The sequence below is a fragment of the Burkholderia sp. MSMB1588 genome (genome assembly GCF_001546925.1).
GTDB lineage: Bacteria > Pseudomonadota > Gammaproteobacteria > Burkholderiales > Burkholderiaceae > Burkholderia > Burkholderia humptydooensis.
Map to the genome: position 1 here is coordinate 115,344 of NZ_CM003770.1, position 115,343 is coordinate 230,686.

95 protein-coding genes, 1 tRNA gene and 13 pseudogenes (2 of these 109 cut by a window edge) are annotated in these 115,343 nt (G+C 64.5%); 34 read left to right on the forward strand and 75 right to left on the reverse strand.

Going from position 1 to position 115,343, the window contains the following annotated elements; translation table 11 throughout:
- The 3 genes in view from WS92_RS00340 to WS92_RS30430 are tightly spaced (at most 10 nt apart) and all read left to right on the forward strand, a layout consistent with a single transcriptional unit that may run on beyond the window.
- Positions 1-3,554, forward strand: partial view of a non-ribosomal peptide synthetase gene (locus tag WS92_RS00340; protein ID WP_059931492.1) — the 3' portion only. The gene continues 2,539 nt to the left of window position 1, outside the view; only the last 3,554 of its 6,093 coding nucleotides appear in the window; its start codon lies beyond the left edge, outside the window; the stop codon is at positions 3,552-3,554.
- Position 3,555: 1 nt separating this feature from the next.
- A complete protein-coding gene (locus tag WS92_RS00345) occupies positions 3,556-4,851 on the forward strand; it encodes an NAD(P)/FAD-dependent oxidoreductase (RefSeq protein ID WP_059931490.1) in 1,296 nt (431 codons plus the stop codon).
- 10 nt (positions 4,852-4,861) lie between these two features.
- Positions 4,862-6,535 carry a formyltransferase family protein gene (locus tag WS92_RS30430; RefSeq protein ID WP_082743671.1) on the forward strand — a complete coding sequence of 558 codons (1,674 nt, stop codon included), beginning with the start codon at positions 4,862-4,864 and terminating at the stop codon, positions 6,533-6,535.
- Positions 6,536-6,574: 39 nt separating this feature from the next.
- On the opposite strand, the gene WS92_RS36935 is transcribed toward WS92_RS30430, so the two are convergent.
- Positions 6,575-7,111: a thioesterase II family protein gene (locus WS92_RS36935; protein WP_082743670.1), complete on the reverse strand. Its 537-nt coding sequence runs from the start codon at positions 7,109-7,111 to the stop codon at positions 6,575-6,577.
- A gap of 354 nt (positions 7,112-7,465) precedes the next feature.
- Positions 7,466-8,446, reverse strand: a complete 981-nt coding sequence (locus WS92_RS00355; RefSeq protein ID WP_171845208.1) for a FecCD family ABC transporter permease — start codon at positions 8,444-8,446, stop codon at positions 7,466-7,468.
- Between the two features lie 747 nt (positions 8,447-9,193).
- On the opposite strand from WS92_RS00355, the pseudogene WS92_RS30440 reads away from it, so the two are divergent.
- Positions 9,194-9,974, forward strand: a pseudogene (locus WS92_RS30440) (helix-turn-helix domain-containing protein).
- A 219-nt stretch (positions 9,975-10,193) separates the two neighbouring features.
- Here WS92_RS30440 and WS92_RS00365 read toward each other — a convergent pair.
- The 11 genes and pseudogenes from WS92_RS00365 to WS92_RS36060 form a co-directional block, all read right to left on the reverse strand.
- Positions 10,194-11,177: an ABC transporter substrate-binding protein gene (locus WS92_RS00365; protein ID WP_059931484.1), complete on the reverse strand. Its 984-nt coding sequence runs from the start codon at positions 11,175-11,177 to the stop codon at positions 10,194-10,196.
- Entirely contained in the window at positions 11,170-12,027 is an 858-nt protein-coding gene (locus tag WS92_RS00370; RefSeq protein ID WP_059931482.1) for an ABC transporter ATP-binding protein, read from the reverse strand. Before WS92_RS00370 ends, WS92_RS00365 begins: the two co-directional genes overlap by 8 nt.
- Complete coding sequence (locus WS92_RS00375) at positions 12,024-13,064, reverse strand: FecCD family ABC transporter permease (RefSeq protein WP_059931480.1); 1,041 nt, start codon at positions 13,062-13,064, stop codon at positions 12,024-12,026. Before WS92_RS00375 ends, WS92_RS00370 begins: the two co-directional genes overlap by 4 nt.
- On the reverse strand, positions 13,061-14,068 hold the full coding sequence (locus WS92_RS00380; RefSeq protein WP_059931478.1) for a FecCD family ABC transporter permease: 1,008 nt from the start codon (positions 14,066-14,068) through the stop codon (positions 13,061-13,063). The genes WS92_RS00375 and WS92_RS00380 overlap by 4 nt, the downstream gene beginning before the upstream one ends.
- Before the next feature lie 38 nt (positions 14,069-14,106).
- Complete coding sequence (locus WS92_RS00385; RefSeq protein ID WP_059931476.1) at positions 14,107-15,483, reverse strand: MATE family efflux transporter; 1,377 nt, start codon at positions 15,481-15,483, stop codon at positions 14,107-14,109.
- 77 nt (positions 15,484-15,560) lie between these two features.
- Positions 15,561-18,053, reverse strand: a complete 2,493-nt coding sequence (locus WS92_RS00390) for a TonB-dependent receptor (protein ID WP_242425347.1) — start codon at positions 18,051-18,053, stop codon at positions 15,561-15,563.
- Between the two features lie 354 nt (positions 18,054-18,407).
- Complete coding sequence (locus WS92_RS00395) at positions 18,408-19,421, reverse strand: FecR domain-containing protein (protein WP_009914225.1); 1,014 nt, start codon at positions 19,419-19,421, stop codon at positions 18,408-18,410.
- 3 nt (positions 19,422-19,424) lie between these two features.
- Positions 19,425-19,952: a sigma-70 family RNA polymerase sigma factor gene (locus WS92_RS00400; RefSeq protein WP_059931664.1), complete on the reverse strand. Its 528-nt coding sequence runs from the start codon at positions 19,950-19,952 to the stop codon at positions 19,425-19,427.
- 806 nt (positions 19,953-20,758) lie between these two features.
- Positions 20,759-21,238, reverse strand: a complete 480-nt coding sequence (gene bfr, locus WS92_RS00405) for a bacterioferritin (protein ID WP_059931472.1) — start codon at positions 21,236-21,238, stop codon at positions 20,759-20,761.
- 195 nt (positions 21,239-21,433) lie between these two features.
- Positions 21,434-21,664: pseudogene (locus tag WS92_RS36195) on the reverse strand (hypothetical protein); the annotation flags it as partial.
- Positions 21,665-21,831: 167 nt separating this feature from the next.
- Positions 21,832-22,461, reverse strand: a pseudogene (locus WS92_RS36060) (IucA/IucC family C-terminal-domain containing protein); the annotation flags it as partial.
- A gap of 123 nt (positions 22,462-22,584) precedes the next feature.
- Here WS92_RS36060 and WS92_RS00420 point away from each other — a divergent pair.
- The 4 genes and pseudogenes from WS92_RS00420 to WS92_RS00435 all read left to right on the forward strand — a co-directional run.
- A pseudogene (locus WS92_RS00420) lies at positions 22,585-22,968 on the forward strand (porin); the annotation flags it as partial.
- Between the two features lie 135 nt (positions 22,969-23,103).
- A complete protein-coding gene (gene soxC / locus WS92_RS00425; protein WP_059931662.1) occupies positions 23,104-24,363 on the forward strand; it encodes a sulfite dehydrogenase in 1,260 nt (419 codons plus the stop codon).
- On the forward strand, positions 24,356-24,913 hold the full coding sequence (locus tag WS92_RS00430) for a c-type cytochrome (protein ID WP_015604126.1): 558 nt from the start codon (positions 24,356-24,358) through the stop codon (positions 24,911-24,913). The genes soxC and WS92_RS00430 overlap by 8 nt, the downstream gene beginning before the upstream one ends.
- A gap of 107 nt (positions 24,914-25,020) precedes the next feature.
- A complete protein-coding gene (locus tag WS92_RS00435) occupies positions 25,021-26,220 on the forward strand; it encodes an LLM class flavin-dependent oxidoreductase (protein WP_015604042.1) in 1,200 nt (399 codons plus the stop codon).
- Between the two features lie 2 nt (positions 26,221-26,222).
- On the opposite strand, the gene WS92_RS00440 is transcribed toward WS92_RS00435, so the two are convergent.
- The 23 genes and pseudogenes from WS92_RS00440 to WS92_RS36065 form a co-directional block, all read right to left on the reverse strand.
- Entirely contained in the window at positions 26,223-27,575 is a 1,353-nt protein-coding gene (locus WS92_RS00440; protein WP_059931468.1) for an LLM class flavin-dependent oxidoreductase, read from the reverse strand.
- A 65-nt stretch (positions 27,576-27,640) separates the two neighbouring features.
- Positions 27,641-28,262: pseudogene (locus tag WS92_RS00445) on the reverse strand (hypothetical protein); the annotation flags it as partial.
- Between the two features lie 173 nt (positions 28,263-28,435).
- Positions 28,436-29,323 carry an ABC transporter permease gene (locus tag WS92_RS00450; protein WP_006029557.1) on the reverse strand — a complete coding sequence of 296 codons (888 nt, stop codon included), beginning with the start codon at positions 29,321-29,323 and terminating at the stop codon, positions 28,436-28,438.
- Positions 29,320-30,264, reverse strand: coding sequence for an ABC transporter ATP-binding protein (locus WS92_RS00455; RefSeq protein WP_231755919.1), 945 nt, complete (start codon positions 30,262-30,264; stop codon positions 29,320-29,322). The genes WS92_RS00450 and WS92_RS00455 overlap by 4 nt, the downstream gene beginning before the upstream one ends.
- Positions 30,265-30,391: 127 nt before the next feature.
- Positions 30,392-31,447 carry an ABC transporter substrate-binding protein gene (locus WS92_RS00460; RefSeq protein WP_006029555.1) on the reverse strand — a complete coding sequence of 352 codons (1,056 nt, stop codon included), beginning with the start codon at positions 31,445-31,447 and terminating at the stop codon, positions 30,392-30,394.
- Positions 31,448-31,491: 44 nt separating this feature from the next.
- Entirely contained in the window at positions 31,492-32,421 is a 930-nt protein-coding gene (locus WS92_RS00465) for a TauD/TfdA dioxygenase family protein (protein WP_059931461.1), read from the reverse strand.
- Positions 32,422-32,773: 352 nt separating this feature from the next.
- Positions 32,774-33,844, reverse strand: coding sequence for a substrate-binding domain-containing protein (locus WS92_RS00475; protein ID WP_059931457.1), 1,071 nt, complete (start codon positions 33,842-33,844; stop codon positions 32,774-32,776).
- Between the two features lie 167 nt (positions 33,845-34,011).
- Entirely contained in the window at positions 34,012-35,067 is a 1,056-nt protein-coding gene (locus WS92_RS00480) for an ABC transporter permease (protein ID WP_059931455.1), read from the reverse strand.
- Positions 35,064-36,617: a sugar ABC transporter ATP-binding protein gene (locus WS92_RS00485; RefSeq protein WP_059931453.1), complete on the reverse strand. Its 1,554-nt coding sequence runs from the start codon at positions 36,615-36,617 to the stop codon at positions 35,064-35,066. Before WS92_RS00485 ends, WS92_RS00480 begins: the two co-directional genes overlap by 4 nt.
- Before the next feature lie 105 nt (positions 36,618-36,722).
- Positions 36,723-38,105, reverse strand: coding sequence for an NtaA/DmoA family FMN-dependent monooxygenase (locus WS92_RS00490; protein WP_059931451.1), 1,383 nt, complete (start codon positions 38,103-38,105; stop codon positions 36,723-36,725).
- A 26-nt stretch (positions 38,106-38,131) separates the two neighbouring features.
- Complete coding sequence (locus WS92_RS00495; RefSeq protein WP_006029548.1) at positions 38,132-38,899, reverse strand: ABC transporter permease subunit; 768 nt, start codon at positions 38,897-38,899, stop codon at positions 38,132-38,134.
- The gene (locus tag WS92_RS00500; protein ID WP_059931449.1) at positions 38,896-39,627 is read right to left on the reverse strand and encodes an ABC transporter permease; all 732 of its coding nucleotides are present in this window, start codon (positions 39,625-39,627) and stop codon (positions 38,896-38,898) included. Before WS92_RS00500 ends, WS92_RS00495 begins: the two co-directional genes overlap by 4 nt.
- Before the next feature lie 4 nt (positions 39,628-39,631).
- On the reverse strand, positions 39,632-40,435 hold the full coding sequence (locus WS92_RS00505; RefSeq protein ID WP_015603116.1) for a transporter substrate-binding domain-containing protein: 804 nt from the start codon (positions 40,433-40,435) through the stop codon (positions 39,632-39,634).
- Positions 40,432-40,875, reverse strand: a complete 444-nt coding sequence (locus tag WS92_RS00510) for a hypothetical protein (protein WP_059931447.1) — start codon at positions 40,873-40,875, stop codon at positions 40,432-40,434. Before WS92_RS00510 ends, WS92_RS00505 begins: the two co-directional genes overlap by 4 nt.
- A gap of 339 nt (positions 40,876-41,214) precedes the next feature.
- Positions 41,215-42,363, reverse strand: a complete 1,149-nt coding sequence (locus WS92_RS00515) for a porin (RefSeq protein ID WP_059931445.1) — start codon at positions 42,361-42,363, stop codon at positions 41,215-41,217.
- Positions 42,364-42,518: 155 nt separating this feature from the next.
- Positions 42,519-44,024, reverse strand: coding sequence for an amino acid permease (locus WS92_RS00520; RefSeq protein ID WP_059931443.1), 1,506 nt, complete (start codon positions 44,022-44,024; stop codon positions 42,519-42,521).
- 219 nt (positions 44,025-44,243) lie between these two features.
- Entirely contained in the window at positions 44,244-45,671 is a 1,428-nt protein-coding gene (locus WS92_RS00525; RefSeq protein ID WP_141667939.1) for a gamma-aminobutyraldehyde dehydrogenase, read from the reverse strand.
- A 77-nt stretch (positions 45,672-45,748) separates the two neighbouring features.
- Positions 45,749-46,558 (reverse strand): ABC transporter permease, encoded by an 810-nt coding sequence (locus WS92_RS00530; protein WP_009917542.1) that lies wholly within the window; start codon positions 46,556-46,558, stop codon positions 45,749-45,751.
- The gene (locus WS92_RS00535; protein ID WP_059931438.1) at positions 46,548-47,510 is read right to left on the reverse strand and encodes an ABC transporter permease; all 963 of its coding nucleotides are present in this window, start codon (positions 47,508-47,510) and stop codon (positions 46,548-46,550) included. The genes WS92_RS00530 and WS92_RS00535 overlap by 11 nt, the downstream gene beginning before the upstream one ends.
- Positions 47,511-47,512: 2 nt before the next feature.
- Complete coding sequence (locus tag WS92_RS00540) at positions 47,513-48,538, reverse strand: ABC transporter ATP-binding protein (RefSeq protein ID WP_059931436.1); 1,026 nt, start codon at positions 48,536-48,538, stop codon at positions 47,513-47,515.
- 102 nt (positions 48,539-48,640) lie between these two features.
- Positions 48,641-49,801 (reverse strand): ABC transporter substrate-binding protein, encoded by a 1,161-nt coding sequence (locus WS92_RS00545; protein WP_230479310.1) that lies wholly within the window; start codon positions 49,799-49,801, stop codon positions 48,641-48,643.
- Positions 49,802-50,201: 400 nt separating this feature from the next.
- On the reverse strand, positions 50,202-51,119 hold the full coding sequence (locus WS92_RS00550; protein ID WP_009916926.1) for a LysR family transcriptional regulator: 918 nt from the start codon (positions 51,117-51,119) through the stop codon (positions 50,202-50,204).
- Between the two features lie 201 nt (positions 51,120-51,320).
- Positions 51,321-51,926: a hypothetical protein gene (locus WS92_RS36065; protein ID WP_197420759.1), complete on the reverse strand. Its 606-nt coding sequence runs from the start codon at positions 51,924-51,926 to the stop codon at positions 51,321-51,323.
- A 397-nt stretch (positions 51,927-52,323) separates the two neighbouring features.
- On the opposite strand from WS92_RS36065, the gene WS92_RS35450 reads away from it, so the two are divergent.
- From WS92_RS35450 to WS92_RS00565, 3 genes are all read left to right on the forward strand, one after another.
- Positions 52,324-54,195 (forward strand): esterase/lipase family protein, encoded by a 1,872-nt coding sequence (locus WS92_RS35450; protein WP_231755918.1) that lies wholly within the window; start codon positions 52,324-52,326, stop codon positions 54,193-54,195.
- Positions 54,196-54,269: 74 nt separating this feature from the next.
- Entirely contained in the window at positions 54,270-55,229 is a 960-nt protein-coding gene (locus WS92_RS35455; protein ID WP_082743663.1) for a T6SS immunity protein Tli4 family protein, read from the forward strand.
- Between the two features lie 11 nt (positions 55,230-55,240).
- The gene (locus tag WS92_RS00565; protein ID WP_009916304.1) at positions 55,241-55,528 is read left to right on the forward strand and encodes a PAAR domain-containing protein; all 288 of its coding nucleotides are present in this window, start codon (positions 55,241-55,243) and stop codon (positions 55,526-55,528) included.
- Positions 55,529-55,677: 149 nt separating this feature from the next.
- On the opposite strand, the gene WS92_RS00570 is transcribed toward WS92_RS00565, so the two are convergent.
- Together WS92_RS00570 and WS92_RS35460 are read right to left on the reverse strand one after the other, a co-directional pair.
- The gene (locus WS92_RS00570) at positions 55,678-56,793 is read right to left on the reverse strand and encodes an ISAs1 family transposase (RefSeq protein ID WP_006029871.1); all 1,116 of its coding nucleotides are present in this window, start codon (positions 56,791-56,793) and stop codon (positions 55,678-55,680) included.
- 146 nt (positions 56,794-56,939) lie between these two features.
- Positions 56,940-57,113, reverse strand: coding sequence for a hypothetical protein (locus tag WS92_RS35460; RefSeq protein ID WP_171845174.1), 174 nt, complete (start codon positions 57,111-57,113; stop codon positions 56,940-56,942).
- 361 nt (positions 57,114-57,474) lie between these two features.
- On the opposite strand from WS92_RS35460, the gene WS92_RS00575 reads away from it, so the two are divergent.
- Both WS92_RS00575 and WS92_RS35465 read left to right on the forward strand, forming a co-directional pair.
- Positions 57,475-59,100, forward strand: coding sequence for an AcrVA2 family anti-CRISPR protein (locus tag WS92_RS00575; RefSeq protein WP_061083796.1), 1,626 nt, complete (start codon positions 57,475-57,477; stop codon positions 59,098-59,100).
- Between the two features lie 175 nt (positions 59,101-59,275).
- Positions 59,276-59,371, forward strand: a pseudogene (locus WS92_RS35465) (H-NS histone family protein); the annotation flags it as partial.
- Positions 59,372-59,660: 289 nt separating this feature from the next.
- On the opposite strand, the gene WS92_RS00585 reads toward WS92_RS35465, so the two are convergent.
- The 3 genes and pseudogenes from WS92_RS00585 to WS92_RS34030 form a co-directional block, all read right to left on the reverse strand.
- The gene (locus tag WS92_RS00585; RefSeq protein WP_061083797.1) at positions 59,661-60,140 is read right to left on the reverse strand and encodes an RES family NAD+ phosphorylase; all 480 of its coding nucleotides are present in this window, start codon (positions 60,138-60,140) and stop codon (positions 59,661-59,663) included.
- Entirely contained in the window at positions 60,137-60,640 is a 504-nt protein-coding gene (locus tag WS92_RS00590; RefSeq protein WP_006029252.1) for a type II RES/Xre toxin-antitoxin system antitoxin, read from the reverse strand. Before WS92_RS00590 ends, WS92_RS00585 begins: the two co-directional genes overlap by 4 nt.
- A 114-nt stretch (positions 60,641-60,754) precedes the next feature.
- Positions 60,755-61,033, reverse strand: a pseudogene (locus WS92_RS34030) (tyrosine-type recombinase/integrase); the annotation flags it as partial.
- On the opposite strand from WS92_RS34030, the gene WS92_RS00595 reads away from it, so the two are divergent.
- Positions 60,998-62,734, forward strand: coding sequence for a phage integrase family protein (locus WS92_RS00595; protein ID WP_348983738.1), 1,737 nt, complete (start codon positions 60,998-61,000; stop codon positions 62,732-62,734). The pseudogene WS92_RS34030 and the gene WS92_RS00595 overlap by 36 nt on opposite strands.
- A gap of 220 nt (positions 62,735-62,954) precedes the next feature.
- Positions 62,955-63,482, forward strand: a pseudogene (locus WS92_RS30480) (DUF4158 domain-containing protein); the annotation flags it as partial.
- 337 nt (positions 63,483-63,819) lie between these two features.
- Here the strand turns inward: WS92_RS30480 and WS92_RS34035 are convergent.
- Positions 63,820-63,975, reverse strand: a pseudogene (locus WS92_RS34035) (IS21 family transposase); the annotation flags it as partial.
- Here WS92_RS34035 and WS92_RS00605 point away from each other — a divergent pair.
- Positions 63,976-64,326, forward strand: a pseudogene (locus tag WS92_RS00605) (FAD-binding protein); the annotation flags it as partial. It lies immediately after the preceding pseudogene.
- A gap of 167 nt (positions 64,327-64,493) precedes the next feature.
- On the opposite strand, the gene WS92_RS00610 reads toward WS92_RS00605, so the two are convergent.
- From WS92_RS00610 to WS92_RS00665, 12 genes are all read right to left on the reverse strand, one after another.
- Positions 64,494-65,174 carry an HAD family hydrolase gene (locus WS92_RS00610; RefSeq protein WP_059933232.1) on the reverse strand — a complete coding sequence of 227 codons (681 nt, stop codon included), beginning with the start codon at positions 65,172-65,174 and terminating at the stop codon, positions 64,494-64,496.
- Positions 65,175-65,200: 26 nt separating this feature from the next.
- Positions 65,201-66,343 carry an MFS transporter gene (locus WS92_RS00615; protein ID WP_082743829.1) on the reverse strand — a complete coding sequence of 381 codons (1,143 nt, stop codon included), beginning with the start codon at positions 66,341-66,343 and terminating at the stop codon, positions 65,201-65,203.
- Positions 66,344-66,425: 82 nt separating this feature from the next.
- Positions 66,426-67,343 carry an ABC transporter substrate-binding protein gene (locus WS92_RS00620; RefSeq protein WP_059933260.1) on the reverse strand — a complete coding sequence of 306 codons (918 nt, stop codon included), beginning with the start codon at positions 67,341-67,343 and terminating at the stop codon, positions 66,426-66,428.
- A gap of 7 nt (positions 67,344-67,350) precedes the next feature.
- Positions 67,351-67,947: a GDP-mannose pyrophosphatase NudK gene (gene nudK / locus WS92_RS00625; RefSeq protein WP_059933237.1), complete on the reverse strand. Its 597-nt coding sequence runs from the start codon at positions 67,945-67,947 to the stop codon at positions 67,351-67,353.
- Positions 67,948-67,960: 13 nt separating this feature from the next.
- Positions 67,961-68,866 (reverse strand): S-methyl-5'-thioadenosine phosphorylase, encoded by a 906-nt coding sequence (gene mtnP, locus WS92_RS00630; protein WP_231755968.1) that lies wholly within the window; start codon positions 68,864-68,866, stop codon positions 67,961-67,963.
- On the reverse strand, positions 68,863-69,978 hold the full coding sequence (locus tag WS92_RS00635; RefSeq protein WP_059933241.1) for a fatty acid desaturase family protein: 1,116 nt from the start codon (positions 69,976-69,978) through the stop codon (positions 68,863-68,865). The genes mtnP and WS92_RS00635 overlap by 4 nt, the downstream gene beginning before the upstream one ends.
- Complete coding sequence (locus WS92_RS00640; protein ID WP_059933243.1) at positions 69,971-70,681, reverse strand: HAD family hydrolase; 711 nt, start codon at positions 70,679-70,681, stop codon at positions 69,971-69,973. Before WS92_RS00640 ends, WS92_RS00635 begins: the two co-directional genes overlap by 8 nt.
- Complete coding sequence (locus tag WS92_RS00645) at positions 70,678-72,054, reverse strand: NAD(P)/FAD-dependent oxidoreductase (RefSeq protein ID WP_059933246.1); 1,377 nt, start codon at positions 72,052-72,054, stop codon at positions 70,678-70,680. The genes WS92_RS00640 and WS92_RS00645 overlap by 4 nt, the downstream gene beginning before the upstream one ends.
- Positions 72,035-73,141: a DegT/DnrJ/EryC1/StrS family aminotransferase gene (locus WS92_RS00650; RefSeq protein WP_059933249.1), complete on the reverse strand. Its 1,107-nt coding sequence runs from the start codon at positions 73,139-73,141 to the stop codon at positions 72,035-72,037. Before WS92_RS00650 ends, WS92_RS00645 begins: the two co-directional genes overlap by 20 nt.
- A complete protein-coding gene (locus tag WS92_RS00655) occupies positions 73,138-73,650 on the reverse strand; it encodes an NUDIX hydrolase (protein ID WP_059933251.1) in 513 nt (170 codons plus the stop codon). Before WS92_RS00655 ends, WS92_RS00650 begins: the two co-directional genes overlap by 4 nt.
- A gap of 2 nt (positions 73,651-73,652) precedes the next feature.
- Positions 73,653-74,873 (reverse strand): DegT/DnrJ/EryC1/StrS family aminotransferase, encoded by a 1,221-nt coding sequence (locus tag WS92_RS00660; protein WP_197420772.1) that lies wholly within the window; start codon positions 74,871-74,873, stop codon positions 73,653-73,655.
- On the reverse strand, positions 74,764-75,822 hold the full coding sequence (locus WS92_RS00665) for a Gfo/Idh/MocA family protein (protein WP_197420773.1): 1,059 nt from the start codon (positions 75,820-75,822) through the stop codon (positions 74,764-74,766). The genes WS92_RS00660 and WS92_RS00665 overlap by 110 nt, the downstream gene beginning before the upstream one ends.
- A 344-nt stretch (positions 75,823-76,166) precedes the next feature.
- On the opposite strand from WS92_RS00665, the gene WS92_RS35470 reads away from it, so the two are divergent.
- The 3 genes and pseudogenes from WS92_RS35470 to WS92_RS36200 all read left to right on the forward strand — a co-directional run bounded on the left by WS92_RS35470 (position 76,167) and on the right by WS92_RS36200 (position 77,068).
- A complete protein-coding gene (locus tag WS92_RS35470) occupies positions 76,167-76,346 on the forward strand; it encodes a hypothetical protein (protein WP_082743826.1) in 180 nt (59 codons plus the stop codon).
- A 23-nt stretch (positions 76,347-76,369) separates the two neighbouring features.
- Positions 76,370-76,603, forward strand: a pseudogene (locus tag WS92_RS00670) (transposase); the annotation flags it as partial.
- Between the two features lie 249 nt (positions 76,604-76,852).
- Positions 76,853-77,068: a transposase domain-containing protein gene (locus WS92_RS36200; RefSeq protein WP_242425348.1), complete on the forward strand. Its 216-nt coding sequence runs from the start codon at positions 76,853-76,855 to the stop codon at positions 77,066-77,068.
- A 44-nt stretch (positions 77,069-77,112) separates the two neighbouring features.
- Here the strand turns inward: WS92_RS36200 and WS92_RS00675 are convergent, their stop codons facing one another.
- Positions 77,113-78,744, reverse strand: a complete 1,632-nt coding sequence (locus tag WS92_RS00675; RefSeq protein WP_061083799.1) for a hypothetical protein — start codon at positions 78,742-78,744, stop codon at positions 77,113-77,115.
- A 253-nt stretch (positions 78,745-78,997) separates the two neighbouring features.
- Positions 78,998-79,189 (reverse strand): annotated as a pseudogene (locus WS92_RS30505) (transposase); the annotation flags it as partial.
- Positions 79,190-80,533: 1,344 nt separating this feature from the next.
- On the opposite strand from WS92_RS30505, the gene WS92_RS00680 reads away from it, so the two are divergent.
- The 3 genes from WS92_RS00680 to WS92_RS36205 are packed head-to-tail and all read left to right on the forward strand — an operon-like array spanning position 80,534 to position 82,039.
- The gene (locus tag WS92_RS00680) at positions 80,534-80,827 is read left to right on the forward strand and encodes a hypothetical protein (RefSeq protein WP_059932897.1); all 294 of its coding nucleotides are present in this window, start codon (positions 80,534-80,536) and stop codon (positions 80,825-80,827) included.
- 13 nt (positions 80,828-80,840) lie between these two features.
- A complete protein-coding gene (locus WS92_RS00685) occupies positions 80,841-81,482 on the forward strand; it encodes a hypothetical protein (RefSeq protein WP_059932899.1) in 642 nt (213 codons plus the stop codon).
- A gap of 56 nt (positions 81,483-81,538) precedes the next feature.
- Complete coding sequence (locus WS92_RS36205) at positions 81,539-82,039, forward strand: hypothetical protein (protein WP_231755959.1); 501 nt, start codon at positions 81,539-81,541, stop codon at positions 82,037-82,039.
- Between the two features lie 384 nt (positions 82,040-82,423).
- Here WS92_RS36205 and WS92_RS30520 read toward each other — a convergent pair whose 3' ends face one another.
- On the reverse strand, positions 82,424-83,524 hold the full coding sequence (locus WS92_RS30520) for a multidrug effflux MFS transporter (protein WP_231755957.1): 1,101 nt from the start codon (positions 83,522-83,524) through the stop codon (positions 82,424-82,426).
- A gap of 130 nt (positions 83,525-83,654) precedes the next feature.
- Between WS92_RS30520 and WS92_RS30525 the strand changes: the two are divergent.
- The 3 genes and pseudogenes from WS92_RS30525 to WS92_RS00705 form a co-directional block, all read left to right on the forward strand.
- A pseudogene (locus WS92_RS30525) lies at positions 83,655-83,948 on the forward strand (transposase); the annotation flags it as partial.
- 424 nt (positions 83,949-84,372) lie between these two features.
- On the forward strand, positions 84,373-84,963 hold the full coding sequence (locus tag WS92_RS00700) for an MFS transporter (RefSeq protein ID WP_059932903.1): 591 nt from the start codon (positions 84,373-84,375) through the stop codon (positions 84,961-84,963).
- A gap of 130 nt (positions 84,964-85,093) precedes the next feature.
- On the forward strand, positions 85,094-85,789 hold the full coding sequence (locus WS92_RS00705; RefSeq protein ID WP_015603725.1) for a TetR/AcrR family transcriptional regulator: 696 nt from the start codon (positions 85,094-85,096) through the stop codon (positions 85,787-85,789).
- A 224-nt stretch (positions 85,790-86,013) separates the two neighbouring features.
- Here the strand turns inward: WS92_RS00705 and WS92_RS00710 are convergent, their stop codons facing one another.
- Complete coding sequence (locus WS92_RS00710) at positions 86,014-87,438, reverse strand: MFS transporter (protein ID WP_231755958.1); 1,425 nt, start codon at positions 87,436-87,438, stop codon at positions 86,014-86,016.
- A 140-nt stretch (positions 87,439-87,578) separates the two neighbouring features.
- Between WS92_RS00710 and WS92_RS30530 the strand changes: the two genes are divergently transcribed.
- Positions 87,579-88,396, forward strand: a protein-coding gene (locus tag WS92_RS30530; RefSeq protein WP_085954781.1) for an IS5 family transposase whose coding sequence is annotated in 2 segments (ribosomal slippage) — positions 87,579-87,927 and positions 87,927-88,396 — 819 coding nt in all. Because the reading frame shifts where the segments join, the coding sequence is not laid out codon by codon here.
- Here the strand turns inward: WS92_RS30530 and WS92_RS00715 are convergent.
- From WS92_RS00715 to WS92_RS00725, 4 genes are all read right to left on the reverse strand, one after another.
- On the reverse strand, positions 88,391-88,687 hold the full coding sequence (locus tag WS92_RS00715) for a DEAD/DEAH box helicase family protein (RefSeq protein ID WP_059928833.1): 297 nt from the start codon (positions 88,685-88,687) through the stop codon (positions 88,391-88,393). The two genes, WS92_RS30530 and WS92_RS00715, sit on opposite strands and share 6 nt — an antisense overlap.
- Before the next feature lie 218 nt (positions 88,688-88,905).
- Positions 88,906-89,085: a hypothetical protein gene (locus WS92_RS00720; RefSeq protein WP_004552967.1), complete on the reverse strand. Its 180-nt coding sequence runs from the start codon at positions 89,083-89,085 to the stop codon at positions 88,906-88,908.
- A gap of 20 nt (positions 89,086-89,105) precedes the next feature.
- Positions 89,106-89,384 (reverse strand): hypothetical protein, encoded by a 279-nt coding sequence (locus tag WS92_RS30535; protein WP_171845175.1) that lies wholly within the window; start codon positions 89,382-89,384, stop codon positions 89,106-89,108.
- A 73-nt stretch (positions 89,385-89,457) separates the two neighbouring features.
- Positions 89,458-90,450 carry a helix-turn-helix transcriptional regulator gene (locus WS92_RS00725; protein ID WP_231755869.1) on the reverse strand — a complete coding sequence of 331 codons (993 nt, stop codon included), beginning with the start codon at positions 90,448-90,450 and terminating at the stop codon, positions 89,458-89,460.
- Positions 90,451-90,663: 213 nt separating this feature from the next.
- Between WS92_RS00725 and WS92_RS35475 the strand changes: the two genes are divergently transcribed.
- Both WS92_RS35475 and WS92_RS00730 read left to right on the forward strand, forming a co-directional pair.
- Positions 90,664-90,810 (forward strand): hypothetical protein, encoded by a 147-nt coding sequence (locus WS92_RS35475; RefSeq protein ID WP_156442971.1) that lies wholly within the window; start codon positions 90,664-90,666, stop codon positions 90,808-90,810.
- Positions 90,811-90,947: 137 nt separating this feature from the next.
- Complete coding sequence (locus tag WS92_RS00730; protein WP_059928839.1) at positions 90,948-92,270, forward strand: IS4 family transposase; 1,323 nt, start codon at positions 90,948-90,950, stop codon at positions 92,268-92,270.
- Positions 92,271-92,459: 189 nt separating this feature from the next.
- Here the strand turns inward: WS92_RS00730 and WS92_RS00735 are convergent.
- Together WS92_RS00735 and rpoD are read right to left on the reverse strand one after the other, a co-directional pair.
- Positions 92,460-92,535, reverse strand: a tRNA-Ile gene (locus WS92_RS00735).
- Positions 92,536-92,658: 123 nt separating this feature from the next.
- Positions 92,659-94,701, reverse strand: coding sequence for an RNA polymerase sigma factor RpoD (rpoD, locus tag WS92_RS00740; protein ID WP_006027809.1), 2,043 nt, complete (start codon positions 94,699-94,701; stop codon positions 92,659-92,661).
- Between the two features lie 58 nt (positions 94,702-94,759).
- Here rpoD and WS92_RS00745 point away from each other — a divergent pair, with 58 nt between their 5' ends.
- Positions 94,760-95,110 (forward strand): hypothetical protein, encoded by a 351-nt coding sequence (locus WS92_RS00745; RefSeq protein ID WP_009917297.1) that lies wholly within the window; start codon positions 94,760-94,762, stop codon positions 95,108-95,110.
- Between the two features lie 46 nt (positions 95,111-95,156).
- Here WS92_RS00745 and dnaG read toward each other — a convergent pair whose 3' ends face one another.
- From dnaG to WS92_RS00765, 4 genes are all read right to left on the reverse strand, one after another.
- Complete coding sequence (dnaG, locus tag WS92_RS00750) at positions 95,157-97,034, reverse strand: DNA primase (protein ID WP_006027810.1); 1,878 nt, start codon at positions 97,032-97,034, stop codon at positions 95,157-95,159.
- A 94-nt stretch (positions 97,035-97,128) separates the two neighbouring features.
- The gene (locus WS92_RS00755) at positions 97,129-97,575 is read right to left on the reverse strand and encodes a GatB/YqeY domain-containing protein (RefSeq protein ID WP_009917296.1); all 447 of its coding nucleotides are present in this window, start codon (positions 97,573-97,575) and stop codon (positions 97,129-97,131) included.
- A gap of 166 nt (positions 97,576-97,741) precedes the next feature.
- Entirely contained in the window at positions 97,742-97,954 is a 213-nt protein-coding gene (gene rpsU / locus WS92_RS00760; protein ID WP_004190342.1) for a 30S ribosomal protein S21, read from the reverse strand.
- Between the two features lie 75 nt (positions 97,955-98,029).
- Complete coding sequence (locus tag WS92_RS00765; protein WP_059929010.1) at positions 98,030-99,265, reverse strand: BaiN/RdsA family NAD(P)/FAD-dependent oxidoreductase; 1,236 nt, start codon at positions 99,263-99,265, stop codon at positions 98,030-98,032.
- 136 nt (positions 99,266-99,401) lie between these two features.
- On the opposite strand from WS92_RS00765, the gene tsaD reads away from it, so the two are divergent.
- Positions 99,402-100,442, forward strand: a complete 1,041-nt coding sequence (gene tsaD / locus WS92_RS00770) for a tRNA (adenosine(37)-N6)-threonylcarbamoyltransferase complex transferase subunit TsaD (RefSeq protein ID WP_059928842.1) — start codon at positions 99,402-99,404, stop codon at positions 100,440-100,442.
- 90 nt (positions 100,443-100,532) lie between these two features.
- On the opposite strand, the gene folE2 is transcribed toward tsaD, so the two are convergent.
- From folE2 to WS92_RS00790, 4 genes are all read right to left on the reverse strand, one after another.
- On the reverse strand, positions 100,533-101,342 hold the full coding sequence (folE2, locus tag WS92_RS00775; RefSeq protein WP_006027814.1) for a GTP cyclohydrolase FolE2: 810 nt from the start codon (positions 101,340-101,342) through the stop codon (positions 100,533-100,535).
- Positions 101,343-101,472: 130 nt separating this feature from the next.
- Positions 101,473-103,377 (reverse strand): 1-deoxy-D-xylulose-5-phosphate synthase, encoded by a 1,905-nt coding sequence (dxs, locus tag WS92_RS00780; protein WP_059928845.1) that lies wholly within the window; start codon positions 103,375-103,377, stop codon positions 101,473-101,475.
- A gap of 84 nt (positions 103,378-103,461) precedes the next feature.
- Positions 103,462-104,346 (reverse strand): polyprenyl synthetase family protein, encoded by an 885-nt coding sequence (locus WS92_RS00785; protein WP_009917292.1) that lies wholly within the window; start codon positions 104,344-104,346, stop codon positions 103,462-103,464.
- Positions 104,343-104,636, reverse strand: coding sequence for an exodeoxyribonuclease VII small subunit (locus tag WS92_RS00790; protein ID WP_006027817.1), 294 nt, complete (start codon positions 104,634-104,636; stop codon positions 104,343-104,345). The genes WS92_RS00785 and WS92_RS00790 overlap by 4 nt, the downstream gene beginning before the upstream one ends.
- A gap of 269 nt (positions 104,637-104,905) precedes the next feature.
- On the opposite strand from WS92_RS00790, the gene WS92_RS00795 reads away from it, so the two are divergent.
- Both WS92_RS00795 and WS92_RS00800 read left to right on the forward strand, forming a co-directional pair.
- On the forward strand, positions 104,906-106,012 hold the full coding sequence (locus WS92_RS00795; RefSeq protein WP_059928848.1) for an aromatic ring-hydroxylating oxygenase subunit alpha: 1,107 nt from the start codon (positions 104,906-104,908) through the stop codon (positions 106,010-106,012).
- A gap of 147 nt (positions 106,013-106,159) precedes the next feature.
- On the forward strand, positions 106,160-107,029 hold the full coding sequence (locus tag WS92_RS00800) for a sulfurtransferase (RefSeq protein WP_059928850.1): 870 nt from the start codon (positions 106,160-106,162) through the stop codon (positions 107,027-107,029).
- A gap of 70 nt (positions 107,030-107,099) precedes the next feature.
- On the opposite strand, the gene WS92_RS00805 is transcribed toward WS92_RS00800, so the two are convergent.
- A complete protein-coding gene (locus WS92_RS00805; protein WP_059928854.1) occupies positions 107,100-107,975 on the reverse strand; it encodes a dienelactone hydrolase family protein in 876 nt (291 codons plus the stop codon).
- Between the two features lie 443 nt (positions 107,976-108,418).
- Between WS92_RS00805 and WS92_RS00810 the strand changes: the two genes are divergently transcribed.
- Positions 108,419-110,206: a TadG family pilus assembly protein gene (locus tag WS92_RS00810; protein WP_059928857.1), complete on the forward strand. Its 1,788-nt coding sequence runs from the start codon at positions 108,419-108,421 to the stop codon at positions 110,204-110,206.
- A gap of 146 nt (positions 110,207-110,352) precedes the next feature.
- Here WS92_RS00810 and WS92_RS00815 read toward each other — a convergent pair whose 3' ends face one another.
- Together WS92_RS00815 and polA are read right to left on the reverse strand one after the other, a co-directional pair.
- Positions 110,353-111,753, reverse strand: coding sequence for an NAD(P)/FAD-dependent oxidoreductase (locus tag WS92_RS00815; RefSeq protein WP_015603294.1), 1,401 nt, complete (start codon positions 111,751-111,753; stop codon positions 110,353-110,355).
- A gap of 306 nt (positions 111,754-112,059) precedes the next feature.
- Positions 112,060-114,840: a DNA polymerase I gene (polA, locus tag WS92_RS00820; protein WP_059928860.1), complete on the reverse strand. Its 2,781-nt coding sequence runs from the start codon at positions 114,838-114,840 to the stop codon at positions 112,060-112,062.
- 1 nt (position 114,841) lies between these two features.
- Between polA and WS92_RS00825 the strand changes: the two genes are divergently transcribed.
- A protein-coding gene (locus tag WS92_RS00825; protein ID WP_006027824.1) for an LOG family protein crosses the window boundary here: on the forward strand, positions 114,842-115,343 show its 5' portion. 248 nt of this gene lie beyond the right edge of the window; only the first 502 of its 750 coding nucleotides appear in the window; the start codon lies at positions 114,842-114,844; its stop codon lies off the right edge, out of view.

Below are 115,343 nucleotides of genomic sequence, written 5' to 3' on the forward strand. Positions count from 1 at the left end.
CGTGGCTCGCGTCGCAGTTGCCGGCGCACACGATGCCGAATCGCATCGTGCCGGTCGACACGCTGCCCTGCACGCCGCAAGGCAAGATCGACGAACGGGCGCTCGCCGCCAGCCTGTCCGTCGCGGCCCCCGCCCCGCCTTCGCTCGCCACGCGCGCGGAAACGGTGCTCGGCGCCATCTGGCGCGCCACGCTCGGCGCGACGGAGATCACGCCGTCCAGCCATTTCTTCGTCGAAGGCGGAGATTCGATCCGGGCAATCACTGTCGCCGTCGAAGCGCGCAAGCAAGGCCTCCTGCTGACCGCGGAACACCTTTTTCAGCATCCGGTGCTGCGCGATCTCGCGGCCGCGGCCACGGCCGCCGGCCCCGTTCCGGACGACGCGGCGCCGACGATGCCGGACGCCCGCCCCCCGGATGCCGACGTGGAGGAGACCTGTCCGGCGTCCTACCTGCAACTCGGCATGATTTTCCAGAATCAGGCCCATGGGCACGACGGGCGTTATCACGACATCTTCAGCTACCGGCTCGGCCTGCACGTCGACGAAGCCTGCCTGCGCGAAGCGGCGCGGCGCGCCGTCGCGCGTCATCCCGCGTTGCGCACGACTTTCGATCTGGCCGCCGACGGCCAGGCGGTGCAGCGTATCTGTACGCGCGGACCGGACGTGCTCGACTACGAGGACCTGACCGCGCTGTCGCCCGCCGACCAGCAGCGGACCATCGACCAGTGGATCGCCGGCGAACGGGCGCGCGGCTTCGATGTCCGGGTGTTGCCGCTGCTGCGCTTCAAGGCGCACCGGCTGGGTCCGCGCACGCTCCAGTTCACCACCAGCTTCCATCACGGCATCATGGACGGCTGGAGCGACCAGCAGATTCACACGGAACTGTTCGCCGACTACCAGGCCCTGCTCAGGGGCCGGGAGGCCCGCCTCGCGCCGCCCGTCAGCCGTTATCGCGACTTCGTCGCCGCCGAGCGCGCCGCCGTCGAATCGCCAGTGACGCGCGCGTTTTGGCGGGACTATCTGGAGGACGCGGCGTCGACCCGCCTGTCGCCGGCGAGCGAGGACCCGCCCGCCTGCGCCGAACCCGGCGCGCCGACGCACCACCACCGCACCGGGACCGTATCCGCGCCGGTCTGTCAGCGCCTGCACGATGCCGCGCGGCAATCGCGCGAGCCTCTCGCCGTCCTGCTGCTGAGCGCCCATCTCGTCGCGCTGCGTCTGCTGACCGGGGAGCGCGAGCTCCTGTCATGCAGCGTAACGGATTGCCGTCTCGACGAAGACACGGGCGAGCGGGCGGTCGGCCTGTACATCAACACGCTGCCCGTGCGCGCGCGCGTCGACGACGACACATGGCGAGCGCTCGTGAATCGGGTGGGTCATGACCGGCGCGCGGCGTTCGGCCATCGCCGGCTGCCGTATGCGGAGATCTGTCGCCTCGCCGGCGAGGCCCGCCTGTCGGATTCACTGTTTTACTTCACGAACTTCCACAACGGCATCGCAGCGACCGACGATCTCGTGCAGTATGGCAAGTCCTCGCACGAGGTCACCAGTTTTCCGCTGACGGCCAGCTTCAACGTTGCGCCGTCCACCGGCGAGATGACCTACAGCCTCGCGTTCGACACGCGGCACTTCACGGCCGCCCGCATCGAACAGATCGCACGCTGCTACGACGCGGCGCTCGATGCGCTCGCGCGCGGCATCGACGCGCCGCTGCCGACGATCGACGCGATGCCGGACGTGTCGCGCTCGATCCTGTTGAACGACGACGCCAGCAGCGCCAGCGCACCAAACCTGCCCGCGCTATTCGCCGCGCAAGTTCGGTCGCATGGCGACGCGCCCGCCGTTCGCGACGCGCACGGCGTCCTGACGTATCGCGAACTCGACGCGCGCGCGCGCTCCGTCGCGGCCGCGCTCGCCCGGCGCGGCATGGGCGCCGGCTCCGTGGTCGGGATCCGAATCGCGTATTCGGCGGCATTGCCCGTCGCGCTGCTGGGCGTGCTGATGAGCGGCGCCTGCTTCGTCGCGGTGGACCCGGATGAACCTCACGCCCGCCTCGTGCATGTCCTCGCGAACGTGGCGCTCGTCCTCTGCCCCAACGGCGACGACGCGCCCGCATCCGCCGTTCCCCACCTCGACCTGCACGCGCTCGAAACAGAGGGCGCCGGCGCGCAGACGTTCGAGCCGCCCCCCATCGCGCCTCTCCTGCCCGCGTACCGGATCTATACGTCTGGAACGACCGGCATCCCTAAATGCGTCGATGTCCACCACGCCGCCTACGTCAACGCCATCGCTCACTTTCGCGACATGCTGCGCGTCGGTCCCGGCGATCGCGTGATGCTGACTTCGGCCCTGACGTTCGACATCAGCCTGCTCGAAGTCGCGCTGCCGCTCGCGAGCGGCGCCGTGCTGCACGTCCTGAACCGCGACGAGGCGCTGACGCCCGCCGCCTACGACACGACCGGGCACGCAGCGGGCCACACGATCATCCAGGCCACGCCGTCCGTCTGGTCCGTGCTGCGTCTGCGCGGCTGGTCCTGTCCGCCGCGCGTAACGGCCCTCGTCGGCGGCGAAGCATTGCCGCGCGAACTCGGCGACTGGCTGTCCGACGCGACAGAAGCCGCCTGGCAAGTGTATGGACCATCCGAGACCACGATCTGGTCGACCGCCGCGCGGCTGGGCCACGCGTCGCACACAATCGGCGCGCCGATCGCGCAGACCCGCTGTTACCTGCTCGACGAGCGGCTCGACGCGGTGCCGTCAGGCAGCGTCGGCACGCTCTACATTGGGGGCGCCGGCGTCGCGCTCGGCTACGCGGGCGCGACGGGCGCGACGGCCGCATCGTTCCTGCCCGATCCGCACGCCGCGACGCCAGGCGCCCGCATGTACCGCACGGGCGATCGCGCGCGCGTCGATGAGACGGGCGCGCTGGTGTTTCTCGGTCGCGTCGACCGGCAGGTCAAGCTCGCCGGGCATCGGCTCGAACTCGACGAGGTGGAAGCGCGGCTCGCCGCCCACCCCGACATCGCCCACGCGATCGTGGTGCTGCATCCCGAGTCGCAAGACCGGCTGGCCGCTTACCTCGTGGCGCGCGCGCCTCGCGCGCAGCCGGACGCCGCGCAGTTGCGCGACTGGCTGTCGACGCACGTGCCGCCCTACGCGCTGCCGGCCAGCTATACCTGGATCGACACGCCGCCGCGCACGCGCAACGGCAAACTCGACCGGCGCGCGCTACCCGTCCCGGCCCGTGCGCACGCCGCGTCCGCCGCCCGCCAGGCCGCCCCGTCGCGCCCGCTGGAACGCGTGCTCCAGCACCTATGGATGAAGGTCCTGACGGTGGAGTCGATCGGCGTGCACGACAACTTCATGACGCTCGGCGGCTATTCCCTGTCCGCCATCCGGATCGTCGCGCAACTGCGCGATCTGTTTGGCGTTCCGGTCTCGGCGTCGGCGCTCTTCACCGCGCCCACCATCTGCGAACTGGCCGATCATCTGCTGGACACCTACCCGTCAGCCGATATCGATGCAAAATCCGATCTCCTTCTCTCGTTAATCTAATATGTCCACGCGCCCTTTCGACCGCACCCGCCGCACTTTTCTCGCCGCCCTGTTAAGCGCGACGGCGGCCGATCTCGTCTCGGCCGCCGGCCTGCCGACCGGCGGCGGCGTCCGGATCGGCATCGTCGGCGCGGGCGTCGGCGGCCTGACGGCCACCCGTTATCTGCACATGCTGATGCCGCGCGCGCATCTCGTCGTGTTTGAACCCGATCGGCGCTATCACGCGTGCTTCAAGTCGAATGAAGCGCTCGCGGGCATCCGGCCGGACAGCGACCTCCTGTTTGGCTACGACGCGTGGGAAAAACGGACTGAGTGGATCGCCGAAGCGGTCGCATCCGTCGAAACCGGCGTGATCGTCACTGAGCGCGGCAGCCGTCATGCGTTCGACTGGATCGTCGTGTCGACCGGCGTGCAGTTCCGCTACGACCGCATCGACGGGCTGTCCGCCGCGCGCGCGCTGGACGTTCCGCATGCGTGGGCGGGCAAGGCGCAGTACGACGCGCTGCGCGCGCAGCTCGTCGAGATGCACGACGGCGGCGTGGTGCTCATCGCGCCGCCCAAGGCCCCGTACAAGTGCCCGCCAGGGCCGTTCGAGCGCGCGAGCCTCGTCGCGCACTATCTGCGTCATCACAAGCCGAACGCCAAGATCATCATTGCCGACGGCAACGAGAACTTCTCCAAGCAGCCGCTCTTTCAGCGGGGCTGGGAACGGCTTTACGGCTTCGGCACGCCGCAGAGCCTCATCGAGCGCATCAGCGGCGGCAAGGGGGGACGGGTGGTCAGCGTCGACGTCGCCAGCCGGCGCGTCACGCTCGAAAACGGCGAATCGATCCGCGCCGACGTGTGCAACCTCATTCCGCCGCAATACGCGGGCGCGATGCCCGAGCGCTCGGGCCTGGCCGACGAAAGCGGCTGGTGCCCCGTCGACAAGGCCACGATGGAATCGACGCGCGTAGCCGGCGTCTATGTGGTCGGCGACGCATGCGACGCCGCGAGCATGCCGAAATCGGCGTTTTCCGCGACCTCGCAGGCCAAAGCCTGCGCGTTCGCGATCGCCGCGGCGGCCGCGTCGGCGCCGCCGCCCACCCCGCGCTTCATGAACGCCTGCTTCAGCCTGCTGGAACCAGGCTATGGCATTTCGATCGCCCATCACTACGCGTACGAAAAGGCGGGCAATCGCATTACGCAGTTGTCCGGCGGCACGACATCGCTCGATGCATCGGACGAGGATCTGTCGAGAGAGGCCGCATTTTCCGAGGACTGGTTCAACATCGTCACGCATCAGCTCTTCGCTTGACACGGTCACCATGCCCCTACCTCACCCATCACACGCTGACCCGCTGCGCACCGTCGATCCAGGAAAGCAACAGTGCGTCGTGGTCGGCGGCGGCACGCTGGCCGTGTCCTGCTGCGAACAACTGCTCGCATCGGGCCGCGTCGTCGCCGCGCTGCTGCCGACGGATGCCGCGCTGCATGCATGGGGCGAGCGCGAACACATCGTTCGGCTGGACTCCATCGCGTCACTGTCCGAATGGGTCAGGGACCATCCGGTTCACTGGCTGTTTTCCGTCTCGAATCCGCTCATTCTTCCGTCGACACTCGTCGACGACATCGGCTGCGGCGCATTCAACTACCATGACGGTCCCCTGCCGAAATATGCCGGCAGCCATGCGACGTCGTGGGCGTTGCTGTCTGGCGAAACGGAGCACGCAATCTGCTGGCATTGTCTGTCCTTCCCGGTAGACGCGGGACATATTGCCATTCGCCGCAAAGTGCCGATCGAAGCCCGGGACACCGCGTTGTCGCTGAACCTCAAATGTTACCAGGCGGCCCGCGATGGTTTTGCCGAGTTGCTCTCCCGTCTCGATTCGAACGCGCTCACACTTGAGCCGCAGGATATGGCGCAGCGAAGCTTCTACGCAAAGTGGCGCCGACCAGAATCCGGCGCGCACCTTCGCTGGTCCATGCCAGCCCATGCTCTGTCAGCGTTGGCACGCGCGCTCGATTTCGGCGACCATTACCCCAACCCCCTGACTTCCCCGAAGCTATGGGTCGCCAATACCGCGTTCGCGATTCGTCAGGTTCATCCTTTGAGGCAATGTTCCGGCAAGCCGCCGGGCACACTAATCGGTATCGCCTCTGATGCCTGGCAAGTTACCACTGGCAGCACCGACGTGCTCGTGCGGGGATTCTCCAGTCTCGAAGGCGTTCCGTATGTCGCAAACGAACTCGCTGACGCGTTGGCTTTGGGCCGAGGCTCGTCGCTACCCGTCCTCACGCAAGAGGAGACTGAGTTGGCGAGAAGCACGCTTGAGACCTTGGCTCCGAGCGAGGCATTCTGGCGCGAGCGTCTCGCCTGGTCCGGCGCCGGTCGTCTGATCTTTCCGTCACCGCGCGATCACGGCGGACAACGCGCGCGTGCGACGACCGATTGGTCCTCCCCACGTCCTGTAATGCGCTGTGAAGACCCCGCTGTTGTCACGCTGAGTACATTCCTGGGTTGTATCCAGCTCGAATTCAATCAATCGTGCGTTCAAGTCGGATGGAGAATTGACGAGGCAGCGACTTTGTCCGGGCGCATGGCCGGACTAGCGGAGATCGTCCCGTTGGAATTTCAGGTCGAACGGAGAAGCGATTTTCGTTGCCACCACCAGTCTGTCACGAGGGCATTGGGGCTTATGAAACAACATCGCACGCATCCACGCGATATTGTGTCTCGATACCCGGAATTAAAAACGATGCCCGCTCTGCGGACCCAGCATCCATGGGAAATTGGCATTTCCTTGGTTCGAAGCAACATCGGTTCGACGAATCATACGCTCACTCCGACTTGTGGTGTCGGTAGAGTCGCCACTTTGGAAATCGGGGAAGAGGGGCGTTTCCGTTGGATATATGACGCACAACAAGACAACCGAGACATTATCGAACGGTTGAATGGCAGGATGAAAGACCGTGGTTCATTTCCGGGATCCGACTTCTGAGCGAACAGTGCAATAAACCGCTTCATCTATCTCTGAAGTTCATAACTGCAAACGTCTGCCAAGGTGAGAGACGATATATTCGATGGCCTCGCGAGCGGATTCCCGATGAAAGAAGTGTCCACCGTGAACTGCCTGCGCGTGAAAGCTACCACGGGTATGGAGGCCCCATTGTGCCATGCTCGCGCAATCGTGATGGGCGCCGTGTGTGTCGAACAGGGCTACGACGGGACAATCGAGCCTGTCTTGCGCCGCGTCGCAGGCATACCGATTGAACAACGTGAGGTCGGCTGCCATCACCGGCAGGAAGTACCTCATGAATTCGGGCTCCGCAGCAAAGCTGTCGTCGACGCCGCCAAAGCGACGCACGGTTCGCAGCAAGCTCTGGTCATCTTCAAACTGTGTGTTCGCCTTGCGCTCCGCCGACGGCGCATACGACGCGCCAACGAAGAGCATTCGCGGCCCTGCGACGCCGCGGCGTCGCAGGGCAATCGCCACCTCGTATGCGATTAAGCCGCCGAGGCTGTGTCCATAGAACGCGAACGGTTTGTCATGCCAGCAGTCGAGCGCATCGCAAATTTCCTAACGAGCGGCACCCAATCGATGCGCGGCGGCTCATCCCTGCGCTGCTCGCGTCCTGCGAGTTGAGCGGCATGAACGCCCACGTCAGGAGGCACCAACGGCTCCCACGCGTAGTAGATTGACGCCCCCGCCCCTGCATGCGGAAAGCAGACCAACCGCACGGCGCGGTCAGTGTGTCGCGATACGGTATACATGCAACGCACCTTCGTCATCGGCGCTCGCCTTGCGAGGTTGCAGAGAATCTCCGGCCAGCGTGCTCTGAAGCATTCGCCGCACAACCGGCACCAAGCGGTTCGTACAATTCCTCGTCCAACCAGTGGGCGGCCGCCCGCAATCTCTTGCAGGATTCAATCACATCCCCCATACGGCCTTCTTCTTTAACAATAAGGCGAGAAAGAACGGCGCGCCAAACAGGGCAGTTAGAATGCCGAGAGGAATTTCGGCGGGGGCGTGCAAGGTACGCGCGCCGAGGTCCGCGAGTAGCATCAGGATCGCACCGAACAGCGCGGCTGCCGGCATAACGAAACGTTGGTCGGGCCCGCCAAGCAGCCGCATGCAGTGCGGAGCAACGAGGCCGACGAAGCCGATTACTCCCGTGCACGCGACTAGTGTACCAACGCATAGTGCGACGCCGAAGAGCACGACTCGCTTGACGCGCAACACCGGGACACCGAGATGCTGTGCTTCAGTCTCCCCCAACTGCAGCGCGTTAAGTGCCCGTCGATGACCTAGCAGCAACCCACCACCGAGCGCGATGATCGGAGCGACTGCCGCGATAATTGTCCAATTCGCACCCGCTACGCTACCGAGGTTCCAGAATGTGAGTGTCCGCAACTGCTCGCCGTTGGAGACATAAATGAGCAGACCGATACCGCCGATAGCGAGCGCGTTGACCGCAATACCTGCGAGCAGCAGCAGGGGTATGGCAAGTCGGCCGCTTGATGCCGCGAAACTATACATCAGCAATGAAGCGGCGAATGCACATGCGAATGCAGCCACCGGAAGGTAGCCGAACACTACCGGGTGGGGAAGGAAGAGAGATCCCAGCACGATCATCGCCGCGGCACCGAATGCAGCGCTGCTCGATATGCCAAGCAACCCGGGATCGGCAAGAGGATTTCGAAAGAGAGCCTGCATGGCACTTCCCGACAAGCCCAAACCCCCTCCCACCAGAATCGCCATGATGACCCGTGGAGCACGGATTTCGAGCAGCACGTAGCGCATTTGTCGCAACTCGGGATCATGGAGCAATGACGCGTCGCTTGCGAACATCGCCGCTAGAACCCGCTCAAGCGGGAGCCGATAGGGACCAATGCATAGCGCGGTGACCATGACGGCGATGAGACCAAGAGCCAACGTAGCCAACGCTAGTCGGCCGGTAAATACAGCAGACTGGGACCTTGAAATATTCCTCACAGTGGACGCATAAAGGGAATTTAGCAGCGCGTTGAATTTCATATATACAAGGCGAATTGAATTTCAGTCGGGAAGACTACGTCTACGTTATGAGTCTACCTTCAGAAAACATAATTTCGGCATCACGCTTTTGTCATGGGAATCCTTGGGTTGCGGGGATCTCGTCGTTGTGCTGAGGACCCTCTTTTCTAGAAGAGATCAAGACAAGTCCAAGACTGCGGATAACGGTACGCCAGTTCGTCGAACAGGACACAGGTTGCGAAATTGGTGATTTACATTCGAGACGACTTGCTCGACGCCGCATGCGGTAGGCTAGTGCATCTCGCTCACGCCGAGTCTTGGCATGCTTCGGTTTTGTCGATGAGCAAGACAACGTCAACGCGATGCGCGCTTGCTGAACAGCGAGATAAAAGCGACCACAGCAACGCAGGATGGGTACAAATTCACCGAGAGTCTCCAAGTACGTATCAACTGAAGGCTGGCTGGGCGGACATCTGCACCTGGCTGGAGTACCCATGATATGGGCGTCATCGCGAACCGCGTGATTTTTGATCGACAGTGTAATCGGGGATGTTCATCATTAGCAATGGCGAATCGGACTAGTAAGTCTGCCACGCCCACCGTTTCCGAGACACGGCCTGATGAATTGCGTGATTCACGGACATCACACGTTCTGGTGTCTCCAGGCCGACGCTTCGCAAGTGGTTGCGCTGCTACCAAGAGACGGGAGAGGAAGGCCTTCGCTCTCAAAGCCGTCGCCCTCTGACCAGCCCGAATCGAAAGGTCTCTGACGCTGATCGGGCAACGATTCTTCGACTGCGGGCAGAGCGCAAGGGGGCACGGCGAATCCAAAACGGATTGCGTCTGCATGAGCAAAGAGAACTGTCCCGTGCGACTATTCACAAGGTTCTGCGCGAGGCGTCTATCAGTACACGGCCATCGACGACTGTTCACGCTTTCGTGTGCTGGCCATCTACCTGCGTAGAAATGCCCGAAATACGCTGCTTTTTCTTGATCGTGTCATCGAGGAGATGCCGTTTTCGATTCAACGTATCCAGACCGACCGCGGCAGCGAGTTCTTCGCTGAATCCGTGCAGCGGCGCCTGATGACCGAGTGCATCAAATTCCGGCCAATTCCACCACGTTCGCCGCACCTCAATGGCAAGGTCGAACGCTCGCAGCTCACCAACCTGAACGAGCTTTGGTCTCACCATGGCCCGACGGAGCAGGCAACCCTGTTGACCGCATCGCGGAGCTGAGTGAAATCACGCCTCTCGCCGAGGAGGTGGAAAGTGCATACGACGAGCGGAAAGAGCGAATTTGGCACCGCGAATGGCGGGTCGACAAAATCCTCGGCGAACATCATCGGCGCGCGTCGGAACCCGCGTCTCCTATCGGCGCCACGGGTTCCGACGCGCCAAAGAAACGGTCGTCAACAAAGTGAAACGATGTCTGCGAATCGCACAGATGAATGAGGTCCCAACGTGCAATGGCTAGAACCTTGGCTGCATCCAAGCATTGTGACCAGATCCGCAACTACTTGAGGGGCGCTGCTGTTTCGGATGCGCATTCTGCTCCGGACGGCTAGTCGGCGATGCTGTACGCCTTGCGCCGCATAAATATGTCGACGCAAGAATGCAGCCACTCAAGGTCAGACAACACATCAATCCACGCGCCTGAAATACGACAACGTGATTTCGCGCAAGTCCGGCAACGCGAACACTTCCGGGTGCAGGAACGCGGCCGCTTCGGCCAGCACCGCATGTCGCGCGATCGGCCCGAGCGATTCGATCCAGTGATCACCCACGCTCACGATCCTCACCCGGCGCGTCGACGCCAGGTGCTGCCACACCGGATTGGTCTCGAAGCCGCGCCGGCCGCTGTCGTCGTACACGAAAATAATGTCGGGCTTCGCCAGCAACAGCGTCTCGAGGCTCATCTGGAACGCCGTATTGTCGCGCTGCGACGGCAGCGGATTGCGCCCGGCGATGTTGACGCCGCCCAGCGCATTCAGTAGCGAACAGGTCATGTTCTCGTCGTAGAACGCCCACGGCGCAACGCCCGCTCCCCAGACGAACAGGTACCGCGACGCGCGGCGCGATCCTGCCCGCGTGCGGAATCCCGCGAGCACGTCGGCAAAGCGCCGGTTGAGCGCGGCGGCCGCCTCGGCGTGACCAAGCGCCGCCCCGACGAGCGCGATGCTGCGGTCGCTGTCGTCGCCGGTCTCCAGATCGAGTGCAAGATACGGCGCGATCTGCCGAAGCTGCGCCGCGTTCGCCTCGGTATAGCGACGGATCGCGACGACGAGGTCCACATGCGCGCTCGCCAGCAGTTCCAGGTTCGGGCTCGCACGCTGCCCAAGGTCGATCACGCGATCCATCCTGTCCAGCAGATGGGCGGGCCGCCGATTGCGCACGAGAAACGTCGACGCGATCGGCTGCACGCCGAGCGCCAACGCGGTATCAGCCCCGAAATACGAAATCGCCGCAAGCCGGCTCGGCGCGGTATCGAAGTGCAGCGTCACGCCGCGATCGTCCACGACGCTGTACGGCCGGGCAACCGACTCCGCGCGAACGGGCCGCGCAAGTCCCGTCGCCAGCGAAGCCAGCAACGCGAACGACAGTGCACGACGCTTTCGGTCAATCATCCCCGGCTGTCCCGATCGACGGCACGGCATCGCGAACGGCCTGCCCGGCACCGTTCTCATCGCCGCCGGGCGCCGCATAGCCGAGCGGATGGCAGACCGGCACACCGTCGCTCGCGCCATGCAGCCGCTCGCTGCGCACATGGAATACGTCCGCGACGAACGCCGGCGTCAGCACGTCGACTGGCGCGCCGTCGGCCGCGAGCCGGCCGTCGCGCATCACGATCGCCCGGTCCGCAAAACGCATCGCCTGGTTCAGGTCGTGCAGCGACATCACGAGCGTCAGCCCGAATTCCTCGTTGAGCCGCCGCAGCGTCTGCATCACGTCGAGCTGATGGCCGAGGTCGAGATAGGTCGTCGGCTCGTCGAGCAGCAAGATGTCCGCGCGCTGCGCGAGCGCCATCGCGATCCATACGCGCTGACGTTCGCCGCCCGACAGCGCGACGAGCGAACGATCGCGCATCGTGACGAGCCCGGTCATCTCCAGCGCCCATTCGACCGCTTCGCGATCGTCGTCAGTTTCGCCACGCAGCCAGGTTCGGTACGCAAACCGTCCGTGGCGGACGAGTTCCTGCACCGTCAGGCCGGACGGAATGTCCTGCGCCTGGGCCAGGAACGCGACGCGACGCGCGAGCTTTCGGCGTGGCCATTGCCGCAGCGACACGTCGTCGAGTAGCGCATCGCCGCCGCGCGGCGCGAGCAGGCCGGCCAGCGCGCGCAACAGCGTGCTCTTGCCCGAGCCGTTCGGACCGAGCAGCACGGTGATCCGACCTGATTCGATCGACAGCGACAGGCTGTCGACGATGCGGCGCGGGCCATATCCGAGCGAAAGATTGTGGGCGACGAGTGTCATCGCGACGACCTGGACAGCAGATGGAGAAACAGCGGCGCACCGAACAGCGCGGTGACCGCCCCCACCGGAATCTCGGCCGGTGCGACGACGACGCGCCCGGCCAGATCCGCAAGCGCGGTGATCAATGCACCGCAAAGAAGCGCGAACGGCGCCTGCCGCGCGAGCGGGCCGCCCACGGCAAGCCGCGCGAGATGCGGCGCGATCAGGCCGACGAATGCGACCGGGCCGGCAATCGCTACGGCACCGGCCGCCGCGAAACCTGCATAGACGATCGCTGCGAGACGCCACCGCTCGACGTTCAGCCCGACGCTCGTCGCCGCGTCGTCGCCGAGCGACAACACCTGCACCGCCGGCAGAACGACCGGCAGCAGCACGATCGTTGCCGCGGTCCACGGCGCGAGCAGCAGCACGTGCTGCCAGCCGCGCGCGTACAGGTTGCCCGCGAGCCACGTCAGCAGCACCTCGATGCGGCTCGAACCCCAGCCCGCGAGTATCGTCATCGCGACCGCATACATCGCCGCGCTGACCGCAACGCCCATCAGGATCAGCCGGAACGGCGCCGTGCCGCTGCGCCACGCGAGCGCGTAGACGCCCAGCGCCGCGCCGATGCCGCCTGCCTGCGCGACGAGCGGCATCCACGTGATGTCGTATGCGTCGAGGCGGCTGCCGTCGAGCGCGCCGGCGAAGTTCGCGACGAGCAGCAGGAGCATCACGCCGAGCGTCGCGCCGGACGACACGCCGATCACGCCGGGCTCCGCGAGCGGATTGCGCAGCGCCGCCTGCAGCACGAGCCCGCTCGCCGCCAGTTGCGCGCCGATCATCAGTGCAAGCAGCACGCGCGGCAGGCGCAGATCCCACATCACGAAGGCAACATCGCGCGCGCCGTCGCGATGGATCAGTGCCTGAGCGACCGCCGTCAGCGGGAAATCAGCCGCGCCGAAACGCACCGACAGGACGACCGTGAGCATCAGGATCGCGGCCCATCCTGCGCGACGCGCGTGCGGCGTGCCAATCGGCCGGCTCGGCCCGCCCTTCATGTCGATACTCCTTCGTCGCGGCGAATCACCGCGATCAGCAGCGGCGTGGCGACCAGCGCGGTCAGAAAGCCGACCGGCAGTTCGCGCGGCGCGGCAACCGTGCGGGCGACGAGATCCGCGGCCGACACGAGCAACGCGCCCGCCAGCGCCGTCACGCCCAGCGTCCGGCGATAACCGCCCCCGAGCGCGACACGCGCGAGATGCGGCACGCACAGTCCGACGAAGCCGACCGGCCCCGCGATCGACACCACCGACGCCGACAACGCGACCGCGATGCCGCCGAGCACCAAACGCCAGCGCAACAGGTCGAGGCCGACGCTCTGCGCCGCTTCGTCGCCGAGCGCGAGCGTGTCGAGCACGCGCGCACCGGCCAGCGCGGCGGCGAGCCCTGCGACGGTCCACGGCGCGACCATCGCGACCTGCTGCCAGCCGACACCCGCGAAGCCGCCGGCCAACCAGTAGAACAAGGGTCCCGCCTGCGGACCCGCCACAATCATCAGCGAAATGACGCCCGCGCTGCCGAGCGCGGCAATCGTCGTTCCGGCCAGCGACAAACGCAACGGTGACAGCCGCGCGCGCCACGCCAGCGCGAACGTGAGCGTCGCCGCGATGCCACCGCCGGCCAGCGCCACGAACGGCAGCACGCTCGCGGACCAGGCTGGCGCCAACACGGTCGCCGCCACGACCGCGAGCGCCGCGCCGCTGACGACGCCTGTCAGCGTCGGGTCGGCGAGCGGATTGCGCGTGATGCCCTGCATCAGCGCGCCTGCGACCGCGAGGCTCGCCCCGACCATCAACGCCGCGATCAGGCGCGGCAGCCGCAGCGTGTGAACGACCTGCGCGGCGGGCGTTTCGCCGCCGGCCAGCGCATCGAGCGCAGCCGCGGGACTCAGCACGAGGTTGCCGGCGCACAGGCTCGCGAGCGCGATCGCAACGAGGCCGCCGATCAACACGAGCGCGACCGCGCCGACCCGTGCGCGTCCCCCGCATGCCTTCCCCGGCAACGGAGAGCGCGGGCGCTTCGCCGTCACGGGCCGTCCGTTCACGAGCGTGCCGCGCCGGCCTGTTTCGCCAGCGCGTCCAGCCGGTACTCGAACTTGCGCAGCAGCATGGACGAGGTCGCGGCCAACCCGATCGCGAGTCCGATCCAGATGCCGTAGATGCCGTAGCCGAGCTTGACGCCGGCGGCCCACGCGACCGGCAGCCCGATCATCCAGTAGCCGACGATCGAGATGCGGAACGAACTCGTCACGTCGCCGAGCCCGCGCAGGATGCCGACGCCGATGTTCTGGCTGCAATCGAAGATCTGCAGCAGCGCCGCGATCGTCAGCAGCCCCGCCGCGAGCCGCAGCACGTCGGCATTCGCCGCCGAGCCGCGCGCCAGAAAAGGGGCGAGCACACTCGTCGGCGCGACGAGGTACGGCAGCGCGACGATCAGCATCGCGCCGACGCCGAGCGCGAGCCCCGTATAGCCGAGCCGCCGCGCACCGCGATAGTCGTGCTGCGCGCATGCATGGCTGATGCTGATCGACGACGCGTGCGACAACCCGACCGAAATCATGAACACGATGTAGATCACCTGATTGACGACCGTCTGAGCCGCCAGCGCATCGGTGCCGAGCGTGCCGATCACGAGCGTGAGCACGGTGAAGAATGCGGCCTCCGACCCGTAGGTCGCGGCAATCGGCACGCCCATCTTCAACGTCTGCCTGAACGCATCGGCATCGGCCCGCCAGAAGGCCAGCGACAGGTGCTCCCGCAGTGCCGCCCGGCGCTTCGCAATCGTCAGAAACGCGACGAACGACAGCAGGTACACCACGCTCGTCGCGCACGCGACGCCGGTCAGGCCGAGTTCGGGGAACCCGAGGCGGCCGAACATCAACGCGTAGTCGAGCACCGCGTTGACCGCGATCGACACGACCGTGATCGCGAGCAGCGGCCCCGGCTTGCGCAGCCCGACTGTGTATTGGCGCAGCGACTGGAACCACAGGCACGGCAGCATGCCGGGCGCTGCCGCCGCCAGATAGAGCGCGGTCTGCCGCGCGACGCCGGGATTCTGGCCGAGCCACACGAGCGGCCGCTCGACGGCCAGCATCAGCAGTACGAACGCGAGCGCGGCGAGCGTCGACAACGCGAAGCTCGCTCGGACGAGACGCATGATCCGCGCGGCGTCGTCCTGCCCGTTCGCGAACGCGACCAGATTGCCGGTGCCCGTGACGAGGCCCGTCCCCATCGTGCGCAACTGGTTGAACAACGTGAGCGCGAGACCGCCGGCAGCGATCTCGCGCGGACCGAGCATCCCCATCATCACGATGTCGGTCGTGGTCAGCGCGACCTGCGCGAGCTGGGTGAGGATGAGCGGCGCGGCAAGCGCGCCGATGTGCCGGGCGTCGAGCCAGAACTGTCCGTGAGGTTTCATGCAATGACGGTGAAAATCGGAACGGCAAACCGCCGGCAGGCCGGGCGGCACATACGCCCCCGGTCTGCCGACGCCCGTCACAGGTCGGTCGACACCGACAGCCAGAACGTGCGCGGCGCGCCCGTGAACAGATACCCGGTCGGGTTTGCCTGCCAGTAGTCGCGGTTGAACAGGTTCGTCACGTTCGCGCGCAGCGTCACGTCGCGGCCGGCCACTTTCGTCGTATAGCGGCCGCCGAGATCGAAGCGCGTCCAGCTCGGCACGTGCTGCGTGTTGTCCTGGCTCACGTAGGCCTTGCCCGTGTAGATCATCCGGCTCGTCAGCGTGACGCCCGGCAAGAACGGCGTATCCCATTCCGCGCCGAGCGTCGCCTGCAGCGACGGCGCGCCGATCGCGTGATTGCCGTCGTACGTGCCGCCCTGCGTGCGGCGAAGCCGCGCGTCGAGCCACGTGAAGCCGCCGAGCAGCCGCACGCCGCGCGTCACCTCGCCGAAACCGGACAGTTCGAGCCCGCGATTGCGCTGCAACCCGTTGAGGCTGTACAGCTTGCTGACCGGGTCGACGATCCCGCTCGGCACGTCGATCTGGAACAGCCCGAGCGTCGCGCCGAACTTGCCGAGATCGAGCTTGGTGCCGACTTCGTATTGCTTCGACTTGAACGGCGCGAATACCTGATTCGGGTTCGCCGCGTCAGGCGGCGGCGCCGAACCGGGCGTCAATGCCTCGATGTAGTTCGCATAGAACGACAGTTGGTCGAGCGGCCGGACGACGAGCGCGACGGACGGCGTCGTCGCACCCTGGTCGTAGTGCGACGTTTCCGCTCCGGACGTGTCGAAATTGCGGCTGCTCACCTGCTGGCGACGCACGCCGACCGTGAGCTGCACGAACCCGCCGGCGGCGGACAGCGTATCGGCCACGCCGATGCTGCGCAGAATCTGCGCGCTGTCTTTCGCTTCAGGCGACACGGAAACCGGCGCACCCGGCCCGGCAAGGCGGGTCGGCATATAAATGTTCGTCGCGTAGCTGCCGTAAGCGGTCTGGCCGAACCACGTCGTCTGCTGCAGGTAGTCGCCGCTCACGACGAGCTGGTGATCGATCGGGCCCGTCTTGAAGCGTGCGCGCGCACCGGCCTCGGCCGACAACGCACGCGACGCGCCCGACTGGTATCGCGACAGCGACGTCGCGTCACCTTGCGCATTGACGATCGTCGCACCCGGGTCTTCCAGCTTGTCGTAGCCGAACCGGTTCATGCCGACCGCACCGAACAGCGTCACATTCGACGACAGGTCGTATTCGGCACGCCCGAGCGCCGTCAGACTGTGGGAATTCGAATAGGAAAACGTCTGCGCGAGATTGGTCCGCGAATCGGGCGCCGCCGGCACCGCGATGCCGGCGATCGGCGTGTAGCCGCGCACCGGCGCACGCATGAAGTCTTCCTGGTAGATCACGTCGCCGGACGCGCGCAGGCGGCTGCCGCGGTAGTCGAGCCCAACCGACAGCGACGTGTTCCGCCGCGATTGTTCGTCGATCGGCGTATCGCCTTCGCGGTGGGCCGCGTTGACGCGCACGCCGAACTCGCCGTTCTGGCCGAAGCGCCTGCCGATGTCGGCATGGCCGCCGAACACCGAGCTCGACGCATATTCCGCCGTGAGGCGGTTGAGCGGCGTATCGTCGGCGCGCTTCGTCACGACGTTCACGCTGCCGCCGACGCTGCCCTGCGGCATCATCCCGTTCAGCAAGGCACCCGGCCCCTTGAGGATTTCGACCCGTTCAACGGGATCGGCGCCGACACGATAGGCGGGCACGAGCCCGTAGAGTCCGTTGAGCGCGATTTCGCTGTTCTCGACGCGCAACCCGCGGATCGTGATCGCGTCATAGCGGTTGGTGCTGTCGATCGCGGCGCGGACCGACGGGTCCGTGGTGGTCAGCAGGTCCGCGACGCTCGTCGCCTGCTGGTCGCGGATCAGCTTTTCCGTATAGCTGGAGATGCTGAACGGCGTATCCATGTAGTCGCGATTGCCGAGCATGCCGACCTTCGCTCCCTGTGCCACCTGACCACCCGCGTAGACCTCGGGTACTGCGTCGTCGATTCGCTTGCCGAGGACCTTCACGGCCGGCAGTACGGCAGCTTCGGCACCTGCGGCTGCAGAAGCCGGACGCAGCGAAAAGCTGCCGTCGGACTGCCGTACGGGTTCCAGACCCGTACCATTCAACAGCGCCTGGAACGCGCCCTGCACCGAGTAGGTGCCGTGGATGCCCGCGCTGGTCTTCCCGGCCGTCAGGTCGCCCGGCACGCTCAGCATCACGTTGGCCTGATCGGCAAGACGGTTCAGCGACGCCGACAGCGGGCCGGCCGGAATGTCGTATCGCCGGGTGGCGGCTTGCGCCGCCGCGCCGGCGGCCGACTGCGCAGATGCCGCCTGCCACGCGCCGCTCCCGGCGAGCGCGATGCCGAGAACGGCACACCGTACCGCGTGCGCGGTGGGACGGTGGGCGGTGCGCATCCGTGCGCGGTTACACGCTGGCAACGAAATACCGGGGGGATTCGACGAACACGACGGGCGATGCATGGACGGCATTCCTTGAGAATGAAGTGAGCAAGGGGAGGTCCATCGCGCGTCTAACAGAGCCGGATACCTTGGCTTGATAGCGGCCGCGCCCGGTCGTCCGGGCGGCGCCATGCTGGCTGCGACTGTCGCCATCGCACGACGCCTGCTTCCGTCCGGAAACAGGCGCCGTCAGGCCGGAGCTGGTGCTCCGCCTCGTGGCGCCGGGTCGGCATTCAGAGCACTGATTGATCTCCGAATGGTCCTCTTTCATCTGTTAATCGGATGACGCCCGGAAATGCGAACCAGAATTGGAAATTTTTTTAGTGCAGGTGAGATAGCGCTCGGACGCGCCGGCTCGGACCGGCATCGCGCCGGTCACCGGGCGTCGATCGTGACCCACCACGGCAACGTGCGACGTACCCGGATCGGCAGATCGCGTTCGAGCATCGCGAGCATCCGGCCGGGGTTGTCGGCCGGAAAACGGCCTACCACACGAATGCCCGCCACCGACGGATCGACGCCGATGTGCCCGTGCTGATAGCGATCCAGCTCGGCGATCAGCGCACCGAGCGTAACGTCGTCAGCCAGGATCACGCCGCGCGACCACGCTTCGCGCGCGGGATCGGCCCGCTCCGGCGCGAGGATCGCCTCCGCCGTGAACTGCCGCTGCTGTCCGGCCGGCACGATTTCGACATGACCGGCCCGGTTGCGAATCTCGACACGGCCGTTGAACACGGCCAGCAGCGTGTGCGTGTCGGACTGTCGTACGGTGAACCGGGTGCCCAACGCCTGCATCCGGCCGTTCGGCGTGTCGACGAAGAATGGCCGCCCCTGGCGGTCCTTGGCCGTATCGATGAGGATTTCGCCCATCGTCAACGTCAGCAGACGCCGCGTATCGTCGTAGTGAACATCGAACGCGCTGTTCGCGTTCAGCCAGACGCGCGTGCCGTCGGCGAGCTGCACGTCCCGCCGCTCGCCGATCCCGGTACGGTAGTCCGATCGCAACGCGACGATGCGCTCCGGCAGCGGCGTGAAATGCCATGCGAGCCATCCGGCGAGACCGGTTCCGGCCAGCGCCGCGAGACTGCCCAGCACATGGCGCCGGCTCGCCGCGCGCGTCGAGGAAACATGCACGGCCGCCGCGGCAGCATTGCGCTCGGCTGCGCTCTCGCCTCTCAGCGGCTCAAACCGGAGGCTGACCGCTTCGACATGCGCCCACGCACGCCGATGCTCCGGCCGCTCCGCCAGCCACTGCGCCCACGCGGGGCGATGCTCGCCGCTTCCGCCATCGGCATGCAGGAGCGCATACCAGTTGGCAGCTTGTTCGAGACTTTCGAAATCCGCCTGGACGCCGGATTCGGCAGCGGACGAGGACGACGGGACAGCCATCGGTCAGTGCTTGATGCCGGCGTCGAGCAACGCGAGCTGCAACATCGCCTGGGCGAGATACTTCTGCACCATTCGGTCGGAAACGCCGAGCTCGGCAGCAATCTCGCGAGTGGAGAGGCCGTGGATCTGCGCCATGACGAATGCGTCCCTCGCTTTATCCGACAGCCGGCTGATGAGCGCGCCGACTTCCATCAGCGTCTCGATGACGATCGCGCGATATTCGGGCGAGGGCTCGCAAGGTTCCGGCTGGGCGGCAAGCGCGTCGAGCCACGCCTGCTCGACCTGACGGCGGCGGAACAGGTCGATGCACATGCCCTGTGCCATCGCACGCAAGTAGGCGCGTGCCTCGGCGTCGCTGTCGAACCCCTTGGGCGCCGGCTTGAGGATCAGGCGGAGAAACGCGTCCTGGGCAAGGTCCGCAGCATCGAAAGCGTTACCCAGCCGCCTGCGCAACCATCCCTGCAACCAGCCGTGGTGGTCGCGATAAAGAGCCTGCACATCCAGGTGGAGGGCAAGTTGAGCGGCGGACATGGAGCACCCCTTCTGCGTCAAACGTGAATGACAAGAAGCCAAATACGAATCATTCGCGTTTATAAACCAATTCGGTCGGTTTACGCAATATTTCGCAATTAGGGGCCGCATCGATAGGCCACGATATCAGCGCCTTCTATTCGTCAGACATTTTCATGGGCGCCTTTCGTTTCCCGCTTCGGCATGTCGCACGTCATTTCGCCTTGGGATTCGCGACACACTCAGACGACGACAGTTGCAGCCCGTGATCCAATGCCCTTCGCCAGACATTCGGGACACACTCCGTCGGTCACAAGAGACGCGGCGTGGAACTTGAAGCGATGTCCCGAAACGACGCGCTCGAACTGCTGGTTCAATTCGTCTTCGTAGAGATCGCAAATCGCTCCACAGTACCGACTGACGTTGCCCGCGAATTTCGTATCCCCGCCCGAGCCAGTTCCGGGTAAATGGCTTTATGGTCTTACGTAAGGATTCCCTGCTACATCACGTGCCGCGAATGCTTGAGCGTTCGTTGACGTTGGCATAGATCAACTCGGGGCACGGACGCGAGGTATGGTTTTCCCTGCGTCCGAGAAGCGCGGCGTGCCTTCGCGCGTGTGAGCATTCATTCGAATGCCGGAGATCGCAAGCGTGTCATGAAGGCGCCCTGCCTCGTCGGGGACAATCGAACGAGCGTCACCCCGCCCGCGATATTTGCGTCTTCGAGCAAATCAGTCGAATCGGAAGGGTGCCCGAACGGCGGTGTCGGCGGGCAAGCAGTCTCACGCAATGCGCAACATTGCATCCGGCAACGGCGTCCTACACGCTCATGAGTCGAGCGAGGTCATGCCCGATTGCAGGTAGTTCTGGATGCCGACCTTCTGAACCAGTTCCAACTGCGTTTCCAGCCAGTCGATGTGCTCTTCCGTGTCGTCGAGAATGTTCTCGAGAATTTCGCGCGACACGTAGTCCTGCACCGATTCGCAGTACGCGATCCCTTCCTTGCAGGTTGCCTGTGCAACCCGCTCGAGCTTCAGGTCGCATTCGAGAATCTCTTCCGTGTGTTCGCCGATGAGAAGTTTGTGCAGATCCTGAAGATTCGGCAATCCGTCGAGCATGAATATGCGCTCGATGAGTGCGTCCGCATGTTTCATCTCGTCGATCGATTCCTCATATTCATGCTTGCCCAGCTTGTTGAGCTGCCAATGACGATACATACGAGCGTGCAGGAAATACTGGTTGATCGCCGTCAGCTCGTTCTTGAGTTGAGCGTTCAGATAATCGATGACATTCTTGTCGCCTTTCATCACAGCTCTCCCGTTCAGCCTGTGCATGCACACGACCTATCCAGAACCTACAATAGTCGGCGACCGGGCCACTCGCAAACGACTTCTCAGCGAAAGAGGCCAATCAAGCAAGTCAATCGTCGTGTAGTGCGAATGATTTCAATTCCTGTTCAAAACCCTCTGTGCAGCGAAGCCTATCGGGCCACTGCCCCGGAATCAAACCCTGCTCCGCATATCGCCCTGACACAAAACCAGGGAGATATTGCAGTTCGGTATCGGCGAATGAAGGTCCGCATTCTGCGACACCCCGACAAACTTGCGCTCAGGATGCGGGTGGCTCAGGAAATCATGATGCAATATGTGCCATCCATAGGCACCCGCCAGTCTGAACACGATACGGCCACCGACACGCAAATGCGCAATCCCTACATCGCGCGCAAGCACGTCGTCGATCAGCGTGTGTTCAAGGTCGATCACGACGAAATCGAAACCTGCGGCAGCGATGAGCTCGACGGTCAGCGGCGCCGGCGTCGAGCAAAACAACCCGACCAGCGATGGTCCGTCGGAATCTCCGATCCGCGACTTCAGCGAACGCGGCGGTAGCGTGTTCGATGTCATGCGTACTCCGGCTGTGCGAGTGGATTCGCCGTCGCGCGTGTCCGCAGACGAATCTCGGGCAGGAAGCGGCGGCTGGCAAGCAGCTCGATCTCCATCTCCGGTGCAAAGCAGTCGAACAATGCGAAGCGTTCCGCGAGATCCGGACACTGAACCTGATACTCATGGATCGCGCGAGAGACGATCGCCCAGAATTCAGCCTCATCCAGATTGAAATGGTAGGAGAAGAACCAGGCGATCTCCGCGAGATTGACGAAGAACAGCGCATCGCACGTGAAATCGCGCAACTGGTCGGCGTCGTCGGTCTCGATGAACGAATTGGGATTGACTCGCGCGTGCTCGGCAGGCGGAGCGTCGAGTGCCGGCGGAGCCACCGACAGCCATTGCTTCAAGTACCGCACGCCGTCGTGAAAGTCCTTCAGGCGACACGCGTGGGCATCCCGTCGGCGTGCTACAGCACCATGTTCTGGGCGTGCGACTCGAGCGCGGCGCCGTTACACCACAACAGGCGAAGCACCGGCAGCCACGCCTGCTCCACGAGCCGGCGAACCCAGGTCCGCACACCACGCCGTGCAACCCAGTTCAGCTATCAGCGGTCGGCCGTCGGCATCGATGTGTGTGAGCGCGGTTATCTGACGCTGCCGGACTCGTACCGGCAGATCGCGCGCCTGCTCGTTCCCGAGCTAACGCGGCGCGGGCGCTACCCGGTCGCCGGTGTGCCGGGATCGTTTCGGGAAAAGCTGTTCGGCCTCGCGTGGAGCCACACGCAACTCGACTACGTCGACGGCTCGTCACGCAAGTTCAACAACTACGACGTGAACGGGCGTTACCAGATCACGCCGGCGGCGACGCTGATCGGCGTCTACACGTTCACCAACGGACGCGCGAGCGGCCTGCCGGGCACCGGCGGCCAGACGCTGAAGCCGCGCTGGCGCCAGTTCACGCTCGGGTTCGACTACGCGTTGTCGAAGCGCACCGACATCTATCTGTCCGGCATCTACCAGCTCGCGGCCGGCGATGCGAACACCGCGACGTCGGGCGGCTATCGCAAGATCGCAGCGATCTCGAACATCGGCACCGCATCGTCGACGAATCGCCAGGCCGCACTCGTCAGCGGGCTGCGCGTGAAGTGCTGATCGCGCACACCGCGGGGGCGACGGGCGCGGCGCGATAAGCAAAGCGGGAATCGTTGTTTGTCGCGCCACGCCCGGTTGCCGAGAATGTCTGTTTTTCCGCATGATGCCGCGCCCGCGCGCGGCACGGCTTCGATCATGACCGACTCTCCTTCCCGCCCACGCCGCACCGGCCGACGCGCGGCGCTGCGCCAGCTCGCCGGCGGCTGGGCGGCGGCGATGCTGCCGGCCGGCGGCGCGCTCGCAAGCCCGCCGCTTGCACCGCTGGATGTGCCGCCGTGGACGCGCACGCCCGGCGCACCGTTGCTGTCGCCCCCGTATGGCCTGCCGGGCGCGCACGAACGCAACGTCGTCCGTCGCAGCGCGCGCACGCCGGCGCTGCCCGGCGCCGGCTCGTCGATGACGCCGCTCGCCGACCTGTTCGGCGACATCACGCCGAACGGTCTCGTCTACGAGCGCCATCATGCCGGCGTGCCCGACATCGACGCGCAACGCCATCGCGTCGTCGTGCACGGCCTCGTGCGCGAACCGCGCATCTTCACGCTCGACGACCTGCTGCGCTTTCCGTCGGAGTCACGCATTCACTTCCTCGAATGCTCGGGCAATACCGGCAGCGAATGGAACGGCCCGAGCGGGCTGCCCGTCCAGTTCACGCACGGGCTGCTGTCGTGCTGCGAATGGACGGGCGTGCGGCTGTCGACGCTGCTCGACGAAACGGGCATCGACCCGGCCGCGCAGTGGCTGCTTGCCGAAGGCGCGGACGGCGCGGCGATGACCCGCAGCCTGCCGCTCGACCGGATTCTCGAACGCGCGCTCGTCGTCTATGCGCAGAACGGCGAGCGGCTGCGCCCCGAGAACGGCTATCCGGTGCGGCTGATCGTGCCGGGTTTCGAAGGCAACACGAACATCAAGTGGCTGCGGCGGCTGAAGCTGGTGCGCGCGCCGGAGATGACGCGCGAGGAAACGTCGAAATACACGAACCTGTTGCCGAACGGCTGCGCACGCCAGTTCGTGTTCGAGATGGACGCGAAATCGGTGATCACGCGCCCGTCGGCCGGCCACCGGCTCGCGTCGCACGGCTATTACCCGATCAGCGGCTATGCGTGGTCGGGGCGCGGTCGGGTTCGCGCGGTCGACGTCTCGACCGACGGCGGTCGCACCTGGCGCACCGCGCGGCTTGCGGGCGACGTGCGCGATCGCGCGCTGACGCGCTTCGAAGCGGACTGGGTCTGGAACGGCGAGCCGGCCGACCTGCAAAGCCGCGCGACCGACGATACGGGCTACGTCCAGCCGACCCGGGCCGCGCTCGTCGCCGCACGCGGCGTCAACTCGCAATACCACTACAACGGCATCCAGAACTGGCGCGTCGGCGCGGACGGCGAGGTGCGCAATGCGTAAGATGATTGCGCGACGGCTCGCGTCGCTCGCGATTGCGTCGGGAACGATCGGCGCAATCGCGCCGCCAGCGTTGCCCGCGTTCGGCGCAGGCTTCGGTCTGGGTCAGCCGGTCGACCGCGCGGCGCTCGCCGCATGGGACATCGACGTGGCGCCCGACGGCAGCGGCCTGCCACGCGGCGCGGGCACGGTCGCGCGCGGCGCGCACGTGTTCGCGGACAAGTGCGCGATGTGTCATGGCACCGGCGGCCAGGGCGGTATCGGCGATCCGCTTGTCGGCGGCATCGGCTCGCTCGCCGGTGCGAAGCCGAAGAAGACGGTCGGCAGCTACTGGCCGTATGCGACGACGCTGTTCGATTACATCCGCCGTGCGATGCCGTACAACGCGCCGCAATCGCTGAGCGCGGACGAAGTCTATGCGGTCACCGCATACGTGCTGCGCCTGAACGGCATCGTGCCCGACGACGCAACGCTCGACGCACGCACGCTGCCGCGCGTGAAGATGCCGAACCGCGACGGCTTCGTGCCCGACCCGCGGCCGGGACAGATGTGACGCGACGCGATCCGCCGGCCAGCACACCGGCTATCGCCATTCCGCGACCGCCGGCATCGTGCCGGATTCTTTCGTTCGGCGCCAGCGCGTCCCGTATGGAGCCCACCTTGACCGCCCCCTCCGTCGCCGCCCAGGCCGATGCACCGCTCGCGCCAACGCCGTTCGTCAACGTCCGTTCACCGGCCGATTTCCCCGGCAGCCCCGTGTCGCGCGTGCTCGCGCAGCCGCTGATGCTCGGGCTGTTCCTGCCGATCCAGGCCGGCGGCTGGAGCGCATCGACGCTGCCGCGCTCGACCGACTGGACGTTCGACTACAACGCCGACCTGGTCGCGCGCGCCGAAGCACTCGGTTTCGATCTCGTGTTCGCGCTGTCGCAGTGGCTGCCGAAAGGCGGCTACGGCGGCGTGTTCGACGGCCAGGCGCTCGACTCGTTCATGACACTGGCGGCGCTCACGGCGCGCACGGAACGAATCATCCTCGTCGCGACGAGCCACGTGCTCTACGGGCCGTGGCATCCGCTGCATTTCGCGAAGTTCACGGCGACGCTCGATCACATCTCGCGCGGACGCTGGGGCATCAACGTCGTGACCGGCCACCGCGCGATCGAGCACGAGATGTTCGGCTGGAACCGGATCGAGCACGACCGGCGCTACGAGATGGCGGCGGAATTCGTCGACGCGGTCAGTCAGTTGTGGGCGCAACCGGACAACTTCAGCTACGCTCCCGCGCTGTCGAGCTGGCGGCTCTCCAGCGCGTTCGTCACGCCGAAGCCACGCTACGGCCGCCCGCTCCTGATCAACGCGACGGGCTCCGACGCGGGCATCGATTTCGCGGCCCGCTATTCGGACATCGTGTTCATCACGAGCCCGGCCGGCCCGGACGTCGATCTCGCGCTCGACGCGCTGCCCGCGCATACGGCCCGAGTCAAGGCAGCAGCCGCCGAGCGTGGCCGGACGATCCGCACGCTGCTCAATCCGCTCGTGATCTGCCGCGAGACGACGGCCGAAGCACGCGCATACCGCGACGCGATCGTCGCGCATGCGGACGAAGGCAGCTTCCATCGCTTCGACAGCGACGCGCATGCGTGGCGCGGCGGCTTCGAACAACGCGCACAGGCGGCCGCGCGCGCGATCGGCGGCAACATCTCGATCACCGGCTCGCCCGAGGAAGTCGCCGACTACATCGTGCGACTGCATCGGGCCGGCATCGACGGCATCCAGTTGAGCTTCTACGACTTCAAGCCGGATCTCGACTTCTTCGGCGCGCGCGTGCTGCCGCTGCTGCGCGACGCCGGCCTGCGACGCTGAATTCAGGCGGCCGGCGCGGCGAACGTGCGCCACGCGGGCCGCTGCAGTCGGAGATGATCGCGCAGCGTGCGACCGCCGTACTCGCTGCGAAACAGCCCGCGACGCCGCAGTTCGGGTAGCACAAGTTCGATGAAATCGTCGAGGCCGCCGGGCAAGGTCGGCGCCATCACGTTGTAGCCGTCCGCGCCGTAACGCACGAACCGTTCCTCGAGCGCGTCGACGATCTGCTCCGGCGTGCCGACGAGCTGCCAGTGACCGCGCGCACCCGCGATGCGCAGATAGAGTTCGCGTATCGTCAGGTTCTCGCGGCGCGCGAGTTCGAGCGTCAGCGTCTGCCGGCTCTTGCTCGCATTGGTTTCCGGCAGCGGCGGGATCGGGCCGTCGAGCGGATACGCGGACAGATCGACGCCGCCCGTCAGGCCGGACACGAGCGCGAGCCCGACCTTCGGGTCGATCAGCGCCTGCAGCGCGTCGAATTTCTCCTTCGCTTCGCTTTCGGTGCGGCCGACCACCGGAAAGACGCCCGGCATGATCTTCAGCGTGTCGGGGTCGCGGCCGAACGCGGCGAGCTGGCCCTTCACGTCCGCGTAGAACGCAATCGCGTCGTCGAGCGTCTGCTGGGCGGTGAAGATCACCTCGGCCGTACGCGCGGCCAGCCGCGTGCCGGCCGGCGACGAACCGGCCTGCACGACAACCGGATGCCCCTGCGGCGCGCGCGCGACGTTCAGCGGCCCGCGCACCTGGAAGAAGCGGCCGCGATGATCGAGCACCTGGCGTTTGTCGGGATCGAAGAAGCGGCCGCTTGCGCGATCGCGCACGAACGCGTCGTCGTCCCAACTGTCCCACAGCCCGCGCACGACGTCGGCAAACTCCTCCGCGCGTGCATAGCGTTCGCCATGATCGAAATGCGCGTCGCGGTTGAAGTTGCGCGCTTCGTGCGCGCTCGACGACGTGACGAGGTTCCATCCTGCGCGGCCGCCGCTGATGTGATCGAGCGACGCGAACTTGCGCGCGATGTGGAACGGCTCGTTGAAGCTCGTCGACGCGGTACCGACGAGGCCGATGCGTTCGGTGACGGCCGCGAGCGCGGCCAGCAGCGTCAGCGGTTCGAACTGCGCGACGTAGCTGTGCGCGGTGCGGCTCAGGAACTCGACGTCGTCGCCGCGCGTGCCGACGCCGTCCGCGAGAAACACGAGATCGAACTTCGCGGCCTCGGCCGCCTGCGCAAGCCGCACGTAGTGACGAAAGTCGACGCCGGCATCCGCCTGTGACCCAGGGTGGCGCCATGCGGCGATGTGATGGCCGGTCGGATACAGGAACGCGCCAAGGTGCAGGTGGCCGGTACGGGTCGTCATCAGGAGGTTTTCCGGGAAGTGGGCTGCGGGCGCAGCGGGATCAGAACACGCGTCCTTCGGTCGGGTATCTGCTGGATGAAGTGATCGTCGCGCGCGGTCGGCGCCGGGCTGTGCAGCACCGGCCGGCCGTGCGCGAGCACGTAGCGGCGCGCGTCGGCCACCACGTTGCGCACGATGCCCGCGGTCGTCGCGACGAGATGCAGTTGCCGCAGCGCACCGCAGTGGCGCCCGAAGAGCGTCGAGCCGTCGCGCGCCGCGATTTCGTCCGCGAACACCTGCATGTCGTGCAGCAGCAGGCTGCCGCTCGCGGTCACGCGCTGGCCCATGCCGTCCCAGTCGTCGAGCACCTGCACGCCGCCGCGCGCGACCGGAATGATCACGGCGAGCGGGTCGCCCTGCTCGTTCTCGACGTTGATCCGCGCGAAATCGGCAAACGCGGTGCCCATCGAATAGTATTTGCGGCCCGTCACGCGATGATGCTCGCCGTCGCGGCGCAGCACGGTCGTGTTCTCGCATCCGCAGCACGCCGAGGGCGGAGCGGCGAAAGAGCGCGAAACCTTCGAATGGCAGTTCGCGACATGCTTCGCGTTGGGCGGCATCGCGCCCGATCCCGGTCGCGAGGTCGGGCAGTGCGGCGAGCGCGGCGTGCAGTGCGTCGCGCGTATCGGCGCCATGACGGGCATTCATTCAGCGGTTCCTCATCCCGAAAGGCGAGGGCTCGCCGCACGATTGCGCGATCCGCCGCCGCAGCCCGCAGGCGGCACCGAAAAGTATAGGGACGCATCCGGCGTGCGTGAAAAACCGATTTCAGCTTTGGTTATGCGTGCGCCGGGAATGCGCAGGCACTTGCAGCGATGTGCTCAGTGCTGGATGCCCCAGCGGCGCACGGTCACGCGTTCGAGCGTATCGAACACGAGGTGCTCGACGAGCAGGCCGATCACGATGACGGCCGCGAGGCCCGCGAACACGCGGTCGGTATACAGCTCGTTGCGGTTCTGGAAGATGTACCAGCCGAGTCCGCCCTGCCCCGCGCTCGCGCCGAACACGAGCTCCGCCGCGATCAGCGTGCGCCACGCGAATGCCCAGCCGACGCGCAGCCCCGACAGGATCGACGGCAGCGCGGCCGGCACGAGGATCAGCGCGATCTGGCGCAGGCCCGTGAGGCCGTAGTTGCGCCCGGCCATCTTCAGCGTGGCCGGCACGCCGGCGAAACCCGTGTACATGCTGAGCGCGAGCGGCCACAGCACCGCGTGCACGAGCACGAACAGCAGGCTGCCGGTGCCGAGCCCGAACCACAGCAGTGCGATCGGCAGCAACGCGATCGACGGCAGCGGATTGAACATCGACGTGAGCATCGACAGCACGTCGCGGCCGATGCGCGTCGACACCGCGAGCGACGTCAGCACGAACGCGAACAGCACGCCGAGCGCATAGCCGCGCAGCAGCACCGAAATCGAGATACCCGTCTTCACGAGCAGTTCGCCCGACGCGATGCCTTGCACGAACGCGGCCAGCGTCGCGCCGAAGGTCGGCACGAGCAGATCGTTCGCGACGATGCGCGCGACGATTTCCCACGCGGCGATCAGCACGAGCGCGATCGCGGCGCGACGAAACCCGCTCGCGCCGACGATCCGACGCAACAGCGGCGCGGGTGTCGCACGCTCGGCGGCGGGCGGTGTGTCGAGCGCGTGCACGTATTCGGCGCGAACGGGCGGCAGCGGCGGCAGGACCGGATCGATCGCGCTCATGATGCGGTTGCCTCCGTGGCCGGCGCGACATGCGTTTCGTTCGCCACGCCGGTATCGAACAGCAGGCGATGAATGCGCGCGACGCTGTCGCGGAAGTCGCCGCTGCCGACGCTGTCGAGCGAATGGTCGTGGCTGTTGAGCTCCGCGCGCACGCGGCCCGGATGCGGCGACAGCAGCAGGATCCGGTTGCCGATCACGAGCGCCTCCTCGATCGAATGCGTGACGAACAGCAGCGTGAAGCGGAACTCGTCCCACAGCCGCAGCAGTTCTTCCTGCATCTTGCGGCGCGTGAGCGCGTCGAGCGCGGCAAACGGCTCGTCCATCAGCAGCACGCGCGGCTGCATCGCGAGTGCGCGCGCGATCGCGACGCGCTGCTTCATGCCACCGGACAGCGTATGCGGATACGCGTCGGCGAACGCGGCGAGGCCGACCTTGTCGAGATAGTGCAGCGCGCGCTCGCGCGCCTCGGCGCGCGACAGCTTCGCGGCCGCACGCAACGGAAACGCGACGTTCTCGACGACCGTCTTCCACGGCGGCAACTGGTCGAATTCCTGGAACACGACGATGCGGTCGGGGCCCGGCCCGTGCACGGGCCGGCCATCGAGCGCGATCGAACCCGACACGGGCTCGATGAAGCCGGCGATCGCCTTCAGCAACGTCGACTTGCCGCAACCCGACGGGCCGAGCAGCACGAAACGGTCGCTGCCGTACACGTCGAAGCTGACCTGGTGGGTCGCGCGGACGATCCGCGCGCCGGTTCGGTATTCGAGGCTCACGCGCTCGACCGCCAGCAGGCGCTCGCTGTGCGCGCCGGCCGGCGCGGCCTGCGGCGCGGGCCGGCTCGCGGTGCGGGCCGCGTCTGTGGCGGGAGGCGCGGCCGGCGCAGCGGCACCGCGCGCCGCATAGGGCGGCAACCCGATTCGGGGAGAAGTGGCGTTCACGATCGAAACTCTTGCGGGTAAAGCATCAACATACGGCGGCGCGGCGCGCGGCCCAACCAACGATTGCGCATATCGAAACCGCGTCGACGCATAAGCGTCGATCGCGACGTCGCAACGCCACCGCCGCTCAACTGCCGCCGGCCGTCGCCGGATCGTCGAAGAAGTAATCGCGCCACGACTTCGGCTCGTTGCGGATCGCACCGGTGCGATACATGAACTGCGCGAGCTTCAGCGTGTTCTGCGGTGCCGTCTTGAACTGCACCTGCGGATTGCGCAGGATCTTCAGCAACAACGCACGATCGATCTTCGAATCGTTTACGCGAATATAGGTGTCGGCCGCGCGCTCGGGGTCGGCCGCGATCTGGCGCGCCGCATCGGCGAGCGCGGCGACGAACGCGCGATACGTCTTCGGGTTGTCGTCGCGGAATTTCCCGGTCGCGTACAGCACCGTCGCGGAGCTCGGGCCGCCGAGCACGTCGTAGGAATTCAGCACGATGTGCGCGTTCGGATTGCCCGCGAGTTCCTGCTCCTGAAACGGCGGATTGCCGAAGTGGCCGGTAATCACGTTGCTGTTCGCGAGGATCGCGGCCGTCGCGTCGGGATGCGGAATGGCCTGCGTGAGCGGATCGAGCTTGTCGAACTGCTTGTCGCCCCATTGCTTCGCGGCTGCGTACTGCAGCACGCGCGACTGCACCGACACGCCGACGGCCGGCACCGCGATGCGGTCCTTCGCGCCCAGGTCGGCGATCGTCTTCACGTTCGGGTTGCTGCTGACGAGGTAGTACGGAAAATTGCCGAGCGACGCGACGCCCTTCACGTTCTGCCGGCCGCGGGTGCGATCCCACACGGTCAGCAGCGGCCCGACGCCCGCGCCGGCGATGTCGACCGCGCCCGACAGCAGCGCGTCGTTCACGGCCGCACCGCCCGACAGCCGCACCCAGTCGACCTTGATGTCGAGGCCGGCCTTGCGCCCTTCCTTCTCGATCAGTTGCTGGTCGCGCGCGACGTTCAGCATCAGGTAGACGACGCCGAACTGCTCGGCGATGCGGATGCGGCCTTCCGCGTGCGCGGCTTGCGGCGTGCCGGCGGCGGCGAAGGCCAGCGCAGCGGTGAGCGAGGCGGCCAGAGCGCGGCGCGCAAACAGGGTCGTGCGGCGCAGTGCCGGCGAAAGCGGAAACGACATCGGAACTCCAGTGAGAATGACGCTGCGAAGCGAAGACGTGACGCTCAGAACGGCGCGTCGCCTTCGATCGTCGTGCGGTACAGCTTGCGGCGCAGATGGTCGGGGGTGCCGGCCGCGAGATGCATCAGCGAGCGGTTGTCCCAGAACACGAGGTCGTGGTCGCGCCAGTGGTGCCGGTGCAGATGCTCGGCGCGCACGCTGTGCGCGAACAGTTCGTCGAGCAGCGCGCGGCTTTCGTCCTCGGGCACGTCGACGATGCGCGTCGTGAAATGCTCGCTGACGAACAGCGCCCGGCGTCCCGTTTCCGGATGCGTGCGCACGACCGGGTGCACCACCGCTTCGACTTGCGCGATCTGCTCGGCCGACAGGTTCGGCCGCCACGGGCTGCGCGCCTGCAACTCCGCATAGCGCGCCAGATACGTGTGCTCGGCGCGCCGTCCTTCGACCGCGCGACGCAGATGCGCGGGCAGCGTGTCCCAGGCGAGATGCATGTTTGCGAACAGCGTGTCGCCGCCCTCGGCCGGCAGCTCCTGCGCATGCAGCAGCGAACCGAGGCTCGGCTTTTCCTTGTACGACAGGTCGGAGTGCCAGAAATGGCCGGCGTCGCCGAGCCCGATCGGCTTGCCGTCCTCGACGATGTTCGACACGATCAGCACTTCCGGATGCGCGGCCAGCGCGAACTGGTGCAGCACGTGGATCTGCAGCGGGCCGAAGCGGCGGCTGAATGCGATGTGTTCGTCCGGCGTGATGCGCTGATCGCGAAACACCAGCACGTGATGGTCGAGATGCGCGCGGTGGATGCGCGCGAAATCCGCGGCGTCGAGCGGTTGCGACAGGTCGATGCCGACGACTTCGGCGCCGAGCGGCGCATCGAACGGGACGATGTCGAAGCGCTGCGCGCCGGCCTCGGGCGGCAACGCGGGGCGATGGCCGGCGAACGTCGATGCTGCGGTGCGGATGGCGGGAGTCATCACGATACAGCCCTTGATTCGGTAAAGATGCGAATCTACGAGCGCGTGCCGGACTGCGTCAACGAAGCGATTCGGATACGTTTATCTGCTGCAGCGATAAAGATTGCTGCTCGGGCGGCGGGCCTGTAAAACGAGCCGCCGGCCGCCCGACGCGCCGTCGATCCGTCCGGTCACATCACCGGCTTGCGACGATGCCGGCTCGACATCGAGCGACGACAGCGGCCACGGCCGATCGCCCGCATCGTCGTGCGCGTCTTGCGCGTTCGGCCACCGCTTGCCGGTCGGGTCGCGCCCGGCGGTTCGCCCGAATCGTCCGGCACGCCCTGGTGCGCGCGCTCGCTGCATTCATGGGCGCTCAGTCGGCCGCCGGAATCCATGCGGCAGTCGCCGCGTCGCTCGCGCGGAACGCAGGAAACTTCGCGCCGAGTTCGGCCACGGTGCGAATGTCGTTTTTCACGAGATCGTCGCGCGTGATCAGTGTCGGCTTGACCGCGATGCGCGCGCCCGGGTCCTGGCCGGCGACCAGCAGTGCCGCCGCGCGCACCGACACGGCGCCGACGACCGCGGGATTGGTCGCGGCCGTCGCGACCCACGCGCTGTTCGGCGCGCGGATCGCCTCGATGTCGGCCGTCGAGATGTCGGCACTGTAGATGCGGATCTTCGACGACAGCTTCGCTTCGTCCGCGGCGAGCTTCGCGCCGCGCGCAAACTCGTCGTAAGGCGCAAAGACGACACGGATATCCGGATTCGCGCGATACGCCGCGGCCGCCTGATTCGCGACCGATTGCGCGATCGGATTGTCGACGGTGCCCCAGCGCGCCTTCTCCCGCACCTTCGGATGCGCGCGCTTGAAGTCGCGCCACGCGGCATCGCGCCGGTCGAGCGGCGCAAAACCGGCCACGTAGACGTAACCGGCCGAGAACGCGTCGCCGTTGTCCTTGACGGCCTGCCCGAGCAGCAGGTTGGCCAGGTCGCGATCGCTCTGCTCGATCTGCGGCACCTTCGGATTGCCGAGGTCGACGTCGAACGCGACGACCTTGATGCCTTTGTCCAGCGCACGCTGCACGACGTCCTTCAGCGATTCCGGCAGGCCGTGATTGACGATGATCGCGGACACGCCGATGCTGATCGCCTGCTGGATCTGCTCGCGCTGCTCGGCCGCATCCTGCCGGCCCTCGTAGATGCGCAGATCGACGCCGAGCGCACGCGCCTGCTTCTGCGCGCCGGCCTCGTACGCCTGGAAGAAGTCGCCGGTCGACAGATAGTTGACCAGCGCGATCTTCACGCCGCCCTTGTCGAACGGCGCGGGCGCGCCCTTGAGCGGACCGGCCTGCGCGGCGGGCGCGCCCAGCACAGTCGCGAAACACAGCATGAGCGCACCGATCTTCAGATCGACGCGCGATTTCCGGCAAAGCAACGAGCGCATGGCGGGCCTGTCTCCACATGGGACGATATGGGCGCCAATCTATCAGCGCGGCACACGAACGCAAACCGAGCGATTCGGAAATGGATATTACTTCGGATGGCAAACCGTTACGGCATAACGATCAGGCGGACAGACTCCGGCCCACGCGGCGCATCACGGCATGCGCATCACGCGCGCGCATCCGTACGGCGGCCAATGCCGAACGTGAACGCCAGCGCGAGCACGAGCAGCGCCCCCTTGATGAAATCCTGCATGTAGTACGGCGCGTTCAGCATCGTCAGCCCGTTGAGCAGCACGCCGACGAATACCGCGCCGACGACCGTACCGAACACGTTGGGCCGCTTCGCGCCCCATACTGCATAACCGATCAGCGCGGCGGCCACCGCATCGAGCAGCAGCGAATGGCCGGCGCTCACGTCGCCGCGACCGACCCGCGCGGCGATCAATACGCCGCCGAGCGACGCGATCGCACCCGATACGACATACGCGGCGCCCCGGTAGCGCGCGGCGGGCGCACCGGCAAGCCGCGCGGCCGTCTCGTTGCCGCCGATCGCATAGATCACGCGGCCCCACCGGGTCGCCTCCATCGCGACGCAGGTCACTGCCGTGACCGCTGCGAGCAGCAGCACCGGCAACGGCACCACGTCGAACACGCGCAGCCGGCCAAGCGCAAGAAAAGCGTCGGGGAACACGCCGGTCGCATCCGTGCCGTCGGGCAGCACCGAGCCGGTCGCGAGTGAACGGCCGCCGGTCGGAATCAATTGCAGGCCGGCCATCAGGAACAGCGTGCCGAGCGTCGCGAGCTGGTCCGGCACGCGCAGGCGCGTAATCAGCACGCCGTTGAACAACCCGGCGGCCACGCCAAGCGTCACGCAGGCGATCACCGCCGCCAGCGTGCTGCCGTGCCACACGACCAGCACATAGCTGGCGGCCATCTGCGCGGTCGCGGCCACGCTGCCGACCGACAGGTCGAAACCGCCGGCCGCGAGCGTGATCGTCACGCCGATGCCGAGCAACGCGACGATCGACACCGACTGCAGGATGCTGAACAGATTGTCGACGTTCAGGAACGCCGGTTCCCTGAGCGCAAATCCGATCACCAGGAAGATCAGCATCAGCAGGATGCCCGTGCGCTCGAGGGCATCGCGAATGCGGGCTGCTGCGGCGCGCGGCCGTTCGACCGGCGCGGCATGGTGGTCGACGGAAGAAGTCACGATTTTCATGAGCAGGCACGCAAGGCGGAGGACGTTGGCGGCAAGTCATCGATCGTCGCGCGATCGAACCGCACGATACGATCCGCGATCTCGGCCGCTTCTTCGAGATCGCTGACGAACACGATCGTCGCGCGCGCATGTGCATGACGCCGCAGCGTATCGACGATATCGGCCCGCGCGCCGGCATCGATGCCCTGAAACGGCTCGTCGAGCAGCAACAGCCGCGCGGGTTCGGCATGCCAGCGTGCGAGCACGACCTTCTGCTGATTGCCGCCGGACAGGCGGACCACGCGATCGTCCGGACCCGTGCAGCGGATGCCGAACCGCCCGATCGCCGCCGCGGCGGCCGCGCGTTCGCGCGCCCTGCCCACCGGGCCGCGCGCGAACCAGCGCGACAGGAACGGAAAGCCGATCGTGCCCGCGATCGAAGCGAACGGCACACTGTCGGGAAACAGCGACGTGCGCCAGCGGTCCTCGCCGGCCAGAAAGACGCCGGCGCGAATCGCGTCGGCCGGCGAACGCGGGCGCCACGGCCGCCCGTCGAGCGTCATGTCGCCGGCCACCGCGCGCGCCGCGCCGAAGATCGTATTCGCGAGGCGCGACTTGCCGCCGCCGACCGGGCCCGCGATCGCGACGATCTCGCCGCGCCGGACATCGAGGTCGAACGGCGCACTGGCCGGCGTCAGCCGGATACGCCGCATGCTGAACGCGGCGTCCGACTCGCGCGACGCGGTGCGAGCCGGCACCGGCTCGCGCGTTTTCGGCAAAGGCCGCCCGATCATCGTCTCCACCGCCGCATCGAAATCGACGGGCGCGGGCAGATCCGCGACGATCCGGCCGTCGCGGACGATCGCCACGCGATCGGCGATGCGGCGCACATCGCCGAGCCGATGCGACACCAGCAGGATTGCCACGCCATCGCCGCGCAACGCGTCCAGCAGCGCGAAGAGCCGTTCCGCCTCCGGCGCGGACAAGCTGGCGGTCGGCTCGTCGAGTATCAGCAGCGACGGCTGCCCGCCAAGCGCACGCGCCAGCGTCACGCGCTGCTGGTCCGCCAGCGACAGCGACGCCAGCGGCGCGGCCAGGTCGACGTCGAGCCCGACCCGCTCAGCGAGCGGCCGCGCCGCGGCCCGCCGCGCGGCCGGCGTCGCGCGCCACGGCGACGCCCGATCGCACAGCCGGTCGAGCAACAGGTTGTCGGCGATCGACAGCGTCGGCACGACGGCGTCGGCGACCGACTGGTGCACGGTCGCGACGCCGAGCCGCTTGGCCGCGTGCGGCGATGCCGGTCGATACGGTTCGCCGCGCAGCATCAGCGTACCTCCGTCCGGCCGCAGCACGCCGCTCAGGATCTTGACGAACGTCGACTTGCCGGCGCCGTTCGCGCCCATCAACGCGACGACTTCGCCCGCGTCGATCGACAGGTTCAGCGCCGACAGCGCGACGGTCGCGTCGAAGCGCTTCGCGATGCCGGCGGCGCTCAGGACGGGCGGCGACGCCGATCGATGCGATCGATCTTCACGCGTCGCACCGGCGGTCTCATTTGCCGTCGTATTCATGCCGGAAGCTCCTGCTGGCGGGCACGGCGCGGTAGCAACCGGAACAGCGCGTCATGGTTCATGTCACGCAACTCCCCCGATAATCGTTCCGTATCGACCGGCGCATCAGCGTCCGTCAGATGCGGCTTGCCGGAACGACGCGCCATGCGCGGTGTCCGGCAGGCGGTCGCGGCCGCTCAGCCGCGAGCGGAAGGTGCCGGCCGGCGCCGTCGTCCGGTACAGTCCGCGCTTTTTCAGTTCCGGCACGATCAGTTCGGCAAAATCGTCGAGCGTGCCCGGGCTGATCAGCGGGTTGAGCATGTAGCCGCTCGTCGTCGACTGCCGTGCATGCTCGGCGATCCGATCGGCGACTTCGTCGGGCGAGCCGACGAGGATCAGGTCGGTGCCGCGCGTGACGCTCGCGAACTTGCGCCGCACGTCGCCGGCAGTGAGCGGCTTGCCGCTGCCGTCGGGCCGCACGACGTACGACGTGAGCCCTTCCGTCTGCGTCGTTAGCGGTTCGTCGTCCGCATAGCGGTCGATGTCGATGCCGGTGTCGCCCGCATAGCTGACGAGTTGCGCGTGCTGGTGATAGTGCTGCTGCAGCGTGTGGTATTTCTCCTTCGCGTCGCTCGGCGAGCGCGCGGTCACGATCCGCAGCACGGTCAATGACTTCACGTCGTCCGCCGCACGGCCGCGCTCGGTCGCCAGCCGGCGAATCTCGTCGAGCCCCGCACGAATCTCGTGCGGATTCGACTTCGCGACGAACACCACCTCCGCGTGCTTCGCCGCGAACTCACGTCCGCGCCCGGACCAGCCGGCCTGGATCAGCACCGGCGAGCGCTGCGGCGACGGCGCACAGACGTGCGGCCCCTGCACGCGATAATGCGTGCCCTCGTGCGCGATCGGCCGCACGCGGTCGCCGCGCGCATAGCGCGGCGCGTGCTTGTCTGCGACGACCGCATCGTCCGCCCAGCTCCCTTCCCACAGTTTGTACACGACGTCGAGAAACTCCTCCGCGCACGCGTAGCGTTCGTCGTGGCCGATCATCCGGTCGAGCCCGAAGTTGCGCGCCGCACTCGTCAGGTAGGACGTCACGATGTTCCAGCCGATCCGGCCGTTGCTCAGATGATCGAGCGTGCTGAAGCGGCGCGCGAGCGCGAACGGATGCTCGTAGGTCGTGCTCGCGGTCACGCCGAACGCGAGCCGCTCGGTCTGCGCGACGAGCGCCGGAATCAGCATCATCGGATCGTTCGCGGGCGACTCGACCGCCCATCGCAGTGCCGCGTCGGCCGACCCGCCATATACATCGTACAGGCCGAGCACGTCCGCGAAAAACAGCATGTCGAGATCGGCCTGCTCGGCCGTGCGCGCGAGGTCCGACCAGAACGCGAGCGTATTCGCGCGCAGCCGTTCGTCGGCCGGATGGGTCCACAGGCTCGGCGCGCCGCCGCAGCCGACGCTGGCTTGTTCATACAGGGAAAACAGCAAGGGACGAGGATCGGACATCGTGGAATTCGTTACCAGGGCAGGAATCAGTTGGGTGTCGCCCACGCGCCCGACGATGCGCGGCGGCGTCGGGCACGCATGCGAGCGTCGGGCGCGCGCGTCAGATAGCGATTGACGCGCTTCTCGAGACGGGCGGCCGGAATGGTCAGCAGCGCGACCAGCACGACATAGACAACAGCCGCGCCGGCCAGCGGTTCGTACACGCGCAACGTCTCGAAACGCAGCGTATTGGCCGTCCCCATCACGTCGAACACGGTAACGGTCGACGCGAGGACGGTCGATTTCAGCAGCAGGATCGCCTCGCCGGTGAGCGCGGGCAGCGCGAGCCGCCACGCGCGCGGGCCGACGATCCGGCGCAGCACCTGCACGCGCGTCATCCCGTATGCGTGCCCGGCTTCGATCTCTTCGGCCGGCACGCCGGCGATCGCGCCGCGCAGGATCGTCGCGACATACGCGCTCTCGTTCACGCTCAACGCGACGATCGCGTACCAGAACGCGTCGCGCAGCAGCGGCGATGCCCAACTGTCGCGCATCCATTCGCGCGGGACGATCTGCCCGAATCCGTAGTACAGCAGATAGAGCTGAACGAGCAGCGGCGTGCCGCGAATCAGCATGAGCCAACCGCGCGCGGACCAGCGCAGCGGCGCATGGCGCGCACCGGCGGCGAGCGCGAGCGGCACGCCCAGCAGCACGCTCGCCGCGCCAGAAACGAGCGTCAGCGCGAGCGTCGTCGGCACCGCGGCGAGCAGCTTCGGCATCACCGTATCGAGCAGGAACGGCAGCGAGAAGATCATGCGGCGCGCCTCGTGCCACGGTTCGCATGCCGCTCGAGCGCCGCGAAGATGCCCGTCGACGCGATGCTCAGCAGCAGGAACAGCGCAGCCGTGACGAGATAGAAGAATACGTAGTGCCGCGTCGCGCCGGCCGCGAGCTGGCTCGCCTTCAGCAGATCCGTGAACGAGCCGAGCACGCTGATGAACGACGCGTCCTTGGTCGCGTTCAGCCACACGTTGCCGACGCCCGGCAACGCAAGCCGCGCGGCGGCCGGAAGCCGGATGCGCGTCAGTGTCTGCCACGGCGTCATCCCGTACGCGTGCGCGGCTTCGACCTGGCCGGCCGGCACGTTGACGAGCGCCGCGCGGAAGATGTCGGTCAGATACGCGCCCTGGATGAACCCGAGCGACAGTGCGGCGACGACGAACGGATCGAATGCGAAGCCGTCGGACACGATCCCGCTGTCGCGAAGCGCATGCTCGACGGCCGGCGCCACCGCATAGAACGCGAGCAGCAGGCACAGCAGCTCGGGCAGCGCGCGCACGAGCGTCGTGTAGAGCCGCGCGAGCCATGCGAGCGGCGCGTGCCGCGACAGCTTGCCGAGCGCGCCGGCGATGCCGAGCAGCACGCCGGCGCAGAACGACGCTGCCGCGACGCCGAACGTCAGTGCGAACGCGCCCGCAAACACGCGGCCATAGCCGCCGTCGCCGAATGCGAGCAACGCGAGCAGCGAATCGTCCGCGGCCATCGGGTCAGCGGCCTTTCTCGATCGTGCCCTTCAGGTTCGGATAGCGGGCGGTGATCGCATCCCACGTGCCGTCCTGCTGCAGTTGGGCGATCGCGGTCGACAGCTTGCCGCGCAACGCATCGCCGTGACGGACGCCCGCGCCGATGCCGAGGCCCAGCACCGGATTGTCCGCGCACGTGGCCTTGACCTCGAAGTCCTTGCCGTCGCGCGACGCGAGGAACGCCGTGAACAGCCCCTTGCCTTCCTGCACGTAGTCGACGCGGCCGGACGCCAGATCCGCGAGCGCATTGTCGAACTTGTCGAACGCCTTGATCTGCGCATCCTGCTTGAAGCGGGAATCGAGGAACGCCGAGAAGTTCGTGCCGGCCTCGACGCCGATCACGCGGCCCTTGAAGCTCGCGGGCACCGCGCAGTCGACGCGGCGCCGGTCGCTTTTCGCGCCGACGAACACCGTCGGCGATTCGTAATACGCACGGCTGAAATCGATCGCCTTCTGCCGTTCGCCGGTGATCGTCATCGACGACCAGATCACGTCGATCTTGCGATTCTGCAGTGCCGGAATCAGGCCGTCCCACGCAATGTCGGTGAGTTCGCACCGCACGTTCAGTTTGCCGCACGCGGCATCGAGCACGTCGATTTCCCAACCCTTCCACTTGCCGGCTGCGTCCTTCGAAAAGAACGGCGGATACGACTCGGCGTCGATGCCGACGCGCAACGTCGGCTGGGCCGCATGGGAAGCCGGTACGAGGCCGAGCACGAACAGCGCGGCTGCGGCACGGCGGCCCCTGGAACGCATCAAACGATTCATGTGGCGAATTTCTGAAATAACGTCGGAACAACCGGCGTCGCAGCCGGCAGGAGGCGAGACTGTAATGCGCGCCGAAGCATGTACCAAATGGTTATTTGTTCGATGGATATCTGATCGCGCGATATGGCGGAACGGCGCACCGTCGAACGCGAAGCACGGTGCATCGTGCGACCGTTCGCCCGCTCACGCCTCCACTGTTTCGTGCTGCAACGCCGGCAGCCACGGATGATCAGCTCGCGCAGCGTCAGCCGCTGGCGTGCGTAGCCGACGAAGATCGCCACGCGTCCGCGCCGGCGATGCACGCTGTCGATCGCCGGCAGCAGCGATTCCGGCAACGGCTGGTCGAGCGGCAGCGCGCGCAGGTCGACGCCGCCGCCGAGCATGTCGGCGAGCTTCAGCCAGCCCTGTTCGTAATCGATGCGTTCATGCTTGTCGCGCAACCGTCGAATGCGACGGCCTGCCCATGCAGCTCGGCGACGAACACGCGCGCTTCTTGCCCGCGCTTTCCGCTTCCGCAAAGCTCATTTGCCGTTTCATCGTCGTCGTGGGATCGTTCCGTGAACTATCTTCCACAACGTCCTCGGCGGCATCGGAGATGACCACCGAGCCAGATAAATCAGCTTTCCCCAACCCTTGTCGCCGCTATATCGACGTACACCGGCAAATCTGCCTCGAAATCGAGGGGCCGCCGATTCGTGCCGCGGACGGGCGTCGGCGCGGGCGAACGAAGCAAGGGTCGCAGTACAGTTCGACCTCTGTGCGCCCGCGCCCGCGCGGCCTCAGAACTTGTGCAGCAGACCCACGCGATAGACCATCTGGTTGCCGCTCGACGACAGATCCGCGGAACCCACGATATGCGCTGCATCCAGCGCCGTCCCGGTACTCCCGTTGGTGTGCTGCCACGCGCCCTGCGTATAGACCGACGTGCGCTTGCTCAGGTTGTAGCTGAGCGCGAGCGCGCATTGCAGCCAGTACGGATTGGTGCTGCCCTGCGCGTCCTTGAACGAGCCGTGCGTATAGGCGACTGCGCCCGCCAGCGACAGATCGGGCTGGATGAAATACTGGCCGTTCAATTCGAAGTTATCGAATTTCCACGACTTCCACCCATTGCCGCCGATGTCGCTCACATAGGCGTTCGCGGCCGGATCGTAGACATCGACGTGCGAATATGCGAAGCCCACGTTCGAGCCGTTGGAGAAGGTCCATTTGACGCCCGCGTCGATGTTCTGCTGCACCGAAGCGGCGAACACCGCGTCGCTGCCCACGGCGCCGCCCGCCGTCGTGCCGCCGTTGTTCGTGCGCATGTAGGCCGCCGCCGCGCTCAGCGAACCGGCCGACCACGTCACGCCAGCACTGTAGTTGCGGTTGTCGGCGAAGCCCGTCGTGTTGCTGAAGCCATAGGCCGCTTCGACCTGCGCGCCGCCGAAGACCGGCGACAGATACTTGACCGCGTTGTTCACGCGCGTGTCGTAGTCGGCGTTGTCGTTGTCGAACGGATGTGCGGCCAGATCGCCGATGGTGCTGCCCGCCGCCGTGAACGGGCTCCACAGGTCGACGGTGGCGTCGTACTGGCGGCCGAGCGTGAGTGTGCCCGCCTGCTGCGACGCGAGCCCCACGAAGGCCTGACGTCCGAACAGGCGGCCGCCCTGATTCGCCGCACCCGTGGAGGCGTTGAAGCCGTTCTCGAGCGTGAAGACCGCGCTCAGTCCACCGCCCAGATCCTCGACGCCCCTGAGGCCCCACATCGACTCCTGGCTGTCGCCGCTGACCATCGCGAAGGCATGATGGCCCGCCGCGTTGGTGGTGAAGTTGATGCCTTCGTCGATGGCGCCGTACAGCGTCACGCTGCTCTGGGCATGGGCCGCCGTGGCGGCGATCAGTGTGATGGCCAGGGTGGCGCACGCGCTTGCGATGTCGTGTTTTTTCATGGAGTGGTGGCTTGTCGTTGTGGAGAATCCGGCAAAAGCGCTGGACGAAGTCCAGCCTCCATCCATCAGGATGGCTATTTATTTCCAAGCGAAGTGCGATGCGTGCTTTTCTGCGCGGCGCGGATCAGACCTGCGTGCCGCGCCGCATCGCATCGTCAGAGAGGGGCCACCGCTTCCGGGGCCGTGCTCGCGCCGCGCACATCGGGCGGACCGGCAAAGCGGTGGCGCACACCCACAACGAACCACAGCAGCGCCATCACGCCGATCAAACCGAGGCTCACGTAGAGCACCTTTTCGTTCGGCGGCTGGCAGCCCACGTACACCAGCACGGAGCCGCCCAGCACGGCCAGCAGCGCCACCGGCTTCGACCACTTGCGCAGATCGAACGGGCCTTTGCGCGTCCACGTGCGGTCTTCCGCGTTCAGGGCCGCCGCGATCGGCATGACATAGGAGACGTAGAGGAACACCGCACTGCCTGTCGAGAGCACCGCGAAGGCGTCGCCGTACAGCGTCGCCGCGACGGCGAGAATCGAGCACACCCAGATGGCCGCGCCCGGCGTGCCGTAACCGTTCACTTTCTTGAGCCACGCCGATGCGGGCAGGCCGCCGTCGCGCGCGAACGCATAGGTCATGCGCGAGCACGACGTCAGGCAGGCCAGTCCGCACAGGTAGTTTGCGAGGAAGATGCCCACGCCGAGCGGCACGCTCAGCCAGCCCGGCAAGGTGCCCAGCAGGATCGTAAAGAAACCGCTGCCCGCCTTCACGCTGCCTTCGAGGTCGGGCAGCACGAGCAGGAAGGTGCAGACCATCGCGTAGCCGAACAGGCTCGACCACAGCACCGCGCGCAGCATGCCGCGCGGCACGTTGCGCGGCGCATCGTGGGTTTCCTCCGAGGTATGCGCGGACGCGTCGAAACCCACGATCGTATAGATCGTCAGCAGCAAGCCCGAGAGGAACGCGGCCACCGCGCCCTGATGCGGCCACGCGCCCCCCTCGAAGCCGGTGAAGTTGCGGAACGTGACGAGTCGCGTGAAGTCCAGCGGCCCATGCGCCGAAACCAGCAGACCGAGCGTGAGCACCACGGCGATCGCGAAGATCAGATAACCCGAGAGGTCCGTGAGACGCGTGGTCAGATGCACGCGATAGTGATTGAGCAGCGCCTGCGACATCGTCACGATCACGATGAACGCGGTTTGATGCGCAAACGTGAGCTTGTCGGGATCGATATGGAACAGCGGCGCGATGAAGGTCTTGAAGAACGGATCGTAGACGCCGAAGTTCACCGAGGCGACCACGAAGATCAGCCCGAGCAGATTGAACCAGGCCGTGGCCCAGCCCCAGCCCTTGTTGCCGAGAATCGAGCTCCAGTGATAAAGCCCGCCCGCCGTGGGATAGGCGGACGCGATCTGCGCCATCGAGAGCGCCACCACCAGCGCGAACAGCGCGCCCACCGGCCAGCCGATGCCGATGGACGCACCGCCGCCTGCGCTCAGCCCCTGCGGAAAAGCCGTGATGCCACCCGCGAGAATGCAGATGATCGCGAACGAGATGGCGAAATTCGAAAAGCCGCTCATGCGCCGCATGAGTTCCTGCGTATAGCCCATGCTGCCGAGAATGCTGGCGTCGTGATTCGCCGCATCCGCCTTCGGGGTGGGTTCCATCCTGATCTCCCGGTTGGGTCGGCCCGCGTGCGTCAGGCGCGCGCGCCGATATGCCTGCGTTGCCGTGCGTGTCGTTGCGCCTGCTCTTCTTGGCCTGGCGACGGCCGGCGCATCGCCGGGTGTTGCGAACTGCGCGTGCAGCGAGTTCCACAACGGGTCGCTCGACGAGTCATGCAACGGCTCATATAAAAGGCGGCCCGCCGCAGCGGGCCGTTCGCATCAGGGAAACTTCGCCATGATGTGGCGCGCGCAGGTGTACTCCTCGAGCGCGAACACCGACATGTCCTTGCCGTAGCCCGAACGCTTCATGCCGCCGTGCGGCATTTCGCTCACGAGCGTGAAGTGCGTGTTGATCCACGTGCAGCCATATTGCAGTTCGGCCGCCACCTTGAAGGCCTTGTTGACGTCGCGGGTCCAGACCGAACTCGCAAGACCGAAGTCCGAATCGTTGGCCCAGTCGATGGCCTGCGCCGCGCCGTTGAAACGCGTGACCGACACCACCGGCCCGAACACTTCGCGGCGCACGATCTCGTCGTCCTGACGCGCGCCCGCCACCACGGTCGGCTCGTAGAAGAAGCCGCGGCCCTCGGCGAGCTTGCCGCCCGTCGTGATCTCGATGTGCTTCTGGCTCGCCGCGCGCTCGACGAAACTCGCCACGCGTCCACGCTGGCGCTCCGAGATCAGCGGCCCCATCTCCACGCCTTCCATGTGCTGCTCGCCGTAGCGGATCGAACTCACCGCGCTGGAAAGGTCCGCGACCAGGCGATCGTAGATCTTGTCTTCCGCATAGACGCGACACGCAGCCGTACAGTCCTGCCCGGCGTTGTAGTAGCCGAAGGTGCGCAGGCCGGCGACCACTTCGTCGAGGTCGGCGTCGTCGAACACGATTACGGGCGCCTTGCCGCCCAGCTCCAGGTGCGTGCGCTTCACGGTGTGCGAGGCGGCTTCGAGAATGCGCTGGCCCGTCGAGACGTCGCCGGTGATCGAAATCATGCGCACCTGCGGCTGCGTGATGAGCGGCGCGCCTACGGTATCGCCGCGCCCCGTCACCACGTTGATCACGCCCGCCGGGAAAATGGCGGCGATCAGTTCGGCGAGCTTGAGCGTGGTGAGCGGCGTCTGCTCGGACGGCTTGAGCACCACGGTATTGCCGGCCGCAACGGCGGGCGCGAGCTTCCACGCCGCCATCATCAGCGGGTAATTCCACGGCGCGATCGACGCGATCACGCCCAGCGGGTCGCGGCGGATCATGCTCGTATGGCCCGGCAGATATTCGCCCGCGAGCGGACCGTGCTGCGTGCGGCACGCGCCCGCGAAGAAGCGGAACACGTCGGCGACCGCGGGGATTTCGTCGTTGAGCGCGCCCAGATACGGCTTGCCGCAATTGAGCGATTCGAGCCGCGCGAATTCGGTGGCGCGCGACTCGATGGCGTCGGCGAGCTTGAGCAGCAGCGTCGCGCGATCCTTGGGCGTGCTGCGCGCCCACGCGGGCCACGCGCGGCTCGCGGCGGCCGTTGCCGCCTGCACCTGTTCGAGCGACGCTTCGGCCACGCGCGCGATCGCTTCGCCCGTCGACGGATTCAAGATGTTTTCCTTGCTGCCCTGGCCCGGCATGAATTCGCCGCCGATCATCAGGTTCGTTTGCATCGATTTTTCCATTTGCTCTCTCTTCGTTGAGCCTACGCTCTTGGGTGTCGGTCCTGTCCGCGATGGCCGCGCGCCGTTCAGCGGCTGCTGCCCGCGGTACTTTCGGTGTCGCGCGTGAGATACCACGCGCCCAGAATCGGAATCATGGTGATGGCCATCACCATCAGCGCGACCACGTTGGTCACGGGCACGTCGCGCGGCCGCGATAGCTGGTTCAGCAGCCAGATCGGCAGCGTGCGTTCCTGTCCCGCCGTAAACGTGGTGACGATGATCTCGTCGAAGCTCAGCGCGAACGCGAGAATCGCGCCCGCCAGCAACGCCGTGGCGATCTGCGGCAGCACGACGTGACGGAAGGTCTGCCAACCATCCGCGCCGAGATCCATCGACGCTTCCACGAGGCTCGCGGGCATGCGCCGCAGCCGCGCGACCACGTTGTTGTAGACCATCACCACGCAGAACGTGCCGTGCCCGACCGCGATGGTCCAGAAGCCCAGGTCGAGATTCGCGGTCTTGAACGCGGACAGAAGCGCGATGCCGGTGATGATGCCTGGCAGCGCGATCGGCAGGATCAGCGCAAACGTCATGGCTTCCTTGCCGAAGAAGTTGCGCCGGTACAGCGCACCCGCGGCGGCCGTGCCGAGCAGCACCGCCAGCAACGTGGCGAGCGCCGCCACCTTCACCGAGAGCCACGCGGCCGCGAGCATGTCGTCGCGCGCGAAGGCGTCGGTGAACCAGTGCAGCGTGAAGCCCTTGAGCGGGAAACTGAACGCGCTGGTTTCGGTGTTGAACGCGTAGAGCGCGACCACGAGAACCGGCAGATGCAGGAACGCGAGGCCGCCCCAGGCGGCGCAGCGCAGCAGGCGCGAAGGTTGGGCGTCAGAATGCATCGAAAGCTCCCAGGCGTTTGGCGATGACGAGATACACGCCGATCAGCAGCATCGGGACAACCGTGAAGGCGGCGGCCATCGGCACGTTGCCGATCGAGCCTTGCATCGTGTAGACCATGGTGCCGATAAAGAGGCCGCTCGGCCCCACGAGTTGCGGAATGATGTAGTCGCCCAGCGTGAGCGAGAACGTGAAGATCGAGCCCGCCGCGATGCCGGGAAACGCCAGCGGCAGGATCACGGTGCGGAAAGTCTGGCGCGGATGCGCGCCGAGGTCGGCGGACGCCTGCAGCAGATTGGCCGGAATGCGCTCGATGGCGGCCTGGATCGGCAGGATCATGAACGGCAGCCAGATATACGTGAAGACCAGAAAGCGGCCGATGTTCGAGGTGGACAGCGAGTCGCCGCCGATCACCGGCACGCGCAGCAGCGCATCAAGCGCCGCGCGCAGATGCAGCGTGTCGATGATCCAGTAGAGCACGCCGCCCTGGGCGAGAATCACGGTCCACGCATAGACCTTGACGATGTAGCTGGCCCACATCGGCAGCATCACGGCCACGTAGAACAGGCCTTTTTTCCAGCCCTTCGCGTAGCGCGCCATGTAGTACGCCACCGGAAACGCGAGCAGCGCGCTCGCGAGCGTCACGCAGCAGGCCATGCCGGCCGTGCGCAGCACCACGTCCAGATTGGCGGGATCGTGCACCAGCGCCAGATAGTTCGCAAGCGTGAAACCGGGACTCACGGCCATCGTGAAGTCGTCGAAGCGCCAGACGCTTTGAAGCAGCAGCGTGAACAACGAACCCAGATACACCACGCCGAACCACAGCAGCGGCGGCAAAAGCAGCAGCGACAAATACAGGTTCGCGTGCCGGTGCAGGAAGCCGCTTGCGCGGCGCATCAGGCCGTCGCGCGGCGGCGCGGCGCGCGTCACGGCCGCATTCGATGTCGTGGTCATGCTCACCCCCGCGGCTCCAGCGCCACCATCGCACGGCGCGCCCACGCGAGCGTGACGGCGTCGCCGACCGCGGGCAGCGCCGTGGCCGCATCGTCCTGATTCGCGACCGTCACCGCGAGGCGCTGCCCTGCATCCGAACGCACCTCGAAGCGGCTCGTCGCGCCGTAGTACTGGATGTCGATCAGCGTGCCGGGCAACTGCACGTCATCGGTGCTCGCGGGCGCAGCGCCGCTGAAGCGGATGTGCTCGGGACGGATCGCAAACGGTTGGGTCGCGCCCACGCGTTGCAGCAAGGCAGGGTCGACGATCACGTTCGAGGTGCCGACGAAATCGGCGACGAACGGCGTAGCCGGACGCGTGTAGAGATTGCGCGGCGTGTCGACCTGTTCGATGCGGCCTTTGTTGAACACGGCCACGCGGTCCGACATCGACAGCGCCTCGCCCTGATCGTGCGTGACGTAGATGAAGGTCACGCCGAGCTTGCGCTGCAAGGTCTTGAGTTCGATCTGCATCTGCTCGCGCAGCTTGAGGTCGAGCGCGCCCAGCGGTTCGTCGAGCAGCAGAATGCGCGGACGCCGCACGAGTGCGCGCGCCAGCGCCACGCGCTGCCGCTGTCCGCCCGACAGTTGGCCGGGACGCCGCGCGCCATAACCGCCGAGCGCGACGAGTTCCAGCGCCTCCTCCGCCTGACGATGACGCGTGCGTTTGTCGGCGCCGCTCACCAGCAGCCCGTAGGCCACGTTGTCGCGAATGTTCATGTGCGGGAACAGCGCGTAATCCTGGAACACGGTGTTCACGTCGCGCTGATACGGCGGCAGGCCGGTCGCGTCGCGGCCATGCAGGACCACGCGGCCCGCGCCGGGCTGTTCGAAGCCCGCGATCAGACGCAGGCATGTGGTCTTGCCGGAACCCGACGGCCCGAGCATCGAGAAGAATTCGCCGTCGTTGACGACGAGCGAAACGTCGTCCACGGCGCGCACGCCGCCGTAGTGACGCGAGACCCGGGAGAATTCGACTGCGCTATTCATGATGTTTCCTGCCTGTTGTTGCGACTTGCCGCATCGTGCCGCGGAAGGGCTGCCCCCCGCGCCACGCACGTCGGCGTGGCGTCCCGTGGTTTTCCCGTAGCGCTATCGACCACCCATGATCGAAATGAAATCCTGGGTCCAGCGGCCGTACGGCACGCACTTGCCCTGCGAACCGCAATTCGCCACCGGCGTCTTCCAGAAGTGAATCTGGTCGAAGCGGTCATAGCCGTTCGCCGCGCAGAAGTTCGAGCCGCCCGCCGCCGCCTGCTGGCAACCGCCCTGAATCACCGGATTCGAGCCGAACCATTCGGCCAGATCGGCCTGTAATTTGCGGTTGAGCGACCAGTTCATCCACTTGTAGGCGCAGACGGGATGCGGTGCGTCCGCGTGCATCATCGTGGTGTCGGCCCAACCCGTGGCGCCTTCCTGAGGAATCGTCGCGGCGATCGGGAATTTTTCGGCTTGCAGCGAATTCACCGTGTAGCCCCAAGCGCTCGACACGGCCACGCCTTCGTTCTTGAAGTCGTTCATCTGCACCGTGACGTCGTGCCAATAGCGATGCACGAGCGGCTTTTGCGCGCGCAGCACCTTGAGCACTTCGGCGTATTGCGCTTCGTTCAGCTCGTATGGGTCCTTGATGCCGAGCGCGGGATTCTTGCGCATCAGATAGACGGCGGCATCGGCCACATAGATCGCACCGTTATAGGCCTGCACGCGGCCCTTGTTGCTCTTGCCGTCGGGCAGCGTCTGCTGCTCGAAGACGACCGACCACGAAGTGGGCGCCTTCGGGAAAATCTTCGTGTTATAGGCGAGGAAATTCGCGCCCCACTGATACGGCACGCCGTAATGCACGCCATTGACCGTATGCCACGGCGCGTTCTGGAGGCGCGGCTCGATCGTGTTCCAGGCGGGAATCAGCGCGGTGTTGATCGGCTGCACCTTCTTGCCGTATACGAGCCGCAGACTCGCATCGCCCGAGGCCGTGACGAGGTCGTAGCCGCCCTGGTTCATCAGCGAGACCATTTCGTCGGAGGTCGCGGCCGTCTTCACGTTCACCTTGCAGCCCGACTGCTTCTCGAAGCCGGTGACCCAGTCGTATTTCTTGTCAGTGTCGCCGCGTTCGATGTAGCCCGGCCACGCGATGATGTTGACCTGGCCTTCCGGCCTGCCCAGTTGCGCAAGCGGCCCGGCCGCGCTGGCGAGCCCCGTGTTGACGAGCGCGGCAAGGGCGATGGCGGCAGCCATGTAAGGGGTGTGCGACATGCTCCGATTCCTCGTGATTGTGGCCCGGGCGGCGTACCTGAAAGCCCCGTGGGCAAAGGGTTTGAGGCGATGCGATGATGGTCGGAGCTATTCTAGGAGGGGGTCTTTTTTGACCGATAGGCCGAAACCCAGATACGAGCTATCTTAAATTCCGAACGCTCGGGCCGCAGAAGTCGACGAAAACGCGCTCGAGCGTGGCCGTGCGGCGTGGGAGGAATCGCGGCTGTCCCGCATGACGCGGAGCTTTCAGGCACGACGCAAAGCGGTGGATGCGCCGTCCGGCGCGCTTTTGCGAAACCCTCGGCGCCGCAAGCGGTGTCCGTGAAAACCCGAGCGGTGATGCGTATAAGAACCTGAAGGTTTCGGCGGAATGGAATGATCTACGTGTAATATCGGAAATTCAGATCGACGATTTGCTGTGCGTGCGCGAATACTCGCGTGCGACGCTGAGGAAATGCTGCACCATCTCCGGCAAAGTGAGGCTGCGCCGCCAGGCGATGCCGATATCGACGGTCGGCATCTCGCCCAGAATCTTGCGCACCTCCAGTCGGTCGCCGTCGAGCGACCAGGGGCGGTACAGCACGTCGGGGAGAATCGACAGGCCCGCGCCGGTGGCCACCAGACTCCGCACCGCTTCCACCGACGCCGTGCGCATCACCGTGTTGGGCCGCAGCCCCGCCGCGCGCCAGAACGCGGTGGTGTTGTCTTCCAACTCGTCCACTTTCAGCATGATCATGCCTTCGTTGGCGATCTCCTGAAGCGAGATGCTGCCCAGGCCGCGCAGCGCGTGATTGGCCGGCAGCCACAGACGCCACGCGGCCTTGATCAGCGATTCGGTTTCGATGGCCTGGCTGTTCTGCACGTTCGAGACGATCAGCACGGCCACGTCCAGTTCGCCGTTGACGAGCAGATGCTCGATGTAGTCGCGCTGATCCTCGACCACCTGCACTTCCACCTTGGGGAACACGCGTTTGTATTGGTCGAGCAGGTAGGGCAGGAAGTAGCCGGTCATCAGGCTCGTGACGCCGACGTTCAGGCGGCCGGTTTTGGTGTCCGGGCGCGCGGAGAGCGCTTGCTGGGCGTTGCGCACGGCTGCGAGGATCTGATGCGCGTGACGCAGGAATTGATGGCCCGCGTGCGTGAGCACCATGCCGCGCGCGTGACGCACGAAGAGTTGCGCGCCCAGTTCGCTTTCGAGACCTTTGATGGCCTCGGTGATGACAGATTGCGAAATGTTGAGCGTCTGGGTTGCGCCCGTCACGGACTCGGCTTCCGCCACCGCGATGAAATAACGCACGCTTTTGACGGAGAGGCTCATGGGGACGTCGGGCGGTTTTTGGGATCGGGGGGAGTATATATCGCGGTACCCTCAGGAAACGGATTCTTACGTACGCGTGCGACGTGAAGTCGCGCCAGTTGTTGGCTCGACCCGTACCCCCTCGCTACGGTGAGCTTGGCGCTTTCGCCCTTCGCCGACGCTTTCGCGCCCTTCACATCCGCCTCGTGAGCCGCGGCAATATCAGCGTCGACGAGTTTGTCCGCATGCTCGTCGTCGAACCCTGCGATGTCGCCGGGTGTACGCGTTGTTGATGATTTCGAAACCGCCGCCATCGCGCGCTCGAAGGTACGTGCTAACGTCTTGGCCATCTCGCCAGTTTCTAAGCTGGAAGTCCGCCTGCCAGCCTTGTTTAATGAGCGCTAAGCGGCCGCCAACGATTTCGCCGGACGTGTTCAGCTTCGAGTTTGGGTCGAAGTTACCAGTGTCCCAAGGCGTCGATCCTGCGAAACTCGGTCGAGCAGGAAGGTTCATTACGTCGTTCTCATCGATCACCGTGTACTTGTACGCGTTCGATGGACCAGTTCGGAAAACAACGTTTCTGACGGACGGGTCGTTGTAGATCATCGGCTTCGTGCCGTCGTTGTCCGCATACCCCTGGCTCAACTGAACCTGTGGCACCGCCAACGTACCAGTCATTGCCCCTCCGCCCTTGGGAACGGCGTTGTTCAGCACCCACTGCTGCGATGCATATGCAGCAAGTTGACTCGCGAACGCGACCACGCCGACGTCGGTTGTATCGACCGTCACACGCAGACCTGAACCATCCGTCGCCCAACCGATTTTCACCGCGCTTTGGCCTTGCAGCGCGCCAGTACCCTGTTGAACCGGGGTGTATCCACCCGATTACAGGACGGCCTTCGCTTTTTCCGCGTTCCTTTACCCGCTATGCCATCAGCCTTCCTTGCGGTTGGCCTGCCATCGCTGGCAGCATGTCGGGCTTACCGTGTTCCACAAACATCACAACGAGTGGGTTAGGTCCTGCCTGTACACCGGTGGTCTTCCTGTCCGTGTGCTCCGTAGCAAAGGGAGGAGCAGCCGACCACGTACCGTTTGGTTCAAGCCTGTCAGCATCTTTGGCTTATCGTGCCTAACGATGCCTGCGGCAGTTCACATTCGTTGACCATGTCACTCAGCCTGGGATCCCATCGGCTCGCCGTTCGACGATGGCGCCGAGCAAGAGGTCGTGCAGCAGATCGGGCGCACGGACAAGGACGGCGCGTCGGTCGGCCACTTCACGTTGACGCCGGCGAGCGACACGCGGCGCAAGGAACTGCTGTGCGACGTTCGGCCGATCATTCCGGTGATCTTCCTGCCGGGCGTGATGGGCTCACCGCTGGTGAACACGGAAACCGGCGACGAGATGTTCTTTGCACCGAACACGGACGGCTGGCTGGGGGACGCGGGCGCATTGCCGACGTTGCTCGGCATGTGGTTCAAAGGCGCGTCCACGCGAGAGACGCAGTTTGATCCGACCGTAGCCGCGGTGACCCCGTTCGGCCCGATCCGTGCCGGCAAGCTTCAAAAGGGTGACAAGGAAGACCAGTATGTCGATGAAGCAGAGGCGCGTCGACGCGGCTGGGGCTCGGTGTACCGCTCGAGCTATCAGCCGGTGCTGGCGTGGCTGGAAGAGCAGTTGAACGATGTGAAGCACCTGAACGAGGTGCAGGGGCAATGGGTCAAGCCCGACCCCGACGGCAAGAAGTGGACGCTCAAGCCCCTGCTGGATACCGAGCCGGCCGACTATGGGGCGACCGATGCCGGCGCGCAAGGCCGGGGGCAGAAGCTCACGGAAAAATCCGAGGCTTTCCAACACTTCCTGAAATACCGGTACCGGGTGTATGCGATCGGCTACAACTGGCTGCAATCGAACGAGAAGTCGGCCAGGGACGTGATCGAGGGCATGGATTTCAAGGACAAGAAATCCGGCAAGTCGATGCGGCTGATGGGGATCAAGGAGATTATCGCGGAGAACGACAGCGGCAAGGCGATCATCCTGACCCACTCGATGGGCGGCTTGGTCGCACGCATGGCGATCGCGATGCACGGTGGAGCGGACCTGATGCACGGCGTGTTCCACAACGTGCTGCCGGCGACCGGCGCGCCGATCGCGGCGAAGCGATTCCGCACCGGTGGCGGCAGCGAAGGCGGGCTGAACGGCTTCATCAATGGCGCGCTGCTTGGGAGCAACGCGGACGAGTTCGTGGCGGTGGCCGCGAACGCACCGGGCGCGCTCGAACTGTTGCCGATGCCGGATTATCACAACGGTGAACCGTGGTGGATCTTTGCGCGGCTCAACGGTGAGCCGGTGATGAAGTTGCCGCAGCAGGACGATGTATACAACGAGGTTTATATAAACCCTAAATGGTATGGATTAGTTCCCGAGCAAGCAAATTCGTTGCTTGACCCGGCAGGCATCGTGAAAAAGCGACTCGACAGTCAGCCAATAAAAACAACCGTATCTGATAATTTCGCAAAAACAATGCTGGCCGTTGTACGAAATCAATTAAAAATTAAAGAGACTTACCACGATAAAACATATGTTACCTATGGGGACGGCGCTTTAAAACCTAAGAGCTCGACCACATCGAGCGAAAGCCACGGCAAACGCACGATCGAGCAAGGCAAGAAGCTCGACGATCTATTGGCGTGGGGCACGGTGATCTGGAAAGGAAACATTCCGGCAGGTGTGACAGAAGAGGAACTGCGGGCCGCGCGGTTCATGCACGATTCGCACAGAGGCACGCTGCGCGTCCACCTGGATTCGCGCAATGTGACCATCGAATTCGAGGTGCAGAAGGTGGCGAAGCTGCCGCCGGGCAGCGACGCAACCGATCCCGAGAAGAATGGCATCGTGCCAGGCGACGGCACGGTGCCGATCTGGTCGGCGGAAGCCCCCGCGCGCGGTGCGAATGGCGGAGCAGCCCCAGGCGTTCAAATGGTGTTTGATCAAGGAGGCTATGTGCATCAGGAAAGTTACAACCATCCGTGGGCGCGCTGGGCGTTGCTCTACAGCATCGTGCAAATTGCACAGGATGCACCGGAGCCGAAATGCTGACACGTCTTGGCCGACTTCTGTTTCTAGTAGCGGGCGTGTGCGCCTGTTCGATAACCTTTTCCCGTGAACCGACCATGACGAATCCCTTGTTGTCCAAGCCGCGGCCGTGGTGCATCGGTCGCTTTGTGTTCGATCGACCTGCGACAAGCAAAATCACGAACCAGCGATACGAATATCAGGGGGAGAAGCTGGAAACAAAATATAACGTTTCGCCCGTCACCTATCAAACGAAGATTGATGAGCTGGAAAAAGAATATCGTACAAAACAGCGTTTTAATCCCGTCGACCTGGAGGAGAAAACTGGTCATGCTTGGCTTGAGAAAGCGTTTTCTCCGACAAATACATCCAGGGTTCTGGTGTATCAAAAAGGGGTAGCAAAGGCAGTGAAGTTGCCTTTCGATACGGAAGGGTATATTTACGAAAACAAAACACTGTTTCATACAACCGGCAGCATTGGATCTGCGGCCCTTGGTGACGTCGAGAATATTTACAATGGCATCTACCGTCGGATTAAAGCTCGCGACAACTGGTCGGTGCCGACCGAATCGGGGTTCTGTTTCGACGGCGGCATCGCCACAGGCTCGTCGACTTCCACCGAGGAGGTGAGCCAGTCGTTCGCATTGATGCCGGGACGGCCGGCGCTGCTCGTCATCCAGATGCGGGACTCCGTCAGCCAGGATCAGGGGCGGCCGTTGACCAAGACGCTTCCCGAACTGCGCGCGCAGATGGACCGCGTGTCGAGCGGCAGCTACCGCATTCTGCGGCAAGGCAAACGCACGGTGGCCGGGATGGACGCCGAGGAAGTGCTGTTCGCACTGAAGGAAGGCGAGATCACGTCGTACCGCTTCTACCTGCTTGCGCCGGGCGATCCGAGCACGTTGGCGAAGCCGCATACGGCCATCCAGTTGCTGCTCGGTGCGAGCAGTCCCGATTTGAAGCCTGAAGAAGCGACTTCTCCGGTCGACGAGGCCGGCGCTCTGCAAACGTGGGACACGCTGCTGAACAGCCTCCGGCTACGGCCGGGTGCCGTCTGAACGGAGTTGACATGCGACGCTACGACATCGTGAAGGGTGACACGACGACCGTCGGCGGCATCGTGCAAGGAGGCGATGGCGCCGATCTGATCGGCGGCCGAGAGCAAGCCTACGAGCACGATCCGGTGTGGTGCCCCGTCTGCAAGACGGTGGGTACGATCGGCTGCACCGGCCCGCGGATCTCCACTACCGGACCGGATGGGCGAGAGGCGGCGCTGAGCGATGATCTCTGCCTATGCGCGTGTCCGACGCCGCCGAAATTGGTGGCATCGCAATCCGTGTCGTATATCGAGGTCTGAACGGGTATTCCATGCACTTGCACCGTATTGTGTTACTGGTCCTGCTCACATCCTTTGCATTTCTTTCCGGATGTGCGGCATTGCACATCTGCGGACCATTCGATAGTTACGAGGAAGGCAATGGCAGGGCTTCCGCATGAAGAGGCATGTCAGGCAAGGCCGAGGATGGAGTCACGCATAGCGGTATCCCATGCGGCGAGGTTACGGATGTTCTTCAGGCTCACCTTCTTGGGCTGCCGACTCTGAGCCAGCCGGGCGAGATTGAGTGTGATCTTGCGCAGACTGGCCATGTTGCGGGCGGCCAGGGTGTCGCGGATCAGGCTGGCATCCTCGCCCCACGAGACATCGAGGACCCAGTGCAGTTGGTTTTCGATGCCCCAATGAGCACGGATGATCGGAGCCATCTCAGTTGCTTTCACCGCTTTCGAGCTGATGTAGTAACAGCGCTCGGTCGTCACTTTCTCGCCAATCTGGCGTGTGCGCTCAAGCATCACCAGCCGCTGGAGACCCGCCCAGTGCTGTCCTGTCCCGCTCAGCCACGCCACATCATCGCTGACCCGGCAAACCCGGGTCTCCAGCCGCCCGTGGCCTTTGTCATGTTCGGTGTGCTCCCAGTACGAGCTTTCGAGCTTGCCGTCCTGGGCAGCCGCAAACCACTGGCGCACGCCTTCGGCCAGTCGCGGCTGATTGTCCTTGACCGCCAGAACGTAGTCGGCCCCGGCCTCCACGATCGTGCGTGCGATCTCGTGCTGCGTGCCGATCGCGTCGATCGTTATCGTCGCGCCCTGCAAATCGAGCGCGGCCAGCAATTCCGGGATCGCCGTGATCTCATTGCTCTTATCGGCCGTGCTCACTTGCCCGAGGCTCAAGCCGTTGTTCGAGCACCATGCCGACACCAAATGCAGCGCCGCATGCGTGCCGCTACGGTTGCCGCGCACCGCCTTGCCGTCAATCGCCACATGCTGGCCAGCCAGCGCCGGACACAGTTGCCCGACCCAGTCGATGAAGCAGCGCTCAAACGCTTTCGCACTGAGCGCGCCGAATACCCGCCGGAACGTATCGGGCGACGGCACGCCGTTCTCATACGCCAGATGGCTACGCAGCCAAGCAAGCTGCGTGCGGCCCCACAGTGTCATCGTTTCCCAGTCCTCCACGCCGCACAGCACCGCGCACAGCGCCGCAAACAGGATTTCCTGCAACGGATAACGGCAGGCGCGGCAGCGCGGGTCCCGCAGTTCGGCAAACGCGTCCATGATCGTTGGCATCTCTCGTCCGGCAAAAATCGAGAGTAAACCTGAGACGCCAAATGTTTACAACAACCTTTTCCGCTCTCAGCCTTGATTCATGGGAGCCTTCATGCGGAAGCCCTGAAGGCAATGGAACGTACGTTGACTGGCAGGCCGATACTTTGTCAGCCTACCGTTTGGGGGTAGAGCAGGCACGGGATCAGTGCAGGGATGAACTGCAAGATCAATGTGTCGCCAAGTACGTTGAACTGTGCCGAAATCGCTCGGACGAGCGTTTCAGGAGCATGAGCAAAGCGGATGCTGATCACGCCTGCGCCCGTGTCGAGCCGTTTGTTCAAGAGCCTGGCATGACATGCAAACGATTTGCTCAGCGCGCTACCGCTGCCGGAATATGGAAGCCTTCCGAATTACCTTGGCAAGACGCGTGCCTCCGTTGCTTCTACGTTCCCTACGCGAAACCTCACGATCCATTCATCCCATATGTTGACGACCGCAAGTTCGACGCGTGTATGGTCGACAAGGGTTTCAAGCTGGTTACCAAAACAAGCCGGGGGACATGCGAGCCCCATGGAATTTTGAACGGAGTCTTGTAACAGAGCACGGTGTGAGCGAGGATGCGACGCTACGACAGCGTGAAGGGCAACCAACTATCGATGTCTGAATCGAATTCCAGCCAATACCCCTGATCCGAGCATCGCAATGACGACTCCCCATCTCCTGGAACCCGGCGGATTTACCTTGTCCGACGGACAGCTTTTCGCCGAGGGACGCGAGCTGGACGTGTTTGGCGATCCGCTCGACACACAGGACATTTTCAGCCTCGCGATGTCGGCGTCGCTTGACCTGCACGGCAAGCCTGTTGTCTGCCAGGACCTCCTGCCAGAACTGTCAATGCGGATCGAGGCGCACCCGCTGCCCGCCGGCAGCGACCCGGCCAAGCGGACGCAGTACATCGGCCAGGCGTGGCGTACCGTGGCCGAGGTCCTGATCCAGCGCCACGGTCGTCTGGAGAGGGATGAATGCGTGACACTGACGGCGCCGGCTGGCGTGCACATGACGCTGGCGCGCACGAGCGGACTAGCCGCCCTGCCGCCACACGCCATGCGCCTCCGGGTCGAATATAGTCCTGTCATCCTCGCCCGGTTTCTCGTCGCGCGGCACGAGCTGCCGCTGATCCAGCAGTCGCACCGCACTACGGCTCCCTTCGCGAGCGTGAAGCAGCCGCACCCGCCCCGTCTCGCGCCCGACACGCCGTCGATCGCGGAGCTGATTCGCGAGGCGCTGATCAAAACCGAGCAGGCCGCGGATGACCGATTCGCGCGCCTGCCGATGCCGGTACGTTACCGCGCCAGTGGCGCACTCGGCGCCTGGTCCCGCGTCACGGCGGCCGCCGGCCAATCCGGTGCCGAGTTCACGCAGCGACTGCGGGCCGATCCGATTTCGCTGATGCGATCGGATTTCGGCACCTATCTGGAATGGTGGAGCAACGGCAGCCCAACCCTGTTTAGAAGCACTGACGATCGCGCCCGCGGCCACGGCACCCTGTGCTGGCAGATGTTCGACGCATGCCAGGGCGTCTTGTTCGAGCCGACTCCGCCGCTGCACCACCTGCTCGACGATGCGTTCATTGCCGACGACGTGCCGGTTGGCACGATCGAGTTGCCGGCCGAGACGATGTGCATTATTCCCGATCCGTCGTGGTGGGGGCATCGCGGCGGACTGGACGCGATCATGCTGTTTCGCCGCGGGCCGGGGTCACACTCCGGGTACGCAACGAGCGACGTGATCAATGTGTTGTTCTGGACCGAGGTCCGGGCGGAATCCTGGCTCGAAACGGGAAACCTTGCGATCCCGCTGGATGATCCCCAACGAACCATCCGCCAGTTCCTCGATGGCATCGGTGCCGATCTGACGCAGAAGCAGGAAGTCGACACCGACACGATCGCTGCCACGGTGCAACATTGGCGACGCGTGCTCGACTACGCGATCAAGATGCTGCTCTACCTGGCGACCGGCGAGGCCCAGGTCGTCCAGGATCGCGCTTACACGAACGCGCCGCGTGATTTCGGCGGATTGGGCAAACGAAAGCGCACCGAGCGACTCGCGCAAATCGAAATGCTGTACGACCGTCACGTGATCGGGCCGGCCGTGCTTGATGCGTCGTCCCTCCCCTCGTTACCCGCTGAAGGCGCGCATCGGGAGGTCCGAGGCCACTGGCGCCGGCCGCACTTCAAGATGCAGCCGCACGGGCCACGACGGTCGCTGCGCAAACTGGTCTTTATCGGGCCCGCCGTCGTGCGAGCGGACCGCCTGGGTCTGGCATGATGAGGTGGACGCAATTGAGTCGCGAGTGAAGATGATGGGAAGCAGGAAGCATTCGTCGCAACGCACCGGGCGATCGGGCCTGACGAGAGAGATGCTGTTGCCACTGCCGACCGAAAAGGTCCGGGCGCTGTCGCTGGAGAACCATCTCGCACTGGCCACCGTGCGGGGCGACCGCGGCCCGCGGCCGAAGTGGTTGGCGGACAAGAATCTCGACGACTATCGGATCGACCGTGTGCCGAAGCCTTGGTGGCCAGGTGAAGAAGCCGCCTGAGCGTACCGAACCGACTACGCGGAGGTGTCGTTCGGTGCGTGACCACCTCTCAACGCGCACATACATAATATGCACTACTAAAGGAAAACGTGATGCACATACCGAAGATCGTAGTCGTGACATCTGCCCTCAATGTAATCTCGTGAGCGCGAGGCGACCACCGCGCGGATCTAACTTTACTTTTCGCGGGCGCGAACTAAACTCCGATCTTGTTGATGTCGCGAAGTAAAGTCGTGCCCCTTGAAGAGATCCCAAACACGCATGAACTTTACTTCGGCTGACGACAACACTATGCCCAGACGCGCGCGTCATAGGTCCAACGGCGCAGCTTGGTAGCAGTGATGTGTCGCGTATCCAGGTGCGCGGGATTGATCAGCACGTTCACCTCCTCCGGGACGACGACTGACGGCACGCAGTACAGCGCGGTGGCGCCCTCTGACAGCCACGCGTCACCGAGATCCAGACTGACCTTGCCGGCCGGCAAAGCGTCCCAGCCCACTGGTGCCGATGTCGCATCGAGGGTGCGTGCCTTCGCCCACACCTCGTCGGGGACCTCGAGGCGGACTAGATAACGGTTGAGTGGCAAGTCTCCGCCGCTCAGATGAACAACTGTCTCGAGGCAGGCGAGCGCGATGTTCGAGGCCGTGTACAGCACGGTGCGACCCGACCGGTTCCAGCGACCACCGGTGCGTTTCGCCCCTTCGCCGCTTAGGTCGTCCGCCGTGTAGTCGGGCGTGTCGGTTGCGATTCGCCAGAGCGCAACCGTCATGCATATGCTCCGCTTTGCATCCGTGCGAGCACGGCGCCGACGAGCTCCTGGCCTGCAACGGTATCCATCAATTCCGCCGGCTTGCGGCCACCCAAAGCGGGATTGGTCCGCTCGATCCACTGCGCGACCCAATGAGCGGCGTCGAACCCGGCCGGTTCGCCGGATTCCTCAACCATAGACTGAACCTGACCGATCAGCTTCGACAGGCCCACAACGCGCTCTGTGTGCTCGGTCGACAGCGGCTGTTTTGCCTTCGACTTGCGGACCACCGTCGTTCGCGGAAATCCGAGGACGCCCATGAGCCGGTCCTGCGTGGTCGCCATGCGATCGGCGAGCAGAATCACGGTGTGGGCGTCGACCCCATGCTTGATCCAGTCAATACGTTCCATCGGCGAGGCGCGGTAAATCCGCTGAAAGTCGAGCAATTCGAGCTCGTGCGGCTCGACCGCACGCGGCCGCGCGCGTGCAGGCAGGGCATGTCGTTTCTCGATCGCGCTCATTGCGTGCTCCAGTTCATATGGACTTTTATTTTATGCCAAATGGTCAAATCTGTCGAGATGACTTGCGGCCCGCGGCGGTCAATCGCTGCCGGCAGTGTGCCAGTCGTCGCGCTTTTAGCGCTCGCGCACGAGCCGCGCGTGATACTTCGCCGCCTCGCGCCGCAGCCGCGCCTCCTCCGGTGACACGTAGATCGACGTCGTGCCGAGCGACGCGTGCCCGAGCGTGCGCTGCACGACCTCGAGCGCCACGCCGGTGGCCAGCATCTGCGTGCCGACCGTGTGCCGGAAAGCGTGCGGCGACGTGCCGGCCAGCTTCCGCCGCTCTGCCTCCGACAGTTCGGGCATCTGCTCGAGCAGTTGCGCGATCGCCCACTGCGTGAGCCCGCGCGCACCGAATACCCGCGGGTGGCCGGGCTGGCGGCCGGCGCGTCGGCGTCATCGGGCGCGCCGAACTTCGCGCGGGCCCGCGGCGTCGGTGCTGGTGTCGCACCTGCAGCGGCGATCGCGAAATATGGCGAGCCGCGCCTCACGCCCGTCACCCTGCAGTTGATCGAGCAGGTCGCGGGGCAATGGGCGATCGCGACGCCGGCCGCCGAGCACCCTGTGGGTCGCTGGTTCCGGCCGCTGGTCGCGGCGCGTCCGGCCGGCGAGGGGATCCACACGCTCGGCGAGCTCGTCGCGCTGGTGAACTGCCGCGGCGGCCAGTGGTGGCGCTCGGTGCCGCGCATCGGTGTCGGCCGGGCGCGCGTGCTGGTCGCGTGGCTGCGCACGCACGCCGCGTCGATCGGCACGACTGTCGAGCCGGACGTCGACACCAGCGACGCGCTTGCGCTAACATCGATGCGCATCACCGCGGCACCCGGCCAGCTCGCGCCGCTCGAGCGCCTCGCGCTGCCGGACGCGCTGTCCGGCGCACGTGGCGTGAACCGCGCGGCGGGCTTCGCGTACGTGCGCGCCGCGCACGACCTGGACGCTGTGCGCGCGTACCTGCACCGCTACGACGACCGGCCGGCCACGCAACGCGCGTACACGCGCGAGCTCGAGCGCCTGGTGCTGTGGTGCGTGGTCGAGCGCGGCGTCGCGCTCGCGTCGATGACGGTCGAGGATTGCGACGCGTACAAGGCGTTTCTGGCCGCACCGGGCGCTCGCTTCACCGGTCCGCCGGTGGCCCGCACCAGCGGCCGCTGGCGACCGTTCGCGCCGGGCGGCCTGGCGCCGGACAGCCAGCGCTACGCGGTGCGCGCGATTCGCGCGGCGTTCACCTGGCTGGTGGCCGTGCGCTATCTGGCCGGCAACCCGTGGGCGGCCGTCACGGATCCGAACGTCGTCAAGCGGGTGCGCCGCCTGCAGGCCGAGCGCGCGTTGCCGCTGGACCTCTGGACCCGCGTGCGCGCGACGCTGGCCGAGCGCAGCGAGCTTCAGGGGCCGAGCGGGCCGCGCTGGCGCGCCGCGCGCGCGTTGCTGCTGGTGATGGGCGACGGCGGGCTGCGCATCGCCGAGGCGGCCGCCGTGGCGCGCACTGCGCTCGTCTGGATGCCGGCCGACGACGACACGCCAGCCAACTGGCTGCTCGAGGTGATCGGCAAGGGCAACAAGCAGCGCTTCGTGCCGATCAGCAACGACTGCGTCGACGCGCTGCGTGCGCACTGGGGCGATCGCGGACTGGACTTCGATGCGATGACCGGAGCGCCGGGCTTGCCGCTGATTGCGCCGCTGGTGGTGCCGCCCACGCCGCGGGCCCGCGCGAAGTTCGGCGCGCCCGATGACGCCGACGCGCCGGCCGCCAGCCCGGCCACCCGCGAGTATTCGGTGCGCGGCGCGCGCGGGCTCACGCAGTGGGCGATCACGCAACTGCTCGAGCAGATGCCCGAACTGTCGGAGGCAGAGCGGCGGAAGCTGGCCGGCACGTCGCCGCACGCTTTCCGGCACACGGTCGGTACGCAGATGCTGGCCGCCGGGGTCGCGCTCGAGGTCGTGCAGCGCACGCTCGGGCACGCGTCGCTCGGCATGACGTCGATCTACGTGTCGCCGGAAGAGGCGCGGATGCGTCGCGAGGCGGCGAAGTATCACGCGCGGCTCGCGCGTGAGCGCTAAAAGCGCGACGACTGCCACACTGCCGGCAGCGATTGACCGCCGCAGGCCGCAAGTTATCTCGACAGATTTGACCATTGGTATCCCCGTGACTTTTGGGCCGGTCCTGAGGCGCTTTCGGCATCTGCTCATTAATGACTCACTCCGACAATTGTCTGTTTATTCGCCAATTTTTTCGGGCTACGCTGATCAGCCCCTCTTTCGCGTTCCGGAGCGGACGGCGATGGAACACTGGCGACTAGCTTGTCTGGGTGAACGGCACATACCGCGCGAACTCAGCGAGTTCGAACTCGCCACGTTCTTCACGTTTTCGTCCAAGGAGCGGGCCCTGATTGACGCGCGTCGCGGCCCTCTATACCGGCTGGCGCTCGCACTGCATATCGGGTTCGTGCGCATGACGGGCACGACACTCGATGCTTACCAATACGTTCCGCAGGTCCTGTGGAGCCATCTGGGCAAGCACCTTGGGATTGAGCCGCCGGACCTCGGCACGCTGCGCACGCTCTACGAAACGCGCGAGCGCACACTCTTCGACCATCAGGTGATCGCTTATCAGGCGCTTAGCTTTACGCCAATGGCGGAACATCAGCGCCGCTATATCGTGCGCTGGCTCAAGGAGCGGCTCAGGGGCCGTCCCAATCGCGTCGATCTGATGCACGAACTCAAACGCTGGCTGTATGAGCACCGCATCCTGATCCAGCAGGACCGCGCCCTCACGCCACTGCTCACGCAAGCCGCCCGGGATGTCGAAACGACGCTGACGGCGAGCCTGGCAGAGGCTTTCGATGAGGCGACGCTCGATCGCTGGGGGACGCTCCTGCCGCATCGACGGCGTCACGTTGTTGTGTGTCTTGCATCGCAGTTTGTGCAGAGTGAACGGATTGGCCTGCAGCAACGGTGGCAAGTCTCGGCATCCACGTTACGGACGGCGTCGGGATATCCCGGCCAAACCCCTATCAGCGATCACCAGCCACCCACCAGGCCCGGTGACAACACCCCCCAGATCATGACCGCGACTGGGGGGCGGGAATCATGCCGGGCCTGGCTGGCCAAAACCCCCGATTATCGGGGGCGTGAAGATAGTAACGGGGGCGGACCTCCCGAACTAGGTCACCTAGCGCTGTGCGGCCGCCCGCGTAACCCATCGCCCGGATCTCGCGCAGCAGACGTTCGACGCTCAGATCGGGAAACTCGCGTACGCGTTCGGTGACGTAGTGGACGAACGGATCGACCACGCACGGGCGAAGGTGCTGGAGCCGCTGGCGGACAAGCTGCAGGCGGCGCTGGGCGCGTCGCGCGCGGCGGTGGACGCGGGCTACGTGCCGAACGACTATCAGGTGGGCCAGACGGGCAAGATCGTCGCGCCGCAGTTGTACATCGCGGTGGGCATCTCGGGCGCGATCCAGCACCTGGCGGGGATGAAGGATTCGAAGGTGATCGTCGCGATCAACAAGGATCCGGAAGCGCCGATCTTCAGCGTGGCCGATTACGGCCTCGTCGGCGATCTCTTCACGTCTGTTCCCGATCTGATCGAACAATTGTATGCGGTCAATGAACGACCCCCTTCCAATGAAGGGCAGAAGGTCAGAAGCTAAGTGTCCGCGTGGACACATGCACTCAGACCGTGATGACCGAGAGTCAAGACCTTCGAAGCAGACTGGTGGTTGGCCGCAGACGGGATGGCCGACGGGAATTTGATGAGGCTGCCGTACAAGAGCTCGTTTTACTCCAAGGGGCTTACTGATCAGCCCTTCCATAGTATCTAGCGACAGCTCCAAAATTTATTCTGGGAGAACTCCAATAAATTCCATAGAGTTCGATCTCGAAAATTCGCGATTACTTCCTGTGCCCCCGCCTCTCGCAATCGCGCTTCGTCCAGCGCAGTCGACATTCCAAACGTAAAAATCCCCGCGGAACTTGCCGACCGAACGCCGGAAATCGAATCCTCGAATGCGATGGCGCGTTCTGCCTTCGTCCCGAGAAATTCGAGCGCCGTCAGATAAGGCAGCGGATGAGGTTTGCCGTGTCCGAGTTCACCGCCAATCACGAGTGTTTCAAATCGCTTGGTGAGACCGAGGGCATTCAGCATCATTGTCGCGTTCTTCCGCGGCGCATTCGTCACTACGGCAGTCTTCGCGCCAACCCGATCTGCATAAGCGAGAATATCCTCTGTTCCTGCCGTCGGTGTCAGCTTTGTGGTCAACTGGGCCCGAAACAACCGCTCTTTCTCCGCAGCCAGTTCGGCATATTTCTCCTCCGCCATCTCCGGAAACAGTCCGCCGAAGATCAGGTTGTCGGGAAAGCCCATGATGTGCGTTTTGTAGTAGTCGATACTGATCGAACGATTCCATTTCGCGAGCAGTGCGTTATACGCATTGAGATGCAGTGCGTCGGTATCGACGAGCGTACCGTCCAGATCAAACAGCAAGGTAAGTGCAGCCACTTGGTGGAAACTCCTTTTGAAGCGTCTTAACGTTGTACCGTCCGTCGTGCGAAAGCGAAGCCGCTCAACCCCAACATGATCGGCACCATCAGCACGGGATACACGATCAAGGTGGCGAATGCCGATTGCATCCCGATTTTTTCGGACAGCATTCCGAGCAGGAACGGTGCGATCAGCAGTGCAACACCCACCGCCTGCGACGCCTGCGCGCTCAGCGCCGGCCCCGCGTCGGGCGCGGCACGCATCGCAGTACCGAGAATGAGCGGGAAGAAGTTGCCAAGGCATGCGCCGAGCAGCGCGGCAAGCCCGGCCGTGATAAGAACGTCGCGCGTCACGTGCAGCACGGCGAATGTAGCGATCGCGCCGAGCGCCACCGCGACGAGCAGCGTGAGCGGCTTCACCGTGCGCAGCAGGTAGCTGCTCGCCACACGTCCGCACACGGTGCCGCCGAAGTAGACGCTCATCAGCGTCGCCGCCATCGACGCGCTGCTTGCGACAGTTTCCTTCATATATGCGGCGCCCCAGAAGCCCACGCCCCACTCGGCCGAGATGCCGAGAACGACGAGTGCCCACAGGCTGAGCTGCAGGACGCGCGGCAAGCGCGCGCCAGTACCGTGTGTGATCGGCGAGGCGTCGATGACATGCAGCGCGGGTTCGTCGCGCCGATATGTCGAAACCGGGATCGCAGCGAGCAGCGCGGCGGAAATCGCGACAACGACGGGAGCTGTCCGCCACGACAAGCCGATCGATGTCGCGCTGCCGATCAGCAACGCTCCGCCCAGCACGCACAACCCGGCGACAACGTGCGCTTCGACGAGCTTCGCGGCCGCACGTTCGCGGTAGCGCGCGCCGAGCTTCGCCTGGCCGGTCGCCATCACGAGACCGCTCGACAAGCCCATCATCGCCGCAGCGAGCAGTGTAATTGGCAGCGCATGCGACAGCGCAAGCACGCTACTCGCCGCGACGACCGTCAGGACCGCGATCTGTCCAATGCCGGTCGGAAGCCGGCACGCCGAAAGCCAGCGATAAGGAAAACCGATCAACGCGAGCCCGAGCGCGTAAGCGGCAAAATGCAGGCCGACCTCGCGCAGATCGAAGCCGAGTTCGGTGCGCACGAACGGCATGGCGGGGCCTAGCATGCCTTGCTGCACACCGTATAGTCCGAACATCAGATAGATCGTCCACGGGCGTCGCATAGCGGCGTGGTCGGCTGCTGGGGCATCAGCGGTGGTCGCTTCTTTCGTGCAGGATTCAATCACGGTTCGTATGTTCGGTAAACAAGGTGTGCCAATGGGCGGTGCGCTCGGCCTTCGCGCGACTGGCGTCGAATACGTTCAGCGGGCGCAGCGACGGCATCGATGCCGTCGGATCGGCCGTTTCACCGAGTACGACTTTTCCATAGCGCCGGCTGATCGTCGATGCATCGTGCGACAACATCCACGCGAGCGCGCGTTGCGCTCGTGCGACACGCGGCGAGCCCGCCCGCAACGCGAACACTTCGTATTCGTAGCATCGCGCGTCGTCCGGCACGAGCCAGCGCAGTGTCGGATGCGCGCGCGCGGCACGCGTCGCCGCGGTCGACACGGTTGCAGCAACCCAAGCGCGTCCGGCCAGCACGTCGTCGATCGGCGTGGTCGATGAGCCGCTGATCGACGGCCGAAGCCGGGCGACCGCGGCGAGCGTCTGCCACGCGGCTTCGCCTCGATGCTCGACGAGCGCACTCAGATGCAGATAGTCGGCTCCTGAACGCGATGGGTCCGGCAATGCCAGGCGTCCACTCCAGATGGGCGACGCGAGCGCTTTCCACAAAGTCGGCGCGGCGAGCCCGTGGTCAGAAAGCAGCTTCGCGTCGTAGCAGAACGTGGGCACGAAGCCCGACGGACTGAACCAGCGGCGCCCTTCTGCGATAGCCGAAGACGGCAATCCCGCAAAATCGATCTCGTCCAGCGGCGTCAGCCGTGCGACGATCGCCGGGTCGAGCAGCGCGGTCGCTGCCGTACCCAGCAATATGTCCCACGGGCCCGCGTCGTCGCAACGCAGGCGCTCGGCAAGCTCGGCGGTCGACCAGCGCACGAGTCGCACTATCACGCCAAGCTGCGCCGACATGCCGTCGACGAATTCGGTGAGCTCCGCATGCTCCATCGAGCTGACGGCGATCAGCTCGTCCACCGGCGTGTCAGTCGACGAGGCCATGCAGTTTCGCATATTGGAGCAGCATGATCGTCTTGCCGTCGGCGATTTCGCCGGAATCGATCATAGCGAGCGTTTCATCGAGGGGCAGCTCGAGCACCTCGATCTCCTCGCCATCCGATTCGACGCCACCGCCGTCGCCGACGCGATCCTTGTCGAAATACTCGCCGACGAAGAAGTACAACCGTTCGGTCACGGAGCCCGGGCTCATGAACGCTTCGAAGATCTTCCGCACGTGCTCGACCCGGTAGCCGGTTTCCTCTTCGGTTTCCTTGCGGATGCAGGTGAGCGGATCGTCGCGGTCGAGAAGGCCCGCACAGGTTTCGATCAGCATGCCGTCGTGTTCGTTAACAAACGCGGGAAATCGGAATTGCCGCGTAAGGATCACGGTCTTCTTCGTGCGGTTGAACAGAAGGATCGTCGCACCGTTGCCACGGTCGTAGGTCTCGCGCGACTGACTTTGCCAGGTGCCGTTGCGTCGCAGAAATTCGAATGTCGTTTTGCGCAGCACGTACCAGTTGTCGGATAGCACCTCGACCTCTTTAATCCGCACGCGGTCCTTGGTTGAAATCACGTCACTCACGATGTCCTCTCCATCACTCCGAAAACAGGGCGGCCGCCCGCGGCGACACCACGGCGAGACGTTTGACCATCATGGGGTCGCGATATGCGGGCGCAGTCATGACGGCGGTATCGAGCGCACGATCGCAGCCGCATGGGCATGCGTCGCGATGCGCGCCTAGCCGCGTGATCGCCTCGGCCACGAACCGGAAGACCGACGCGTTGATATCGGTCATTCGTTTCGCGACGATCGCTGCGTTGACCGCATCGTGCGCATCGTGCCAGCAATCGAAATCGGTCGGAATCGCGACGAGCGCGTAGCAAAGCTCGGCCTCGCGGGCGAGCTTCGCTTCCGGCATCGCAGTCATGCCAATCACCGTGCCGCCCCATTGGCGATACAGGTTCGATTCGGCGCGGGTCGAGAACTGCGGACCTTCCATCACGACATACGTACCGCCGTTCTTCGCGCGGATGTCCGCAGGCATCGCGCTGTCCGCGAGCGTCGCGCGCATGCGGGCGCAGACCGGATCGCCGAACGGTACGTGGCCGACGAGTCCCGGGCCGAAGAATGTCTTGTCGCGCTGGATGGTCCGATCGATGAACTGGTCGATCAGCACGAACGTGCCGGGAGGCGCGTCGTGTGTGAGGCTGCCGACGGCACTCACCGACAGCAATTGCGTGCAGCCGACGCTGCGCAGTGCCGCGATGTTCGCGCGTGCGTTGATGAACGACGGTGGAATGGTGTGCCCCTCCCCGTGGCGCTGGACGAACGCGATGCTCGCACCACGCAGTGTTCCGAGGGTCACGGGCGACGAGGGCTTGCCGAATGGCGTGTCACATTCGACGACCTCCAAGTCGTCGAGACCAGGCAGATTCCGTAAACCGCTGCCGCCGATGATGCCAACGCGAGGCGTCTTACTCATTGAAACTGGATGCGTCACATGTCACCTCTCGTTTCGAGTATTGAAATTTCGTGCTGAAAGTACACCAGACGCTCGTACAGCTCGGACAACGCGCTCGGCGCGTTGCCGCGGCGCACGAGCAGTCCCTCGCTTGCATTTTCGGTGTAACGGGGCTCGTGGATCTTCAGATGCCTGTCGATCGCAGGCAGGAAGTTCCAGCGCACGCCCGGGTATAGCGAGTGGACGAGGTGGTATGCATCGGACGTCGGCGCGATGAACAAGCGGACCAGCCACCCGCTCACGCCAAAGTAATCGGTCGGTCGCCCGGCGAGATATTCGATGTCGAGCCGGTCACGTACGGGGCCTTCAACGAACCAGCGATGCTCGGTGAGCAGTGAGATCCATGCGAACACCGGATACGATGTCACGAGCGGGACTAGCCAGCCGAACACGACGCCCTTCCCTCCCCCCGCCCAATACAGAACCGCCGCCGCGATGGCGACCGCGATCCAGCGCGCGACGGCCGTCGCGACCGAATGGTTCAGCATGCTGTTGCGCGCCATCGTCACGATGTTCGCCCAGGCGCCTCTCGGCGTCAGTGGATACAGGAGCCGCATGTAGAACTCGAACGGTGACAGGCCGCTCGTGTACCCACCCGCGCGCACGCGTGCGCGGTTCGGATCGAGTTCCGGATGATTCGGATGCCGGTGGTGCTCAACGGTATGCGTCTGATGGCGACTGTGCATGTCGCGCTTGAAAACCGGAAACTGATAGAACACGTCGCTCAACCACCATTGCCATGCGTGGGAGCGACACAGCGCGAAGTGCACCGCGTTGTGCCCGAACTCCTGGAGCGCGCGCATGCGTCCGCCACTCCACAGTACGACGGCGAGCCACGCGAACGGCGACGCAAAGTGCGATGCGAGTACAACACCCGAGACGATGTCGAGCCATGTCCATGCGAACGGCAGTGGCGCGAACCATGCGTCGAGCGGACGGTAGTAGTGCTCGACGTGCTCCGGCAGCCGGGGCCGCAGGCGAAGCAGTCGCAGGATGCGCACGCTGTCGCGATAGTAAAGTGCGACGGCAGCGCGCATCGCAAGGGTGGTCGCGATAAGGGCGACAAGCGTCGGATCGACGAGACTAGCCATTCCGGGCACTCCTTTCGTCGTCGCGCGTGCGCCATGCTGGCGCCAGTTGCGCGAGTAGATCCGCAAGCCCGGCGCAAACACGTGCGCCGCTGCCGCGCAACCGCTGCACGTCCTGATGCCCTGTCGAGACAAGTACCGTCTGCCAGCCGATCGAGCGCGAGACCTCGTAATCGTGCAGCGTGTCGCCGACGTACAGCGTCCGTTCGGGCGGCCTGTTCAGCGTCTGTTGCAGCTGTGCCGCTTCGACAACCTTGCTGGTCGCGCGATTGTCGGAGAGCCCGACGATCTGCGCGAAACGTCCGCGCAGGCCTTTCGCATCGAGCGTGTCGAGCAGGATGTCGCGATGGGACGCGGACAGGATCGACACGCCGACGCCCGCCACACGTGCGGCGTCGAGGAGGTCGAGCGCGCCTTCGTGCAGCTTGCATTCCGCAACCTGGGGGTCGAAGCTTTCGAGGTAGTGCCGGACGATCATCGCGAATGGCGTCGTCGAGAAATCGAAGCCGAGCGCTGCATAGAAATCCGCGATCGGAAAGCCGAATAGCGCACGATAGCGCTCGCGGGTGACGGGCGGGACGCCAAACCGTTCGCCGCAGCGGTTTACCGACAGTACGGCGAGATCGATGTCGTCGATCAACGTGCCGTTCCAGTCGAACACAACATGTTCGATATGAGGAAGTATCGAGAGGTTGTCGCTCGTCATCGAAATGTGCGGGGCAGGATGGAATCGAGCGTGATGCGCGAAGCGATCGCCGGCGAATAAAGCCGACTGGGCGGCATCACGAGGTTGGTCACGCCGATCTGCGTTTCGAGCGCGCGTCGGTTGAGCGCGGACAGGCGGCCGAGCCCTGCGCCGTACCAGTGGTGAAAACGGGTGCCCCAGTTGCGTTCGCCGAGCGTTTCCGGAAAGCGCAGATCCTCGGTCGTCGCCATGTGCCAGGCGCCGTCGACGACTTCGCACAGCTTGCGCTGCATGTCCCGGAACGGCAGAGCGCGCTCGAGCGCGGCGTCGATGTGAAGATCGATGCTCTCGGCCTCCAGCGCGCAGATCGTCATGCCCTGGCTATACAGCGGATTCATGCTACTGAGCGCGTCGCCGACGACGAGAAGGCCGGCCGGCCAGCCAGCAATGCGGTCGTAATGCGTGCGCCGGCTGCCCGGCATCCTGAACGTCGCGACGTCCGACAGCGGTTCGGCATCGCGGATCACATCGTGAATGTCCGGCACGGGCAGCGCCGCCAGCGCGCGCAGGAACTCGTCCTCGTCGTTACCCGGAAAATGGCCGAACCAGCCTCCGGTCGTCACCATCCAGCGGTCTCCCTCGATCGGGCTGATCACGCCCATCGAGCGCTGCCGCGGCGCGCTCGGCAGTACGAGCAGCACCTGCCAGTGTGCGGTCTTCGACGCAATTCTGCGATAGATGCGCGACGCGTAGCCGAGCTCGGTCTTGACGACGCTCGTTTCCACTTTGCCAATTCCGGCTTCGCGCAGCCAGTCCGGCATGCGTGTACCGCGACCGCTCGCATCGACGACGAGATCGGCGGGCACGAAACGTTCGCCGGCGTCATCGGCGAGATGCACGCCGGTCGTCGCGCGCGCGTCTGGCGGCCCGGAAAATTCGGGCCGCATGACACGCGAGCCGGACAGAATCTCGATGCCATTGATGCGCGCTGCGTGCGCACGCAGCGCATTGTCGATCAGACGCCGGCTGCAGTAGTGCGCGTGGATGCCGTTGCGATAGCGGTTCTTCCAGCGGCCGCCCTGATACCACTTCACATCGTGACCGAGATCGGCAACGAGCGCGCCCTCGCGTTCGAGCACATCGAGAAAGCCAGGAAAGATACGCTCGATGATCTGTTTGCCACGCAGCAGCAGCAAATGGACGTGATGCTCCTGGGGCACGCTTTTGCGCGGGCCGGTCTGATCGAAGAAGTCGCCTTTCTCGACCAGCGTCACATGCTCGAAGCGACGCGCGAGCACGGCAGCCGTCAGGCAGCCGGCCACGCTGCCGCCGATCACGACCGCGCGATGTCCACGGCGAGGCGGCGCGACGTTGTCACGCGGGGACGTAGTCATTGAGCACCTTCGCAATGTAATCCAACGCGTCGTCGGTCAGATCCGGATGCAGTGGCACCGTCGTCAGCGAACGCAACAGACGCGCGGCGTTCGGGCATGCGCGGCGATAGAGTGCGAGAAGCGGCAGTTCGAACAGCGGCTGGTTGTCGTACTTGCCGATGTCCGACGGGATGCCATGCCGTTGTTGATGATCGACGAGCTGGCGACCGTCGTGGCCGACCGCCTGCAATAGCAGCGCATAGCCGTTCGGCGTGCCGCCCTGCGCGATCGGCAGTTCGCGGAACGCCGAATTGTCGAGCCGCGCCAGCAGTCGTTCGCGATTGCGCAGCCGTGCATCCAGATGCGGCAAGAGGCGGCGCGAGCGCACAAGCCCGAGCGCGGCCTGCAACCCGCCCAGTTTCAGGTTGATGCCGACCGTCTCGCCCGTCAAATTGCCGAAGCGCGTATAGGCCCGAATCCGCGCTGCGCGCGTGTCGTCGTCGGTCATCACGAAGCCGCCTTCGCCCGTCGACATAAACTTGCAGTCGTGGGTGCTGAAGCAGCTGATTTCGCTGTAACCGGGCAGCCACACGCCGTTCAACTGAGTCAGATGCGCGTGCGCGAGATCCTGAATCAGCGGGATGCCGGTGTCGCGCAAAAGCGCACGGGTGCGGTCCGGCCGGTTCGGATAACCCCACATCGGCACTTCGATTACCGCACATGTGCGTTCGCCGATGCAGGACTCCAGATCTGCTTCGTCGAGGCCGAAACTGTCGGGCGCGACGTCGCAGAAGACTGGCCGCAGTCCCATGGACAAGATCGGCAGCACGGTGCAAATCGGACAAGTTGGCGCAACGACGACTTCGTCGCCCGGTCGCCAGTCAACGCCCGACAGTGCGGCGGCCACGGCGGCTGCGCCGGACGATACCGCAATCACGTGCCGCACGCCGTATATCGCGGCGATCGCGGATTCGTATTCCTCGACAACACGCGCCGTTCCGGACAGCCCCGTCTCGAGGGCAAGTGTCAGCGCCACGAGGTCGTCGGGCGTGTCGTGCGAGCAGGTCTCGGCGATGCGGGGCGGTACGGTTTCGACATCGTTCGTCAAGCTATCACCCCCTCGTCAACGAGATTCCACGCCGCAGCGTCGCGGTAGAGACGGTTGACGAGGCGACGAAAGTTGGGAAACATCCGCAGGTCGTCCAGCTGCTCGTAGGTGAAAAAGCGCGCATGGTCGTTTTCACGAGCCGCGGGGCACGCGCGCGCGCTGGTTGCGCACAGATAGACGAGATCCACGTGGTAGTGCGGTTCGCGCTTGTCGTCGATGAACTCACAGAGCACCTGGTACGGTCGGTGGAGAACCGTCACGTCGGCGTCGCGGTCGGCCAGGTCGCCGTCGCGTTCGCCGACGAGCGTCGCGCGAATGCCGGTTTCCTCTTCGATTTCGCGCAGGACGGCCGCGTCGGGCGTTTCGGCAGCCTCGACGTGGCCGCCCGGGTAGAGCCAGACGTCCAGCTTGCGATGATGCAGCAACAATAGTTCCTGATGCGGATTCATCACGAGGCCCGATGCAGTGAAATGCCGCTCGAGCGTCGTGCGGTCGTGGGAATGTGCCATGATCACGCCGCGTCGTAACGGTTGATGCATGCCGCCATGTAGTCTAACTCGTCGGTCGAGACGCCCGGATGCACAGGAATCGTCGTCATGCCGGCGAGCAGCGCCTGCGCGTTCGGACAGGCGACGCGATAGCGCTCGAGCGCCGGGAACTCGTACAGCGCCTTGCAGCCGTAGCGCTTGATGTCGGAAGGAATGCCGAGATCGTCGAGATAGTCGATGAACGCGCGGTTGTCGGCGAAGCGTAATTCGAGGTTGAGGAAGTAGTAGTTCGGACTGCCCCCTTCGACGATCGTCTTCTCGCGTACCTTCGCGTGATCGAGCCGCTCGAGGAAATAGCGGGCGTTACGGCGGCGCTGTTCGATCTGTTCGGCGAGCGACCCGAGCCGGCTCCTGCCGAGCGCGGCCGGTAGCGCTGCAAGCTTGTAGTTCAGGCCGAAGTCCGTGCCGTTCAGGTTGCCGAAGCGGCTGTAGTCGCGGCTGCGCTGCGCGAGCTCATCGTCGTCGGAGAGTAGGAAGCCGCCTTCGCCCGTTGCGAGCGGCTTGCGCTCGTGCGTACTGAAGCACGACACGTCGCCGAACTGCGATAGCGGCCGGCCATGCAGCGTAGTGCCGTGCGAGTGTGCAAGATCAAGGATCAGTTTGATGCCGAGTTCGCGCGTAAGCGCTTGCAGTACGTCGACTTCGGTCGGATATCCCCACATCGGAATGTCGATCAACGCGCGCGTCCGTGGCGTCCTCCGCGCATGCACCGAAGCGGGGTCGGCGCCGAAGCCATGTTCGCGCGTGTCGACAAACACGGGCGTGGCGCCTGCGGCAAGAATCGGATAGACCGTGCAGAGCGGACAGCTCGGCGTGAGCAATACGTCGTCGCCAGGCTGGACCCCCGCCGCATACAGCGCGACGCTGAGCGCAGCGCCGCCCGACGACAGAGCGACTGCGTGCCGCGCGCCGAACCATGCGGCGAGATCCTGTTCGTATTCGGTCACAACGTCGCTCGTCCCGGAAAGAGAGCGGGCGAGCGTTTTCTCCAGCGTGTCGACATCGTTCGCATAGACGACGCGAAATTTGTCCGACACTGTGCGCCGTGCGGACACTGCCGCTTCGATAGGGAAATCAGAGGACATTGGAACCGGCCCCAAGGTTGGTGTTGGCAAGGATTCCGTAGTTGTCTCGGCGCACGTCGTATGACGGAACGGCGGAAAACGCTTGCGGCGCTGCGGCATCAAGCAGATCGTCAGTGCAGATCTGCTCGATGACGTGATAGGTCGGCAGCAAGCTTTCGAAGCTTGCTTCGAATGGTGCCTGCCGACGGATCGCATCAAAGAAGCCGAACAGCTCGCCGTAATATCCGCTTCGTTCGTAGCCTGAATCGAGCGGACCCGGTTGCCACGCGCCGCGCCAACGCTTTCCCGCGCCGGTCGGGCGCGTGCCGTGCTCCGGTTCGTGCAGCGTGATATTCCAGAGATTGTCGAGCTGGACCATCGTCGAATTCGAACTCACGAGCTTCATGTCGAATTCGAAGTACGGAAACATCGTGCCACACAACAGGCTCGCGGTTGCGCCCGCCGAGAACAGCAGCTCGGCGTTGACGATCAGCGAATCGTCGTGCCGCTGTACGCGCGACTGGATGCCAGTCAATTCGCCACCGCCGAACGTGATGCCAAGGTCGATCGTGTGGATGGCCTGTGCAAGCAGGAACGACCGCAGGGTGGAGTCGAGCCCCCACATCGGCGCGCGCGGCTTGCTCGCGTAATGGTTGAGCTGGATATGGAGCGTACGTCCAAACTGCTCCGATTGAGTGATGGTGCGCAACTGCTGCACCGGCTTTGCGAACTTGAAATTCATGCCGACGCCCGTCACGACGCGCGAACGTCGATTCTCCCGCACCAGCATTTCGAGCTCGGCCAGCGTGAAGCATGGCGGCTTCTCGACAAATACGTGAATGCCCGATTCCATCGCCTGAAGCGCTATGTCGCGATGAGCTTGCGGAGGACAGGCGAGGACGAGCGCGTCGGGCGAAGTGAGCGACAGCATGTCATCGATGCTGTCGGTGACCGGAACGTCGGGGATGAAGCTATGAATCCTGGCGGCACTTGAGGCGGAAATGTCGCATACGGCGATAATGCGAACATCAGGCATCTGCAAAAGAGTCGGTAACAGATTTTCCTGCATTTGGGAGCCAAGACCCACGACGCCGATATTGATTACGGTTATCTACCATCTCCATATTTTTGAATTACGGCATCGGTTCAAGTTCCATTAACGCGATGACGTTTGATAAAGTATAGGGTCACTATGACATTAGATCTACCTGAAATAAATAGCAGCAAGGTGGTTGCCTTATGTTGTGAAGCGAGCGAAATTTTCCCACATATTGGATAACAGTTTAATCGAGTCGGACCTGCAGAACTATTCCGAGCGTGATGTGGCAAGGATTTGCGGGTCATGCGGGAGTTGCTGAACTCCCAAAAACGATAGCGACCTGATTCAAAATCTGGGAGTTCAGGATCGCTGCGATGAACGACGATTTCCTCCAAAGCCGCCTTGATGCCATGATTGATTTACGCCACCCGCTCGCGGTGCTCGCGACACGGATGCCGAGGGCGCAGATCGAAGCGTCGTTCGCCCGCTGTTCGCGCGTCGCGATCGCGCGAGGCAGGCCGCTGAAGCAATCGATCTGTTCGGCGTGGCACTGAAGCTCGCCGGCGCTGATGTGAGCACGGCCGGCAGGCCGCGCTTGCCGATCCGGTTGATGACTGGACTGTACCTGAAGCACGCGTACAATCTGTCGGACGAGATCGTGTGCGAGCGCTGGGCAGAGAACAATTACTGGCAGTATTTCTGTGGCGAGGAGTATTTTCAGCCGCGCCTGCCGTGCGATCCAACGAATCTGGGGCGATTCAGTCAGGCCCTGGGCGAAGCCGGTGTCGAGGAATTGCTGGCAACGACGATTGCGGTGGCCATGGAAATGAAGATCGTCGCCCCGAACGAGTTCAAGCGGTCGCGGTAGGGACGATGGTTACCCATCGCCCCCGCACAGATCCGTACGTGCAGAACTACTGCATACGGCTCTTACCAAAGGTGTTGACGCGAAACCGCTCGGTCGGATGCGGATGGACGAGTCGGCATGGCGGCAGGTATTTGTGGAGCAACCATTTGAAGCGCGACCATGGCATGCGCCTGCGTTGACTTCGACGCAGCAATGCATGTCGCCATGTGCGGCCGACCTCTTGAAGTGAAGGAATCCGGTCAGCCGTCGCATGTTGTCGGGCACCGCATGATAGTTCAAACCTGTAAGGCCAACGGCATCGACCCGTACCGTTACCTCGCCTGGCTGTTCCAGCATCTCCCACTTGCGCAAACCGCCGGCGATTACGCGACACTTTTGCCTTGGAATAAACCGGTCGAGCACCGTTGATTAGTAACCCTATTGCCACCCGTGGCAACGCTGATTGCGTCGCATCAACACTGGTCATCGAGCCCAACACGGGTTGTCTGAATACTGACAGTACCCATATGCCTTAGTTCAGGATGCTCGTTGCACAGCATTTCATGAGTTTGCCCGTACGCATTTCGAATTGCCTGCACATCGTCAAACGGCGCGTTCGTGTATCCGATCGCCATATTTGCTACACGGTTGTACAGATCCTCGTGCTGAATATCGGTCGTCAGCGGTTCGAAGATCGGCCGACCGATCGACACTGGCATGGCGCCCGACGACGGATTAAATTCGTCGTCTCCGTTTGCCATCGACATGCCGACCGGCACCGTCTCTGCGAACGTGTGATACCCACCATAGTTCATGAATGCGGCAATGCCGAGCGTTGCTGGCTCGACGACGTCTGCGCGGCCATAGAGCGGTTTGTCGGAGAGCGTGTTGAGCGCGAGTAGCACGTCGCACGTGCCGCCCGATTGCGCGCCGGCTGAAGGCAGCCCGCGCAGGTTCGATTCGACTGCGAACGTTCCGTTCGGCTGCCAGCGGTTCACGCCGACGCCGTGCGGAAACGCGTGCGCGTCGAGTGCCTCAAGGAACGTTCGCTCGGTGCCATCGCTCGCGATCGCGAATAGGTTCTGGTAAATCTCCATAACCGGATGATCCGGCGCGATCTCCGTCGCAGACATCATGAACGGTCGCTCGGGCAGCCCGCTAGCGCCCGGCTCGATAGGTGCACCCTGCCGCGCGATCCCGTTTATGTTTCCGTAGCTCGCGTCTGCGTGCAATGCTGCGCGCAAACGGGCCTCGACAACAGGATCGCTCGAAGTCACCATCACATTGCCAAAGCCGAGTCCGTGCTGCGCAGCAGATGTATAGATGCCGTTTACTGGCTCACCGTCGATGAGCGGCACACGTTCGCTGCGCATTCGGCTCACCGCGTCGTCGAAGTTCGTCGTACGCGTGCGCTGCGTGAACTGCGCATAGCGGTCGGCAAACTGTTCGGCCACGCCATTGCCAAGCGGCTTCAGCATTTTGCGAATGGCCTCGACATTTTCCGGTGCATCTTTAACCTGCATCAGTTGCCATACCGTTGTGCCGAACGAACTCAGCATCTTGATCCGCGACAGTAGATCCCTTGCGTCGCGCCCTGGCATGTAGCGGCCGTCGTCGCCGATGATCGGGCTGCGCAACTCGGTCATTATCCAGTTGCGGACCCCTTCCGATTCCTTACCAGGCGGTTGCCGGCCAATCTGATCCGACGTCGGCTCGAGCGGATTCGTCAGTGTGCGCTGGAACACCTGACTCATTGACTGCCGTTGCCCCTGAAACATCACCGGCGTGTCCGCAAGCTGACCTTGCGGTGTGAGTACGGATTCGAGCACTGTCGAGAGTGTGTTTCCGAAACGCTGATACACTCGGCCAACGTCCCCCGGATGATCAAGCATTGCCATGCTAAGCCCAGCCTCAAACAGGCGCCCGTTCGTCAGCGCGAGTTCCTGCGCCTCGTCGAGTCGAATCCCGGCCGCAGTCGACACGAGTCGACTGGCATCGATTTCACCCGCTCCGTTAGAGGCGGACTGAGCAATCTGTTTCAGCTCGCCCCCCTTCACCTCAGCATATAGACGGATTGGTGGGAGGTTCACATTGATACTTGGCATGGTCGCTTCGGGTCTCGGATAAAACAAGTGTCGTCATGTTGCACACCTTCTGCCAAGGGCGCTTTCAAATTTCGATCGCGCATTTCGGAAACAGATTCCTTGTCTGGACTACTCTGCGCTCGAGTCCTTTCTGATAGACGTCGTTAATTGACCGCATACGTTCATTCGGCCTGGCAAGCCGGTGGAGAATGCCTATATCGAGAGCTTCAACGGGTGGTTCACTGAGTGCTAGACGCCCATTTCTGCGCGCTTACAGATAAGTATCCCCTTGTTTTGTGATGCGCCCGAGCCGCGACTTTCCACCGCTGCTGTTCTGCTTGGGCACGATGCCTAACCATGCGGCCATCTGCCGGCCGTTCTTGAATTGCCGCGCGTCGACCACGGTTGCCACTGCAGCCGATGCAGTGAGCCGACCGACGCCGCATACGCTCATGCAACGTTGAGCTTGCGGGTCGTGAGCGGCGTGTTCGTTGATTTGCCTTTCAAGCCCGCAATTTGCTCATCCAGCGCCTGCCATTGCATCCAGCCACGCATTAACGATTGGCGCGCCGGCCGAGCCAACTCGTTGGGACGACACGCCCGATCCGGTTCTTTGGGCGGCGGTGGACCGGCTCGATGCGGCGTGGCGCGATAGCCCCGACTACGTCGGCGCAGAGGGTCGCGGATCCGACCGGGACGGCAAATATCAAGCAGTCGGCGAACTTTTGCGGCACGCGATCGGCACGCGATCGGCACGCGTCGGATTTTCATTCCCACCATATCGCTAGTCCACGGCATTGCCGTTTTCACAGACGGATGCCACCGTTTCGAGTGGTTGCGCGATCACGGTCTGAGCGCATTGCCGGTCGAGGTTGACGAGGAGTCCGCCGAGGCGTGTCGGGCCTGCTTTGAGACCACTGAACGCGTTGGGCGATTGGACCTCGCTGCGAATTGAAAAATCGGTCCGCCCGTTTTCGGGGCGGACCGTCCATCAATGTGGCAGATGCCATATAAACCAGATCAACCGTGCCGCTTGGTAAGCGAGGCCGGCCCCTGCAGCGAGCAGGTCGATCCACAGGACCATACGTTTCAGTCTCATGTTTGGGCGCGTCAGGCGGCTCCAGTCGTTGAAAAGTACCGACTGAAGGCGTTCAAACAGCACGCAAATTTTGATGAACACCGTCCTCGCAGATCGCCGGATCAGTGCGGCCCCTGCAACTAAAGAGCGTCGACGCGACGTTCATCGCGGCTAGCGGAGCGTGCCTGTTTTTCTTAAGATTGCTCGTGGACAGCGAAGGAGGCCGGACATGAACCCATTACTCCAGGACATTCTCACTGCTACCGAGCAGCATGGGGTAAGCAAGGAGGTTCCATGGGGCCAACTGCGCCCGCTGTTGGGCGGCGCAACCGACCGAGAACGCATGCATGCATTCATGCTCTGGTGCGTAAAACACGGCCGTGTTGCAACCGCACCCGATCTCGCCGGCCCGGCCGGGCTCCCGGATGCTGCGATGATATCGATCGGCAGACAGTAGGCGGAACAAATCGTATGCCCAAGCTCCCAATCGGCGCCAAATTCTCACGGACCTGCCCGGATCTGTACAACTGCGGCCAACTGACGAAAGAGGAAAAGGAAGGTCGCCGCATTAGTGTCCCTACGTGACCGCGGCAGCCGAAAAGCGGCCGATCATCCAATCAGAGTGTCTCAAGAAGAAAGCGCTGGTCAGCATAATGAAAGAATGATGCCCGGCCGGTCGACATCAGGGAGTCGGCCAGTGCCGGTGCAAGGACAATGAGAAGGATCTCGATCATGTATGAAAAGCAGATGGCGCTTCTCGTCGACACCCTGGAGCGGATAGCGGACGACTACCACGGGCATGAGCAAGCTGTTCTGGACGCCATCGCTGAGTGCGAGCAGGCGCTGGAAGATGAGCGAGAGGGAGCGATCGGGCCGTGGGAGCGCCGCGAGCTCGACTACGCTCGCGTGGCCGTCCATGACGGTTTCCGGAGAGTTGCATTGATGGCGGCGGAGAAAGCGCTGATTGTCAGCCAACTATCGCGCGACGAATACGAGTACGGGCTGAACTACGGCCGCTCGAACTAGGCGACGACGATCCATGAGTTACGACCAGAACGACGCCGCAATCGATGAAATGTACGAGCGCATCGGCGAGGAATTGTATCCGGCGCATCGCGCCCAAGCGATCGGGGAGTTCACGGCAGAGCGTCTGAAGTCCTACTACCTCGCCCACCCGATGGTGATGCGACCCGCGGTCGATGCGTTACAGGAAGCAAAGCGCTTGAAGGGGAACGGACATCACGCTGCCGCGGTCGTGTTTTGCGCGACGACCATCGAATTGTTCATGAAAGCGACGCTATTGCAGCCGATCGTCTATGGTCTCGTCCATAACGACGCGCTCGCCGGTGTTATTGTCAAGCACGTACTGGGTCAGACCGGTTTCGAACGCTACCGTAAGCTGCTGTCGCGGCTCTTCCAAGAGCTGGCCGCGTTGGACATCACCGCTCTGCGTCGAGAGGGCGAGTCGGTTGCGCTCATCGATGAGAGCTGCCGCGTCCAGGAGTTGCGAAACGCCATCGTTCACAGCGGACAGACCTGCGACGCAGCTTCGGCTCAGCACGCGCTCGACGTCGCCGTGGCGGTATTCGACAAGATCGTGGTCGATGTGCTGTGGTCGATCGGCGTTGCGGTGGGAGAAAAAGGACACATCGCACCCCGTCAATTCGCCCAGCAGCCGTGAGCGCACCCGAACAGATAGGCCAAGAAACCGCCCCGCGTGGGGCGGGCGAAGGTTGAATGGAGGGCTTGAACCTGTGCCCGGAACTGATCAAGCAACTGCTCCCTGGAACGCTGGACCGGGCGACGCTCAACGAGCAGCTCGCCGCGCTCAAGAAGGCGTCTTCGCGCGGGCCGCCGACCAACTGGCGATCGCGTACCCGAACGCGGCCGCGGATCTGCACTACGCGAGCACGCACTGGCTGGGCCACATGTTCGCGAACTACGGGCCTGGACGCCGGCGCCGACATCCTCGACATGCGAGAGCTGCTCGGCCACGCGAGCCTGGGCACGAAGACGCTCTACACCAAGGCGAACGCGGTGCGTCAGTTCCAGTCGGTCGAGGCGTTGTTCAACGCGGCGCTCGATGGCGCGGATCCGCCGGCGCCGGCGGCCGCCCGCGCGCGGCGCCGAGCGCGGTGTCGCACGCCTTCAGTCCGGAGGCCGTCAGCGCTTCGGCAACTTGAGGTGCCCCGACAACACCGCCTTAGCGAGATCGGCCTCGCTCATGCCCATGCATGATCTGGTCGATGGCGCCCTGAGACAGTTCGTTGACCAGCATGAGAACTCCTCCCTCGACGCCGACAGTTGATTGGCATGTACCCTCGGCAAAAGCTGGCCACCAGCCGGATCAGGGCCGCAGGCTTCCCGAGACGGCGGGACTGGTTTCATGGACGCGATGGTGTGACCACGACTCGTCATCAATATGGGAACGAAGATTGGTGTTCTGAGCGGTTAGCGGACCTCAGATCCCACGTGACGTTACCCGCTCGTCGCCAATCAACTAACGAAGTTAAACTTGCGAGCGTCGCTCTTCCAAATGGAAGACATAGACAGATGCCGCAAGTGCAAGCGCGCACGCAAACAACATCATGCCAAATGGTGAATATCCGGCATTTTTCGCAGTCAAGATAACTCCAGTTCCGGAAGAAAACAGGAATCCCCCCCTATCGTGATGCAACCTGCGAGACCAGCTGCGCTTCCCGCTAGTGTTGGATGCACCGAGACGGCGCCAACATTCGCACATGGACTCGAAAGGCCATTGCCGATTCCGACGAGCATGCAGGGTGCGAGCACCCAGAATACTTCCGAAGTGCCGAGCATGGCGATAGTAAGACTGATCAATGGACCGAAGCACGCCAGAATACGTCCCCAAACCATGGTTCTCGCAAGCGACCATCGTTTCGAATAGCGTCCGGACAAAAAACTCCCTGACATAAACCCCAGTGTAATGGCTCCCATGTATGCGCCTAGTGCCGCAGGCGATAAGTTGAACGATATTTTTGCAGTCATGGGTACACCGGTGAGGAATGCATAGAATGCACCGGTGGAACAAGCGAGGCAAACCGTATAACCCCAGAAACGGTTCGAGCGGAGAAGAATCGGATACGCTTCGAGCTGCGCTTTTATCGACCTGGAAATATTGGTCTTGGTCTCGTCAAGGTCGATCCAGCAGAACACGAACAACAGCGCCCCCACACCGGCAAGCACCCAGAAGTTGGCGCGCCAGCCGAAGATTTCATCGAGAAAACCACCCAATGCTGGCCCTAACATAGGTGCTAGCGCCGCGGCCGTCGCCGCGTAGCCGATCTTTCCTGCCGCCGCCTCCTTTCCAAAGACGTCTCGGACTGCCGCTATCGAAACTGGGTAACTAGACGTTACTGCAGCCTGAACAAACCGGGACGCAAGAAATGACCATGCGTTGGTCGCGAGGGCACACCCTAGTGACCCAATCGTGAACAAAGCAAGACTCAATAAAATAATCGGCCGACGACCGAAGCGATCCGACAGCGGGCCCATGAAGAGCTCAAGAATCGCGGAGAGTCCCGCGTATCCGGCTAGCGAGAGGCTCATGACCGCATAGTCAACGTGTAGATCGCTGCAAATATTAGGCAACGACGGTAAAAATATACTCAGAGGCAGAACCGAGCACGCGCAAAGAAGAGTGACGACAACCAAGTTCAAAGACGGCGCTGATTTTGAAATACCTATTTCTTTGCTTTCCATCGCTTTCTTTCCTTGCGGTTTGTAAAAAACGCGGTGGCATACGCCAACGCTACCGGTTGGAAATGCTGACAAGAGGGCGTATAGAGCACCGGCAGGTTCCCGCAACCGCGTAGAAGTCTCCCAAAATTTCCTCGATCGCAAGCAGATCAACGTCGTCTCCGAGATGCTCGAGCAGTGGTGTACCAACGTGATGCGCTCCAAGGTCGAACCCATGAAGGAGGTTGCGCGCATGATCCGCAAGCACTTCGACGGCATCGTCGCCTGGACCCAGACGCGTCAGACCAACGGCTTCCTGGAGGCGCTCAACGGCCTGTTTCAGGCCGCCAAGCGACGCGCGCGCGGCTACGCCAACCTCACCGCCATGCGTACCGTGCTGTTCCTGATCGCCGGCAAGCTCGACTTCGCTTCGATCAACCAGCATGCTGGCGTAACCCACTCAAATTTCAACAGAGCCAATTTTCTCGACCTGCAACGGCGCACCATTTTCTTCATCAACGTCCCCATCGGCATGGTAGCGCTGTATTTTTCTCGCCAATTGAAAGACGCACGGCCGATGCGGAAACAATCCCTGGACTGGATCGGCATTGCGCTGTCGAGCATCGGGATCTCCATCGCATTGCTCCCGTTGCTGATGATTTCCGCGTGGAGTTGGAATTTTGAAGCAACGTGCTGATATTGACAGACCTCTTCACCCTATATTTTTCTGCATTCCATGAAAACCGGTACGCGGCAACGGACACGTCCCACTCGTGGACATGAAACTCCTTTGAAACATGCCATTCGCGAAAGAATCGCTGCTGGTTATGTGAATCTATGTAAACGCAGGCTCATTTACGCTGAGCTTCTCCATGCTTCTCCAATTTGACCTGAAAATGAATCCGTTTCAGGCCGGCATGATTTATGTTTCCACCAGTATCGGATTTTCGCTTTCTCCCCTGTTGATGCCGAGACTGGTCAATCGCCACGGCCCCTGGTTCATTTTTCTGGGCGCAATCTTGTATGCCGCGAGCGTCGTTCTCTTGATGATCGTGGTGATGCATATCCCGATTCTCCGGTTCCCGTGGCTCTTGCTGCCCGCGCTGTTTGCACTGGGGCCCACTCAAGGTATGGTGATGACGCCGCTCCTGAGCATCAGGATAGCGACCGTACACGGCGAGTGCGCGGGCAGGCGGCCGGGGGTTCTCTCCACTTTGCAGCAGTTGGGAGCCGCGTTCGGCGTGACTGCCGCCAGCACGATCATGCAAATTGCGCTCAGGAAACTGTTGGACCTGGACGCGCTTCCTCAGCTTCAGAGTGCATTCGTCTACAGCATGCTGTTCAACCTCGCGGCCGTCGTGATCGCCAGCCTGCTCCTGCGCACGTTGCCGGAACGGCCCACAGCGCGTCTGAAGCGGCAGCGTTCCCCCGCCTCCCGACCTGGGCGTACAACGCAGCGTTGATGCACGGAACCTCACCGGAACTGATTTTCATGCACAATTCGACCTGCGAAGGGTCATCAACGACAGGTTGGTTACAACCGTTTCATGGCCTAGACTTCTGACTTTTGCATACGAGCTTCCAATCTGCATGATGAGATACAAGACCAGCCAGCGCGAGCAGGGAACGCCGAAATCTCCCCGCACCAAGCCAGCCGAAGTACGTTTAGACGAATTGATGGCCGCGGCGGAAAAGTTGTTCCTGGAGCAAGGCGTCGAGGCCACCACGATCAACGATATCGTCGAACTGGCTCAGGTTGCCAAGGGCACCTTCTATCATTACTTCGCATCCAAGCACGAATTGCTGACTGCCATGGGCCAACGCTACACGGCGCAATTCCTGGACAGCCTGAAACAAGCCGTCGACGCGTGCGCCGAGGACGATTGGTTAGGTCGACTTTGCACCTGGATCCGCACGAGCATCGAGGTCTACGTCGAGACATATCGCACGCACGACATCGTGTACACCGACCATCATCATCACAACCGCAGCAATCGCGAAAAGAACGCCATCCTCGACCAGTTACAGGACATTCTTGACGGCGGCGCGCGGGCAGGCGTATGGCAACTTGCGCAATCACGCGTCACCGCCCTCCTGATCTACACGGGCGTGCACGGCGTCACGGACGACGCGATCGCAGCTCAGGAGACGGATTGCTCCAAATTCGCCCGTGATGTCATCGCGGTCTGCCTGCGCATGGTCGGCGTTGCCGACGACGGGCAGCCGCCCAAGCCGCGCCGCCGGTCGCGCCAGGCAGCCGGCCGTGAAAATCCGGCCGACAGTTCCTGAACGCTCATGCATGGAAAGCGTGCCCGGTTCAGTCAGGCGTGCGCCGCGTCAACCACGATCAAGCAACAACGCGCCAGACTCGCCCTTCAGCCCCTTGGTGGTTCCAGACAGTGTCGATTATTCGATATGCCAACGTTCTGTTGCACGCATAAGCTGTCGCTCCTCGGCTACTGCGGCGAAGCAGCCGAGGTATCGCAACCATAACTGGAGCCTCTATCGACGCACTACTTGTTCGTCGGCGCCACCTGGAGAGCGGATCGCTCGGTATGAAAGAAGAGCAATAGGCATGCTATCAACAGGCAGACCACACCGGCGCATGCCATGGCGAGTGCGAAACCGCCGGCCATGGCAGACCGATACAGATCGGAGACCCATGCTTGCTGCGTCGGCAACATATGGTCCAGCACTGCACTCCTCGCCATTCTTGCAGGATCGCTCGCGCCCGCCGCCGCGACCGAAACCGTCAGTTGGCGGACAGCGCAAACGCTCATTGCGCTGCCCAGCATGGCGATCCCCAAGGTCATTCCGGTTTGGCGCAAAGCGTTCATCGTAGCCGACGCAATGCCCGAGCGCTCCGAAGGCGCATACCCCATGACCATCATGCCGGTTGCGGGCACGGACAGCCCCATCCCCAGCCCCAGGACCGCAAAGACCAGCTTGATCACGGCATCGGACGTCCATGGCGTGAAGGAAACCATGATGCATAGCGCCAAGCCGACCAACGCGTAGCCCGCAACCATCAGCAATTTCAGCGAAAAACGCGCTGCGAGGCGACCGAACAAGAGCGATGCCGCTGCCATCACAGCGAACTGCGGCACGAGTTGCCAGCCAGCCAGCGCGGGCGCACTTCCTTTCGCTTGCTGAAGGTAGAGAGACAGAAAGAAGAGACTGCTGTAGGCCGAGAAGCCAAGCGCAAACGACGCCAGATTCGCCAGTGCCAACGAGCGGTTGCGGAACAACTGCACGGGAAACAGCGGCCGCGGCACACGCGTTTCGATCCAGACGAATGCGACGAACCCCACCAGGGCGATGCTCAAAGGCTTCATCACCTTATCCGGAGAGGTGCCGTGCTCACCGATCCCGATCAGGCCGTAGCTGAGCATCCCCAACCACACCATGCTGAGCACCTGCCCCACCGGATCAAACGCCGCGTGATCGGGATGCTTGCGTTCCGGGATGCCCCATGCGCCGAGCAATGCTGCGGCGATGCCCAGAGGGACATTCACGAGGAAAACGCTCTTCCAGCCAACATGCTCGACCAAGAGCCCACCAAGCAACGGCCCGGAAATCAGCGCAAGCGCATTGAAGGCGGACCATCCGCCGATCGCGCGAGCGCGTTGGCGCGGATCCGGGAACGCATGAGTAAGGATAGGCATGGCGCCGGGAATCAGCAATGCACCGGCGATGCCTTGAATCGCGCGCCCCCACAGGAGCATATCGAGGCGGCCTGCCGCCGCGCAGGTAATTGATCCAAGGACAAACAAAAGAACACTGCCAAGCCACACTCGCTTATGCCCATAGCGGTCCCCCAACGGCCCGGCCGACAGCATCACGGCCGATAGGGCTATGGCATACACGTTGACAACCCATTGCAGGCCGGCTAGATCGGCCCGCATTGCCAGTTGAAGGGTCGGCAGCGCTACGTTCACGATACTGATATCGATAGAAGCAAGAAATGTGCCCAAATAGGCGGCCGCGACTAAGAGACGGTTTCAAAAAGAGTCCAAGGGGCTGTTAACTTTTTCAGCATCCTGTTAACCTTGGCCGTCGTGACAGACGGGCCAAGGAGATGGGTAAGCCAATCATTGATGACGAACTGTGGGCACTGATCGAAGCACTGCTACCTCCGCCAAAGCCGCGCCGCTTCAAGTACCCCGGTCGCAAGCCGGTAGCGGACCGTGCGGCTTTGACGGGCATCCTTTTTGTGCTGAAGACGGGCATTCGTTGGCGCGACTTACCGTCCGAAATGGGATGCGGCTCAGGCGTAAGTTGTTGGCGCAGGCTGCGCGATTGGCAGCAAGCCGGTGTGTGGGATCGACTGCACGCGGTGCTGCTGGCGAAACTGCGAGCAGCCGAGAAGATCGACTTCTCCCGTGTGGTCGTCGACTCATCGTCGATTCGTGCGGTTGGGGCGGGCGAAAAACTGGCCCGAACCCCACCGATCGAGCTCGACCCGGGTCGAAGCACCACATCGCCACCGACGCCAACGGAACGCCGATCGCGGCAATCCTGACCGGCGCCAATCGTAACGACGTCACCCAACTGGTTCCGCTGATCGAGGCCATTGTGCCGATCGGCGGCGTGCGTGGACGGCCTCTGAGCCGTCCTGCCCGCGTCTACGCCGACCGTGGTTACGACCACGACAAATACCGACGCATCCTTCACGAGCGCAACATCCCCACCAGCATCGCGCGGCGCGGTCAGCCGCACGGTAGTGGCCTTGGAAAAGTCCGTTGGGTCGTCGAACGTACTCATGCTTGGCTGCATCATTTCCGCCGTCTACGTATTCGCTTTGAACGTCGCGCCGACATTCACGAAGCGTTCCTCAAACTCGGCTGCTGCCTGATCTGCTGGAATACCCTGCGGCGAGCCCAGCAGTCTTTATGAAACCGTCTCTAAGAGACGACTTACCTCGTCGTTATCCTGCTTCGATGCACTTTGCTTTCGAACATCGTCGACGAACCCCTTCACAAGGGATTGCATCGGTGCGATGAAGACCGGTACGACCTGATACTTGAGGAACAGTTCGAGTGAGAAAAACGCAGCGGTGTACGTCTTCCCGAAACCGGTGAACCAGTTCAAATGCTTGATGAACGGGCGGTCGCCCGCCAGGAGGAATGGCTCCCGAAATCCCCGGTTGAGAATGTCTGTCTCACTGCGCTTTTGCTGTCGGCTCATTTACCTGAAACCCTTGATATGCGGAACATCACACACCGCCCCCCAGACGCCCCGTTTCTTTGGCCACTAGCCAATCTTACGCCCGCAGGTCGCGTCCGGCCGGAAACGCTTCCCACGAGCGCGGCAGCACGCCGCCGGTTGATCGTCAACTCGTCCCACATGCCGGCCGGGCACGCAAGCGGGCACCGCGTGGCACCCGCCTTAGCACGTCAAGCTGCCTACTTGCGCGGCTCCTTGCGTACGCCTTTGAACGGTTCACCGTCCTTCTTCTGGTCCATGAACCGTCCCGTTTCTCGGTCGCGCTTCGTCCAGTTCTCCGTGACAGGGTTGTAAACTTGCGACCGGTCACGAACCGCCCCACGGCGCGCGTTATCGCCAATCGGTGGATTTTTCGCCATCGCTCAACTCTCCAATTCGGTTAAACATCCATGTGATGCGTCCAGCGCGGAACACCACTTTTCGAGAGAAATTCGACCAGGGAAGGACTTCCATAGAATATGACGCGCCTGCCGGAAGAATAGGCCAGTGCCGATTGGTCGATTTTTAATGAATTAGCACGAGCCTGTGCCGTCAACTGTGACAGGAGGATTGCATTGTCCGAATCTGAACCTGAATTCGATCGGGCATCAAAAACAGCAAAATTAATCCATCCTCCGTTCTGCGCGCGCTCACGCAGATGCGCGAAATTGATCCGCATTAATATCTCCCAGCCGGGCCCCTCCCAGCATGGAAAACATGGTATCCAGGGTAGTAGCTCACGGAATGAGCCACTAACTCGCGTCGGTCCGGTATTTTTCCGCTGCGGCGCACAAAACCGCGAATATCCTGCTCCGGAGCTCAGGCGGCCCGAGCACCTCAACCTGTTCGCCGTGGCGAAGCAGGTCCATCAAGAGTTCCTGGTCGTTCGAATACGGTACCTCCAGCAGGTAGCTGCCGTCTTCCAGCCATTTGCTGGCCTGGTTTTCGTGCCACACCTCCTGTGAGACCCACTGTGCCCGTTGAGCGGAAAATTTCAGCGTTGCCTTGTGCAACGCCTTCCCGGCGAAGATCCCGTACCCGCCCTTGAAGTGTTCCGCCATTGTCGACTCGTCGACCTCGATTGCTACCTTGTCGACGGCATGCGCAGACTCTATCGACTCCAGCGAGAATGACCTGATTGCATCGCGCGTGTGACACCACGCGTCCAGTAACCAGTTTTCCCGGTATTGCACGAGCTGGATCGGTGAGATCTCGCGCTCGGTCGCTTCATGCTTTTCCCGATTCCAGTACCGGATGCAAAGGCGCTTGCGGTCAAGAACGGCGCCAGCCAGCAGCTGAAAATTCCGGGCATCCACCTTTCGGTTGGCGAAATGGATGAGCTTGACACGCCGGTCGATTGATTTGGCCGAGTACGCGCCTTGCCCGAGCATCTCGCGAAGACGTGCCTTGAGCGGCCCAATGTGTTCTTCAAGCAAGCCGGGCTGCACGCCCTGCAGGAGGTGCAGCATCGTGAGCAGCGCGTGAACCTCGGATGAACTGAACCAGAGGCCAGGAAGTTCGAACGGACCACCACCCGGTAGCTGGGCATCCTCGATTACATATCCGCGTTTGCGTTTATCCCAGAGGAGGGGGCACCCGAGCCGATCCCGCAAAACGTCAAAGTCCCTTTTCAGCGTCGCCCTCGACACCTCGAGGTCAACCATAAGCTCTTCAATCGTGACCAGGCCACGCTTTCGGATGCGCTGCACGATCTTGTGAATTCGTTCGGCGTTCTCTTTTGACACGCGCCCCTCTACGCATATTGGCAAAACGTACAGGGCCTGCCGCATCGGAATGCGGCCTAGCCGGCCTTGCCGTCCGACCTAAAATATTGCACTAGGATCCGCTCCGTCTGATCCGTCCCGCTCTGCCAGCAAAGTCCCGCGCGCTCCTTCCGCCCGACGACTGCAACCTCCCAGACTGTAACCCATATGCAAGGATGCAGGAGCGATCTTGATTTGCGTGTCTACTCCGGTATCCTCGCCGACGGCAAGGCCATCAATCTGCGAGAGCCCAGCGCTCGCGTTCCCAAGGAAGTCCTGGGCAGCGTTCGCGGCGTCATCGACGTGCTTCAGGAGATAGAAGAGGCCCTCGGCGTGAACTAGACGACCGCAGCAGGTACCTCAGCAACAAAAAACCCGCCTCGCGGCGTAATGCCGTTCAGTTAAGCGACTGAACGGCAATTTTATTTTGGGGAGGGAGTGGTTGTAAACGCTGCGCGGAGGTGTTAACTTTCAGCGCGATGCTGACCGACCACCTGACCTTCATGCTCGATGCCGGCCCCGCCGACCTGAGTCGGTTGGCGGAGCATCTGCCGTATGCATGGATCGAGCAGGCCGTCGAGGCGACTGGCACGGCGAGCCTTCGTCGCCGTCGTTTGCCGGCCGAACAGGTGGTTTGGCTGGTGATTGCGCTGGCGATCTATCGTCATTGGTCGGTCAGCGAAGTGGTGGACAGTCTGGAGTTGGTGCTGCCCAACGAGGCCACCTTCGTGAGCAAGAGCGCCATTACCCAAGCCCGACAGCGCCTGGGCCAGGCGCCGATAGCTTGGCTGTTCGAGCAAACCGCGCAGGCATGGTGCAAGCAGGATGCTGTTCGTCACGGCTTCAAAGGCCTCAGTCTATGGGCCATGGATGGCACCACGCTGCGCACGCCGGACAGTGCTGCGAATCGGGAACATTTCGGAGCTCAAAGCTATGCGAGTGGCAAGGTGGCGAGCTACCCGCAGGTGCGTGCGCTCACGCTGACCTCGATTCCGACGCATCTCGTGGCGAACATTGCGTTTGGTCGCTATGACACCAACGAGATGATCTACGCCAAGAATCTGCTGGCGCAGATTCCCGACCATTCGCTCACGGTCTTCGACAAAGGCTTCCTGGCTGCCGAGATTCTGTGCGGCCTGAGCTCGGGCGAACGCAATCGCCACTTCCTGATTCCGGCAAAGTCCAACACGCGTTGGGAGGTGCTGTCGGGCAAACCGGACGATGCACTGGTGCGCATGCGCGTCTCGCCTCAGGCCCGGCAGAAATGCCCGGATCTGCCGGAGTGGTGGACGGCGCGCGCAGTGCGCATTCAAGATGCGCAGGGGCGGGAGCGAATACTGCTGACGTCCCTGACCGATCGGCGCCGCTTCAAGTTGGCCGATCTGGCTGCTTGCTACGAGCGGCGCTGGCAGATCGAAACCAGCTACCGCGAACTGAAACAGTCCATGCTCGGTAGCGAACTGACGCTACGCAGCCGAACCGTCGACGGCATCTATCAGGAGATCTGGGGCGCATTGATCGCCTACAACCTGATTCGTCGAGAAATGGCCTGCGCCGCCTTCGAGGCCAAGTGCGAACCGACCGAACTGAGCTTCGTTCGCTCGTTCCATCTCATCCAGCACGAGATGATGTGGGCCGCACGCACGCCGGCCTTCGCCAAGCTGCCCGCCGTCCTCAAGCGACTTCGCGAACACCTCAAGCTGCTCATCAATGTAAAACGGCCCGATCGCAAATGCGTTCGGGCCGTCAAGTCCCGTCCCGCTCGTTATGCCGTCCGGTTCCTCAGAAAAAACCTTAACTGAACGGCATTAGACCCACGGGTCGGCTTTTTTGCGTCCAATCGCGACTGCCCGCCGCGACCAAATTTTTAAAGTTATCACCAATTCCCGATAAACCAAAATGCGTCCCATCGGAAAATAAAGCATAACCTGTCCAGGTGGCCACTTTATGCTTAACGGCACAGTAAATCGTTGATTTTCAATAGAAAAGAGTGGTGGGCCCGGCGGGGTTCGAACCCGCGACCAATCGATTATGAGTCGACTGCTCTAACCCCTGAGCTACAGGCCCTAAAAACGAATGCGGCGCAAAAAAAGACCCGGTGATGCTGGCCGGGTCGGCATTGTAACAACTAAGTAAGGAAATCGCCGCCGGATTTTTGCGCCCCGGCGGCGATCAATCGGAATCGGACGATCAGTTCCCCTCGAGGAATGACTTCAGTTTGTCCGAACGGCTCGGGTGACGCAGCTTGCGCAGCGCCTTCGCCTCGATCTGACGGATCCGCTCGCGCGTGACGTCGAACTGCTTGCCGACTTCCTCGAGCGTGTGATCGGTGCTCATCTCGATACCGAAACGCATCCGCAGCACCTTCGCCTCGCGCGGCGTCAGCGAATCGAGCACGTCCTTCACGACGTCGCGCATGCTCGCATGCAGCGCGGCATCCGCCGGCGCGACCGTGTTGGAGTCCTCGATGAAGTCGCCGAGATGGGAATCGTCGTCGTCGCCGATCGGCGTTTCCATCGAGATCGGCTCCTTCGCGATCTTCATGATCTTGCGGATCTTGTCCTCCGGCATCTCCATCTTCTCGGCGAGCGTCGCCGGATCCGGCTCGAGGCCGGTTTCCTGCAGGATCTGCCGCGAGATGCGGTTCATCTTGTTGATCGTCTCGATCATGTGAACCGGAATCCGGATCGTGCGCGCCTGGTCCGCGATCGAGCGCGTGATGGCCTGGCGGATCCACCACGTGGCGTACGTCGAGAACTTGTAGCCGCGACGGTATTCGAACTTGTCCACCGCCTTCATCAAACCGATGTTGCCTTCCTGGATCAGGTCCAGGAACTGCAGGCCGCGGTTCGTGTACTTCTTCGCGATGGAGATCACGAGACGCAGGTTCGCCTCGGTCATCTCGCGCTTCGCCTGGCGCGCCTTCAGTTCGCCTGCCGCCATCTGGCGGTTGGTTTCCTTCAGGTCCTTCAGCGGCAGCACGACGCGCGCCTGCAGATCGAGCAGACGCTGCTGCTGCTCGCGGATCGCCGGAATGTTGCGCGACAGGATCGCGCTGTACGAATGGCCTTCCGCCGCAACCTTCTCGGCCCAGTCGAGATCGGTCTCGCTGCCCGGGAAGCGCGCGATGAATTCCGAGCGCGGCATCCCGCACTTGTCGACGACGATGTGCAGGATCTGACGCTCGACCTGACGCACTTCGTCGACTTGCGCGCGCAGCGTGTCGCACAGGCGCTCGACGGTGCGCGCAGTGAAGCGGATCGACATCAGCTCGTTCTGGATCGTTTCCTGCGCCTTCAGGTACGACTTCGACTTGTAGCCTTCCTTCTCGAACGCGCGGCGCATCTTGTCGAACCATTCGCTGATGAGCGCGAACTTCTCGAGCGACGCGCGCTTCAGCGCTTCGAGCTGGGCCGCGTTGGCGGTCGCCTGCGCGGCGCCGTCGTCCTCGTCCTCTTCCTCTTCGTCGCCCTCTTCGGCTTCCTCGTCCTCGTTCTCGATTTCCTCGGCGTCCTTCTCCGAGAAGCCGTCGGAATCGGCGGCGTTCGGATCGATCAGGCCGTCGACGAGTTCGTCGACACGGCTCTCCTCGTTCGCGACGCGCTCGGCCATCGCGAGGATGTCGGCGATCGTCGTCGGGCACGCGGAAATCGCCATCACCATGTGACGCAGGCCGTCCTCGATCCGCTTCGCGATCTCGATTTCGCCTTCGCGCGTGAGCAGCTCGACCGTGCCCATCTCGCGCATGTACATCCGGACCGGATCGGTCGTGCGGCCGAATTCGGAATCGACGGTCGACAACGCGACTTCCGCTTCCTCTTCGACTTCATCGTCGGACGACGCGGCGGGCGCGTTGTCGTTCAACAGCAGCGTCTCGGCGTCGGGCGCCTGCTCGTACACCGCGACGCCCATGTCGTTGAACGTGCCGATGATGCCTTCGAGCGCTTCCGTTTCCGTGAAGTTGTCCGGCAGATGGTCGTTGATTTCGGCGTACGTGAGGAAGCCGCGCTCCTTGCCGAGCTTGATCAGCGCGCGCAGCTTCGTACGGCGCTCTTCGAGTTCCTCGGCCGTGCCGGGCGTGCTCGTCGCGAACGCTTCCTTCAGCAGCGCCTTTTCCTTGGCGCGGCGATCGCGCGCCTTGGCCTTTTCGCCTTTGCCCGACGCAGCGGTAGGCTGGTCGTCGCTCTGGTTTGCGTCGTCATCGACGGATACTTCGTTCAGCTTTTTCGTCATGGAGTTCGCCGTACCGGCTAAATCGACTCGCGGCTGCTGGACTACAGCCGGTTGAACCGTGGATGCTCGAGTAGCTGCCGTTTCGTCCGGCGCGGCAGCCGCTCCCCTTGCGCTTTTCGCACTCGCCCGCGTCAAAGCCGGCTTCGCCGTCTTCGCCTTGGACCTCACGACGACCCGTGATGTGCTGGCCGTCGGCGCCGGCGCAGCCTTGGCGGTGCCGGCCGCGGCTCTCTTCCTCGCAGGGTGCGCCGCGCGGGCCGAAGACGTCTTTGCGGAAACTGCGGATCGGCCCGGCGCGACCTTCACGGTCGATTCCGTCGCCTTGCCCGCCGCTTTTTTTCCGCCGGTAGTCTTTGCCATCGCGATTCTCGCCTTCTTTCTCGCCTCTGCCAGGAAAACAAACCGCTGAAAACCTTATATTATAGCACGTTGAGGCAGCCCCTTCCCCGGCCGGTTCACAGCCCGAGCCTCCGCTTCATGTCTGCCAGGTTCTGATGCAAGTCCTTGATTTCCGCCAATTCCTCGGAAGAGGGCGCCGAACGCTTCGACAGGCTGTTGAGCCTGTCGCAGCACACGTCATAGCGCATCTTGAGCACCGCTGCCTGAAGTTCCTCGCCTGCGATCCGTTCGCGCTCGCGCAACTCTTCCTGCGCCGCGTCGCTTTCCGGATTCTGCTGCATCAAGTCGCGGACGTTTTCATCATAGACCAGAATTTCCCGGAAAATTTCGTCGTAAGTTGGCGCGTTAGCCGAATTGCGTAGCACGTCAGACAAAAGCCGGAATTCCGCTCCGTCCCCGAGCGCGTGCGCGTGGCCGATCACCTCGTCGAACAGTTCCCCGATTCTCGGCAGCGCCCGCAGCGTCGCGACACTCTCGTCGTCGAGCGCCGCCGCGATGCGCGGATGCATCACCAGATTGCGCAGCGCGCGCTTTTCGCTGTCCGTCACGCGCCGCCGCTCGCTGCGGGCGGGCGCCTGGCGGGCCGGCGCGGCGATCCGCGCGTCCACTTCGGCGAGCGCGGCGACTTCGTCGAACGGAATCTGCAGCCGGTCGGCGAACATGTGCATGATCTGCGCGCGCAACGCGTTCGCGGGCAGCGCCTGCAGCAACGGCTTCGCGTCGAACAGCGCCTTCGCGCGCCCTTCCGGCTGGTCGAGCTCCTTGCCGGCCGTCGCCTCGTTGAGCAGGAACTGGGACAGCGGCATCGCGCGCTTCACCTGCTCCGAAAACGCATCCGTCCCGAATTCCCGCACATAGCTGTCCGGATCGTGCTCCGGCGGCAGAAACAGGAAACGGATCGTCCGGTTGTCCGCCGCGTGCGGCAGGCACGCCTCGAGCGCGCGCCGTGCGGCGCGCCGGCCGGCCGCGTCGCCGTCGAAGCTGAAGACGACCGTGTCCGTCTGCCGCAGCAGCTTCTGCACGTGGATCGGCGTGCACGCGGTGCCGAGCGTCGCCACCGCGTTCGGAAAGCCGAGCTGCGCGAGCGCGACGACATCCATGTACCCTTCGACGACGAGCGCGTATTTGTGCTCGCGAATCGCGAGCCGCGCCTCGAACAGGCCGTACAGTTCGCTGCCCTTGTTGAACAGCGGCGTCTCGGGCGAATTCAGGTATTTGGGCTCGCCGCCGTCCAGCACCCGGCCGCCGAAGCCGATGACCTGCCCCTTCACGTTGCGGATCGGAAACATGATCCGCTCGCGGAACCGGTCGTAGCGGCGCGCGACGCCGTTCGCGTCGGTCTTCTCGCTGACGATCACGAGGCCCGCGTCGACGAGCGAATCGTGGCGGTAGTCGCCGAATGCCGACTCGAGGTTCTGCCAGCCGTCCGGCGCGTAGCCGAGGCCGAAGCGCAGCGCGATCTCGCCCGTCAGGCCCCGCCGCTTCAGATACTGGATCGCGTTCGGCGCGCCGCGCAATTGCTTTCGGTAGTAGTCGCAGGCGGTCTGCATCACGTCGGACAGCGCGGTCGTGACCGATTTCGATGCGGCGGGCGGCGCATGGCCTTCGCCCGAGCCGCCGCCCGCGCCCCGCATCGGCGACGGCTCATGCGGCACCGTGAGCCCGACCGATTGCGCGAGCTCCTGAACGGCCTCGGGAAACGTGAGCCCCGCGTGCTCCATCAGGAAGCCGATGGCGGTGCCGTGCGCGCCGCAGCCGAAGCAATGATAGAACTGCTTCGTCGGGCTGACCGTGAACGACGGGCTCTTCTCGTTGTGAAACGGGCACAGCCCCATGAAATTGGCGCCGCCCTTCTTGAGCTGCACGTACCGGCCCACCACGTCGACGATGTCGACGCGGTTCAGCAAATCCTGCAGGAACGAATGCGGAATCACCGTTGGATCGATCGGAAGACGTGCCGGCCGACACGCGCCGTTGCGGCCGGCGCGGGCCGCTTGAACGACGGGCGCGCGTCGCGCCGGCTGAGGGTCACTTCGAGAGCGCCGCCTTGACGAGCGCGGACACGGCCGTCATGTCGGCGCGGCCGGCGAGCTTGCCCTTGAGCACGCCCATCACCTTGCCCATGTCCTGCGGGCCCGCCGCGCCCGTCTGCGCGACGGCCGCCTGCACTTCGGCCGCAACCTCGGCCTCCGACAACTGCGCCGGCATGTACGCGGTCAGCACCGCAACTTCCGCCTGCTCCTTCTCGACGAGATCGGTGCGGCCAGCGGCCTCGAACTGGCTGATCGAATCCTTGCGCTGCTTGATCATCTTGTCGACCACCGCGGTGACGCCCGCGTCGTCGAGCGTCACGCGCTCGTCGACCTCGCGCTGCTTGATCGCGGCGAGCAGCAGGCGGATCGTCGCGAGCCGCTCGCTTTCCTTCGCGCGCATCGCGGCCTTCATGTCTTCACTGATCTGGTCTCTCAGACTCATCGTATTTCCGGTATCAAAATTTCCATGCGACGCCGCCCGGCGGCATCAACACAAAAACCCGCTTGAGACGGTTTCTCAAGCGGGTTTGCTCGAATCCGGCATCGACGGCCTCGCTTGCGGAGCCCGCCGGCGCGCCGCCCCGCGAACCACGCGGCGCGGGCAATGCTCAGTAGAGCTTCTTCGGCAGCATCTGGCTGCGGATGCGCTTGTAGTGGCGCTTCACCGCAGCGGCTTTCTTGCGCTTGCGCTCCGCGGTCGGCTTCTCGTAGAACTCGCGCGCGCGCAGCTCCGTCAACAGACCGTTCTTTTCGATCGTGCGCTTGAAGCGGCGCATCGCAACTTCGAAAGGCTCGTTTTCTTTAACGCGGATGATCGTCATGACCCGTCACGTAAAAAAAGTAAAGGTATTGCGGAGAAAGATTTTTAAGTATACCAGACGCTTTGCACAAACGCACTAACCCGTCAAGCGCCGCGTGCTGTCGGCGGCCGCGCGCCCGGCCGCGACGCCCGACGCCCAAGCCCACTGGAAATTGTAGCCACCGAGCCAGCCTGTCACGTCGACCGCCTCGCCGACGAAGAACAGGCCCGGCACGCGTTCGCTCATCATCGTCGCCGACGACAGCTCGCGCGTGTCGACGCCGCCCTTCGTCACCTCGGCCTTCCGGTAGCCCTCGGTGCCGCTCGGCGCGAGCGTCCAGCGCGACAGCGTCTCGCCGATCCGGCGCAGCGTCTTGTCCGGCAGGTCGGCAAGCCGCGCGTCAGCGCGCACCCGCTCGGCCTCGAGCCACGCGTGCGCAAGCCGAGCGGGCACCCATTCGGCGAGCAGCGTGCCGATCTGCCGCCGCGAGCCGGCCTTCGCGCGGATCAGCTCGTTCGCCGCGTCGATCCGCGGCACGAGATCGACGTGGATCGGCTCGCCCGAGCGCCAGTAGCTCGAAATCTGCAGGATGCCCGGCCCGGACAGTCCGCGATGGGTGAGCAGGATGTCCTCGACGAACTCACCGCCGCCCTTCTTCGCGCCGGTCGACACTCGTGCCTCGAGCGACACGCCCGACAGCGCCGCGAACGGCGCCCACGCGTCGGCCGAAAAGGTCAGCGGCACGAGCGCCGGCCGCGTGTCGACGAGCTTGTGGCCGAACTGTTTCGCAATCCGATAGGCAAAATCGGTCGCGCCGATCTTCGGGATCGACAACCCGCCCGTCGCGACGACGAGCGCCCGCGCGCCGATCGCGCCCGCGCTCGTGTCCAGCGCGAAGCCTGGCGTGAAGCCGTCCGCCTGCGCGTGCCGCACCGCGTCGACCGTCACCGGCCGCCGCCACACGACGCCGCCCGCGTCGCACTCGCTTTTCAGCACGTCGATGATCGCGTCGCTCGAATGGTCGCAAAAGAGCTGGCCCTTGTGCTTCTCGTGCCACGTGACGCGGTAGTTCTTCAGGAGCCCGAGAAAATCGCGCGGCGTGTAGCGCGCGAGCGCCGAGCGGCAAAAATGCGGATTCGACGACAGGTAGTTGTCCGGCCCCGCGTACCGGTTCGTGAAATTGCAGCGCCCGCCGCCCGAGATGCGGATCTTCTCAGCGAGCCGCGCCGAGTGATCGAGCAGCACGACGCGCCGGCCGAGCTGCCCCGCCACGGCGGCCGCCATCATGCCCGCCGCGCCCGCGCCGATCACAGCGATGTCGAAATTTTCCATGGCGCGGATTGTACCCGCGTCGCGCGCCGCTTCGCCCGCGCGCCCGGGCAAGGCGGCCGCGCTGTTATACTTTTCTGTTACGTTGATTTCCGGCCGCGCGCGTACGCGCGTATCGATGCGGCCGCCGCACACCATCATGCTCGTTCTCGGCATCGAAAGCTCCTGCGACGAAACCGGCCTCGCGCTCTACGACACCGGGCGCGGCCTGCTCGCGCACGCGCTCCACTCGCAGATCGCGATGCACCGCGAATACGGCGGCGTCGTCCCCGAGCTCGCGTCGCGCGACCACATTCGCCGCGCGCTGCCGCTGCTCGAGGAGGTGCTTGCCGCCAGCGGCGCGCGCCGCGAGGAGATCGACGCGATCGCGTTCACGCAGGGGCCCGGCCTCGCGGGCGCGCTGCTCGTCGGCGCGAGCATCGCGAACGCGCTCGCGTTCGCATGGGACAAGCCGACGATCGGCATCCATCACCTCGAAGGGCATCTGCTCTCGCCGCTCCTCGTCGCCGAGCCGCCGCCGTTTCCGTTCGTCGCGCTGCTCGTGTCGGGCGGCCATACGCAGTTGATGCGCGTGACCGACGTCGGCGTCTACGAGACGCTCGGCGAGACACTCGACGACGCCGCCGGCGAAGCATTCGACAAGACCGCGAAGCTGCTCGGCCTCGGCTACCCCGGCGGACCGGAAGTGTCGAAGCTCGCGGAAGCCGGCACGCCGGGCACGGTCACGCTGCCGCGGCCGATGCTCCATTCGGGCGATCTCGACTTCAGCTTCAGCGGGCTGAAGACCGCCGTGCTCACGCAAATGAAGAAGCTCGAAGCGGCGCACGCGAGCGGCGTCGAGCTCGAGCGCGCGAAGGCCGATCTCGCGCGCGGCTTCGTTGACGCGGCCGTCGACGTGCTCGTCGCGAAATCGCTCGCCGCGCTGAAGAAGACGCGGCTCAAGCGGCTCGTCGTCGCGGGCGGCGTCGGCGCGAACCGGCAACTGCGCGCGGCGCTGTCGGCCGCCGCCGGCAAGCGCGGCTTCGACGTTCACTATCCCGACCTCGCGCTCTGCACCGACAACGGCGCGATGATCGCGCTCGCGGGCGCGCTGCGGCTCGCGCGCTGGCCGTCGCAGGCGAGCCGCGACTACGCGTTCACGGTGAAGCCGCGCTGGGATCTGGCGTCGCTCGCGCGATAACGCGCGCACGTCGTCTGCCATCCCAAAACGAAAAGGGCCGTTCGAATCGAACGGCCCTTTTCGCATCCGGCGGCAAGCACCGCACGACGCTCACGCGCCTCGCCGCTTGTCGCGCTCGATCAGCGCATACGCGCTGTGATTGTGGATCGACTCGAAGTTCTCCGCCTCGAGCACATACGCGACGATCCGCTCATCGGCGTCGAGCCGCCGCGCGACGTCGCGCACCAGATCCTCGACGAACTTCGGATTCTCGTACGCGCGCTCGGTGACGAACTTCTCGTCGGGACGCTTGAGGAGGCCCCACAGCTCGCACGACGCCTCTTCCTCCGCAATACGAATCAGATCCTCGACCGGCACGTCGGCCGCGAGCTCCGCGTCGATCGTCACGTGCGAGCGCTGGTTGTGCGCACCGTACTGGGAGATCTTCTTCGAGCACGGGCAAAGGCTCGTCACCGGCACGAGCACCTTCGCGAATACGCGCGTGAGCCCGTCGCGCACGTCGCCCGTCAGCGTCACCTCGTAATCGAGCAGGCTGCGCACGCCCGACACGGGCGCCGTCTTGTTCACGAAGTACGGAAACGACACCTCGATGCGTCCCGCCTGCGCCTCGAGCTTTTCGAGCATCGTCGCGAGCATCGCGCGGAACGCGTCGGCCGTCAGCGGCCCGTCGCTTTCCTCGAGCAGCGCGACGAAGCGCGACATGTGCGTGCCCTTCTGATCGGCTGGCAGATGCACGTCGAGATTCCAGGTGCCGACTGTGGCCTGCGTCTCGCCCTCGGCGGTGCGCACCGTCAGCGGATGGCGGACCGCGCGCACGCCGACGCGCTGGATCGGCATCTGCCGGGTATCGACCGTGCTTTGCACGTCGGGCATCACGAATTCGGGATTCATCAGGTTCATCTTGTTCGATCCTTGTAGGGTCGCGCGGCGCGACATCGCCCTATGCCGCCCGACCTGCCGGAAATGCAACATGGGCCCGCAGGCCCATGCATTCGAGGAAACGCCGCCGCGCGGCGGCCTGACGCGATGGTTATGCGACGCGCTTCGCCGGACTCGCGACGCTCGCCGCATGGTTCAGGAAGCGTTCGCGAATCGAGTTCGCGATGCCGTCGCTGTCGAGGCCGCACATCGACAACAGCTTCGCCGGATCGCCGTGATCGACGAAGCGGTCCGGCAGGCCGAGCTGCAGCACCGGACGGACCACGCCGCTTTCCATCATCGCCTCGACGCACGCGGAGCCCGCGCCGCCCATCACGCAGCCTTCCTCGATGGTGACGAGGTAGTCGTGCGTCTGCGCGAGCTCCCGCACGAGCTCGGCGTCGATCGGCTTCACGAAGCGCATGTTCGCGACGGTCGCGTCGAGCGCCTCGGCCGCCGCGATCGACGGCGCGACCATCGTGCCGAACGCGAGAATCGCGATGCGCTTGCCGTCCGGCTGCGACGTGCGACGGCGCACTTCGCCCTTGCCGAGCGGAAGCTCCGTGAACGCCTTGACGGTTGCAACGCCCGTGCCCGCGCCGCGCGGATAGCGAACCGCAGTCGGGTTCGGCTGTTGCAGCGCGGTGTACAGCATCTGGCGGCACTCGTTCTCGTCCGACGCGGCCATCACCGTCATGTTCGGGATGCAGCGCAGGAACGCGAGATCGTATGCGCCGGCGTGCGTCGCGCCGTCCGCGCCGACGAGGCCCGCGCGGTCGATCGCGAACACGACGGGCAGGTTCTGCAGCGCGACATCGTGAATCAACTGATCATAGGCGCGCTGCAGGAACGTCGAATAGATCGCGACCACGGGCTTGAGCCCCTCCGTCGCGAGGCCGCCCGCGAACGTCACCGCGTGCTGCTCGGCGATGCCGACGTCGTAGTAGCGCTCCGGGAAGCGCTTCTCGAACTCGACCATGCCCGAGCCTTCGCGCATCGCGGGCGTGATGCCGACCACGCGCGCATCGAGTTCCGCCGCGTCGCACAGCCATTCGCCGAACACCTGCGTGTAGGTCTTCTTCGCGGGCGTCGTCGACGGCTTGATGCCTTCCGCCGGGTTGAACTTGCCGGGCCCGTGATAGAGCACCGGGTCAGCCTCGGCGAGCTTGTAGCCCTGGCCCTTCTTCGTCACGACGTGCAGGAACTGCGGCCCGCGCAGCTCCTTGATGTTCTGCAGCGTCGGGATCAGCGAATCAAGATCGTGGCCGTCGATCGGCCCGATGTAGTTGAAGCCGAATTCCTCGAAGAGGGTAGCCGGCACGACCATGCCCTTCGCATGCTCCTCGAGCTTGCGCGCGAGCTCGAGCACGGGCGGCGCGACGCTCAGCACGCGCTCGACGCCCGCGCGCGCGGCCGCATAGAAGCGGCCCGACATCAGCCGCGCGAGATGGCGGTTCAGCGCGCCGACGGGCGGCGAGATCGACATGTCGTTGTCGTTCAGGATCACGAGCAGCTTCGCATCCTCGGACACGCCCGCGTTGTTCATCGCCTCGAACGCCATGCCGGCCGTCATCGCGCCGTCGCCGATCACCGCGATCGAGAAGCGGTCGTCGCCGTTCAGCTTGCTGCCGATCGCCATCCCGAGCGCGGCCGAGATCGACGTGCTCGAGTGCGCGGTGCCGAACGTGTCGTATTCGGATTCCGAACGGCGCGGAAAACCCGAGATGCCGCCGAGCTGGCGCAGCGTCTTCATCCCGTCGCGGCGGCCCGTCAGGATCTTGTGCGGATAGGTCTGGTGACCGACGTCCCACACGATCCGGTCATCCGGCGTATCGAACACGTAATGCAGCGCAATCGTCAGCTCGACCGTGCCGAGATTGGACGACAAATGGCCGCCCGTCTTCGACACGCTGTCGAGGACGAACGCGCGCAGCTCGTCGGCGAGCGGCTGCAGTTGGCGACGATCGAGACGGCGCAGGTCCGCCGGGTCGTCGATGGTTTTCAGCAAGTCGTACATCGTCGTTCCATTGTAGGAAAACAAACGCGCCCGCACTTCTTGCGCGCACCACCCGTAGCGTGGGCGCGGCGGCGGGCTTTCGCGTCAGCTAACCCGGTTCACCACCAGGTCCGCCAGTTCGGCCAGGCGCTGCGCGCGCGCGCCGAACGGCTCGAGCGCGGCGTGCGCATCGGCGCGCAGTTGCGCGGCAAGCGCACGCGACGCGTCGAGGCCGATGATCGACACGTAGGTCGGCTTGTCGTTCGCCGCGTCCTTGCCGGCCGTCTTGCCGAGCGTCGCGGAATCGGTGGTGACGTCGAGAATGTCGTCCACCACCTGGAACGCGAGGCCGACGGCCGCCGCATAGGCGTCGAGCGCGCGCATCGCGTCGCCGGACGGCGTCTCGCCCGCGAGCGCGCCCATGCGCACCGACGCGCGCAACAGCGCACCCGTCTTCATCCGGTGCATCGTCTCCAGCGCGTCGCGCGTGAGCGCCACGCCGACGCTCGCGAGATCGATCGCCTGGCCGCCCGCCATGCCGATCGAGCCGCTCGCGAGCGCGAGCTCGCACACGAGCGCGGCCTGCCGGTCGGCCGGCAGCGCGGCGGCGTCGGTCAGCGCGACGAAGGCCTGCGACTGCAGCGCATCGCCGACGAGAAGCGCGGTCGGCTCGTCGTACTTGACGTGGACGGTCGGCTTGCCGCGACGCAGCGCGTCGTCGTCCATGCACGGCATGTCGTCGTGCACGAGCGAATACACGTGAATCATCTCGAGCGCCGACGACGCGGCGTTCAACGCCGCCTCCGACGCACCCGTGAGCTCGCCCGCCGCATGGCACAGCAGCGGACGCACCCGTTTGCCGCCCCCGAGCACCGCATAGCGCATCGCTTCGTGCAGTTGCGCGGGCGCCACAGTCTCAGCCGGCAAATAATGGCCGAGGGCCGTCTCGACACGCTCGAGCACCGAGCGCATCCATTGGTCGAATGTCATAGATCGTCGTCTTCGCCGTCCGCGGCGGCCGTTCCTGCGGAAAGCGGCTTGAGCGCGGCGCCGTCGAGCACGCGCACCTGCTGCTCCGCTTTTTCCAATTGTTGTTGGCAAAATGCAACGAGCGCCGCGCCGCGACGGTACGCCGCAAGCGAATCCTCGAGGCTCAGCGTCCCGCCCTCCATTCGGGCGACGAGCGCCTCCAGTTCCGCGAGCGCCATCTCGTAGTTTTCCGGCAGCGGGCCGGAACCGGGGTCGGACGCGGACGCGCCTGGGGTTGCGGTTTTCGCCATGGACGGGGTGTCAAAATTCAAAACAAGTCGGACATTCTACGGCAAAAGAGAATTTTCCGACCTGCCGACTTGGCTTCACGGGGCCTGCACGCGCCGCGCCGCGTGTGCAATTCGCACGGAACGCATTCCTATTCCGGGGGAAATTTGACACAAATCAGTCACTTATCCCACCCCAAGGAAGCCGATCCAGGTATAATCGCCGGTTCCCCTAAATCGAATTTTCGATGGTTGGGTTGTTCACTGCTTTCACGCTTTCACCGGGAGTGGGAATGTCCAATCTGAGCGACGCACTGCAATTGAAGTCGGCACATAGCCAGCTTCCCGTCACCGCTTATTTCGATGAGGCGCTCCTCGCGCGCGAAATCGAAACACTTTTCAAGAAAGGACCTCGCTACGTCGGGCACGAGTTGATGGTGCCCGAAGCGGGAGACTATTTTGCGCTGCCTTCCGAAAACGAAGGCCGCGTGCTGGTACGCAACCAGGCCTCGCAGATCGAACTGCTCTCGAACGTGTGCCGCCACCGCCAGGCGATCATGCTGAACGGCCGAGGGCACGCGCGGAACATCGTCTGCCCGCTGCACCGCTGGACCTACGATCTCGAAGGCCAGTTGCTCGGCGCGCCGCATTTTCCGGACAAGCCCTGTCTGAACCTGCACGCGACGCCGCTGCAGGACTGGCAGGGCCTGCTGTTCGAAGCCGAGGGCCGCGACGTCGCGCACGATCTCGCGGAGCTCGGCACGAAGCATCACTTCGACTTTTCGGGCTACCAGTTCGATCACGTCGAGATCCACGAGTGCAATTACAACTGGAAGACCTTCATCGAGGTCTACCTCGAGGACTACCATGTCGTGCCGTTCCATCCGGGCCTCGGCAGCTTCGTGTCGTGCGACGACCTGAAGTGGGAGTTCGGCGAGTGGTACAGCGTGCAGACGGTCGGCGTGCACAACGCGCTCGCGAAGCCGGGCAGTCCGACGTACCAGAAATGGCACGATCAGGTCCTCCGCTATCGCAACGGCACGCCGCCGGAGTTCGGCGCGATCTGGATGGTCTACTATCCGGGCCTCATGATCGAGTGGTATCCGCACGTGCTCGTCGTGTCGTGGCTGATTCCGCGCGGCCCGCAGAAGACGACGAACATCGTCGAGTTCTACTACCCCGAGGAAATCGCGCTGTTCGAGCGCGAGTTCGTCGAGGCGGAGCGCGCCGCGTACATGGAAACCGCGATCGAGGACGACGAGATCGCACTGCGCATGGATGCCGGCCGCCGCGCGCTGATGGAGCGCGGCGAATCGCAAGTCGGTCCGTATCAGAGCCCGATGGAAGACGGCATGCAGCACTTCCACGAGTTCCTGCGCCGGCAACTCGGCGCGATCTGAGCGCGGCCTTGGCGCGCTTCGCGCGACATTCGCCGAAACCTTGTTCGATCCGGCCTCGCGCCGGGCCGGCACAGAAAAGACGGGCTGCGGCCCGTCTTTTTTTGTTTAGACTTAGAGCATCCGGCCCGTATCTCCAAGGGAGGCGTCATGCCACACACTCACTACACCACGCTCATCTCGGCCGACAATCTCGCCGAACGTCTCGCGGCCGCGCCGGGCAGCGTGCTCGTATTCGATTGCCGCTTCGATCTCGCCGATACCGGCCTCGGCGAGCAGGCTTACGCGGCCGGCCACATTCCGGGCGCCCACTACCTGCATCTCGACCGCGACCTGTCGGGCGCGAAAACCGGCACGAACGGCCGTCATCCGCTGCCCGCGCGCGATGCGCTCGTCGCCACGCTGAAGGCCCACGGGCTCAAGCAGAACCAGCAGGCCGTCGCGTACGATGCGCAAGGCGGCATGTACGCCGCGCGCCTGTGGTGGCTGCTGCGCTGGCTCGGCCACGATTCCGTCGCGGTGCTCGACGGCGGCCTGCAGGCGTGGCAATCGGCGGGCCACGCGGTGTCGCAGGACACGCCGCCGAAGTCGGCGGGCGACTTCCGCGCGGCCGCACCGCTCGCGACGGTCGTCGACGCGCAGACGGTGCTCGCGAATCTCAAGACGAAAGACCAGCTCGTGATCGATGCGCGCGCCGCCGACCGCTATCGCGGCGAGAACGAGACGATCGATCGCGTCGGCGGGCACATCCCCGGCGCGCTCAACCATTTCTTCAAGGACAACCTGACCGCCGACGGGCGCTTCAAGAGCGGCCACGAGCTGCGCGACGCGTTCAATCCGCTGCTCGGCGCGACGCCTCCGAACAAGGTGATCCTGCAGTGCGGCTCCGGCATCACCGCGTGCCACAATGCGCTGGCGATGGAGATCGCCGGCCTGCACGACCCGGCGCTGTATGCGGGCTCGTGGAGCGAATGGAGCTCGGACCCGTCCCGCCCCGTCGCGACGGGCGCGAATCCGTAAGGGCGCAAGCGACACCACACGCGCGCGCGCCGCTCGCCCGCGGGCAGCCGCGGCGGCGCGCGCGGCGGCATCACATCACGCCGTGATGCCGGAACCACGCGACGGCGCGCTTCCAGCCGTCATCGGCATCCGCCTTCACGTAGCTCGGGCGGTAGTCGGCAAAGAACGCGTGGCCCGTATCCGGGTACACGACGATTTCCGATTCGCGCGCCGCCTTCGTACCGGCCGCCGCGAGACGCGCGCGCATCTGCGCGAGCGAGCTCTGCGCAATGCTGTCGTCCTTGCCGCCATAGAGACCGAGCGTCGGCGCCTTCAGTTGCGCCGCACGATCGACGGGATTGAACGGCGTCATCTCGTTCGTCTCGCCGATCACCTTGCCGTACCACGCGACTGCGGCGCGCACATGCGGATTGTGCTCGGCGAAGAGCCACGCCTGCCGGCCGCCCCAGCAGAAACCCGTCACGCCGAGCCGCGACAGGTCGCCGCCGTTCTTCCCCGCCCACCGGAGCGTCGCGTCAAGATCCTCGGTCACCTGACGATCGGGCACCTTGCTGACCACCTGGTCGATCAGTTCCTGGATCGACGGATACTTCGACGGATCGCCCTGCCGCGCAAACAGATCCGGCGCGATCGCCAGATAGCCGAGCTTCGCGAAGCGCCGGCAGATGTCGGCGATGTGCGCGTGCACGCCGAACACCTCGTGGATCACGACGATCACGGGCAGATTGCTCTTGCCCTGCGGCTGCGCGCGATAGGCCGGCACGCTCGCGTCGCCCGAGCGGATCTCGACGGTGCCGACGTCGAGGCCGGCGGTATCGGTCGTGATCGTCTGCGCGGACACGGGCAGCACCGCTGCGGCGAACGTGCCGCCGAGCGCTGCCTTGACGAACTTGCGGCGGCTGAACGGAACGTGCGGAACCAGGCTGTCGACTTCGGGTTTCAACATGAATGCGCTCCTCTCTTCTCGTAGCCGCGCACGCGCGGCACACGCGACGGCGACATGAATTCGATCCACGACGGCCACGCCGAGGCGGAACCCGTACACGATGCCCAACAAAGCGGGGATGCGTCAACCTTTTGTCAGAAGTAAAAGAGCGGCGGCGATGCCGAACCGACTTTTTTGCCTGGCTCGCCGCGATGCCGGGGCCGCCGTGCCCGCGCATCGCATGAATGCACGCGCTTCAAACGCGTCAAACACGTCAAACGAGCGCCCGTTTCATTGACAGTCCTACGAATTGCACGCACCGCTTTTCATTTCCCTTTGCATATCGAGATAAGTCTTCTCCGATACGCGCATTCCGGGAAAATATTGGATTGCAAAATAACCCCGATTGACCGCATGATGCGCTGGCGCGACACGCAACGCCGACGAAGCACAACGAGGTTGGAATGAACAAGCCGACACGCCGCCCGACCACCGGTGATCTTTCCGACCGACGCGAGCCGAATCGGCGGCGCCGCTCGCCCGCACGCCAGCGCGGCTCGCTCGCCATCATCGCAGCGATCGCGATCGGCGTTGTGATCGCCGCGCTCGGCGCGGTCGATCTCGGCAATCTGTTCTATCAGCGCCGCGCGCTGCAAAGCGTCGCCGACCTGGCCGCGCTCGCGGCCGCGCAGACGATGGACGACGGCTGCGCGAAACCCGCCGCCACCGCGCAATCGGCCGCGCTCGGCAACGGCTTCGACAGCACCGCGTCGGGACAATCGATGACGGTCGTCTGCGGCAGATGGGACGTGAAGGACAACACGGGCCCCAGCTTCTTCGCAGGCTCGGCGCCGGGCGCCGGGGCCGGCAGCGACGCGCAGCTCAACGCGGTCCAGGTGACGGTCACGCGCGTCGTGCCGTACTACTTCCTCGGCGCGCAGCGCACGGTCGCGGCGACCAGCACAGCGCAGGCAACCAACGTCGGCGCCTACTCGATCGGCACGACGCTCGCGCAATTGCAAGGCGGCGTCGTGAACGCGCTCCTCAACGGGCTGCTCCGCACGAATCTAAACCTGTCGGTGCTGTCGTATCAGGGCCTCGCGAATGCGCGGATCAGGATCAAGGATCTGATGGCCGCCGCGAACGTCGGCACCGTGAACGCGCTGCTGAACACGCAGACGACCGTCCCGCAGCTCGCGAACTGGATGTTGACCGCGCTGTCGCAAACGTCGGTCGCGAACGCCGACTTGCAGACGAGCATCGGCGCGCTGCAGACGATCATCAGCGCGAACATCCCCGGCGGCCAGACCTTCACGATCGGCAGCACCGCGAATTCGACAGGCATCTTCTCGGTTGGCCTGTCCGACCCGCAAGCCGCGCTCGACGCGACGTTCAGCCCGTTCGACGCGCTTCTCGTCGCGGCCGAGATCGCGACCGGGCAAACGGCGTTCTCGCTCGCGAACGGGCTGAACGTCGGCGGGCTGAACGCGAGCTTGCAAGTGCAGATCATCCAGCCGCCCGTGCTCGGCATCGGCGAAGCGGGCGTCGATCCCATCACGAAAACGTGGCGCACGATCGCGCGCACCGCGCAGGTGCGGCTCTATCTGAACATCGGGCTCGGCACCGCGAACCTGCCGCTCGGTCTGCTCGGCGCGCTCGTGCCGGTACAGGTGAACCTGCCGTTGTCGATGCAGATCGCGCCGGGCCAGGCATGGCTGCAGTCGGCGAGCTGCACGTCGTCGCCGTCGACTTGCGCGTCGGCCATCGGCGTGCAGACGGGCCTCGCGAATCTGTGCGTCGGCGACACGCCGGCCAACCTGTCCGCGTCGCTGCCGTTCACCTGCTCGACGCCCGCGACGCTCGTCAACGTCGCGAACCTCGTGACGATCAAGTCGCTTGCGTCGCTCATGGCCGACGTGCCCGCGGGCAGCACGCCGACGCTCACGTTCTACGGCACGACGGGCGGCTATCAGAGCACGAACTCGAACGGCGTCGGCAGCGTGCTCGGCAACGCGCTGTCGGGCCTCGGCGCATCGCTGCAGCAGACGCAGATCTCGCTGATCGGCATCAGCCTGCCGCTCGGCCCGATCCAGACCGCGCTCGATTCGCTCCTGGGCGGCGTGCTGCCGCCGATGCTGTCGGGGCTCGACGCCGCGATCGTGCCGCTGCTGCAACTGCTCGGCGTGCAGGTCGGCGAAAGCACGATTCACGACATGTCGCTGACTTGCGGGGTGTCGCAGCTCGTCTATTGAGCGCGCTGCGATCGGCGATGCGGCTATGGGCGCGCGTTTGTGCCCGATTCGGCAGCGCGACAGGTTGTCGAACCAAGCATGCCGTCCGTGTGTCGCGTCGAACGTCGGCATGGCCGAGCCGCGCCGACACCCGCGCGACACCGGCGCTAATGCAGCTTCACGCGCGGCAGCGTCGAGCGCCGCAGCCAGTGTGCGACCGTGTCGAGCACCATCCGCGGATAACCGTGCAGCGCCGCGACGTGCAGCCGATACAGCGACATGTACATGAAGCGCGCGAAAAGCCCTTCGATCAGCATGTTGCCGCCGATCAGCCCGCCCATCAGATTGCCGACCGCGCTGAAGTGCCCGAGCGACACCAGCGAGCCGAAATCTCGATAGGTGAATTCGGGCAGCGGCCGGCCTTCGAGCCGGTTGGCGAGCGCGCGCAGCATGAAGCTCGCCTGCTGATGCGCGGCTTGCGCGCGCGGCGGCACGTTCCGCTCGTGGCCCGGCCACTCGCAGCCCGCGCAATCGCCGAGCGCGAATATGTTCGGATCGGTTTCAGTCTGCAGCGTGCGGCGCACGACCAACTGACCGAGCTTGTTCACTTCGAGGCCATCGAGCTTCGCGAGCACCGAAGGGGCCTTGATGCCCGCCGCCCACACCGTCAGGTCCGCCCGCACGCTCTTGCCGCTCGCGGTGCGCACGACGCCCGGCGCGACTTCGGTCACGCGCTCGCCGAGCATCAGGCGCACACCGAGCTTCTCGAGCAATTCGCCGGTCGCCGTCGATACGCGCTCCTGCAGCGCCGGCAAGATGCGCGCCCCCGACTCGATCAGCACGATGCCGATGTCGTGCCGCGGATCGAGCTTGTGCAGCCCGTACGCGGACAGCACCTGCGCGGTGTTGCGCAGTTCGGCGGACAGCTCGACGCCCGTCGCGCCGCCACCGACGATCGCGACCTGAATGCGCGGCCCGGCCAAGGCCGGCGATGCTGACGAGGCCGGCGGATCCGCCAGCTCCGGCGCATCCGCCGGCCCGGCCGCGGCGGCAGTCTGCACGGCCGGCTCCGCGGGCTGATGCTCGGCACGCATGCACGCGGCGATCAGGCGCTTGCGGAACCGCTCCGCCTCCGCGACCGTGTCGAGCGCGATCGAATGCTCCTGCGCGCCCTGCACGCCGAAATAATGCGTCGTGCTGCCGATCGCGATGACGAGCGTGTCGTATTCCAGCTCGCGCTGCGGCAGCAACTCGGCGCCATCGTTGTCGGCGACGGGGGCAAGCGTCACGCGGCGCGACGCGCGATCGAGCGCGATCAGCTCGCCCTGATGGAATTCGAAGCCATGCCAGCGCGCCTGCGCCGCGTATTCGAGCTCTTGCGTGAACGGATCCATGCTGCCCGCCGCCACTTCATGCAGCAGGGGCTTCCAGATATGGGTCGGGTAACGGTCGACGAGGGTCACGAGCGCGCGCGCCTGCCGATTGCCGCGCGCGCCATAGCGGTCTCCGAGGCGGGTCGCCAGTTCGAGCCCGCCCGCGCCGCCGCCGACGATGATGAAACGATGCATCCGATTCCCCTTACGATTCGAGACTGCCTGCGGTCACGGCGGCGAACGCGCCTGCGTTCGCCGCCAATCGACATCCTAACTAGTTCGGACACTTTAGGCGCGCGAGCGCCTCGGCGTCGAGCGCATCCGTGCGCGACGGATACGGCGACGCCCAAGTTTGCATTGTCCCGGAGTTTGTGTGACGACCGCAAGCGCTCAAATTCGATCGAGCGGGAAAGCGACGGAGCGCGACGCGATGGAAACGGTACGCACCGTGCACAATGCACGGTGCGTACCCGCGGGCGCGAAGGCCGGGCGGGCGGCGCGTCAGTGCGCCTCTTCCCAGTTCTCGCCGACGCCGACCTCGGCAACGAGCGGCACCTTCAGTTTCGCGACGCCGCACATCATCTCGGGCAGCTTCTCGCGCACGACGGACAGCTCGCCGTCCGGCACCTCGAGCACGAGTTCGTCGTGCACCTGCATGATCATCCGCGCGCGCAAGCCGCCGCGCTCGAGCCAGTCGTCGACCGCGATCATCGACAGCTTGATCAGATCGGCGGCCGTGCCCTGCATCGGCGCGTTGATCGCCGCGCGCTCGGCGGCCTGGCGGCGCGGCCCGTTGCCGCCGTTGATCTCGGGCAGCCACAGGCGGCGGCCGAACACGGTTTCGACGTAGCCCCTCTCTTTCGCCCGCGCGCGCGTCTCCTCCATGTAGTGGGCGACGCCCGGATAGCGGAGGAAGTAGCGGTCGATGTAGAGCTTCGCCGCGTCGCGCGTGATGCCGAGATTCGACGCGAGACCGAACGAGCTCATCCCGTAGATCAGGCCGAAGTTGATCACCTTCGCGATGCGCCGCTGATCGGACGTCACTTCGAGCGGCGTCACGCCGAACACCTCGGCCGCGGTCGCGCGGTGAATGTCCTCGCCGTGCGCGAACGCGCGCAGCAGCGACTCGTCCTCCGAGATGTGCGCCATGATGCGCAGCTCGATTTGCGAATAGTCGGCCGACACGATCTTGCTGCCCGGCGGCGCGATGAACGCCTCGCGGATGCGCCGCCCTTCCGCCGTGCGCACCGGGATATTCTGCAGGTTCGGATCGTTCGACGCGAGCCGCCCCGTGACCGCCACCGCCTGCGCATAGTTCGTGTGCACGCGGCCCGTGTTCGGGTTGACCATCCGCGGCAGCTTGTCGGTGTAAGTGGACTTCAGCTTCGACAAGCCGCGATGCTCGAGCAGCAGCTTCGGCAGCGGATAGTCCTCGGCGAGCTTTTGCAGCACCTCTTCGTCGGTCGACGGCGCGCCGCTCGGCGTCTTCTTGACGACGGGCAACTGCAGCCGCTCGAAGAAGATCTGGCCGATCTGCTTCGGCGAGCCGAGATTGAATTCACCGCCCGCGAGCGTGTAGGCCTCCTGTTCGAGCTCGACGAGCCGCGTCGCGATCTCGCTGCTCTGTCGGCTCAACCGGTCGCTGTCGATCAGCACGCCGGTGCGCTCCATCTTGCGCAACACGAGCGACACCGGCATCTCGATGTCGCGATACACGCGCGTGAGCCCCGGCTCGCGCGCGACCTGCGGATACAGCGCGCGATGCAGTTGCAGCGTGATGTCCGCGTCCTCGGCCGCGTATTCGGACGCCTTGTCGAGCGGGACTTCGTCGAAGCCGATCTGCTGCGCGCCCTTGCCCGCGACGTCCTCGTACTTGATCGTCTTCACGCCGAGATGGCGCAGCGCGAGGCTATCCATGTCGTGCGTGCGGTGCGATTCGAGCACATACGATTCAAGCAGCGTGTCGTGCTCGATGCCGTTCAGCGCGATCCCGTAGTTCGCGAGCACCTGCGCGTCGTACTTCAGATGCTGGCCGAGCTTCTTCCTGCTCGCGTCCTCGAGCCACGGCGTGAGCTTCGCGAGCACTTCGTCGCGCGGCAGTTGCGCGGGCAGGTCCGGCCCGCGGTGCGCGAGCGGCACGTACGCGGCATGGCCCGGCTCCACCGAGAACGACAGGCCGACGATCTGCGCGAGCATCGGATCGAGCGATGTCGTCTCGGTGTCGAATGCGGTCAGCTCGGCGGCGGAGATCGTCGCGAGCCACGCGTCGAACTGCTCCCACGTCTGCACGGTCGCGTAGTTGCGCGCAGCGGCGAGCGGCAGCTCGGCCGTCGCGCCACCTGCGGGGTCCGGCGCGGCGCCGGCCGCGGCCACCGTGGCGAGCGCGCCGTTCGCGGCGGATTCGCTGTCGAGCTCGCGCAGCCAGGTCTTGAAGCCGTATTTCGCGAAGATGTCGCGCAATGCGTCGCGGCCTTCGCCGTCCGTCGCGAGCGACGCGTCGAACGATTCGACATGCGGCGCAAGCTCGCACGCGGTCTCGACCGTCACGAGCTGGCGCGCGAGCGGCAGGAAATCGAGCGCGCGGCGCAGGTTGTCGCCGACGACGCCCTTGATCTCGCCCGCATGCTCGACGACGCCGTCGAGCGAGCCGTATTGCGTCAGCCACTTGACGGCCGTCTTCGGCCCGCACTTCTCGACGCCCGGCACGTTGTCGACGGTGTCGCCGATGAGCGACAGGTAATCGACGATCCGCTCCGGCGGCACGCCGAACTTCGCGAGCACGCCGTTGCGATCGAGCGCCTCGTTCGTCATCGTGTTGATGAGCGTGACGCGATCGGTGACGAGCTGCGCGAGATCCTTGTCGCCCGTCGACACGATCACGTTCATGCCATGCTGCTCGGCCTGCTTCGCGAGCGTGCCGATCACGTCGTCGGCCTCGACGCCCTCGATCATCAGCAGCGGCCAGCCGAGCGCGCGCACGGCCGCGTGGATCGGCTCGATCTGCAGCGCGAGATCGGGCGGCATCGGCGGCCGGTGCGCCTTGTAATCGGCGTACAGATCGTCGCGGAAGGTTTTGCCCTTGGCGTCGAACACGCACGCGCTATACTCTGCACTGACATCCTTGCGCATGCGGCGCAGCATATTGATGATTCCGTAGAGCGCTCCGGTCGGCTCCCCGCCAGGGCCGCGCAAATCAGGCATCGCATGGTAAGCCCGATACAGATAGCTCGAACCATCAACCAATAGCAGGGTCTTACCTTCCAGATTTCGTTCTTCAGGCATTATGAATAAGAGAAAAGTGATTCCGAGTCTGCGTTCGCTCGCAGATCAAGAACGCGCGACGGCGAAGAAGGCCCGCGCTTCGTGGCAGATGTTCACGATTATGGCAGAGTTTATCGAGGCGACAGAGTACCTGTCCGAGATCCGCCCTGCCGTCAGCATCTACGGTTCCGCGCGTCTGAAGCCGGATTCCGCGCACTACAAGCTCGCCGTGCAGATCGCGCGCAAGCTGTCCGACGCCGGCTTCGCCGTGATCTCGGGCGGCGGGCCGGGCATCATGGAAGCGGCGAACAAGGGCGCGCACGCCGGCAAGGCGCCGTCCGTCGGCCTGAACATCGAGCTGCCGCACGAACAGGCCGGCAACCACTTCCAGGACATCTCGCTGCGCTTCCGCCATTTCTTCACGCGCAAGGTCACGTTCGTGAAGAATTCGGACGCGGTGATCGTGATGCCGGGCGGCTTCGGCACGCTCGACGAGTTGTCCGAAGTGCTCACGCTGATCCAGA

Coding starts and splice junctions, on each gene's coding strand:
- WS92_RS00345 (WP_059931490.1), top strand. CDS start 3,556: ATGTCCACGCGCCCTTTCGACCGCACCCGCCGCACTTTTCTCGCCGCC.
- WS92_RS30430 (WP_082743671.1), top strand. CDS start 4,862: ATGCCCCTACCTCACCCATCACACGCTGACCCGCTGCGCACCGTCGAT.
- WS92_RS00355 (WP_171845208.1), bottom strand. CDS start 8,446: ATGGTCACCGCGCTATGCATTGGTCCCTATCGGCTCCCGCTTGAGCGG.
- WS92_RS00365 (WP_059931484.1), bottom strand. CDS start 11,177: ATGATTGACCGAAAGCGTCGTGCACTGTCGTTCGCGTTGCTGGCTTCG.
- WS92_RS00370 (WP_059931482.1), bottom strand. CDS start 12,027: ATGACACTCGTCGCCCACAATCTTTCGCTCGGATATGGCCCGCGCCGC.
- WS92_RS00375 (WP_059931480.1), bottom strand. CDS start 13,064: ATGAAGGGCGGGCCGAGCCGGCCGATTGGCACGCCGCACGCGCGTCGC.
- WS92_RS00385 (WP_059931476.1), bottom strand. CDS start 15,483: ATGAAACCTCACGGACAGTTCTGGCTCGACGCCCGGCACATCGGCGCG.
- WS92_RS00390 (WP_242425347.1), bottom strand. CDS start 18,053: ATGCATCGCCCGTCGTGTTCGTCGAATCCCCCCGGTATTTCGTTGCCA.
- WS92_RS00395 (WP_009914225.1), bottom strand. CDS start 19,421: ATGGCTGTCCCGTCGTCCTCGTCCGCTGCCGAATCCGGCGTCCAGGCG.
- WS92_RS00400 (WP_059931664.1), bottom strand. CDS start 19,952: ATGTCCGCCGCTCAACTTGCCCTCCACCTGGATGTGCAGGCTCTTTAT.
- bfr (WP_059931472.1), bottom strand. CDS start 21,238: ATGAAAGGCGACAAGAATGTCATCGATTATCTGAACGCTCAACTCAAG.
- soxC (WP_059931662.1), top strand. CDS start 23,104: ATGACCGACTCTCCTTCCCGCCCACGCCGCACCGGCCGACGCGCGGCG.
- WS92_RS00430 (WP_015604126.1), top strand. CDS start 24,356: ATGCGTAAGATGATTGCGCGACGGCTCGCGTCGCTCGCGATTGCGTCG.
- WS92_RS00440 (WP_059931468.1), bottom strand. CDS start 27,575: ATGACGACCCGTACCGGCCACCTGCACCTTGGCGCGTTCCTGTATCCG.
- WS92_RS00450 (WP_006029557.1), bottom strand. CDS start 29,323: ATGAGCGCGATCGATCCGGTCCTGCCGCCGCTGCCGCCCGTTCGCGCC.
- WS92_RS00460 (WP_006029555.1), bottom strand. CDS start 31,447: ATGTCGTTTCCGCTTTCGCCGGCACTGCGCCGCACGACCCTGTTTGCG.
- WS92_RS00475 (WP_059931457.1), bottom strand. CDS start 33,844: ATGCGCTCGTTGCTTTGCCGGAAATCGCGCGTCGATCTGAAGATCGGT.
- WS92_RS00480 (WP_059931455.1), bottom strand. CDS start 35,067: ATGAAAATCGTGACTTCTTCCGTCGACCACCATGCCGCGCCGGTCGAA.
- WS92_RS00485 (WP_059931453.1), bottom strand. CDS start 36,617: ATGAATACGACGGCAAATGAGACCGCCGGTGCGACGCGTGAAGATCGA.
- WS92_RS00490 (WP_059931451.1), bottom strand. CDS start 38,105: ATGTCCGATCCTCGTCCCTTGCTGTTTTCCCTGTATGAACAAGCCAGC.
- WS92_RS00495 (WP_006029548.1), bottom strand. CDS start 38,899: ATGATCTTCTCGCTGCCGTTCCTGCTCGATACGGTGATGCCGAAGCTG.
- WS92_RS00500 (WP_059931449.1), bottom strand. CDS start 39,627: ATGGCCGCGGACGATTCGCTGCTCGCGTTGCTCGCATTCGGCGACGGC.
- WS92_RS00505 (WP_015603116.1), bottom strand. CDS start 40,435: ATGAATCGTTTGATGCGTTCCAGGGGCCGCCGTGCCGCAGCCGCGCTG.
- WS92_RS00515 (WP_059931445.1), bottom strand. CDS start 42,363: ATGAAAAAACACGACATCGCAAGCGCGTGCGCCACCCTGGCCATCACA.
- WS92_RS00520 (WP_059931443.1), bottom strand. CDS start 44,024: ATGGAACCCACCCCGAAGGCGGATGCGGCGAATCACGACGCCAGCATT.
- WS92_RS00525 (WP_141667939.1), bottom strand. CDS start 45,671: ATGCAAACGAACCTGATGATCGGCGGCGAATTCATGCCGGGCCAGGGC.
- WS92_RS00530 (WP_009917542.1), bottom strand. CDS start 46,558: ATGCATTCTGACGCCCAACCTTCGCGCCTGCTGCGCTGCGCCGCCTGG.
- WS92_RS00535 (WP_059931438.1), bottom strand. CDS start 47,510: ATGACCACGACATCGAATGCGGCCGTGACGCGCGCCGCGCCGCCGCGC.
- WS92_RS00540 (WP_059931436.1), bottom strand. CDS start 48,538: ATGAATAGCGCAGTCGAATTCTCCCGGGTCTCGCGTCACTACGGCGGC.
- WS92_RS00545 (WP_230479310.1), bottom strand. CDS start 49,801: ATGTCGCACACCCCTTACATGGCTGCCGCCATCGCCCTTGCCGCGCTC.
- WS92_RS00550 (WP_009916926.1), bottom strand. CDS start 51,119: ATGAGCCTCTCCGTCAAAAGCGTGCGTTATTTCATCGCGGTGGCGGAA.
- WS92_RS35455 (WP_082743663.1), top strand. CDS start 54,270: ATGACGAATCCCTTGTTGTCCAAGCCGCGGCCGTGGTGCATCGGTCGC.
- WS92_RS00565 (WP_009916304.1), top strand. CDS start 55,241: ATGCGACGCTACGACATCGTGAAGGGTGACACGACGACCGTCGGCGGC.
- WS92_RS00570 (WP_006029871.1), bottom strand. CDS start 56,793: ATGCCAACGATCATGGACGCGTTTGCCGAACTGCGGGACCCGCGCTGC.
- WS92_RS00575 (WP_061083796.1), top strand. CDS start 57,475: ATGACGACTCCCCATCTCCTGGAACCCGGCGGATTTACCTTGTCCGAC.
- WS92_RS00585 (WP_061083797.1), bottom strand. CDS start 60,140: ATGACGGTTGCGCTCTGGCGAATCGCAACCGACACGCCCGACTACACG.
- WS92_RS00590 (WP_006029252.1), bottom strand. CDS start 60,640: ATGAGCGCGATCGAGAAACGACATGCCCTGCCTGCACGCGCGCGGCCG.
- WS92_RS00615 (WP_082743829.1), bottom strand. CDS start 66,343: ATGTTCGGACTATACGGTGTGCAGCAAGGCATGCTAGGCCCCGCCATG.
- WS92_RS00635 (WP_059933241.1), bottom strand. CDS start 69,978: ATGGCTAGTCTCGTCGATCCGACGCTTGTCGCCCTTATCGCGACCACC.
- WS92_RS00640 (WP_059933243.1), bottom strand. CDS start 70,681: ATGACGAGCGACAACCTCTCGATACTTCCTCATATCGAACATGTTGTG.
- WS92_RS00645 (WP_059933246.1), bottom strand. CDS start 72,054: ATGACTACGTCCCCGCGTGACAACGTCGCGCCGCCTCGCCGTGGACAT.
- WS92_RS00655 (WP_059933251.1), bottom strand. CDS start 73,650: ATGGCACATTCCCACGACCGCACGACGCTCGAGCGGCATTTCACTGCA.
- WS92_RS00660 (WP_197420772.1), bottom strand. CDS start 74,873: ATGCCGCAGCGCCGCAAGCGTTTTCCGCCGTTCCGTCATACGACGTGC.
- WS92_RS00665 (WP_197420773.1), bottom strand. CDS start 75,822: ATGCAGGAAAATCTGTTACCGACTCTTTTGCAGATGCCTGATGTTCGC.
- WS92_RS35470 (WP_082743826.1), top strand. CDS start 76,167: ATGAACGACGATTTCCTCCAAAGCCGCCTTGATGCCATGATTGATTTA.
- WS92_RS36200 (WP_242425348.1), top strand. CDS start 76,853: ATGCATGTCGCCATGTGCGGCCGACCTCTTGAAGTGAAGGAATCCGGT.
- WS92_RS00675 (WP_061083799.1), bottom strand. CDS start 78,744: ATGCCAAGTATCAATGTGAACCTCCCACCAATCCGTCTATATGCTGAG.
- WS92_RS00680 (WP_059932897.1), top strand. CDS start 80,534: ATGTATGAAAAGCAGATGGCGCTTCTCGTCGACACCCTGGAGCGGATA.
- WS92_RS00685 (WP_059932899.1), top strand. CDS start 80,841: ATGAGTTACGACCAGAACGACGCCGCAATCGATGAAATGTACGAGCGC.
- WS92_RS36205 (WP_231755959.1), top strand. CDS start 81,539: ATGGAGGGCTTGAACCTGTGCCCGGAACTGATCAAGCAACTGCTCCCT.
- WS92_RS30520 (WP_231755957.1), bottom strand. CDS start 83,524: ATGGAAAGCAAAGAAATAGGTATTTCAAAATCAGCGCCGTCTTTGAAC.
- WS92_RS00700 (WP_059932903.1), top strand. CDS start 84,373: ATGCTTCTCCAATTTGACCTGAAAATGAATCCGTTTCAGGCCGGCATG.
- WS92_RS00705 (WP_015603725.1), top strand. CDS start 85,094: ATGAGATACAAGACCAGCCAGCGCGAGCAGGGAACGCCGAAATCTCCC.
- WS92_RS00715 (WP_059928833.1), bottom strand. CDS start 88,687: ATGAGCCGACAGCAAAAGCGCAGTGAGACAGACATTCTCAACCGGGGA.
- WS92_RS00720 (WP_004552967.1), bottom strand. CDS start 89,085: ATGGCGAAAAATCCACCGATTGGCGATAACGCGCGCCGTGGGGCGGTT.
- WS92_RS30535 (WP_171845175.1), bottom strand. CDS start 89,384: ATGCGGATCAATTTCGCGCATCTGCGTGAGCGCGCGCAGAACGGAGGA.
- WS92_RS00730 (WP_059928839.1), top strand. CDS start 90,948: ATGCTGACCGACCACCTGACCTTCATGCTCGATGCCGGCCCCGCCGAC.
- rpoD (WP_006027809.1), bottom strand. CDS start 94,701: ATGACGAAAAAGCTGAACGAAGTATCCGTCGATGACGACGCAAACCAG.
- WS92_RS00755 (WP_009917296.1), bottom strand. CDS start 97,575: ATGAGTCTGAGAGACCAGATCAGTGAAGACATGAAGGCCGCGATGCGC.
- rpsU (WP_004190342.1), bottom strand. CDS start 97,954: ATGACGATCATCCGCGTTAAAGAAAACGAGCCTTTCGAAGTTGCGATG.
- WS92_RS00765 (WP_059929010.1), bottom strand. CDS start 99,265: ATGGAAAATTTCGACATCGCTGTGATCGGCGCGGGCGCGGCGGGCATG.
- tsaD (WP_059928842.1), top strand. CDS start 99,402: ATGCTCGTTCTCGGCATCGAAAGCTCCTGCGACGAAACCGGCCTCGCG.
- folE2 (WP_006027814.1), bottom strand. CDS start 101,342: ATGAACCTGATGAATCCCGAATTCGTGATGCCCGACGTGCAAAGCACG.
- dxs (WP_059928845.1), bottom strand. CDS start 103,377: ATGTACGACTTGCTGAAAACCATCGACGACCCGGCGGACCTGCGCCGT.
- WS92_RS00785 (WP_009917292.1), bottom strand. CDS start 104,346: ATGACATTCGACCAATGGATGCGCTCGGTGCTCGAGCGTGTCGAGACG.
- WS92_RS00790 (WP_006027817.1), bottom strand. CDS start 104,636: ATGGCGAAAACCGCAACCCCAGGCGCGTCCGCGTCCGACCCCGGTTCC.
- WS92_RS00795 (WP_059928848.1), top strand. CDS start 104,906: ATGTCCAATCTGAGCGACGCACTGCAATTGAAGTCGGCACATAGCCAG.
- WS92_RS00800 (WP_059928850.1), top strand. CDS start 106,160: ATGCCACACACTCACTACACCACGCTCATCTCGGCCGACAATCTCGCC.
- WS92_RS00805 (WP_059928854.1), bottom strand. CDS start 107,975: ATGTTGAAACCCGAAGTCGACAGCCTGGTTCCGCACGTTCCGTTCAGC.
- WS92_RS00810 (WP_059928857.1), top strand. CDS start 108,419: ATGAACAAGCCGACACGCCGCCCGACCACCGGTGATCTTTCCGACCGA.
- WS92_RS00815 (WP_015603294.1), bottom strand. CDS start 111,753: ATGCATCGTTTCATCATCGTCGGCGGCGGCGCGGGCGGGCTCGAACTG.
- polA (WP_059928860.1), bottom strand. CDS start 114,840: ATGCCTGAAGAACGAAATCTGGAAGGTAAGACCCTGCTATTGGTTGAT.